Here is a 115,343-nt window from a genome sequence, read left to right on the forward strand (position 1 = left end):
CTGGCTTTTAACACACTGTTGAGTTCTCAAGAAACGGACGCGTACACCGTCGTCCCGATCAGTACTTGACCGGAGCGCCCGGGGCGTTCCATTCCGTGTTACGATCTTACCGTTTTTGCTTGATTCGTGTCAAACCGCCGGTTTTCCGACTCTCGACTCGAATCCCGCAAACCCGCTAGTATTTCGATCACCCTGTTTCCAGGGCAACCCCTCTAACTTACTCCAACATCCGGTTGTTGTCCAGTCGTGCGGACACACCCGATTCGTCGGGATGGAGAGAGGGTTTTGCCGGGCACTCCGCCCACCCGGGAGATTCTGGATCCGGGGGCTCGTTGCCCTGCGAGAAGAACACTACCAGGACTCTCACGTCACAGAGACAACTTGCCAACCATCCCCGGGGCTCGCGCGTCCCAAACAGTCATAGAAAGTCGAAGTGCGCAACCAGACGTCAAGCCATTCGCAATCGACTCTGGATACGAAGTAGGCGCGAGGGTCAGGATCCTGACTCCGCCGTGGAGGTGAGCACCATGACCCGCTCGGAGTTCGACGACATCCGCGCGCACATCGACGCGGAGGCCAACCACCCAGGTGACTTGTTGAGGGTTGCCAGGTCTCTGCTGAACGACCTTGAAGACGCACGCATGCGAGAGGCGACCCTCCGCGCCTACTACCTGCGTCTCCTTACCGCGGCTCGGGCAACGGTCGCCGCCGAGGCGGCCGGCTACCCGGAACCGCTGACCTTCCTCACCGACGAGCTCGCCAAGCGCGGCCAGCTCCCGACATCCGAGGACGAGGTGAACCGGATCCTGGCAGACGCCCACACAGCGGCCATGCTGCTGGCCTACCTTGAAGAGAATCCTCTCGGAACCACCCCGATGAACACCGGAGGGGCTCGCGTGCGCAGGTGTGCCGGCACAAGCCGTAGCATCCCCCGATGAGGCGTTCCACGTCATTGACCTGGTCTTGAACCAAGATCTGTAAGACTCCAGGCATGTTGCAGCGAGGGCTGAATTGGGCTGCGGCGACCCTCGTGGGCGCCTTCGGCTTCGTCTGGACCGGTGTGGTGATGTTCGCGGCCGTCGAAACCTCAGCGTGGACGTGGATCGGGCAGGCCTCCTTCGGGGCCTTCCTCACCTGCTGGGCTCTTTACAAGGCGAGCCTGCTGGTGCGGCGCGCCAAGCCCGGTTTCGTTCCGCGGCATCGCCGGGTGCGGGCCGGACGGGCTACGGCTCCGTGATGGCACCTCAGGTCGTCCCCGGCCTCCCTCTTCAGCGAACCGGGAGGCAACGGGCAGATCAGTCGCGGAAACGCAAAAGGCCCTGATCTCCAGGAGATCAGGGCCTTTCTTGGTAGCGGGGACAGGATTTGAACCTGCGACCTCTGGGTTATGAGCCCAGCGAGCTACCGAACTGCTCCACCCCGCGTCGGTGTGTGTTTGAACATTAGCCGGAATTCCCCTCCGGGTGCAAATCGGCGCGGGGACGCGGGTTGACATGTCCCGCGCCACCCGCTCGCGGATGACTCGGCCACGGTGTGATCACGCAGCTCAGGAGGGTCATGGCCGGAGGCATCGCCCCTCATGCCACCTCGTGCACGGACGGGGCCTCAGAGGTCACCTCGTGCGCGGAGAGGGGCCTCAGAGCTTGAGCGGTGAACGCCTTACCCCGGCTGTGGATCCCGCGCGCGGGTTGCGTGGCCGGCCTTCCCGCCCCGATTCGGGAGACGCGGGGAAACACAGAAGGTCCCGGTCGCCGTTTCCGGCGACCGGGACCTTCGTTGGTAGCGGGGACAGGATTTGAACCTGCGACCTCTGGGTTATGAGCCCAGCGAGCTACCGAACTGCTCCACCCCGCGTCGGTGTATGTAAGAACCATACCCCGCTTTGGAGATGGACGCGAATCGAATAGCGCCGGGCCCCTGTATCGCCCCTAGGAACTCGACGGGGGCGACGGCGTCGCCGATGGAGCCGGTGTGCCGGACGGTGTCGCCGAGGGTGACGGGCTGGGGGTGACGCCCGTTGTCGCGGCGGTGTCCTTCAGCTTGCCCAGCGCCTTCTCAAGCTCCTGCTGGGCGGCACCGTACTCGGGCCAGTTCGGTGGGTCCGCCCGAAGCGCCGCCTGCGCCTTGTCGTACGCCTTCTGCACCTCGTCGATCGACTTGGCCAGCTCGGTGACGGGTTTGGCCTCCTCCGGCTTCGCCTCACCGGACGTGTTCTCGCCCTGTGGCGCACTCTGGGTGCCGTCGCCGAAGACCTGCTCCAACGCGCCCTTGAGCGTGTCGGCCGAACCGACCTTGCTGCCGTAGGCCACCAGGACCCGGCGGAGGATCGGGTACGGCTCCTGGCCGGAGGCGGCCGCGATCTCCACGTAGACCGGCTCGACGTAGACCAGGCCGTCGGCGAACGGCAGAGTCAGCAGGTTGCCGTAGCGGACCTTCGCCTGGCCGAGCCCGAGCAGGTTGAGCTCGCCGGAGAACTTGTTCTGGAAGTTGTTCTGCACCTGGCCGGGTCCGGGAATCGTGGTGTTGGACGGCATGCGCAGGATGCGCAGCTTCCCGTAGTCCGGTCCGGGGTTGGCGTCCACGGCCATGAACGCCGCCAGGTTGGGCCCCTGGCGCGGCACGAACGTGGTCGTCAGCGAGAACGAGGGCGCCGAGGTCTTCGGCATCTTGACCGACAGGTAGTACGGCGGCTGCTTGGTGTCGCGGTCGCCGGACGGGTCGTTCGGGACGTTCCAGAAGTCCTGGCCACTGTAGAAGGCGTTCGGGTCGGAGATGTGGTACTGGGAGAGCACGTCACGCTGGACCTTGAACAGCGCCTCCGGGTAGCGCAGGTGCTGCTTGAGGTCGGGCGACATCTCCGTCTGCGGCTTGATGATGCCGGGGAAGGCCTTGCGCCAGGTCTGCAGGATGGGGTCCTTCTCGTCCCACGCGTACAGGCTGACGGTGCCGTCGTAGGCGTCGACCACGGCCTTCACCGAGTTGCGCATGTAGTTGATCTGGTCACGCGGCTGCGGCACCACCAGGCGCGGGTCGGTGATGGTGTCCCGCGTCATCGCCTCCAGGCTCTTGCTCTGGGAGTACGGGTAGGCGTTGGAAGTGGTGTAGGCGTCGGAGATCCAGACCACCCTGCCGTTGACGATGGCGGGGTAGGGGTTGTCGTCCAGGCTCAGGAACGGCGCCACCTTGGCGATGCGCTCCTGCGGGTTGCGCGCGTAGAGGATCTTGGAGTTCGCGTTGATGTCTCCGGAGAGCAGCAGGTTGATCTCGCCGTACTTGGCGGCGTAGAGCATCCTGTTGATGAACGAACCGACCGGGACCCCGCCCTTGCCGTCATAGGTGGTGTTCTTCTGGCCGGTGCCGCCGCTCTCGGGGTAGTCGAGCTCCTGCTGCTTCTCCCCGCCACCGCCGACCACGACGTACTGGGTCGAAGCGGGCGCCTCACCGAAGTAGATCCGCGATTCCTTGAGCTTCGTCCGCTCCGCCAGGGAGCCGGTGACCGGCATGTCCTTGGCGTCGAAGTTGGGCAGCCCCTCGGAGTCGACCTCGTTGCCGGGCGCGGCCACGAAACCGTTGCCGTGGGTGTAGACGAGGTGCCGGTTGATCCAGTTGTTCTGCTCCGCCGGTGGCCCGGTGAGCTCTCGCACGGCGACGACGGTGTCACGGACCGTGCCGTCCGCGTCGGGGTAGCGGTCGACGTCGAGCGGCTCGTGGAAGTCGTAGTAACCGCGGATCCGCTGCTTCTGCTGGTAGGTCTTGGCGACCAGGCTCGGGTCGAGCAGACGCACACCGGAGATGGAACTGTCCGCGGTGACGCTGACCTTGCTCGGGTCACCCTGAGCCGTGTAGTCGATCACCTCGGCGTTGTCTACGCCGTAGGCTTTTCGTGTCGCGTCGATGTTGCGCTTGATGTACTCCTGCTCCTTGCCCTGCTGGTTCGGCTTGACCTGGAACTGCTCGACCAGGGCCGGGTAGACCCCGCCGATCAGGATGGCCGAGAGCACCAGCAGGCCGAAGCCGACGCCGGGCAGCATGCCGCCGGATCGCACGACCCCGGCGAAGAACAGGACGGCGCAGATCAGCGCGATGATCGCCAGGATGTTCTTGGCGGGAAGCACCGCGTTGACGTCGGTGTACGAGGCACCGTGTCTGAAGCCCCGGTCGGAGAACACCAGCCCGTACCGGTCGTACCAGTAGGCGACCGCCTTCAGCAGCACGAAGACCCCGAGCAGCACCGACAGGTGCGCCCGGGCGCCACGCGAGGCGTGCACGCCGGGTGACTGGAGCCGGAACCCGCCGTACAGGTAGTGCACGATCGCCGACAGCAGGGCGGACAGCACCACCGCGACGAACAGGAAGTTCAGCACCATCCGGATGAAGGGATAGGTGAACATGAAGAAGGAGATGTCGTAGCCGAACTGCGGGTCGGTCTCACCGAACGGCGTCGCGTTGATGAACTCCAGCCAGGTTTTCCACTGGCCGGAGAAGGATGATCCCGCGAACAGGCCGAGCACCGCCACACCGATCAGGAAGATCAGCTTGCGGTGCGGGTCGAGGGCCATCCGATACCGGTCGGCACCGCTGGCGCCGCCGAACATCCCGGGGCCGAACATCGGCCGCATGCGGTACGCCATCAGCATGTTGCCGCCGACGATGCCGACCATCAGCAGCGCACCGACGACGAACAGGAGGATCTGTGTAATGATCACGCCGGAAAAGACGGCCGTGTAGTCGACCGCTTCGTACCAGAGGTAGTCGGTAAAAATACCGGCAAAGAGGAAGAATAACGCGACTATCACGACCAGAGTGATCGCGACGGGAAGTAGCAGTCGTGGCCGGCGGGGCAAGCGCATTGCCCTACCGGCTCCGGGGGTCCGGAAGCTCAAGGCCAACCCCTTGTCGTAAGAGCACGGTCCGTGTCTGGAAACCTACACCGGCGAGAGTTGGGGCGCGCTTAGCCTTTCGGGCACGGTCCGGCCACAACGTCCGCTGGTATCGGGTCCACCGGTAGCAACGCACAGGGGTCCTGATGAGTGCCCCATGACGAACTCCAGGCCCGAAAATTCAACTTTCTTTGCAAATCGGGCATCACGCTCACCTCGCCATCGAACCCACGGGCCACTTATCCAGCGGGGATCGCGTGCACCGTGGCGTCCTGGCGCACGACCGGTCTCCGGCCCGGTTCCGGCGTCAGCCGGTCGGGCAGCTCTGCACGGACCCCGAGCCGGTGCGGATCGAGTCGATCGCCTGAACGGCCTCGCGCAGCGTCTCGACCTTGACCAGCCTGAGCCCGTCCGGGATCGCCCTGACCGCCTCGGCGCAGTTGTCGGCCGGGGTCAGGAAGACCGTCGCACCGGCCCTCCTGGCACCGACCATCTTCTGCTGGATGCCGCCGATCGGGCCCACCTCACCCTCTGCGGTGATCGTCCCGGTTCCCGCGATGGACTTGCCGCCGGTCAACGCCCCCGGGGTGAGCTTGTCGACGATGCCCAGGGAGAACATCATCCCCGCGCTCGGCCCGCCGACGTCGCCGACATTGATCTTGACCTCGAAGGGGAACTTGTAGCCGACCCGCATGGTGATGCCCACGATGGGTGCTCCGTCCTTACCGGCGACGGTAGGGACGGCGATGGTCAGGCTCTGGGTGCCACGGTTGACGACGAAACTGACCTCTTCGCCCGGCTTGTGCTTGCGAACGGAGGAGGAGACGGTCTCCCGATCGGCCACGGGCGTGCCGTCCACCGAGACGATCTCGTCACCGGCCTTGAACTTCCCGTCGGCCGGCAGGCCCTTCTCCGTGGAACCCACGGTCACGATCGAGTTGTAGGGAATCCTCAGCTCGGTCAGCGCCGCCGCGGTCGCGTCGTCCTGGGAGTTCGTCATCTCCTGGGTGTTCTGCTCCTCGACCTCCTTGGCGGTGGTCGCCGGAGGGAAGATCGTCTCCTCGGGCACGACCGCGATGGTGGGATCGATCCATCCCCTGAGCGCGCTGAACAGATCGATCCTGGTGCCGGGACCGCCCTGGTAGGCGACGGTGACGAGGCTGAGCTTGCCGTCGGTCGGATACGTCTGGTGTCCCTCGATGCTGATCACCGGTTTGCCGTCGACGTCGCCGATGGTGTTCTCGGTCGGCCCGGGGCTCAGCACGACGTACGGTACCGGCAGCACGGCGCCGACCAGCGCGAGCATGAGCGTGAGAAAGCCCGCCACCATCAAAGTCAGGGCTCGTCGGGACATGGACAAAGCCTATGCCGTACGACAGGTCATGAAACCGCACCCGGACGCCGCCGCGCCGAGGGGCACATAACCGTCAGTCGAGATCAATCGCAGGCTCCCACCCACTCGGAGGAACCGTCGGTGAAAAACTGGTTCTTCCAGATGGGTACCTGGCTCTTGAGATCGTCGATCAGCCTTCTGGACGCCTCGAACGCCTCACCACGGTGCGGTGCGGCGACCGCCACGACGACCGCGATATCGCCGAGCCTCAGGTCGCCGACCCGGTGGACGGCTGCCAGGGCGGTCACCGGGAAGTCCGCGGCGACCTTCTCGGCCACCCGGCGCAACTCGCTCGTGGCACTCGGGTGTGCCGAGTAGGACAGGCCCGTGACCGGCCGGCCGTGATCCTCTTCTCGTACCGTGCCGACGAAGACCGTCGTACCGCCCGCGGCGTGATTGCCGACGGCGGCGAGCACCTCGTCGACGGAGAGCGTGCTGTCGCGAATACCGAGCAACCGGATGACATCCACGCACAGAGTCTATGGCGACGCCGCGCGTCGCGGTGAGGCCGCTCTTACCCGGCTCCTTCCCTCGTCGACCGAGGCCGCTCGTTCCTCACGAGCTGCCGGCGACGCTGACGCGTCGCGGTTCGGCCGCTCTTACCCGGCTCCTTCCCTCGTCGACCGGGGCCGCTCGTTCCTCGCGTGCCTGCCGCCACGCAGCTCCAGGAGCTGCTCGAACGCGGCCTCGTTGGTCCACATCGGTTTCCAGCCGATCTCGCGCAGCGTCGCGCAGTCGACCACCCAGGGGTAGACGACGTAGTGCAGGTCGGTGGCCGGGGCCGGGGTGACACCGAGGCGGTGCAGGCGCTGGGCGGTTCCGAAGGTCAGCCCAGCGGGCAGTTCCAGCCGGCGCAGCCCGGAGATCTCCTCCACCTGCTCCTGCTCCAGCCAGCCCTCGCCTCCGACGGCCACCACCCCGGAGACCGTGCCGAGCGCCGCCATCTCCAGGACCGAGACCAGGTCGTCCACGTGGCAGAACTGCCAGCGAGGGTTGCATCCCTTGACGGTCAGCAGCCGGGGCGCCTCGAAGTGCCGGGTCACCACGCTGTCGATACCGGGGCCGACCACGGCCGCGGGTCTGACCACGGTCACATCGAGACCGGGGTGGCTGCGCAGAGAGCGCCGGGCCAGTGCCTCGATCTCCAGATGGTCGCCGACCATGCCCGTATCCGGCTCGGCGGCGACCTCGGAGCCCTCAGGCAGCGGGACGGGGTTGTCGGGTACGGCTCCGTACACCATGGCGCTGGTGACCAGCACGACCCGCCGCACCCTCGCCGCGGCACTGGCGGTGAGCACCGTCTGGGCCGCGCGCAGGTTGTAGGCGCGTCGCTCCGCGGGGTCGGCGTCGAGCGCGTAGTCACCGGCCAGGTGCACGAGCACGTCAATATCGGATATGCGGTTCGCCAAGAGCGGATCTCGAACATCGATCACCCGCCATGTGACATCGGGCACATCGCCGCGCTGCTCGTCGATGGCCACGACCCTGCGGAAATCCGCAGACGAGGCGACCTTCGCGAGGAAAGCACGGCCTAGGCCCGAGGCGGCGCCGGTGACGGCGACGACAGGGGGCCGGGAGCGTTTCGAGGTAGGCACCAGGTCCTCACTTTGCACTGACCCGCCATGCGACGGATAACGTGGCGGATGTGGACTCCTCCATCCTGCACGAGGTAGAGCGGTGACTGACTTGCCAGGTCGGGAAAACGACCCCAACGACAATCCGTTCGCCATGTTCGGCGACCCGGAGCAGATCGCAGCGGCAATGCGCCAGTTCGCCGACATGCTCTCTGCTCCGCCGACCTCAGGTCCCGTCAACTGGGACATGGCGAAGAACATCGCACGGCACGTTGTGGTCGCCGAGGGCGATCCCAGTGTCATGGAGGGTGAGCGACGCCAGGTCGTCGACGCCCTGAATCTGGCCGACCTTTGGCTCAACGAGGCCACCTCCCTACCGAGCGGGGTGAGCAACCCTCAGGCGTGGAGCCGTTCGGAGTGGATCGAGAAGACCGTCCCCGTCTGGCAGAAGCTCTGTGACCCGATCGCCGCCCGCATGGTCGAGACCATGAGCGGCACGCTCGGCGCCTCCGGTCTGCCCCCGGAGGCTCAGGCCATGGCCGGGCCGCTGATGGGGATGATGAAGCAGATGGGCGGCATGATGGTCGGCCAGCAGATAGGCCAGGCCATCGGCTCGCTCGCCCTGGAGGTGATCGGCGCCACCGACATCGGCCTGCCGCTGTCGGACAACGCCGCCCTGCTGCCCGGCGGCATCTCGGCGTTCAGCCAGGGGCTGGAGACTCCCGCCGAGGAGATCCGCCTCTATCTCGCCCTGCGCGAGGCGGCCCACCACCGGCTGTTCCAGCACGTGCCGTGGCTGCGCACGCACCTGCTCGGGGCCGTGGAGGAGTACGCCAGGGGCATCACGGTGGACGCCTCCGCCCTGGAGGAGCAGCTCCGCGGGCTTGATCTCAACAATCCCGAGCAGCTCCAGCAGGCGCTGAGCGGCGGGAACCTGCTCAAGCCCGAGGAGACCGAGCGGCAGAAGGCCGCCCTGTCCCGGCTGGAGACCATGCTCGCTCTCGTCGAGGGCTGGGTCGGCACCGTCGTGGACGGCGCCGCGGACGGCAAGCTCCCCTCGGCGACGGCACTGGCGGAGACCGTACGGCGCCGCAGGGCGACCGGCGGTCCCGCGGAGCAGACCTTCGCCACGCTCGTCGGCCTCGAACTCCGGCCCCGCCGCCTGCGCGAGGCCGCCGCCCTGTGGCAGTCGCTGGAATCCGACCGGGGCGTCGACGGCCGCGACGCGGTCTGGAACCACCCCGACCTCATGCCCACCGCCGACGACCTGGACAACCCCGAGGGGTTCGTACGGGGCGAGCCCGAGCTCGACCTGTCGTCCCTGGAGGGATCTCTGAGCGAGCCTCCCGCCACTCCCGGCGAGGACGATGACAAGGGCGACGGCAAGGGCGACGCCGGTGGGAGCGGCGCGTGAGCCTGCGCGCCGACGCGCGGGACGTGCTCACGGGATGGACCGCGCCCACGACGGAGGAGGAGATCCTCCGCAAGGAGTTCCTGGATCACGTACACGCCCATGACGACGCGATGTGGCGCGAGTGCGTCATCGGTCATCTGACGGCCACGACCGCGGTGCTCTCCCACGACGGCGAGCGGGTTCTGCTGACGCTGCACCCCAAGGCCGGGATGTGGCTGCCCATGGGGGGCCACTGCGAGCGGGGCGACGTCTCCCTTGAGGCGGTCGCGATGCGTGAGGCCACCGAGGAGTCCGGTATCCCGGGCCTGCGGCTGCTGCCCGGCCCGCTGGCACTCGACCGGCACCGGGTCTGGTGTCATCCGCCGCACAGCAGCCATCTGGACGTGGAGTACGGCGCGGTCGCTCCCGCGGACGTCGAGGCCGTGATCAGCGCCGAGTCGCTCGATCTGCGCTGGTTCCCCGTGGACGAGATCCCCGAACTCTCCGACGAGGCGACCCGCCGCCTGGCCCGCCGCGCCCGCGAGGCCCTGCGCTCGGGTTGACCGGGAGCCCGGGCCGGTACCGGCTCGGGCTGTTACGGGCCCGCTGCCACCGCGACTCCGGATGGCTGGACGTTCGCCCTGGGCGGCACGGCGGCCACCGGGGGGTTCCCGGTCTCGGCGGCTTCCCGGAACACCTGGTTTTCGATGAATCAGTTGATTTCCGGCCGTCTTCCACAGGCATTGGACCGTTTTATGCTTGGCTCACCTCTGCCTGGATATCTTCGTTCCCAATCAGGCTGTACAGAGCGGATCGGGGCACTGTGAGCGTAGACATCGTGGCTGACCGGAGCGCCAGAGGCGCGGTCGTGACGCCGCCGCGGCGCTGGAGGATCCCCAAATCCCTCGCCTGGGCCGCGGTGACGCCGTTCGCCGCCTGGGCGGTGGCCCGGGTGGCCGGACTCGAACGCGACTCACTGACCACCCAGCTCATGACCGGTACCCCGTACGTGGCGGCCGCCTCGCTCGTACCGGTGCTGCTGTCCGCGCTGACCCGCAACCGGGCCGCGACGGCCGTCGCGCTGGTCACCACCGCGGCGCTCGGCCTCAGCGTGCTCCCCAGGGCCTTTCGCTCCGGGGATGTGGTGACGGGAACGCCCCTGCGGGTGCTGACGCTCAACACGCTGTTCGGGCACGCCGAGCCCGACGCCGTGATGGACCTGGTCCGGCGGCTGGACCCGGACGTGCTGAGCACCCAGGAGCTGACCCCGGGAATGGTCGAGAAGCTGGAGGCGGCCGGTCTTGGCGGGATCATGCCGTACCAGGTGCTGGAGCCGGAGTGGAGCGCCGGCGGCAGCGGCCTGTACTCCCGGTATCCGCTCACCCCCAGGGAGAACCTGTTCGAGGCGATCGGGCACAACATGCCCGCCGCGCTGATGACCGTCCCCGGCGCCAAGCCCGTCGAGATCATCGACGTGCACCCCTTCCCGCCGCTGGGCAGGCAGGTGTACGACTGGACGGCGGCGCTGGATGCCCTGCCCTCCGCCGCGCCCGACACGATCCGCATCCTCGCGGGCGATTTCAACGCCAGCCTCGACCACTCGGCCATGCGTCGTTTTCTCGGCCGCGGCTATCAGGACGCGGCCGACAGCGCCGGAGAGGGGCTGACCCCCACCTGGCCGGTCAACAAACGCGTCCCGCCGCTGATCACGATCGACCATGTCGTGGTGGACCGGCGGGTGGGCGTGAACACGGTCAGCGTGCACAGCGTTCCCGGCACCGATCACCGGGCCGTCTTCGCCGACCTGCGCCTGCCCGCGCCCTGACGGCTCGGGCACCCGGGCAGCTCAGGCCGAGAGCAGCGCCCGGGTGTTGTCCCAGCCTTCGAGGCCCGGGTCGAGGAGGTGGAGGTCTCCGGGAGCGCGCAGGCGATGCCAACCGGGCCCTCTGGCGACCATACGGCTGCCGGGCGCCGAGGCGCGGAGCGCCTTGACCGGGTCAAGGTCGTCGAAGCCCACCGAGGCCCAGCCAGGGTAGGGCAGGTGGGCGGCCAGCGCCACCGTGCCACCGCCCGCGGCAGGGCAGACGGCGATCCGTGCCCGGCCGAGTTCGCGGAAGAGTTTGCCGATGAGCAGCGGAGGCAGGTCAGGGGCGTCGGCACTCAGCAGGACCGCCTGCTCGCCGTGGGGCAGCGCGGCGAAGGCCGCCTCGACCAGGGCGCTCCCCGAGAGGTCAGGGATCTCAACGACAGGGGTGCCCGGCCAGACGATCTCCTCCATGCCCGGGACGCTCGTCACCACGACCGGTGAGACGAAGTCGAGCCCGGCGACGAGTTCGTAGGTGTCCTCGGCGACGGCGGTCAGGAAGTCGGCGGGGTCGATTCCCGGCGGGGCCGCGTCCGCCGCGGAGGGCGTGACGAGAACGGCCACCACTCGATCCTCTGTCAACATTCCTCCGCGGAGCCGTGGGCCGCGGTGGAGAATCCCTCCAGGAAGCCCCGTGCCCGCTCGGCCTTGGGATATCGTTCCACGAGCGCCCAGAAGCGCGACCCGTGACTCGGCACCAGCAGGTGGACGAGCTCGTGCATGATCACATAATCCACCACCCACGAGGGCATTCCCCTCAGGCGCGTGGAGATCCTGATGGTTCCGTGATCCGGTGTGCACGAGCCCCAACGGTGCTTCTGGTTCTCCACCCAGCGCACGCTCGACGGTTTCGCCTCCCCGCCCAGGTAGCGGGCCGACAGTTCGACGGCTCGATCGAGGAGGTCGTCGTCCGAGGGACGTCTGCGCTGCTCCTTGGCCGCGAGTCGATCGAGCATACGGCGCACCCACTGTTCCTCGTCGGTGCTACTCAGACCGGCGGGGAGGAGCACGATCGTTTTCTCGCCGTCGCGGTACGCAGAAACCGTCCGCCGGCGGCGAGAACTTCGGCGGACCTCGACTGTCTCGGGGGGCACATATGAACGGTAGCCGAGAATGGCGAATTCACACCAGGGGGTAGAACACGTTCCCGCTGGTCAATCCCCGTTCACCGATTGTTCGGTGGGAGCGATCAAGTGCGATCACAACTTATCTAATTAACCTGGATATCAACCGTCTCACGTGTTGCCGAATCGCGGGACCCGCCGTTCTCGCTGAGCCGCCAACCCTTCGAGCATGTCGTCGGAGGCCATGGTGACCGGCTGGGCAAGGGACTCCCAACGCAGCGCGGCGGCGAGATCGGCGTGCCCGCCGCCCGCGAGGGCGACCTTGGTGAGCCGGGTGGCGATCGGCGCGTTGGCGGCGATCCGCGATGCGATGCCCAGCACCTCGGCCATCAGCGACTCACCGGGAAACGCCCTGTTCACCAGCCCTGCGGAGGCCGCCTCCAGCCCCGTCATCGTCCGCCCTGTGAGCAACATCTCCCTGGCCACCCCCACCCCGGCGACCCTGGGCAGCAAATAGGTGGCCGCCATTCCGGGGTGCAGGCCGAGCGAGGTGAAGGGGGCGAGCAGCTTGGCCTCCTCGGCGGCGTAGACCAGGTCACAGGCGAGGGCGAGGCACAACCCCGCCCCGACGGCGGCGCCGTTGACCGCCGCGATGGTCGGCACCTCCAGATCCGCGATCGTCAACCAGGTCCGGTAGAAGCCGAGCATCCGGTCGCGTAGCGCGGGGATGTCCTCGGTACTCCGCTCCGCGAGCCAGGACAGGTCCCCCCCGGCGCAGAACGCCTTCCCCTCTCCGGTGACGACCACGCACCGCAGGTCGCGGTCCGCCGCGAGGCCGGCGATGGCCTGCCGCCACCGGGCGGTCATCGCGTCGGTCATCGCATTGCGCAGGTCAGGGAGGTTCAGGGTGAGCACCGCGACGCCGTTCTCACGCCGATCGATCAAGATCTCGTTCATGTCGGGGAGCGTAGCCCACGACATCTTCCGCCCGACCGCCGAGGGCGGACTGCCGGGAGACCTCGCCCTCCGAAAGTTGTCCACAGGGCAGGAGTTATCCACAGGCGGCGGGAAAGGCGTCCGGGAGTCCGCGGGGGCGTGGCACGCTGCATGCCCGGCCAGCCTGCTCACCGGCTTTCCCGCAGGCTGCCCCCCTTCGAGGAAAGGCCTCCCGATGCGACCACGACTGAAGCCCGCGCTGCGCCGCGTCGCCCGTGACCGACGCACCCTGCAGTTCGGCCTGCATCCCCGGCACGCGGTGGTGCTGAGTGATCTGGAGCCGGAGGTCCGCCGCTGGGTGGAGAGTCTCGACGGCGTAAGGGATCTCGCGGGCGTGCTGGCCGGCGCCACCGAGGCGGGTCTCGGCGAGGAGCGCGGCCGGACCCTGCTCGATCTACTGGTCAGCCGTGGTGTGGTGGACGACGCGGCGGCGGGTCCCGGCCCGCTGCGCGCGCTCGTGCTGGCCGAGCGCGACCGGCTCCAGCCCGATCTGGACGCGCTCTCCCTTTCCCCCGGCACGGTCGACGGAGGGCTCGCCGTGCTGGAACGCAGGCAGCGGGCCCGGGTGCGGGTCTACGGCGCGGGCCGGGTGGGTGCGCAGGTCGTCGCCCTGCTCGCCGCCTCAGGGATCGGCCACATCTGCGTCGTCGATCCCGGTACCACCCGGCGGCGAGATGTCGTCCCCGGTGGGCTCGGTTGGACGGAGGTCGGGATGAGCAGGCAGGACGGTGCGGTCGCGGTGGCCAGGAGACTGGCGCCCGGCCTCACGGCGTCGACCGGCGACGGCGCCGCCCGACCGGCCGACGGGGCCAGGCCGCCCGACCTGGCGGTGCTCGCTCCGGTGGTGCCCCTGGACGGCCTCCTGGTCAGGGAACTCGTCGAGTGGGGAATCCCACATTTGCTGGCAACCGCCTTCGAGGCCTTCGGTTCGGTCGGTCCGCTGGTGCTACCTGGACGGAGCACGTGTCTGCACTGCCTAGATTTGACGCGACGCGATCGCGACCCTGGCTGGCCCATTGTCAGTGCGCGTCTGGGCGGCTTCCCCGCAGGGGAGATCGCGTGCGGGACGGCACTGTCCGCGCTGGTGGCGGCATCGACTGCCGGTCATGCGCTTGCTTGGATAGACGGCCGTGAACCCGTTGTGACAAACAGCACAATGGAAGTATTGCCAGATTGGACGTGGAAAAGGCGATCCTGGAGTGTTCATCCTCAATGTCGTTGCTTCCGAAACGAGTTGGGTTCGCTAACAATGGTCGCGTCGGCTACCTGCCGCTGACGGACAAGCACAGCGAAGGGAGGGAGCGGCGTCTCGCTGTAACGGGGGACACGCCGCTAACCGAGGTGAGTGACCTTCCGCGTCGCGCCGTTGCGCGCTCTGCAAAGCTGGCGGCCCTTCCCATCGGGTTCGCCGGTCGTACCGCTCTCGGTCTCGGGAAACGGATCGGTGGCAAGTCGGCCGAGATCGTCGCCCAGGAAATCCAGGAACGCACCGCCGAGCAGATCTTCAAGGTCCTCGGAGAGCTCAAGGGCGGGGCGATGAAGCTCGGCCAGGCGCTGTCCATCTTCGAGGCGGCACTGCCCACCGAGATCGCCGGCCCCTACCGCGCGACCCTGACCAAGCTCCAGGACGCGGCTCCGCCGCTTCCCACCGCGACCGTGCACAAGGTTCTCATCGAGCAGTTGGGGGACGACTGGCGGGAGAACTTCCAGTCATTCGACGACAAGCCCACCGCGGCCGCTTCGATCGGACAGGTGCACAAAGCGGTCTGGCACGACGGCCGAACGGTCGCGGTCAAGATCCAGTATCCGGGAGCGGGAAAGGCCCTGCTCTCCGACTTCACCCAGCTGGCCAGGCTCGGCAAGCTCTTCGGGGTGCTGCTGCCCGGTCTCGACATCAAGGCGGTCCTGAACGAGCTGCGCGAGCGGGTGATCGAGGAGCTCGACTACCTGCGCGAGGCCGAGGCGCAGCACGCCTTCGCCCAGGAGTTCAAGGACGACCCCGACTTCCTGATCCCGGATGTCATCGCCGCCAACGAGCAGGTGCTCGTCTCCGAATGGGTCGACGGCACCCCGCTGTCACGGGTCATCACCGGCGGCACCCAGGAGGAGCGCGATCGGGCCGGGCTCCAGCTCGTCCGGTTCCTGTTCTCCTCACCGGCCCGGCTGGGCATGCTCCACGCCGACCCCCATCCGGGCAACTTCCGGATCCTCGACGACGGCAGGATGTGCGTGCTCGACTTCGGCGCGGTCAACCGGCTGCCCGACGGATACCCGCCGCTCTTCGGGAAGCTGACCCGCATCTTCAACAACGGTGACATGGAGACCGTGGTCCAGGGCCTGCGTGACGAGGGGTTCATCCGCCCGCACATCGAGATCGACACCGAAGCCCTGCGGGCGTTCCTCTCCCCCTACGTCGAGCCGACCTCCGTGGAGGAGTTCTCCTTCAGCAGGGAGTGGCTCCAGCAGCAGGCCGCCATGGCCACCGACCTGCGACCGGGCAACGTGGTACGCCAGCTCAACCTGCCCGTGTCGTACGTCCTCATCCATCGGGTGCACACGGCGGGAATCGGCGTGCTCTGCCAACTCGGCGCCACCGCCCGTTTCCGCCAGGAGGTCATCCGCTGGGTCCCCGGATTCGCCGACGAGGACACCGGAGAGCCCACCCTCGCCAGCGCCTGACCGGAGACGGCCCGGCGAGACGCCCGGGGGGCGGTTCGGCGGAGCCCATGAGAGGCGACCCGCCGAACCGCATGGGTAACGACCTTGCGAGACCCGTGAAGGGCGACCTCGGTGAAACGCATAAGTGCGACCCGCCGAGACACGTGAGGGGTGGCCCGCCGAAGCGGGTCACCCCTCATTCATCCGCTATGCGTCGCCGTCGATCCGCACGGATCAGACGAGGCGCAGGAGCGCGGTGCGCAGACGCGCCGAAGCGCGTTCCGCCCCACGCCGGGCTCGTTGGAGACGTTGAAGTCCAGCGGCCCTGCGATGCTCCTCCGCCTCACGGTGGAGGGTCCGTATTCGGTCACGGACCAATTCTTCTTGCATAGACGGCAGGTCGAGCCCCGTGGTGTTGAAGTAGCTCATCGAAGTGGTCCTTTCGGGAACGTGTGATTCCTGGTTGATCGAGTTCTCGGTGGTCTGGGCGATGACCGGATTGTTCAGGCAGCGACCGGGTTCTTGCGCGGACGTCCGCGCGGGCGCTTCCGGGGAACAATCGCCCCCCGCAAAACGAGCTCGCCGCCCCAGACTCCCCATGGCTCCTCGCGCTCCAGCGCGCGGGCCAGGCATGCCTGGCGGATCGGACAGCCTCCGCAGAGCGCCTTGGCGAACTCCACGTCCTCCGGAGACTCGGCGAACCACAGGTCGGGGTCGGTACGACAGGGGATTGTGGCTTCGTCGATCAGGTCCATGACCGTCTGGGCCCCCATCTGTTTCACCTCTCAGCTAGGTGTTGATCTTCGGCTACCTCTTGGGTGGGGGTCAGGAATGACGCGGACAAACAAGAAGGCCGCGGATCCTGGTGCGGATCCGCGGCCTGAAGGCTCTTTCCTCGGTCAGATTATGACCGGAGGATGCCTCCAGGGTTGCGGACCGCGCAGTCCACCGTTTCCGATGTGCTTGGTCGTTGCTGCGTGGCTGCCGCCCACGAAGGTCGGGACAGCCGGGGCCTCTGTCATCGCGAAGGCGATCGACGCGGACCGGCGGTTGGCCTCGACCCAGAAGCGGGCAGGGTCGTCCTGCAGAACCGGGACTGCCGCGCCACAGGCGAGGAAGACCTGGCTGTCATAGGACAGTTGAGTGTTACGGCGCACGGAAGCGAACCCCATCCGGGACGACATCAGAATGTTCTTCACAGCGGGCTCACCTCCATTAGTGGATCGTCGGACAGGAACGTCCGACTTGCTTGACCATGACCCTAAACCCGGGCCACCGGAGCGGGCAACATATTTTCTACCTGCGGCTTTGCGACTATCTCACGCGGATCATCGCTTCCTGCACTACCGACACGGCCAGTTCCCCGGACCGGGTGAACATCTCGCCCTTGGCGAGCCCGCGAGCCGCCCCCGACCACGGCGACTCCTGAGCATAGAGCACCCACTCGTCCACCCGGATGGGGCGGTGGAACCACATCGCGTGGTCCAGCGAGGCACCGGAGACATTGGAGGCGCCCCAGGCCAGGCCATGGGCCAACAGCACGGTGTCGACCAGGGTGAAGTCGGAGGCGTAGGCGGCGAGTACCACGTGCAGCAGCGGGTCGTCGGGCAGCTCCGCCTCGTAACGGAACCACACGTTGGTGTTCGAACCTCGAAGCTCCGGGTCGCGATGGGCCTCCCAGGTGAGCGGAGTCACATAGCGGGCGTCCACCGGGCGGGGCCTGGACGCCCACTCACGCATCAGTGAGTTCGTCCCCACGATCTGGAGCATCCGGTCCCGGTAGGACGGCAGTTCCTCAGGGCCGACCACCTGGGGCATCGTGGCCGCCTGGTGCTCGACGCCGGTCTCCTGCACGTGAAAGGAGGCCGACATGGTGAATATCGCCTTGCCGTGCTGGATGGCCACCACCCGCCGGGTGGTGAAGGAGCGGCCGTCACGAACCCGCTCCACGTTGTAGACGATCGGGATGGCCGGGTCTCCCGGGCGGATGAAATAGGCGTGCAACGAGTGGACATCGCGGCCGTCGGGCACCGTTCGCCCCGCGGCGACCAGGGCCTGCGCGGCCACCTGACCGCCGAAGACACGCTGGATACGCTCCTCGGGACTGCGTCCCCTGAAGATGTCGAGCTCGATCTGCTCCAGGTCAAGCAGGTCCAGGAGCTCCTTTAACGCCTCGTTCACGCGCCCTCCGTATGGTTCGCGGCGGCACGGCACAGTTCAAGCACCGCTTCACCGTAACGCTCCAGTTTGACGCGTCCGATTCCCGTGATCGCCAACAGGTCCTGTTCTGAGACCGGCGCCCGCTCGGCGATGGCCTGGAGGGTGACGTCGGTGAAGACCGCCCACTGCGGGAGCTTCTCCTTCTTCGCGACTCCCGTACGCCATGCCTTCAGCGCTTCGAGCAGTGCCTCGTCGTAGTCCGCGGGACAGGCGGCACACCTACCGAGCTTCTGCTCGGCGGCGGCCATCAGGGTCTTCCCACAGATCCGGCAGCTGATCGGCGCGGCGACCGGGCGGCGATCAGCCGCCGCGGGGGTGCGGCTCCGCTGCGTGGCGCGACCAGCCAGCCCGTCCAGGAATCGGGAGGGTTTGCGGGAGCGCCGGCCTCCCGGCGAGCGCGCCAGCGCCCATGACACTCCCAGGTGGGCGCGGGCGCGGGTGACGCCGACATACAGGAGGCGACGTTCCTCCTCGATCTGCTCGGATGTCTCCGCGTAGATGATCGGCAGCATGCCCTCGGTGACGCCGACGAGGAAGACCGCGTCCCACTCCAGGCCCTTGGCCGCGTGCAGCGAGGCGAGGGTGACCCCCTCGACCGGCGGCGCGTGCTGCTCACTGGCCCGGCGCTCCAACTCCGCGACGAAGGCCGGCAGGTCCGCGCCGGCGGCGGCGAGGTCCTCGGCGAGGTCGGCCAGGGCTTTCAGCGACTCCCACTTCTCGCGGGCCTTGCCTCCGCCGGGTGGCTCGGGGGTGAGCCCGATGCCGGACAGGATGTGGTGCACGGTCAAGGTGAGCGTGTCGCCGGGTTCGGCGGAGCGTGCGGCGCCGCGCAGCAGCACGACCGCATGGCGGACCTCGGGACGCTCGAAGAACCGGTCGGCGCCGCGCAGCACGTACGGCAGGCCGGCCTTGCTGAACGCCTGCTCGTACGTCTCGGACTGGGCGTTGACCCGGAACAGCACGGCGATCTCACGGGTCGGCACACCGCCGGTGACGAGTTTCCGTACCGCCCGCGCCACTCCCTCCGCCTCGGCGGTCTCATCGTCGTACTCGGCGAAAACCGGTTCGGGACCGTCCGGACGCTGGGCGATCAGGGCGAGCTTGTGCGGGGTCCTCGCCCTGTCGAGCACCCGGTTGGCCAGGGAGACGACCTGGGGGGTGGAGCGGTAGTCACGGACCAGCTTGATCACGGTGGCGTTGGGGTACTCGACCGAGAAACCCGTCAGGTAGCGGGGCGTGGCCCCGGTGAAGGAGTAGATCGTCTGGTTGGGGTCGCCGACCACGCACAGGTCGTCGCGTCCGCCGAGCCAGGTGTCGAGCAGCAGCTTCTGCAGCGGGTTGACGTCCTGGTACTCGTCGACCACGAAGTAGCGGTACTGCTTGCGGATCTCGCCTGCCACCTCGCGGTGCTCGGTCATCACGGCCGCGGTGAGCTCCAGGATGGTCTCGAAGTCGACCAGGTGCCGGTCGCGGCGGAGAGTCTCATACGTCTCGTAGAGCCGGGAGACCTCCTCGGCCGGTACGGGCGAGGTCCGGCCGGCCTTCTTCGCGGCCTCCGCGTAGTCTTCTGGGCCGATCTGGGTGACCTTGGCCCACTCGATCTCGGAGGCGATGTCGCGCAGCTCCGAACGGTCCTGGTTCCTACGCAGGGAGCGGCAGGCGTCGATCAGCAGCGGCAGCTTCGACTCGATCACCTTGGGCGGGTCGCCGCCGATGACCCGCGGCCAGAAGTAGGTGAGCTGGCGCAGCGCGGCGGCGTGGAAGGTGCGCGCCTGCACGCCCGGCGCGCCGAGCTGGCGCAGCCGCTGCCTGAGCTCGCCGGCCGCGCGTGTGGTGAACGTCACCGCCAGCACCCCCTGGGCGTCGACCACCCCGTTGCGGACGGCGTGCGCGATGCGATGGGTGATGGCACGGGTCTTGCCCGTCCCCGCGCCGGCCAGGACGCAGACCGGTCCCCGGACGGCTTCGGCCACCTCACGCTGCTCTGGGTCCAGTGCCGCCAGAATGTCGTCGGGCCTCACAGAGCCTCCTTACAAGCAGTCGAACGGACCGGGCCGCAACATCCTCCCAGGCTCTGGCCAAACCTCGCTCATTCTGGCAACATGCCGCCCTCGACCTGTATCGATCACCGAGATGCATAAAGTAGGTCTTTTGCCCCACAATGAGGTGCGACTGGTTCCGGGGAAGGAAGAGGCCCGTGCGAAGTTGGGTAACCGTGGGTGCGCTCGCTCTGGCGGCGGCGATGGTCGGACCCGCGGTGGTGGACACGACCGCGGCTGCATACGCGATCTCAGCGCCGACCCAGGTCGGTGGTGGGAAGGCGGGCAAGGCCACCCCGACGCCGGCTCCGTCCCCGTCTCCGAGCACGGAGGCCGCCCCGCTGGCCCAGGGCACCCTTGTCGAAACCGTGGCCTACGGCCAGCACGTGCGCCAGCGCATGGACGTCTGGTACCAGCCCGACGAGCTGAAGCGACCGGGCGTCTTCCTGGTCCACGGCGGCTGGTGGTCCTCGGGTGACAAGAAGTACATGGCCGAGGTGAGCCGTAGCTACGCCGAGCAGGGCTACGTGGTCTTCAACATCAACTACCGTCTCTCCGGCGACGCCTCCTGGCCGGCCCAGCGCACCGACACCTTCGGTGCCATCACCACCGCACGACGGCACGCGGCGCGCTGGTCCTTCGACCCGAACAACTACGTGGTCGTCGGCTTCTCCGCCGGAGGCCATCTGGCCACCGCCGTCGGCACCTACAAGAGCCGACTGCCCGGCCTGCGCGGCGTGGTCGGCATCTCTCCGGTGATCTCCCCGCTCACCGCGTACACCGAGGGCATCGACAGCCTCGACCCGAACAAACGCAAACTGCGTGATTCAGCCATCAAGCTCGCCGGGGGCTGCGAGCCCACCGGTAAGTGCGCCAGGGTGTGGGCCAGCATGGAGGTGCCGTGGCACGCGAGCCGAGGCGACGCGCCCATGCTGATCGTGCACTCGTCGGACGAGTTCGTGTCGTCGGAGCACAGCAAGCAGCTCAAGGAGCACCTGCAGCAGGTCGGCGTGCCGGTGACGGTGCTGACCGAGCAGGGCATCGAGCACAGCGCACCTCTTTACCGGCTGCCCGGCGTGGCGGAGCGGGTCCAGCAGTGGGTCGCGGAGAAGCTTCTCTCATTGGGAAGATGAAGGGCTCTCGCTTTGTTGCCAATGGCGCCGGACATCTCATGAGGGGATTTTTCACGACATGGCGCTGACTGTGTACACCACCACCTGGTGCGGACCCTGCAAGCGGTTGAAGAGCCAGCTCAGCCGCGAGGGCATCTCCTACAACGAGGTCGACATCGAGAGCAATCCAGACGCCGCCACGTTCGTCATGAGCGTCAACAACGGCAACCAGGTCGTGCCCACCGTCGTGCTCGACTCCCCCACCGGCCAGATCGTCAGGACCAACCCCTCGGTGATCGAGGTCAAGCGCATCCTGGCGGGCGCGGTCGTGTAACCGTCCCCCCGCACCACTCGGGCCCCGGTTCCACCGAAAACCGGGGCTCCCGCATGCCTGGGCCCTGCGTAACGGGCACGTTCACCAGTCGCCGGTCAGCGGCGCGCCGTACCAGGTCTCGATGAGCCTGCGGGCGATCGACACCTCCGACGGCAGGCGCACCTCTCCGCTCTCCATCGCCGCCAGCAGTTCGGCGCGGCTGAACCAGTGGGCCTCGGCGATCTCCTCGGAGTCGAGGACGAACTCCGTCGACGTGGCCCGCGCGAAGAAGCCGAGCATCAGGCTGCGCGGGAACGGCCAGGGCTGGCTGCCCATGTAGCGCGCGTCGGTGATCCGCACGCCGACCTCCTCGGACACCTCGCGCGCCACGGCCTGCTCCAGTGACTCGCCCGGCTCGACGAAACCGGCCAGCACCGACAGCCGCCCTTCGGGCCACTGCGGTCCTCTGGCCAGCAGACACCTGTCGTCGTCATCGTGGATCAGCATGATCACCGCGGGGTCGACCCGGGGGAAGTGCTGGCTGTCGTCCTTGGGACAGACGCGCACATGCCCGCCGGCCCGGACCTCGGTGCGGCTCCCGCATCGGGGACAGTACTCGTGGGTGGAGTGCCATGCCTCCAGGGCGACCGCGTACACCAGCAGGCCGGCGTCCAGATCCCCCAGCAACGATCCCACCTGGCGCAACCCGGCGGTGACGGTCTGCCCCTCGCCCGGTTCCGATGGGTCGAGCGGGGAGACGATCCGGTTGAAGGCGCCGGTATCGGTGGCCGCCGCCGCCACGGCGAAGTAGGCGATGCCCTCCGCGTCGAGGCCGAGCAGGTAACGCTCCCCCTCGGGAGCGTCGGCGGTGGACAGCAGGACCAGCTCCGCCTCTCCACCGTTGCGCCGGATCAGCGTCTGCCCGTCGTCGACGACCACGACCCTGGTCGCGGCGTCCGCCCAGGCCCGCTCCAGCCACTCGGTGTCACCGCGGAGCACCGCCGACCTGTCGATGGCGCTGCGCGCAAGCAGCAGCGGCCCCAGAAGTCCTTCTTGTGCAGCGATCTCCACGCCGTTCCGCCTCCCCAAACGAGGCACATATTACGCCGCCGGAACGCGGAACCGCACAGAGCCGACGGCGTCACCCCTGGCCGGAGGCTATCCAGAAAAGATCCCGTCTTTTGACGACACGGACATATACGGTCAATAGACCGATCATCCCGGCGCGATGATCTCCATCCCGCTAGGATGCACCGAGTTAGGTTAGCCTTACCTGATATCGGGGGTCCCTGCATTGCGGCTGTACCTCACCGCGCTGAAACCGACAGACTCGGTCACCGACGGCTTCCTCCCGGCGGCACGCGTACTCGGGTGCGAGGTCACGATCCTCACCGACCGGCCGGAACAGTACCGCGACCATGGAGCGGAGGTGCTCCGTTGCGACGTGCGCGACGCGCGGGCGGTGATCGACACCGTCGCGCACCACCGCGCCCCGGACGCGATCTTCTCGAACTCCGACCACATCCAGGCGGAGACCGCACTCGCCGCCGCGTACTTCGGACTCCCCGGCAAGGACTGGCGGGCCTGCGTCGACACCAAGAACAAGGCGCTCACCCGGCGGCGGCTGGCCGCGGCCGGGGTCGAGACCGTCCGTACCGCGCGGCTGGCACCGGCCGACCCGCCGGTCGCGGACGTGCCCTTCCCCGCGGTCGTGAAACCGCGCGAGGGCGTGGCCAGCGAGGACGTCGTGCTGGTCCACGACGCGGGCGAGCTCGCGGCGGCCGTCCTGTCCATCAGGGGCAGGCGGCCGGCGGAGACGCTGGTCGTGGAGGAGTATCTCGACGGCCCCCTGCACACGATGGAGACGCTCGGCGACGGCGAGCGGATCAGGGTGCTCGGCGGTTTCCGCACCACTCTCGGACCGCTGCCGCACTTCGTGGAGGAACGGCTCGACTGGGAGCCGCCTCCCGGCCGCGACCACGTGCTGCGGGCGTTGGAGGCACTCCGGGTGGGGTTCGGGGCCTGCCACACCGAGTACGTGATGACCCCGGCCGGACCACGGATCGTCGAGGTCAACTACCGGGCGATCGGCGACCACTGCGACTTCCTGCTGGCGAGCCTGCTCCAGGTGCCCCTGTTCGAGCTCGTCCTCGGGACGCATCTCGGGATGGCGGCGGCGGACCTCGCTCCGGTGCGGGGGCACGGGACCGCGCTGAGCCTGGTCGCCGATCGCTCGGGGACCGTGGTGGAGGCTCCCGGGACCGTCGTCCCCGCCTCCGGCGACCCGGTCCGGATCTGGCACCGGCCACTGCGCGCCGTGGGCGACCGGATCGACCGGAGCAACACCAACCGCGACTACCTGGGCATCGTCCGCGCGACCGGGCCCGACCGGGCGGGCGTGGACGCCGCCGTCGCGGCCTTCAGGGCGGAGAACCCGTGGGTGATCGCGTGAGCCGGGGGCCCGCGAACCGACGCGTGGCCGGCCAGAGAGCCGTGGATGACTCCGGGACCGGCGGAGGTTCGGTGCGCGGGCGGGAGTCGTACCTCGCCGTCCGGGTGCTGAACGCGCTGCTGCGCGAGGACTACGGCGGCCTGGCCCGGCGGGTGACCCACGGCAAGGACGGCGTCGCGCTGGTCCTGCCGGGGGGCAGGCGGGTACGGCTGGTCCCCGGCTCGCTGTTCCAGGACTTCGTCGCGGCCCCGCGGGAGGCGCTCCGGCTGCGAGAGGTCCTGCACACACTGCGGGAGGTCGCCGGCCCCGCCGACGCGGCCGGGGTCGAGTCGTTCACCAGGGAGTGCCACGAGGCGTTGCGCGCCCTCGACCTGCACGACCTGCACCGCGAAGAGGTGCTCACCAGACTGGCCACCGCGCATCCCGGCACCACGGGCACGACGGGAACCGACGGCGGACGCGACAGCATGTGGTACGAGACGCTGGCCGCGTTCGTCGATCACCCCGTCTACCCGACGGCCCGGTGCCGGATCGGCCTGTCCGACGAGGAGCTGACCGGGTACGCGCCGGAGTTCGCGCCCGCCTTTGAGCTGCGCTGGGCCGCGGTTCCCCGGGAGCGGCTCACCGGGGCCGAACCGCCGGGGGCCCCCGGGTTCCAAGCCGTCGGGCTGGCGGGGAGTCTCGCCGAGACGCACGCGCTGTTCCCCGTGCACCCGCTGACGGTCCCCCGCGTCGAGGAGATCCCCTGGGCGACCGTGGCCCCTCGGCCGTATCTGCAGGTCAGGCCCACGCTGTCGATGCGCACCGTCGAGATCGCCCCGGGCACGCACCTGAAGCTACCGCTGACCACCAGCACCCTCGGGCTGCGCAACCGAAGGTCGATCAAGCCCGACACACTGGCCGACGGGGCACGGGCCGAACTGCTGCTGCGGGCCATGCCCGATCCCGAGGTGCTGCTGGCCGACGAGCAGACGTACGGGCACGCCGGGCACGAGTATCTGGGCTGGCTGCTGCGCCGCCAGCCCGCCGGGGAGGTCGTCCCCGTCGCGGCGCTGGCGGCGCCGCTGCCCGGAGGCGGTCTGGTCGTGGAGGGTCTCGCCGGACGGTGGTTCGGCGGGGATGTCGCCGCTCTGCTCGCCCGGTACCTGCGGGTGCTGTTCCGCTTCCACGTTCGGCTCTTCGTCAGGTACGGCACCGCGCTAGAGGCCCACCAGCAGAACCTCTCACTGATCTTCGGCACCGACACCACGGGCGAAGGTGTCGTGCGGCTGCTCGTCAAGGACAACGACGGGTTGCTGACCTCACCCGGCCTGCTGGGAGGCGCCGGCCTCCCGGTCCCGGACTTCACGGACGCGCGGATGCTGACCGACGACCCGCACGCGCTCGCCGACATGTTCGTGACCATCACCCTGCACCTGTCGGCCGCCGCCGTGGCGTTCGGCGCGCTGTCGTCGCCGCGGGCCTTCGAGCTGGTCCGCGACGCGCTCGCCGGAGCACTCGACGAGTACGGGGAGCACCCGATGGCCCGGCTGCTGCGGGCCAGGACCCTGGACGCCGCCAGACTCGTCGGCAAGTCGATGGTCACCGCCGGGACCCTGGTGGACAAGGCACGCACCGGTGCGCGGGATGTGAACAAGTTCTACGGCACGAGCGGGCCGAACTACCTCCGCCAGCAGCCCCAGGCCACACCGGCCGCGACCACCAGAAGGACACCATGACCAGCCTCGCCCTCGACTCCCCCGCAGCCGTCGCCGAGGAGGCTTCACTGGCGGCGCTGCTGCGCTGCTGCGTGCGGGAGATCTCGGGACCTCGCGGGCAGGTCAGGCACGACGAACCGTACGTGCTGCTGCGGGTCGCGGACACCCTGCTGCGGGCCCGAGCGCACGGCGGGCTCGCGCTGCGCTTCGAGGGACGGGCCGAGTGGCTGGAGAACGACTCCTGGCAGCCGCTCTCGGCCAATCGGCTCGTCCGGCTGGTGGAGACCGAGCTCGGTGAGGGCAACGACGAGTTCGCCGCCCAGGTGGCCGCGAGCAGGGACGCCATGGCGGCGCTGCTCGCGGCCCGGCGGGACGTACCTCCCCCCGCCGACCCGTGGCTGGCCTCGGAGCAGGCACTGGTCTTCGGGCACCCGTTCCACCCCAGCCCGAAGGCGCGCGGCGGCACGGACTGGCTGCGCTACGCGCCCGAGGCGCACGTGAGCTTCCCGCTGCGACTGCTCGGGGTCAGGGACGACGTGCTGGCGGAGGCGGGCGAGGTCGGCTCGCTCGACGCGCTCGGGACGGCGCCGCCCGGTTACTCGCTGCTGCCCGCGCACCCGTGGCAGCTGGAGCTGCTCTCGGCCGAACTGGCCGCGCCACTGGCCGACGGCCGACTGCTCGATCTGGGGAACGGCGCCCGGCTGGCGGTGCCCACCTCGTCGGTCCGTACCGTCTACGAGCCGCTGATCGACCGATGCCTGAAGTTCAGCCTGGACGTGCGGATCACCAACTGTCTGCGAAAGAACTCCTGGTACGAGCTGGCGGGCGCGGTCGAGCTGAGCCGCCGCCTGGGACCGGTGTTCGGTGAGCTGTCCGCGGCCTTCCCCGGCACCCGCTGGCTGCCCGAACCCGGCTACCGCTCCGCCGGGCTGGGCACCCGGCTGCTTGAGGGGCTCGGCGTCATCGTCCGGATCAGCCCGTGGTCGGTCTGCAGACCCGGGGTGACCCCCCTGCTGAGCGGCACGCTGGCCGCCGGGCGGCAGGTGCCGGCCACCGATCCGGTGCGCTGGTGGCGGGCGTACGTGGAGCGGGTGGCGCTGCCGGTGCTCGACGCCTATCTCGGCCACGGTGTGGTGCTCGAACCTCACCTGCAGAACGTGCTGATCGGGGTGGACGCGGAGGGAATGCCGGTGGAGGCGGTCTTCCGCGACATGGAGGGCACGAAGCTCGTCGCCGGACGACACGACCTGTCCGGCCTGCCGGTCCGGGTCGCCGAGGCCCTCAGCTACGACGCGGAGGCCGGCTGGAGTCGGGTGGTCTACTGCCTGATGGTCAACCATCTCCCCGAGATCGCCGCCGCCCTTTCCGGGACCGGGCCCGCACGGGAGCTGTGGGCGGTGGCCGCTCAGGTCCTTGCGGGGTACGCGGAGTCGCGGGGGTGGCCCCGGCCGCTGTCGGACCTGCTGGCGGGGGCGCCGCTGCCGGCCAAGGCCAACCTGTCGGTCAGGTGGGCGCGGTCGGCGGACCGCGCCGCGGGGTACGTGCCGGTCGCCAACCCGCTGGCCGTGGTCTGAACGAGTGCCACCCCGGAGGGCCTGTTTCGGCTCCCGGCGTGACAGCGGGGACGGCGGTGCCGGTGCACCGCCGTCCCCGTCCGCCACCTCAGGGCGTGCCTATCGGGGATAGACCTCCAGCTCGTAGAGGGAGTAGCCGTACGTCGTCCCGCGCGTGACGCCCTGCATGCGGACATAGCGGGCGGTGGTCGGGGTGAACGTCACGTTGTCCACACCGCCGTTTCCGACGGTGGTGGAGTAGACGGTGGTCCAGGCGGAGCCGTCGGTCGAGGTCTGGATCGAGTACGCGGACCCGTAGGCCGCCTCCCAGCGCAGGATGGCCCTGCCCACGGTCGTCGCGGAACCGAGGTCGACCTGGAGGTACTGGTTGTCGCTGGACGAGCTCGACCAGCGGGTCGCCGGGTTGCCGTCGACGGCCCTGCTCGCCGGGTAGAGGAGCTGGTTGCTCGACGACTTGGCCGTCCTCCCCTCCGCCAGATTGGTGATCGCGTCGCCCCGATGTGCGGGGAAGGACAGGACCTGCTGGTAGGTCGGCCGGTTCTGCCAGGAGATCAGCGAGTGCGTGATCCCGCCGAGCGGCGACTGCTCGACGGCGTCGGCGCACCACTGGTCGCCCGCCGCGCACACGTCGTCTCCCGGGTAGGTCGTCGCCGCGGGTTCGGCGAGCGCCTCCGACAGGCTGTTCAGCAGGACGGTGCGGCAGCCCGCCACCGTGCCGTTGCCGCAGTACTTGGCGGGCAGCGGCCCGGAGACCTGGTCACCGAGCACGTTCCTGACGTCCTTGCTCACATATCCCCACCAGCCGTACTGGAACGCCGAGCCCTTGTGCGCCTGGGCCTCGTTCGCGGAGGTGGGCAGGCTGGACTGGTCGCCCTGCTGGTGGCCGGAGGGCGACTCGTTGATCTGGATGGCGTTGACCACCGACTGGTACAGGCCGTCTCCCAGCCCGGGCTTGAACTGCGCGCGGACCAGCTTGGGCCACCACGAGTCGAACGCGCGGATCGCGTCGGCGTGGGCGTAGGCCTTGCTGCCCTGCGAGGTCTCCAGGCGCTTGGAACCCGACGACGTCCAGGCCGAGAGCTTGGAGACCGCGGCGGCGAGGGCCGGGTCGGTCACCGCCGCACTGTTGATCACCCGGAGCAGGTCGGGCAGTACCCGCTTGCCGCGCAGGTCGGTCACCGCGGCCTCAGCCATGATCTTCGTGGTGCCGGCCTGGTCGAGCTTGCCGCTTCCCGCCAGGGCCGCCTTGACCGGGGCGTCCAGCAGGTCGGCCCGGTGAATCGGCCCGAAGCTGAAGTTGCCGTCCGCGGCGCCGTAGTCCTTGGCCTGCTTGTTGTTCCAGCTGACGAAGTAGTCCTGGTTGACCGCCTGCGGGTGGGTGGCGGGAGCGGTGTAGGTCGCGCTGTTGGTGGCCGGATCGTAGCCCGCCCACTCGTGGGCCGCGTCGGCGGTCATCGGCAGGTTCGGGTCGGAGACCGCGGACCTGACCGGGGTGTTGCCCGACATGAAGTACGCCGAGTCGGTGGAGTTGACGTAGAACCAGTTGAACGCGAAGCCGATGGTGGCGGCCGAGTTCTTGAAAGCCGTCGCGTCACCCATCGCGGCCGGGTCGTTGAACATCTGGAAGCCGACCGCCGAGTCGACCTCGTGCTGGTACGTCGACCGCAGCGCGGTGAAGGCGGTGGGCTGCCCGCCGACCGTGCCGCGCCAGCTCACCAGCCCGTACTTGGTGCGCTGGATCACCAGGTCGTACGAGCCGGCGGGGGTGGAGTCGGCGACCGTGGGCTTCCAGGAGTTGGTCTTGCGCAGCGTCTCCATCGCGGTGCAGACGCCCCGGTAGAGGTAGTGGTTCGACGCGACGGTGGCCGCGCCGCCGCCGGGCTCGCAGAGCTGCAGGGCGTAGGTGTCGGTGATGTCCTGGCCGCTGGAGGTCGCGCTCCAGGCGTAGTCGGTGCCCCGGCCGAGCAGCACGTAGAGGTTGAGCCCGGCGAAGGCCGCGCCGCGTGCCCGGATGCCGGGTCCGGAGAGCTCCTGGAGCATGAGCAGCTGGGGGGCGAAGTAGCCGGTCTGCGGGCCGAACACCGCGACCGGGTGCCCGGTCTTCGACTTGGCCGCCGAGACCACCACGGCGTTGGACATGCCGGGCTTGGAGTTGTCGACGAGCAGCCCGTCCAGCATGCCCTTGGCGGTCAGGGCCGAGGCCGGGGTGGTGGCCGAGCCGCTCCTGTTCTCGACGATGTTCACCGGCGCCGTCGACGGGTCGGGGAGGACGACCCCGGTGGCTCCGGCGGGCGCGGCCCCGGACGGGAAGCTCTGGCCGTTGTGCAGGGTGAGCGTCGTCTCCGGGTCGTTCTGCGCGCGGAACGCCGCCCAGACCTGGTCGCCGACCGCCGTGCCGTACTTGGCGCGGGAGGCGACCCGGACCAGCGCGGACTGCATCTCCGCGCCGCCGCCACCGCCGAACAGGCCGCCGATGACACCGGAGATCGCCACCAGGTCGGTCATGGTGAACTTCACCGGGCCGCCCGCGTTGGTGACCGCGTCCATGTGCCCGGTCAGCACGTACTCACCGGGGCAGTCCCGGTTGGCCATACAGGTGTCGATGTAGGCGTTGATGCCGGCTATGTAATGCTCGACGTCGGTGTAGAGCTGCGCGCCCCGGGGGCTCGCGTTCCGCAGCCTGGTGATCTGCGCCTGCAGGTCCGCCTCGGTGTACGGGGCGTTGCGCCAGGCGCTCTGCTCCAGTTCCCGGTTGCCCGGCGCGCCTCCGGCGAACGAGGTCAGCTCGCCCCGGCCGACGTGCCGCATCAGGTCCATCACCCAGAGGCGGTTCTGCGCGCCCGCGTACCCGGCGCCGAACATGGTGCCCTCGCGGGTGGTCCCGGTGATGTGCGGGGTGCCGGTCGTCTTGTCCCGGACGATCGTCACGTCCGAGCGGGGGCTGATGGTGCTCTCCGCCTGTCCCTCGGGGACGCCGAACGAGGCGTCGTTGAAGAAATCGGCGATCTGGTCGTTGGTCAGGCCGGTGTAGCTGGACAGCAGGTTGGCGTACTTGCCGAGTTGGTCGTCGCTGTGCTTGGGCTTCGTGCCCAGCGACTGGTGGGCCAGGATCCCGGCCAGGGTCGCGTTGCCGTTCTGGCCCGGGGGCAGGATGTCCGCGCACTCACCAAGGCAGTAGTCGTCGGGAGGGTAGGCCGCCGCAGCCGTGACCGCGGCCGTCGGTACGGATGCGGATGCGGATGCGAGGGGGGATGTCAGCGCGAGGGCCATCAGCAGCGCGGAGGCCGCCGTGATCGTCCGCCTGAGACGTGCATGCATAGGAGAATCCCTAAAACATGAGGCATACTCGGATGTTGAGAGGAACATACGTTCCCGACCAACACCGAATCAATGGCCGCTGTGATAATCGTCCGTCTCGATCCGTGACTTGGGGTCAGTGCGGCGGGTCGACTCAGAAACCTCGTCCCGCGGGGAGAGCCGATCCGCACAACAGGCCCGTCTCCGCGTTTCCACACCTCACGTGTGTTCTTCCGGACACCACCGGCCACCGCGCTCGCCGGACCGAAAGGCGCCCACCGGGCGACCAGGAGCGCCGTACGTGACGAGCCCGTCACGAGGCTGGCGGCTGGTCCAACGGCACCACCGCCTACGGGTCGCGCGTGGGGGACTGCGGGCCGGGCGAGGTGTTCAGCGCGGCCGACCACTACAACGAGGCGCTCGGCGTGTCGGTCCTGCTGTTCTCGGATCTGTAGGGAGTTGAGATCAGAGGGATTCACATGCGCGGTGGTCTGCCCGTCCTGGTAGGCCATCGCCATGGCGCGTGGAGACCTCACCGACGAGGAATGGTCCTTGGGGGCTCGATCCCGGACCTGCGGCAGCGGTTCAACGCCGTGAGGTAGCGGGATCCACCCACGGAGTACGGGCCGTGGTCCACCGTCTACGACAGATTCCGGTCATGGGCCACGACGGGCGTCTTCGAACAAGCGCAACACGGCCGAACGCAGCCCGGCGGGAGCGCGCCGACGATCGGCACATGTCCGAGCGGAGTCACAAGGCGTGGTTCATCTGTCGACATCCCTCGTCATCCCGCCGCCACGTTAACCTACATGTGCAAGAAAACTTACAAGTGTTGTTTATCGGATAGGCTGGCGGGCGTGGTCACCGCCAGAGAGAACAACACCCCGTCGGGTGACCGGCGCGTGCGCCGGACTCGATCAGCCTTGGCACGTGCGCTGATGGAGCTGGTCGAGGAGCGCGACCTGTCCCGGATCAGCGTCTCGGACGTCGCCGAGGGCGCCGAAGTGAGCCGCTCCGCCTTCTATGACCATTACCGGGACGTTCACGAACTGGCCGAGGACGCCTGCACCGCGATGATCGACGACCTGGTCGAGTCCCTGCCCGGCCCCGCTCTGGACTCGCCGGACCTGGCCCAGGAGGCGACCGAGTCGCTGGCGGCGTTCTTCGGCAGTCTGTCCGAGCACACGGGGCTGTATCGCGCACTGCTGGGGCCGGAGGGCAGCGCACGCGTCGCCGGCCACATCCGCCGCCGCATCGCCGCGATCATCCATGATCGCCTGGTGCACGCCGACGCCGGCAGGTGGCCGGAGCGCGTCCCACACGACGTGACGGCCACGTTCACCGCGGGCGCGCTCATCGGAGTAGCCGTGGACTGGCTCGAAGGCGGGTGTTCCCGTACCCCGGCCGAGATGGCCGAGGTGACCTGGCCGCTGCTGAACGCGCACTACCGCATCAACGAGAGCGGCAACAGATGAGGACTCAGGCCGTCGGCCCAGGCCGCTTCACCCGGTTCCGCCCCATTCGATGAAGAAACAGAGGAGACCATTCATGTCCACTGCCGATGTGTCGAGCAAGTCCCTGGCCGAGCTCGTTTCCCTGCAAGGGCGACGTGCGGTCGTGACCGGTGGCGGTCGCGGTCTGGGCAAGGCGATCGCGCTCCGCCTGGCCGAGGCGGGAGCCGATCTGCTGATCGGCGACATCGACGAAGATCTCGCAGTAACCGCTGCCAAGCAGCTCGCGGAGAGCCACGGGGTGCGCGCGATCGGCGCCGCCATGGATGTCACGGACGCGGCGACCGTGGCCGCGGCGGCCGACCGCGCGGTCGCCGAACTCGGCGGCTTGGACATCTGGGTGAACAATGCCGGGATCTTCCCGAGCGTCCCCCTGCTGGAGATGAGCGAGGAAACGTGGGACAAGGTGTTCAACGTGAACGCGCGCGGCGTCTTCGTCGGCGCGCGTGAGGCGGCACGGCGGATGTCGGCGGCGGGCACGGGCGGCGTCATTGTGAACATCGTCTCGACCGCCGGCTTCCGCGGGAGCGCGCCGGGTCTGGCCGCCTACGTCGGCTCGAAGCACGCGGCCCGCGGTCTCACCCGCGAACTGGCCCTCGAACTCGCTCCGTTGGGCGTCCGCGTGCTCGGAGTGGCACCGAGCTTCGTCCCCACGGAGGGCAACATGATGATGGCCGCGGCCATGATGGGCGACGACGTCCCGCCGACCGACCTCATGTTGAACAGCCCGATCGGCCGGATCGGTGTTCCTGACGACATCGCGCGCGTCGTCCTGTTCTGTGCGTCGGACCTGTCCACCTTCATGACGGGCAGCACCTTGCTCGCCGACGGTGGCGACACCGCCTGAGTAGACGTCGGCCGGCCGTGGCCGAGCACGAGACGAAGGAACATGCAATGGAATCGATCTACGATGTCCTCATCATCGGATACGGCGCGGCCGGAGCCTGCGCCGCCATCGAGGCGGCCGACGCCGGCGCGAGGGTCCTCGCGCTCGACCGCGGGTACGGTGGCGGCGCGAGCGCGCTGTCCGGCGGTGTCGTCTACGCCGGCGGGGGCACCCCCCACCAGAAGGCGGTCGGCCTGGTCGACACCCCGGACAACATGTTCGAGTATCTGCGCCAGGAACTGGACGACGTCGTCTCGGAGAAAACCCTGCGCCGGTTCTGCGAGACCAGCCCCGCGATGATCGAGTGGCTGGAGAAGCAGGGGGCCGAGTTCAGGGGAACGCTCTGCCCGTACAAGACCTCATACCCGTCCGATCCGTACTACCTCTACTACTCGGGCAATGAGAAGGCCTGGCCCTACGCGCTCCACGCCACGCCCGCTGCGCGGGGACATCGCCAGGTCGCCAAGGGATTGGGCTCCGGCGCCGTGCTCTTCGACAGACTCCGCCGCGCGGCGATGGCCAAAGGGGTGGAGTTCCGGCCGCTGAGCCGGGTCCACGAACTGATCGTCGAGAACGGCGTGGTCGCCGGAGTGCGCTACCGGACGATGGATCCCGCCACGGAGGCGGGCCACCGGCACCTCAAGCTGTCCAAGGCCGGCGGAAAACTCGGCAATTGGCTGCCCCCCATCGGTACCCGGCTCAACGCCAGGGCCGAAGCGCTGTGGCAGCAGAACAGCGACCACGTGGAGGTGCGTGCGAAGACCGTCATCCTCGCCGCCGGTGGATTCATCTACAACCCGGCGATGCACGCCGAGCATGCGGTGGGCACGTACGCCGACCTCTTGCCGCTGGGCACCGTCGGTGACGACGGCTCCGGCATCAAGCTGGGCCTCTCCGCCGGAGGCGCGACGGCCAATCTCGACCGGATGAGCGCGTGGCGGTTCATAGCGCCGCCGAGTGCCGCCGTCGAAGGTGTCTCGATCGGTCCCAGCGGCCGTCGCATCGTCAACGAGGACCTGTACGGCGCGACCTTCGGCGACCACATGATCCGCGAGCACAGCGGGCGCGGTTTCCTGGTGCTCGACTCGCGGCAGTGGAAGAAGGCCCGCGGCCAGATCAAGTCGCAGACCCAGACGTTCCAGCGTCTCCAGGCCGCCTATCTGTTCTCCGTGGGGCATAAGAAGGCCGCGACGCTCCAGGAACTGGCGAAGAAGATCGGCGTACCCGCGGCCACGATGGCCGAGACCGTCCGTGCCTACAACACGGGAATCCGCACCGACAGTGGCGACCCTGGCCACAAGGCCGCCGACATGTGCTCCCCGGTCGAAGCCGGACCGTTCTACGCCATCGATATTTCGATCAAGAACGTGCCGGCGTACCCTACCCCCGGACTCACCCTCGGCGGGCTGCGGGTGGACGAGGAGACCGGTCAGGTCCTGAAGGCAGATGCCGTGCCCGTTCCCGGTCTCTACGCCGCCGGCCGTAGCGCCGTGGGGCTCTGTTCGAACAACTACCTCAGCGGGCTGTCACTCGCGGACTGCGTTTTCTCCGGGCGCCGGGCCGGCCTGCATGCGGCCCGTTTTCTGCCAGTGTGACGTCCCTTCACGCGCTCTCGATGACCGGACGAACGACTCAGCCAACCCAAGCCAGACTGGGGCAGGAACGACCTGATCAAAAGCCTCGGCAAGGTGGTCAGATGCGTCGCTGCGTCGAGGTGGCCGACCTGCCCAGCGGCGGCCAGGCCGTACGAGACAGCAAGGCCCCCAACGGGCCGATGCTGAACTTCACCCGCACCGAGTGGCAGGCGTTCATCGACAGCGTGAAGGATCACAGGTTCGGGCGATAGAGACAGCCTTTCCGGTCAGGGCAGACCCGCGCCGTCTTGGCCGAGCGCGTCGATCGCTGCCGTGATCAAGCTTCGAGCCTGCCCGCCGTACACGGCCAGTTCAGCGAGTTCGGCGAACACCCGCGCGTACATCTCGATCTCCCTTGGCTGGGTAACGGTCAGCCACACCGAGACGAGTTCCACGTTCACCTTTGACTGGTCGCATGGCGCTGCGGTCGGTGGACGCCGGAGTGATATCGGCGTCGGACAGCGCGGTACGCCCGTTATCGATGCGATGCTGCCCCGTGAGGTTGTTCCTCACGGGGCAGCGGTGCTGGACTGGCGTAGCGAGCGTGTCACCGGTCTTGCCGTCCCACTGACAGTGACCTACACCTTTTGCAATCACTCTGCCGAGGTGAGGGCGGTATTCCCGGCGCGCGGCGGACGCTCAAGAACCGGAACACATGCCAAGCCCTCGCGCGTTTGGCAGCTACTCTTCAAAGCCGTTCCTTGGCGCTCTGTTCTTCTCAGGAACAGATTGACGGATCAGCTGCCCGGAGGCGGGAACGCCTCGGGGGTCTTCTCGGGGTCACCGATGTCGTTCCACCCGGAGTGGTCGGTGAGCACGCGCTCGCCAACCGGTCCGTTCGCCAACTGGAAGGAGAACGACCAGAGCGTCCGTGGCTTTTCCGGGCCCGATGTCTGATCGGAGTTCTCCGTGAATTCCATGACCGCCGTCTGCCCTCGCTCGATGTGATTGGGGAAGATACGGATGACTCCTCCCTGCTCGAGGTCGAACGCCTGCGCCGAGGGAGAGTTGTCCTTCTTCCGCTGTACCGCGGCCTTCACCTTCGGGTCCGTGCTTATGAGCTCCTCCCAGGGAATCTTTGGATCCGCGCTGGTGAAGTCTCTCGAGCACATCTTGCCGGGAGGGGTGTAACGGACCTTGGCCTCCACCCCAAGGACGGCCAGATCTCGCTCCAACAGTTCAGGATCACGAAACTCGTTGATCTTGACCGTGGCTGGCTGGGCACGGCCTTATCCCGGTAAAGGTGCCCGTAGACCGTACTGCGCGAAACACCGAAGAGATCGGCTATCTGCTGGACGGTTTTCTCTCGGGCGTCGTACAACTACTGGGCGAGTACGGCCTGGTCGACGGTGATCCCGCCACGGAGCTTGCCGCGACCGGGGCGCTCACTCACCCCGATGGCCCGAGGCCGCCGAAGCCATACCGCGCGAACCGTTTCTCGGTGACGCGGTCTATCGTCCGGTCGACGGAAAGCGGGAAACGGTGTGGCAACCTGTTCACCGTACGGACTCCGGCAAGGACGAATGGTCGCGCCTGGCATACGCCAACGAGACATGGGCCACCCAGGTGGACGAAGTCCTGGCGGAGAACGCGTCCGGCCCGATGATCCCACCTTATCCGCCACGCTCCCGAGCCTGGTGGTGCGCATGCTGGAGGCGGCGCAGATCACCGAGGGGGACACCGTGCTGGAGATCGGCACCGGAACCGGTTACCCCATCACCCTGCTCTCGTTGTGCGGGATCGCCGTCACAAGATCGCATCGATCAGCGGCGCATCATCCCAGCCCAAATAGCCAATGGCGGCTGTCGTACCAGAAGATCAGGGCTCACAAGATGGGACAGGCATATCTACTCTCTTCGTAAGTCAAGGCTTGTTATCAAAAAATCCATTTGGCACGATCAGCTTCGGTGGCGCAAAAACAACTGCTACCGCCCATGTCATCGAAAGGATTCGTAAATGCGCGTAGGGCTCAAGGCTGCCTTAACGGCAGCCCTCGCCGGCCTCACCACCATCATGACTACCACTCCCGCAGCTGCGGACATATGGCCCTTCGACGGCATTCCGCCGGACAAGAGCACGCACAGCTACTGTTACACCACGTCTGTAACCGCAGAAGTCAAATCTTACATTCCCGGTGCAATGAGCTACCTCGATACCGCCACAAACATTCCGGGAGTACCTTTTCACTCACCCTGCGAGACCACCAACTCCTCATCGGATGGAACGCCCGCCACCGATGTCGCATGGTTCGCGGTCTGGGTCGAAAATGCCTATGGTGAGGCGGAGTGCAAGGTCCGAACGGCTTCAAATCCGAATGTCTGTGACCAGCGTCACACTCGAATCAACTCCAGCATGATCAAAACCAGTAGCAACGCCCATCAGCAGTTCATCAAAACTGTCTGCCATGAACTGGGACACACAGCGGGCGTCGACCACTACTCGCCGCTGGCTAGCCCTTCCGAGCCGCCGGGCGCCTTCGGCCAGCCGCAGGACTGTATGGCGAGTGGAGATGTCACGAGAATCGGCAACCCGACAGGGTCATGGATCCACACCTACAACGCTCATCACATCGCCGACCTGAACCCCCACTGGGCCTGACCGTTCGAAGGAAGGAGGACATCATGAGAAAGCCCCTGATCTTCACTCTTGCTCTCGCTACGGTCGCGGCCATGTCGGCATGCAGCGCCACCAACAGCACGGAGGTCAGATCCCCCCAGGCGCTTTCCTACGCGGAAGGCAAGGGAGTACTCGACATCTCTGTACTCCGGACCGCGGAACGCGACTTCCCCCCATACGAGACGCCAGAGCAGCTCGCCTCGGATCGGCCCATTGTCGCAGCCGGCGTAATTGACGGCTGGCAGCAAGGCCCCATTCTTGACAGTGGTACAGGCACGCTCGACTATCGCATCGTCTTGCGGATGCGAGTGACGGAACCACTCAAGGGCGTCAAGGGGCGGGCATCGATCCCCGGCGGAATCATCTTCATCGAGCTCTCCCAGGGCGCGGTTCTCAGCGATCCCACGGCTCCCGCCGATCAGTGGAAACCCTACAAGTCCGTCGCGGACTTCGAGAAAGCGCTACCCGCCGGCACCAAAATACTCGCCTTCCCGCGCGAACGACCGAGACAAGAACTATCTGGCGTCAACCCGGGCACACCGCTGCCGGCGGACGCGAAGCTGATGCTTGTGCCCCCGCAGGGACTGATATTGGAGGACCCAGGGCTTGCCCAACAGCGCTCGGACGACTCCACGGCACTTGTCGGTGGCCTCGAAAAACTTAATGTTGGTGGCGCCGCCTGGCTCAAATACAAGGATATCGATAGCTTGGTCTCTCATCTGAGAGCGCAAGGGTTCAACGAATAACAGCAAAGGGGATGTGGCCGGACTGCTCCACCAGCCCACTTCCCATCCGGCCACACTCCCTGACAATAATTGCTCGCACCCATCTAAGGCACCGGCGACGGCCGGCTGGAACGAGTCAAGCTGAGAAGATGCGGTTATCTGTTCTCGGTGAACGCCTGGGAGAACGTGTCCGGCGTCGAGAAGACGGTCGCCCGGGAGAAGGGCCAGAAGATCGCCATGGCGCGGCCGATCACGTCGGCCTCCGCGATCGTCCCCTCGCCTTCCTGCTCCTCGTGGCTGCGGGAGTCCTGAGAGGCCGAGCGGTGGTCGCCCATGACCCACAGGCGGCCCTCGGGAACGACCTTCTCGAACTCCTCCCCCGAGGGGAAGTCGTCGGGGTGGAGGTAGTCCTTCTCGTCGAGCGGGGCCCCGTTCACGGTGATCCTCTTCTTGGCGTCGCAGCACTTGACGGTGTCGCGGCCGATCGCGATGACCCGCTTGATGGTGTCCTCACCGTTCCAGCCCTTGAAGACCACCAGGTCACCACGTTCGCTCGCACCGTGCAACTTGTTGACGACCACGCCGTCGCCCTCACGCAGGGTGTTCTCCATGGACTCCGACGGGATCCAGAACAGCCGGAAGACGAAAACCTGCAGCAGCACCGCCACCACGACGCCGCAGACCAGTAGGAACAGGCTCTCGCGCACGCCCCCCTTGCGGGAGGACTTGTTCTGCTTGTTCTCGGACCCGGCGGTCATGGGATGCCTCCATCAGCTTCCGGGCCGGCGGCATCCGCCGCCAAAGCCCACATCAGTGATCCCATCCTGCTGCTAACGTGCGGCAGACTCTCTAAGATCAAATCCAGGTGAATACCGAAGAGTCGGGAGAAAGTGTGGAAGATCAGGCTACGCCGGTCGGGATTGACCCGAACGTGCCCAACGTCGCCCGGATGTACGACTACTACCTGGACGGCAAGGACAATTACGCCGCCGACCGGGCCGCAGCCGAGCAGATTCTGAAGCTCTTCCCCGAGACCCGCGACTCCGCGAAGGAGAACCGGGCGTTCCTCTCACGTGCCGTACGCCACCTGGTCGAGTCGGGCATCCGGCAGATCGTGGACCTGGGCTCCGGACTGCCCACCCGGGGCAACACACACGAGATCGCGCACGCGGTCGCGCCCGACACCCACGTGGTCTATGTGGACTACGACCCCGTCGTGTGCGTGCACAGCCGGGCACTCCTGGCGAACGGCGACAACGTCACCATCGTGCAGGCCGACGCGCGTGCCCCGGAGACGCTGCTGGCCGAACTGCGCGAGCACATCGACTTCAGCCGGCCCGTGGCGTTCCTGCTGCTGGCCCTTCTGCACTTCATCCCGGACGAGAACCCCGACGGCGCGGGTGCCTACCAGATCATCCAGCGGCTGTCCGAGGCGAGCGCACCGGGCAGCCACCTCGTTCTCAGTCACGCGATCGACGCCAAGCCCGACACCACGCCGGAGGCCCTGGAGATCTACAACCGGTCCACCGAGGCACTGAGCCTGCGCACGCACGCGGAGATCTCCCGCTTCTTCGACGGCTACGAGTTGCTCGAACCCGGCCTGGTGTTCCCCAAGGACTGGCGCCCTGTCGACCCGCCCCTGTTCGGCGAGCGGAACACCTCGATCGGCTACGTCGGAGTGGGCCGCAAACTCTCCTGACCCGTGTGACGTGCCGAGCGAGAGCAAGAGCCTCCCGTCCGGCTGCCTCGCCGGTCGCGAAAGATCATTCCTGCGTTCGGACGGCATGGTCGCGGATTCGTCTGTGCGCCTCGGCGTCCTCGGGAGAGGTGGCGAGGGCGGCGATGTCCTCGTCCGTCTGCAGCACGGGCGGGATGAGTCTCGCCAGTTCCCGGCGGTCGCCTTCGGCGACCTTCACGGCGTTCTCCAGCATCTCGGCCTCCGCCCGCACGATCGGCAGGTTCTCGCTCATCGGCGACGACGCCTCGGGGTCCAAGGTCTCCTCGACGAAGGCGATGTAGGAACGGTAGCCCTCGGCCGCACGGCGCAGGTCCGCGACGATCCTGGCGCGCTCGTCGGCACGGGCCTCTGCCGGGTTCTCCATGGGTTTCTCCTGTTCCAGTGGCCAACCGTTCAGGAACGGCGGCGGAACCGAGAGTAGAGTGGCCGCCCTCTCCGCGCATCCCTATTCTCATCACATAAAGGATCTTGGCCGCCGGAGCGCCCTCACGCCGAGGGGAGCAGCGGGTTGCCTCGTCGCTCCCCTTGAACCGTGCGTGCCACTCGTCGCGCGGGGCCCGAAAGGCTCACGCGCTCCCGGGAGCTCATCCGTTCAACAATGAATCCCAGATCTCTGCCGAATAATTCTTTTACGACAATTATGGGTTTGAAATAACGAGTCCGTTTTGTGTGCTTTTGTCAGCGAATGTCGGGTATCACTCTCCCGCTGAGAATGTCGCGGTTCCGTGGTCCGGCCTCGGCCGGCATGACGGAACCGCTTGATCGGCAAAGGAGATGAGCACCATGTCCAACCGAATCCTTCAGACGATCGCGATCGGCGCGACAAGTGTCGCGCTGATCGGCGGCCTGGCGGGCATGGCGGGTGCGACCCCGACCGCCCCGGAGGCGGTGGCAGCCGCCCCCTCGCACAACGCTACGGCGACCCCATCCCCAACCAGGCCATGCCAGAAAGACAAGGACTGCAAGAGTGGGTACAAGGCCGGGCACAAAGCCGGCAAGAACTCCTGCAAGAGCAGCACGAGCGGCACTCAAACCCCCAGCGGTTCCGCGGAGTACAGGCGCGGATTCGAGTTGGGGTACCAGCACGCCCGCGCTCGATACTGCTAGGGGCAACAAACACCAAGAAAAGGGGCGTGGAGGCGTTTGCTTCCGCGCCCCTTTTCTCCTGGCGGAGCGGCCCGCTCAGCCGGCGGAGGTGAGCAGCGGCAGTTTCCGTACGCCGGTCATGTTGGGGCTGGGGATGAACTGCGGTGGCTCGTCCGGGTCGGTGCGCAGGTGGGGGAAGCGGTCGAGCAGGATGTCGAGCGCGACCCTGCCCTCCAGGCGGGCCAGCGGCGCGCCGAGGCAGAAGTGGATGCCCCGGCCGAGGCCGAGGTGGGGGTTGGGGTCACGGGTCGCGTCGAAGACGTCGGGGTCGGCGAACTGCCGTGGATCGCGGTTGGCCGCCGCGATCCACACCATGAGCAACTGGTCGGCGGGCACGTGCTGTCCGCCGAACTCGACGTCGACGTTGGTGACCCGGCCGACGGCCGCGAACGGGCTGAAGAAACGCAGGGACTCCTCGATCACGGCGGGAACCGTCGACCGGTCCGCGCGGGCGCGGGCGAACTGCTCGGGCTGGGCGTCCAGACAGAGCACGGTGTTGCCGAGCAGCATGGTGGTGGTGATGTGCCCGGCTATCAGCAGGACGTTGGCGAAGTTCACCACCTCGGCCTGGCTGAGGCGCTCGCCATCGATCTCGGCCTCGACGAGTTTGGTGAGCAGGTCCGCGCGTGGCCTGCGGCGGCGTTCCGCTGCGTGCTCGCCGAGGTAGTCGGTCAGGTGCTTGACCTGTTCCAAGGCGGCGGCGAGGTTGCGCGCCTGCTCCTCACCTCGGTCGACGAGTGAGAACTGCTGGGAGTTCTCCAGCATCCGGTCGACCCACTGCTTGAACAGATGACGGTCAGAGCTGGGCACCCCGAGCAGTTCCGCGATGACGACGATCGGCAGCGGATAGGCGAGGTCGGCCACCAGCTCCATCCGGCCCGTGTCGGCCACCGCGTCGAGCAGTTCACCGGTCAGCTCGGCGATGCGCGGTTCGAGGTCGGCGACGACCTTCGGGGTGAAGGCGTGGCTGACGAGCCTGCGAAGCTTGCCGTGCATGGGCGGGTCCAGCTGCGTCAGGCTGCGCTCGGAGGGCCTGGCGACCTCGGGCACCACCCGGCCGGTATCGGAGGAGAACGTCTTCGGATCGCCGAGAATCCGCAGTGCCTCGGGGTAGCCGTAGACGTTCCACATCCCGGTGCCGGCGTCGAAGCTCACCGGCTGGTCCGGCCGCCTTCCGCGTAGCCAGAAGTGCCCCTCGTGCAGGCCCCATGTGTCGGCGATGGTGGTCATGGCGTGCCTTTCTGATCGGGACGGGTCCGGGATCAGCCGGGCTCGTGCGTTCTCTCGTACGCGTAGATCCAGGTGCGGTAGGGCGAAATCAGGTCCTCGAAGACGGCGATGATCTCCGAGACCGCCTTGGCCAGTTCCCCGGAGGTCGGCGGCTCGGCCGATTCGAAGGCGTACCTGACCACATGGGCGAGCGAGTCGACCTTGGCCCGCATGTCCGGCACGGTGGCCATCGGATCCAGGTTCTCGTAGGCGTGGAACCCGGTCATCGTCGCGCTCAGCGTGTACGCCAGGTTCGGCACGTCGTCGCGGAACAGGCCGTGCCGGGTCATCAGGTCGTAGAACCGTTCGGAGGCGAGCAGTTCCTGGCTGTGCAGGAAGGCGTCGGCCGGTCTGCTCTGCGTATGCCGCAGGTATCCCTCGGACAGCGCCCGCAGCACCGGCCGGCGATCGACGATGAGGAACGACGCGGGGATGAAGCGGTGCGGCAGCAGCATCGCCGGATCCCGGCGCAGCTCGTCGAGGAGCTCCTCGACATAAGAGATGGCCTCACGCAGCAGCACGGCCTCGAAAAGCTGCTGCTTGGTGCGCCAGTGCAGGTAGACGGTGCCCTTGCCGATGCCGGCCTGCCGGGCGATGTCGTCGATCGTCACCTTGCGGTAGCCGAGACGCACGAGCAGCTCGGCCGCCGCGTCGAGGATCCGGTCGGCGCGACCGGCGGTCTGCCCTGCTCGTTCCGTCATCCTGGAACCCTTCACTCTGACTTCGTGACCAATTATTAAAACCGGTCAATAAGTCAAAGGGTAGGTCTCCCCTCCGGCGCGGACAACCCCTTCTTGGATCCGGGTCGCCCACATCTTCGGGCCGTTCAGGGGAGTTTGGGGACCGACTCGACGAGGGTGACGAGGCCGGCCTCGTCGAGGAGGTCGACCGGGCGGACCGTCTCGCCCCGCAGGACGTAGTGAAAGGCCGCGCCCACCTTCTCCAGGGGGACGGCGGCCAGGTGGGACCAGGCCAGCCGGTAGGCGGCGAGCTGGACGGAGGCGGCGGCCTCGGCCTTCTCGCCCCTGGGACGCCGGCCGGTCTTCCAGTCGACGACCTCGTAGCGCCCTTCGGAGATCTGGAAGACGGCGTCCATCCGGCCGCGGACCACCCGGTCGGCGATCACCGTTTCGAAGGGGACCTCGACATCCAGCGGTTCCCTGTCCGCCCACTCGCTCTCCTCGAAGCGGTCGCGCAGCTCGTCGAGGTGGGCGTCGGTCTCCTCGAAGTCGTCGGACGCGCCGGGCAGCTCGAACTCGTCCATCAACCGCTGCTGGCCCCAGCGCCCCTCCAGCCAGCGGTGGAAGGAGGTGCCCCGGCGGGCCAGCGGCGCGGGCTTCTTGGGCACCGGGCGGCGGATCTGCCTGGCCAGCGCCTCGGGATCGGAGGCCAGCGTGACGAGGGAGGAAACGGTCAGGTGGGTGGGCAGCTCCACCCTGCCGCCACCGCGCCGCCGGTTCATCTCCCGCTCCCTGAGCAGGAGCTCGATGTCACGCTCCCAGGCCTTCGCCCGTTCCCTGTCCCACCCCCGCAGCTCGGCCGCCGGCATCGGCCGCCGTTCCCCTGGCTCGCCCCCGGCTCCGGCCTCGACCTCGGAATCGGCCCGGTCGCCCTGCCAGGTGTCCGCCGCTCCGGGAAAAACCCCGGGAGACTCCTGTGGATCGCCTGGGAAGGGCGCATCGCCGTTCTCCGCCCCCTCGGGAACGGGCCCGCGGTCGTCCGGACCGGGAGCCTCCCCGTCCGACAGGTCATCGGGGAAGAACGCGTCCTCGTCCCACGGATCTTCAGGGAAGGGCACCTCCTCGTCCTGAGGAGCCTCGGGGAGGGGAATGTCCTGGTAGTCCCGGGGAGCGTCAAGGGAGGAGCCGGGAGCGGGACCCTCGGCGAGGGCCGCGAGGGCGGCCTCCACCATGGTGGCGCCGTCGAGAACGGCGGCGTAGCGGACATCGTCCGGCTCGATCGGCCACCGGGCCTCGGCCGGCTCGGCGAGGAGCGGGTTGGTGGCGCCCTCCTCCATCTCCGGGGCCCACAAGGCCACCCTGCCGCAGGTCTCACGGATCTCCAGCAGGAAGTCCGACGGCTCCAGCGGCCTGGACGCGGTGCCCCAGCGGTAGCCGGAGGCGATCAGCAGGTAGTGGGCGCGGGTGACGGCGACGTACGCCAGGCGGCGCTCCTCAAGCAGGTCGCGGTCGCGGCAGCGCTCGTCGAAGTCGGCCAGCTCCTCCTTGGCCAGCCCGGCCAGTCCGGGCAGGTCGGAGGCGTCCCCGCGGAGCTGGTAGGGCAGCTTGCGGGGATTCTCCGTCCACCTCGGGCTGGTCGTGGAGCGGGCCGGGAACACGGTGCCGACGGTGAGCGTCCCGGCCTTCGACAGTGCCTGGGAGAGGCCGGGCACCACCACGACCGGCCATTCCAGCCCCTTGGAGGCATGGACCGTCATCAGCTTCACACTGTTGCTCTCGCCCACCCGCCCGGCGTCCAGGCCGTTCTCCTCCTCGTCCGCCGCCTTCAGGAACGCCAGGAACGCGCCCAGCGTGGGATCCTCGGAGTCTCCGGCGAACCGGGCGGCGGCGTCCAGGAAGGCGTCGAGGTCGGCGCGGGCGGCGAACGGGCCGACGGCCGTCCCCCTGGCCGCCACCTCGATGTCCAGGCCGAGCCTGCGCTCGATCTCCAGGATCAGGTCGGGCAGCGGCTGGCCGGTGTGGGCGCGCAGCAGACGCAGCTCCTGGGCCATGGCCACCAGCCGTACCCTCGCCAGCGGGGAGAACAGGTCCTGCCAGGCGGGACGGTCGGGCAGCTCGTCGAGGGCGTCGACCAGACTGCCGCGCTCCTCGGCCATGTCGGCCACGACCTGGTCCAGCGGGTCGGCCACCGGCGACGCGCCCTCGCGGGTCTCCCGGTTCAGCTCGCGGGCCCGCTCGCCCAGTTCCTTGAGGTCGGCGGGGCCGATCCGCCAGCGGGGGCCGGAGAGCAGCCGCACCAGGGCGTCCCCCGCGCTCGGGTCGTAGATCACGCGCAGGGTGGAGACGATGTCGGCGATCTCCGGCACGAGGAGCAGGCCGCCCAGGCCGACGACCTCGACCGGGATGCCACGCTCCTCCAGGGCCTTGCGGAGCGCGGGGAACTGCGAGCGTTTGCGCGCCAGGATCGCCACGTCGTGCGGCTGGAGCGACTGCGGCCCGCCCCACATGCTCTGCTTGGCCTTCTTCCGCTCGCCGTCGCCCCACGGCATGCCGTCGGGCGCGCTCTCGACGCCCAGCACCCTGGCGATCTCCAGGGCGGCCCAGCGCGCCTCGTCGTCCGCGGTCTGGTGGAAGGCGCACATCACCCGGCCGCGCTCGACCCGGTTCTTACCGGGCACCAGGACCGGCACCTCCCTGGCCTCCATCCGGAGCGGCAGCTGGAGCCGGGCGGCGACGTCCAGCACGGCGTCGCCGTTGCGGAAGCTGACCGACAGGCGGTTGACGGGCGCGAGCTCCCCCGAGGCGGTCCTGAAGTCACGGGGGAATCGCGTGAGGTTGCCCGCCGAGGCGCCCCGCCAGCCGTAGATGGACTGGCAGGGGTCGCCCACCGCCGTCACCGGGTGGCCGCCGCCGAACAGGGCGCGGAGCAGGACGAGCTGGGCGTGGCTGGTGTCCTGGTACTCGTCCAGCAGGACCACGGCGAACCGCCCGCGCTCGATCTCGCCGACGTCGGCGTGCCGGTCGGCGATCCTGGCGGCCAGCGCCATCTGGTCGCCGTGGTCGACCACCTCCCGGCTGCGCTTGAGGCGGTTGTACGCCTCGATCAGCGGCAGCAGTTGCTCCCTGGCCCGCTGGGTGAGAAGCGGTCTGCGCTGGTCCTTGGTCGGGGTGCCGGGCAACTCGGCGAACCGCCGGGCGAGCCCGGCGCCGACGTCGCGCACGTCCTGCGGGGTGCGCAGGTGCTCGGCCAGCTCACCGGCCAGTTCGAGCACCGCCCGGGTGACGGTCGCCGGGCTCCACTCGACCTGCTCCATCGGTCCGTCGTAGGCGCTGACCACCCGGCTGGCGAGCTGCCAGGAGACGGCGGGGGAGACCAGGCGCATGGTCGGCTCCAGCGCCTCGCGCAGGGCGTGCTCGGTGACCAGGCGGGCCGCGTAGGCGTGGTACGTCGAGATGGTCGGCTCGCCCTCCATCAGCTCCGCCGGCACCTGCCCGACCTCGACGAGCCCGTTGAGCCGCTCGCGCACCCGCGCGGCCAGCTCCGCGGCGGCCTTCCTGGTGAAGGTCAGGCCGAGCACCTGCTCGGGGCGGAGCAGCCCGTTGGCGACCAGCCAGACGACGCGCCCGGCCATGGTCTCGCTCTTGCCCGACCCTGCCCCGGCCATCACGACCATCGGTTCGAGCCCGGCCTCGATCACGGCCGCCTGTTCCGGGGTCGGCGGCAGGATGCCCAGCTTGGCGGCAAGCTGAACCGGGCTCAGCACGCGGCGCCCCCGGCACGCGCGACACGGCCCGGTACGGGGCACGGGACGTGGCTCAGCACACCTGGTCCCCGTTCTTGCTGACCGGGCAGCTCGACCGTACGGCGCAGGTGCGGCAGCCGTCGTTGACCTTGGCCTGGAAGAACGGCCCCGACATGCCGACGGCGACGGTGTCCACCATGTCCTTGGCCCAGCCGGGCTCGGGGTCCTCCGACAGCGGCGGTTGCGTCTGCTCCTTGGCCGCCTTCTTGCCCGCCGCGTCGCCCACCTGGACCAGGGCCGCACCGCCCGGCTCGGTCAGGCCGTGCCGTTGGAAGGCGCCCAGCAGCGCGGCGAGCTGGTAGACGCCGAGCTGGGGGTGGCGTTCGAGCTCGGTGTCCTTGGCACCGGTCTTGCCGGTCTTGATGTCGATGATCACGGCTCGGCCCTCACCGTCGCGCTCGACCCGGTCGACCCGGCCCTTGATCTGCACCCCCTCGGAGACCATCGCGGTGAACGCCTCCTCCAGGCCGACCAGCGTCCGGGGGTTGTTCTCGTGCCAGGCGACGAATTTGGAGATCATCTCCTCGGCGACCGCGCGCTGCTTGCGGTTGTACCAGACACCGCCGAAGTCGAGCTCGTTCCAGACCTCGTCCAGGCGCTTGCCGAGGGTCTCCTCGGTGGGCATGCCGGTCGCGGCGAGGACCGCCAGCGCGTGCACGACGGTGCCCAGACCTCGGGCCGCGTCGGTACCGCCCGCGCCCACCGAGGTCTCCAGCAGCCAGCGCAGGCCGCACTTGCTGAAGCTCTCCACCGCCGAGGGCGAGACCCGTACGACGTCGTCGGGCCAGCTCAGCGGGCGGTCGTCGGAGATGGGGGTGAGGGCGTACCAGTCGTTGGGGTGGGCTCCGGGCACTCCCGCGGCGGCGAGCCTGGCCAGGTGCTCGGCCGCCGCCCTGCGCAGCGGTTCCGGTCTGGTCGAGTCGGTGACCGCCGACCGCAGGTCGGCCACCAGCGCGGACATGCTCAGCCAGCGGGACCGCTCGTCGACGCCCGCCTCCTCGGTCGAGCCGGGCACCAGCTCGGTGAGGAAGCGGGAAGGCCGCTCCTCGGTGTCGTCGCCGCCCACGGCGGTGACGATGAGCCTGCTTCTGGCCCTGGTGGCGGCCACGTAGAACAGGCGACGCTCCTCGGCCAGCAGCTGGGAGGCGAGTGCGGCGGAGACGGCCGTCGGGTTCTCGTGCTCGGAGCCCTCGGCCCTGGCGACCATGTCGTCGGTGCGGAGGATGGACCCGCGCAGCCGCAGATCCGGCCAGGCGCCCTCCTGGACCCCGGCGACGACCACCACGTCCCACTCCAGGCCCTTGGAACGGTGCGCGGTGAGGATGCGGACCTTGTCGCCGTCGGGAGCCCGATCGGCGAGGGAGTCCCCGGGGATCTCCTGGGCGACCAGGTCCTCGACGAACACGTCCACCCCGGCGTGCGGGAGCCGGTCGACGAACCTGGCCGTGTGGTCGAAGAGCGCCACGACGGCGTCGAGGTCACGGTCGGCCATGGTGCCCCTGACACCGCCCCTGAGGCTGACGTCGGTCCATTTCCTGGCCAGCCCGGTGGCCTGCCAGACGGCCCACAGCACGTCCTCCGCGGTGCCGCCCTGCCGTACGGCCTCGGTGGCGGCGGAGATGAGACCGGCGACCCGTTCGGCGGGCAGCGCGACGTGCTCATCCACCCGCACCAGTTCCCGCGCGTCCTTCAACGCGGCGACCAGCAGTTCTCCCGAGGAGCGGGGGCCGGGGGCCTCGCGCTCCAGGTCGAGGTCCATATCGAGGTCCACATCGAGAGCCGCGTCGCGCTCCGCCTGCTCGGCCGCCTCGTGCTCGGTGGGGTGGGCCAGCGCCTCGTGCTCGGCGATCCGCAGGGCGCGACGGAGGCGGCGTACACCGATCATGTCGGTGCCGCCGAGCGCGCCGGTCAGCAGTTCCTCCGCCACCCCCTCGTCGAGGGTCTCCGGGTGCAGCGCCACCTGGATGAGCCTGATCAGCGGCCGCACACCCGGCTCCTGGAAGAGCGGCACCTCGCCGCCACCGACCACGACCGGTACCCCGGCGGTGACCAGGGCTCGGCGCAGCAGCGGCACCTGGCGGGTCGCGGAGCGGACCAGCACCGCCATCCGCGACCAGGGGACCCCGTCGAGCAGGTGCGCCCTGCGGAGCGTGTCGGCCACGATCGCCGCCTCCTGAGGTGCCCCGTCGGCCACCAGCACCCGTACGTCACCGGGGTCGGCGTCCGGCAGGGCGCGCAGGTCGCGGTGGGCGGCCCCGCCGGGGGTGGCGGGCAGCCGGGTGGTGACGCGGCGGGTGGCCCGCAGCAGGTTCCGGCCGCTGCGACGGCAGACACGAAGCGCCACGACGGGGGCCTTCGCGCCGTCGGCGTCGCGGAACCGGTCGGTGAAGTTCATGATCCCTCGGACGTCGGCACCGCGGAAACCGTAGATCGACTGGTCGGGGTCACCGACCGCGACCAGGTCACGCCCCTCCCCCGCCAGCTGCTGGAGCAGGAACTCCTGGGCGGGGTCGGTGTCCTGGTACTCGTCGACGAAGACGGCGTCGTACGCCGATCGCTCGCGGTCGCGCACCTCGGGGTCGGAGAGCAGCGCCCCCGCCGCCCGGATCAGCTCCGCGTAGTCGAGAACCGGTTCGAGGTCGAGGTCGAACCTGGCCTGGTAGCGGTCCGCGAACCGGCCGGCGGCCACCCAGTCGGGGCGGCCGTGGCGGCGGCCCAGCTCGACCAGCTCCGGCCCGTCGAGGCCGCGTTCGGCGGCGCGGGCCAGGAAGTCACGGAGCTCGGAGGCGAAGCCGCGCGTCTTGAGCGCCTCGTGCATGTCATGCGGCCAGTGCGCGGCGCCGTCCTCCAACTCACCGTGGAGCAGGCGGCGGATCTCCAGGAGCTGCTCGGGGCCGGTCAGCAGGCGCGGCGGCACCCCTCCGGCGATCACCGCCTCGCGGCGGAGCAGCGCGTAGGCGTAGCTGTGGAAGGTGAGGGAGAGCGGGGTGCGGGTGGTACGGCGCATCCGGGCCGTGATGCGCTCGCGCAACTCCTCGGCGGCCTTGCGGCTGAAGGTGAGGACGAGCACCCGCTCGGGGTCGACGCCCCGGCGCTCGATCCGGTCCACGACGGTCTCCACGATCGTGGTGGTCTTGCCGGTGCCCGGTCCGGCGAGCACGAGCAGCGGGCCGCTCTGGTGGGCCACCACCGCCCGCTGGTGCTCGTCCAGCACAGGGGCAACAGCTCTCCCCGCACCCTCACGACGTACCAGCCGCCAGTCCTGACCACTCACAACTCGCCATTCCACCAGATCCCGGACGATGATCGTGCCGAGTCGGCGGGTACGGCATGGCGGATTGTCGGCCCCGCCGGGTGGGCCAGGGACGGCCGATGACCGGGGCCGAGGCGCTGACCTGCGCCGGAACGTCCCGGGGCGGGTTCAGGGGCCGGGCGGCCGATCCCGGGGGCCGCCCGGAAGCCGCCCCCGGGAACCGCTCAGGAGGAGAAGACGTGGTCGACGAGCCTGGCCGTCGCCTTGCCGTCGTCGCGAGGCGCGTAGGTGCGCTGGAAGAGGTCGTACCGCTCGGCGTGGGCGGCGGTCACCTCGTCGATCGACCGCAGTGCCTTGATGACCTCGGCCCCGGTGGAGAGCAGCGGGCCGGGTGCCTCCGCGGCCAGGTCGAGGTACATGCCCCGCTTGGACGAGTAGCGCTGCAGGTCGTGCGTGAAGAAGAGCATCGGCCTGCCGGTCGCCGCGAAGTCGAACATGACCGACGAGTAGTCCGTGATCAGCACGTCGGCGATCAGCAGTAGATCCGTAATATCGGGATATGTCGTAACGTCGCGTCCGAGGCCGACGGGCACGTTGGGCGCCGCCTGCATCGAGTGCGCCCTGATCAGGAACTCGTGGCCGGGGCCGAGCACCCGGTGCGCCTCGGCCAGGTCCAGGCGGATCGAGGCGTTCTTGCGATCGTAGTCACGGTAGGTCGGCGCGTAGAGCACCACCTTCGCCCCCTCGGCGATGCCGAGCCTGGCGCGCATCCGCGCCGCCATCTCGTCGCGGTGGGGGGCCACCAGCACGTCGTTGCGCGGGTAGCCGCTCTCCAGGACCTCGCCCTGGTAGCCGAACGCCTTGCGCAGCACCCGGGTCGCCCAGGGGCTCTGGGAGACCAGCAGGTCCCAGCCGCGCACCTCGACCGCCTGTCGGTGCCAGGCCGGCGGCCTGGGGTCACGGGACATGTGCGGCAGGTCGTTGCCCAGGCGCTTGACCGGGGTGCCGTGCCAGGTCTGCACGACCGTCTGGTCCTCTCGCGCCCGGAACCAGGGCGGCAGGAAGCCGTTGGTCACCACGTACCGCGAGCGGGCCAGCACCGCGTAGTGCTCGCGGCTGCCCGCGCGCACCACGGTCGGCCCCTCGCCCTCTCCGAAGCCGAGCTCCGCGGGGCCCGGAGGCGTGAACGCGCCGTCCTTGACCACCCAGATCTGCTCTCCGGCGTCGCCGCGCCGCACGCGCTCCTCGTAGATCGCGCGGACGTTGCCCTCGTACTGCCGCCCGTCGTAGGCGACGTAGACGATCGCGTCGTTCAGCTCTCGGGTCCGCTCCGCGGGGTAGAAGCCGCGGCGCAGCGCGTACAGGCCGCCGGCGCCCTTCTCGTCGTCGGGACGGTGCTCGGCGACGGAGAGCACCGGAATGTCGAAGCGGGTGGAGATCAGGCGGTACTCACGGCCGTCACGGATCTTCGTGCCCTCGTCCAGATCGTCGAGGATGGCGTGGTCGACGCGGAACGGGACGATCTGGCCGGCCGGGTTGCGGACCGCCATGCTCCAGGTGCCGCTGCCCAGCGGCACCGTGTCCCCGAAACGGGGCATCGCGGCGGCCGCGATCCGCACCGTGAAACGGGGGCCCTCCCGCTCCAGGGGGATGGCGTGGATCAGCCCGCTGCGGTGCTTGAGGGTCAGCTCGGCCACACCGGAGCCCGGGTAGGAGCCCTCCAGGGCGAGCGCGCCCTGCTCGTCCCAGGTCGCGGCGGTGATGACCGGGCGGATCCGGTGCGCGGAGACGCTCACCCGGTCACGCCGGTCACGCAGCACGGTGATCTCACGATCCCCGACGACCGTACGGCTCTCCTCCGCCTTGCCGATCATGACGGAGGCCGCGGGATCGCCCTTGGGCTCGATCCAGAGACGGCCGCCGTCACGTTCCTGCAGCAGGGAGGCCACGGCGAGCGGTACGACGACCGCGGTGCCGCCGTCGACCGGGGTGAAGTCCGCGGCGATCCGGTGGCCGTCCAGCCGGGCGTGCCCCCTGCTCGCCTCCTTGCCCGGCAGGAAGACCTGGACCTCCAGCCGCTCGCCGTCCAGCTTCACGCCGGTCAGTTCGGCCCTGGTCGGCTGTAGCACCACCTGGAGTGCCCGGTCGGAGGTCCAGACGGGGCGGATCCACCAACCTCCGCCGAGGTCAAGCCCCGAAGGACGCTCGGTACGGCCGGTGGAGGGGCCGCGCAGCAGGCCGACGGCGCGGGCGCCCCGGCTCCAGATCACGATCTCGGCGCGCCAGGTGGTGGTGTCCTGCACGGTGGTGCGGCGGCGCAGCAGCCGCTTGCCACCGCGCACGACGGCCCGCACCGCGGAACGCCAGCGCAGCGGCCACGGGCTCAGCTCGGCGGTGAACCCGGACCAGTCGTAGTTGCAGCCTGCCTCTTCCGCGCCGTAGGTCGCCTCGGGGTGGAAGATCCTCCGGGTGCGCAGCCGCACCGGCGGCAGCCAGCGCGGGCCGCGCAGCACCACCGTGGCCCTGTTGAAGCGGCGGCTGCGCACCGACAGCCCGGCCAGATAGGCATGGCCGCTGACGTGCAGCCGCCCGCCGGACCAGGAGACGTCCTCGATCTGGGTCATCGGGATGAGATCCGCGGCCCGCAGCCGGAACAGCGACTCGGGCAACTCGTCCTGGAGCGGCAGATCCGCGTACCAGCGGAGTTTCTTGCGGACGCGCCTGGACGGTTCCGCGGCGGCGGTCACGAGCTTCTGCAACGCGTCGCCGTCGGCGAGGTCGTCGATCTCACGGTGCTCGATCAGGTGAAAGGCGATCCTGCGGGCGACCGGCAGGTCCCGCTTGGCCCTCGCGTCCACACCGGTCACGTACGGCTTCAGGACCGTGACGAACTCGCGGCGCCGCGCGGCGCCGCGCTTGGCGGCGATGTCCAGCCGGGAACCCAGCGGCCCGGCCAGCGCGTCGGCGTCGAAACGACGGCGCTCATCCGGTTTCAGCCCGTCGGCCAGCACCGCTGCCATGATCGAGTCGAGTGGTTCTCCCCGGTCACAGAGGTCCTGGACAACCCGAAGACGGTCAACGACGGGGTCGCCGCTGGCTCGTGCGGGGGTGGCACCGATGGCCATGGGGAAAGCACCGCCTTTCGGACAGAGCGCTGTCCTAGGCCATGTTAGTGCGCCACGGCAGGGCCGGTTACGCGGTGAATTAAGGGTTCCCGGGATTTACAGGCTTTTGTGATCTAAGGCTTTCCGCCCCATCTGGCCTCCCGCATATCGGCTCGGGCGCCCCGCAGCGGGGTCCGCTCCTCGCGCCAGTTCACCAGGCATCGCTGCTCGTGGCCGGGTGGCGGGGTGCCGTCGGCGTGCACGACGCGCCACCATGGCACGCCCCCGCCCCAGGTGGACATCACCCTGCCGACCTGGCGCGGGCCGCCCTCGCCGAGATACTCGGCGATGTCGCCGTAGGACATCACCATGCCGGGCGGAATGCGCTCGACCAGATCCAGCACCCGCTCGGCGTACGGAGTGGGATGGCCTACTGGCTCCATACCGTCGGCCCGGCCGTGAGGATCTCGTCGAGCTTGCCGAACTCGTAGGCCACCGAGCCGTTCAACTGCTCGACCAGACCGCCACGGATCGCGTAGGACTCGCCGTCCTCGCCGACCAGCCGTGCTCCCAGCAGGGCGGACACGCGTGCCAGCTGGGCCACCTGCCAGTCCGATCCGGGGGCGCCGGACAGGCGGCCGTTCCATATCGCTATGGCATGAACCGCACCATTGTGGCGGGCCAGGACCTCCCCCGACTCCTGCGACCCTCTGAACTCGAACCCCGCCTGCCCCAGCACAGTCGCGAGTTCCGCGAAGGCGAGAGGCGCAGGGCGCTCCACGCGCAACTCGTACCCCATAACGCGGGAGAATAGCGAACCTTCCGGGTTTCCCGGAGTGTAAATCCCGACATTCGGGCTATCGCATCCGAACAGTGTCCTAAACGCGTTCTAATTGACTTCAAACTGCGCTTATCCCCGCGGTCTCCCACGCTTGGCCGTTTCCGCGTCCACCACTACCGGTCCATTCCTGTCCGACTGCCGGCCGAGCATCACCACGGCCGCCGCGAACGCCACCAGGCCGCCGACAAGGCTCGTTCCGTAAAGCCAGAGCCTCAGCGGATCGGGGCCCGGTCTGCTGTACTCCTCGTGCGGGACCCCGGCGCCGAAGTACTTGTCATCCGGGACCGAGATCTCCTTCGCACCCGTCACGAGCCGATCCGCCCTGGCGAGCGCCGCGGCGGCGTCGACGACGCCGAACCCGATGTGGTCGTCGTAACCGGCGGCCGGACTCTCCGAAGCCGTGGAGACCAGGGCCTGCGCCACCATCTGCGGCGCGATATTCGGGTATTTCGCTTTTATTAGTGCGGCGACCCCTGCCACCAGCGCGGTCGCCGAACTGGTCCCCTCGGAGGATCCGTAGTTTCCACCGGGGACGACCACCGGCACCCCGACACCGGGCGCCGAAACCAGGACCGACAGATTGTCGCTGCTGAACCTCGCCGGCTTGCCCAGCCTGTCCACCGCCCCCACACCGATGACCCCGGAATATCCGGCGGGGAAGTTCCAGAAGGAGGTGGAGTTGTCCTTGGTGTACTGGGAGTCTCCGTCGTTGCCCACCGCGGCGACGAGCACCACACCCCTGGACAGCGCGTAGGAGACCGCCTCCCGCTCGCTCCGGTGCGGCCCGTAGGCGCCCAGCGACATGCTGATGACCTGGGCCCCGTTGTCCGCGGCGTAACGGATCGCCCGGGCCAGCGGACTGTCGCTGCGCGAGCGCAGATCCTCCTCCGGCAGCGCGGAACCGTCCTTGGGACGCTCCTCGACGATCAGCGGCAGCGAGAGGATCCTGGCCTCGGGGGCGATCCCGAGAAGACCTCCCTCGCCGTTGCCCGCCCCCGCGATGAGCGAGGCCATGGCCGTACCGTGCCGTCCGGCGTCCGGGGAGTTCCTGTCGAACTTGACAGATCCCATGTCGGGTCCGGAGGTCACCCGCCCGCGCAACTCGGCCACCTGGTCGTCCACCCCGCTGTCGACCAGGGCCACGGTGACGCCCGAGCCCCTGGTGACCTTCCACGCCTCCTGCGCACGCAGCATCTCCAGCACCCAGCGCTGGTCCTCGCGCACGTCGGCGCCCTCCGGCGGCGCGGCCAGCACCGGAGCGGCGGGCATCTCGGCGGGCACGGTCGCGAAGGCCGGCACCGCCGGGACCGCCACCGAGATCGCGACCAGCACTCCTGTCGCCCACAGCCGCCGCCTCAGCACACGTTCCCCTGGGTGCACTGGGGCACGGCGCTCGGCTCGTCGCCGAGGGCCCTGGCGATGCGCCCCGCGACCGCCTGGGCCGCGGGCCACAGCTCGCTGTGCAGGATCTCCTCGGGGGCGATCGCCTGGCGGGTGCGGCCGTCGGTGTAACCGGCGGCGGAGAAGACGATGTAGGGGCCGACACCGACCCAGGCGTTGCGCTGGCGCTGGGCCGCCCCGAACAGCTCGGTCGCCGTGCCGGGGAAGGCCACCGGCCGCACCCCCACCCTGTCGTCCACGGCCAGCTGCGCGGAGGCGGCGAGCCGCCGCTCCTCGTCGGCGAGCACGGCGATGCCCACGGTGAAGACGAACGTGGACGTCTGGTCGACGTAGGTGGCCCGCAGCAGCGTGCGGCAGCCGTGCCGGGTGAGCACCGACCCCACCTGCGCGTCGGTGCCGGCCGCGCAGGCCACCTCGGGCGCGAGGCCGACCCTGCGGGCGTACTGCTGGACCCTGCCGAGGCCGATGTACTGCAGCTCGACGGGGAAGACCAGGTCCGCGGTCCAGGTGTACCAGCGCCTGGCGATGTCGTCGGAGATGTAGCGGGCCTGCTCGGCGGCGGTCAGCGGGCGCGAGCTCGTCTCGCGCAGCAACCCGACCGCGCCGGTCAGCACGTTGGTGGCGGCGATGGCGAGGATCGTGCCCACCAGGATCAGGAAGATCGTGCGGAACCGGACGCCCTGTTCCAGGGCCGCCAGTTCGGCACGCTGAATCGCCGCGCGGTCACGGCCCGCCGCGGGCCAGGAGCGCACGCGGTGCCGCCTGACCGTGGCGCCCTGCGCGGGCGCCCGCCTGGTCGGGCCACCCCCGGCGGCACTCACCCGGGAGCCGGACGGTGGCCAGCCGCCACGGGCGCGGGGTGCCGGGGCTCCCAGACGCCGCTCCGGCTCCTGGGACCGCCCTGGCTGCGACATACTCCGATGCTACGTCGCCTGCCCTCTCCGCCCCATCAGCGGCGTACATTTTCGCGGCGGCGACCTTGGCCCGGCTCCGGCCGCGATCCGGGGCCGGGCCCGGTGCTCACGGCCAGGGCGCGGCGACCCCGTCGGGCGTGGGTTCCTGGTAGGTCGTCGACGAGCGCGCACGGCCGACGAACACGGCGATCGTGACCAGGCAGGCGATCGCGCCGAGCCCGGCGGCCACGGCCACCCCGCCGTACAGGTTGATCCTGTCCCGGTCACGATGGACGACCCGCACCGGCTCGACCGCCAGACCCAGCGGGCGGGCGGGGTCATGCCCGCCGGCCCCCTCCGCGGTGAGGGTGTGCCGGGAGATCCGGGCGGCCGCGGCGAGTGCCCGGGTGGCGTTGACGACGCCGAAGCCCATGCCGGTGTCGTAGCCGCCGGTGGGCCGCCGGGTGGCTCCCGCGGTGATCGCCTGAACAACCAGCACGGGCGACATTTCCGGATATTTCGCCTTAATGAGGGCGGCGACGCCCGATACCAGAGCGGTCGCCTGCGAGGTGCCGCGGCCGACCCAGTACTCGTCGCCGGGACCCGCCCCGAGGATGTCCACCCCCGGCGCGGCCACCAGGACCGAGGGGTTCCGGTTGGAGAACGAGGCGCGGCGCAACCTCTGGTCCGTCGCGGCGACCGAGACCACTCCCGGGAAGGCCGCCGGATAGGAGTAGGGGGCGTTGCCGCCGGCATCGGGCTCCTCGGCACCGTCGTTGCCCGCCGCCGCGACGAGCACGACCCCCTTGGAGATCGCATAGCGGATCGCCGCCCGCTCCTCCCTGGTCGCCAACTCCTTGGAGATCGACATGTTGATCACGTCGGCGCCGTGGTCCACCGCGTACCGGATGCCCCTGGCCACCACGTTCTCGTAACGCTCGGCGGTGTTGAACTCCCGGAAGCCGGGCTCCTCGTCCTCCAGGATGACCCGCACCGACAGCACCTTCGCGCGGGGCGCGACACCGATCACCCCGTCTGCCCCACCTGGCCCGTGACCGTGCCCGGCGATCAGCGACGCCATGTACGTGCCGTGCAGCCGGAGGGGCCGCACACCCCGCGGGTTGGCCCCGGCGGTGAAGTCACTACCCTCGATCACCGACCCGGCCAGGTCACGGTGGTCGCTGTCCACCCCCGAGTCGAGCACGGCCACGACCACGTCCTCCCCCTCGGACACCCGCCACGCGGCGGGCAGGTCGAGGGTCCGCAGCACCTCCCGCTGGCTGTCCCTGACGTCGTCGGCCCGCGCGGCCGGGGCCGGTCCCACCGCCCCCGTCAACACCGTCAACACCGTCAGTGTCAGCAGCGTCGTCGCCACGAGCGCCCCGCGGGCGGCGGAAGGACGCCTCGGCACGGTCAGCATCGCCACTCCGCCGAGGCGCAGTCGGGGCGGGCGGGCCTGGTCAGGTCGGCGAGGATCCGGTCGGCGATGTCGCCGGTGAACGCGAACAGGGTGGGCCGCTGCTCGCCGACCGCGCTGGCGGGCCGGCCGTCGGTCTGGCCGACCGTGGCCATCACCATGTAGGGACCCGCCTGCCGGACGAGACCGGCCTGGCGCCCCGCGGAGACGAACCGGTCGGTGACGGTGCCGGGGAAGGCCAGCGCCCTCAGGCCCGGCGAGGGCCGGTCGCCCCTGGGCAGCGCCGCCTTGGCCCTGGTGGCGCCGATCTCGTCGGCGAAGGCCGCGACCCCGATGGTGACGACGACCCCCTGTAGCGCGTCGATGTAGGTGGCGCGCAGGATGCCCAGGCAGCCGGCCTCCCGGAGCGCCTTGCGCAGCTTGGCGTCGACCGCGTCGTCACAGCGGGTCTCCGGCGAGATGCCCACCCTGCGGGCCTTCTCCTCGCCCCCCTGCTCCGCGGCGTAACGGACCGTCTTGGGGAAGACCCGCCCGGCGGGCCACGCCTGCCAGCGCCGTGCCACCTCGTCGAGTGCCGCCCGATCGAGTTCCGCCTGGGTCGGCCCCCGGGTGAGTTCCGCTCCGGCGGCGCTGGTCGCCACCCCGGCCACGATCGCGCAGAACAGCGTCAGCGCCGATGCCACGACCAGCGTCGGCCATGAATGCCGTCGCTGACGTGGGACTTCGTTCACGCTCTCGACCTTAATGCGGCGAGGCGGGTGTCATCCGCCGTTCCGTCCATATCCGTCGGAGCGGAAAGCACATGTGGCGGCGGGGCGAGGGCCTCCCGAACGGCGAGGGAACGGCGAGCGCCCCGTGGAGCGCGTGCTCCACGGGGCGCGGGCGGTAAGAGCCCCACCGGGCCGGTCAGTAGGTCGGCAGGCTCGGGTCGACGGTCTTGATCCAGCTGAGCACGCCGCCGCCCACGTGGACGGCGTCGGAGAAGCCGGCGCTCTTGATGACCGCCAGGACCTCGGCGGAGCGGGCACCGGACTTGCAGTGCAGGATGATCCTCTTGTCCTGCGGAAGCCCCTCCAGCGCGGATCCGTTGAGGAACTCGCCCTTGGGGATGAGCACCGCGCCGGGGATGGACACGATCTCGTACTCGTTCGGCTCGCGGACGTCGATCAGGTAGATGTTCTCGTCCGCGTCCTGCATGGACTTGAGATCGGCCGCGGTGATCGTGGAGCCGGAGGCGGCCTCCTGGGCCTCCTCCGAGACCGCGCCACAGAACGCCTCGTAGTCCTCCAGGAGCTGGGTGACCGTCGGGTTCTTGCCGCAGAGCACGCACTCGGGGTCCTTACGGACCTTGACCGAGCGGTAGTTCATCTCCAGGGCGTCGTAGATCATCAGGCGGCCGACCAGCGGCTCGCCGATGCCCGTGAGGAGCTTGATGGCCTCGTTGACCTGGATCGAGCCGATCGACGCGCACAGCACGCCGAGCACGCCGCCCTCGGCGCACGAGGGGACCATTCCGGGCGGCGGCGGCTCGGGGTAGAGGCAGCGATAGCAGGGGCCGTGCTCGGCCCAGAAGACGCTGGCCTGACCGTCGAAGCGGTAGATGGAGCCCCAGACATACGGCTTGCCGAGGAGAACCGCCGCGTCGTTGACCATGTAACGGGTGGCGAAGTTGTCCGTGCCGTCCACGATCAGGTCGTAGCCGGCGAAGATCTCCATCACGTTGTCCGTGGTGAGCACCTCGTTGTGGACGATCACGTTGACCAGGGAGTTGATCTCCCTGACGCTGTCCGCGGCACTCTCGGCCTTGGGGCGGCCCACGTCGGACTGGCCGTGGATGACCTGCCGCTGCAGGTTGGACTCGTCGACCACGTCGAAGTCGATGACGCCGAGCGTGCCCACTCCGGCGGCGGCGAGGTAGAGCAGCCCCGGGGAACCCAGGCCACCCGCGCCCACACAGAGCACCTTCGCGTTCTTCAGGCGCTTCTGCCCGGCCATGCCCACGTCCGGAATGATCAGGTGGCGCGAGTAGCGGCGCACCTCATCGACGGTCAACTCGGCTGCCGGCTCTACCAGTGGTGGCAACGACACAGTTCTGCTCCCGTTTCAGGGGGTCTTGACGATACGGCTAGCACAGCACGCTCCACTCACAACCTAACCTGGTGCCCTGGTCATTCCCCAACCGGAGTGAGGACCGTCTCACCTATCAGGATCCTGGCCTCGCGGGCCACCCGGTCGGGGAACTCCATCTGGGCCACGTGCCCGGCGTCGGGCAGCAGCACCAGCTTCACCTGCGGGAACGTCCGGCCCGCGCGGGCCGCCATCCGGGGGTTGACGAGCCGGTCGTGGCGACCGTGCACGACCAGCGTGGGCGCGGTCACCTGAGCCGCCTGCCGCCACAGGTTCGTCTCCCCGCGCCGGAAGTACTCGGCGACGATGCCGCGCGCCGAGTTGATCAGTGCCGCCCCCGCGTACGGGAGACCGTCCCGGCGGCGCACCTCCTCGATCGCCTCCTTGAGCCGCTCCGGGTGAATCCTCCCCACGTCGGCGTAGCACATGGCGAGCGTGGCACCGAGCCTGCGCTCGGCGGGCAGCAGGCTCAGCCGGCTCGCCGCCCACTCGCCGAGCCTGGGCACGGCGGACAGCGCCACCCGCGCGGGACCGTACCTGGGCAGCAGGTCGGGCAGGGCCGGTGAGATCAGGGTGAGCGAGCGGACCAGGTCGGGACGGGTGGCGGCGAGCCGCACGGAGACGGCCCCGCCCAGGGAGTTGCCGAACAGGTGGACGGGGGTCCGCGAGACCCGCTCTATCAGGGCGGTGACGGTCCGTACGTGGGCGTCGACGGAGTAGTCGCCACCGGACGGCTCGGGCGAGTATCCGGCGCCCGGCAGGTCGACGGCGTGACCGGTCACCACGTCGAAGAGCTCGCCCATCAGGTCTGTCCAGTTGGTCGCGGAGCCCGCGAGGCCGTGTACGTAGACGGCGGTCTCCGCGGGGCCTGGCGGGGTCGACCGCACGTGGATCCGCTGGTCGCCGAGGTCGATCATCTCGCCCTGCCAGTTGGGGATCGGTTTGTGCACCACGCGTCTCCTCCTGTCGTCCGGCCGCTCTTCCACGATAGTTCGCCTCTCGACGCGCCAGACGACAGCCCCCCGGTACCACAAAAGGCACATAAGCCTATTTTATCCAGATGTCTTTTTATTACATGCTTTATCACCATTAGTTAGACATCTCTTCCACCCCTTCCCCCCTCGAAGAACAAATGCGACATTAAAGACATTTAACCTGAAAGCGGCTAGTAACTATCCAAGATCGACCACAAATAGATAAGGAGAGAGCAAAAGGATTTGATCTCCGTTTATCAGCAGACATGCGAGGAAATCATGACAACCAGAGATGGCTCATCACTGGCTATCTCCGGTAATTCCCGGCCAATTCGGTAAGTGCCGAAAATCGGGGCAACCGATCCTTTCAAGGGGGAAACGCAATGCCCAAGTTCAAGGGTGTCCCAACGACCGCCTCGTGCCCGTTCTCGCCCAGCGCGACGAAAGGGAGTAGCAGGCCTCCCGATCACCGGACCCGAGTCGCACACCCCGATCGGGGCGCGGCACAGCCGGAACATGAGGCCCCTCACGGTCGAATCCGTGATTTCGAGCGGCTTCGAAACCGTAGCGGAGCGACAGGATCCCGGTATTCGCCATGATCATCTCCTCTCACCGAGAAACCATGATCAGAAAGCGAAAACGGGAACTTGAGGAGAAATCCTCAAGATCCTGACTCCAACGCAGTGCGAGTTCTCATTTCTCAGGAATCACAGCGGGGCCCCGCGGTTTTCGAACCGCGGGGCCCTCGCCCATGCGCCCGGCCTCCGGCTCGCCACCTTCCCCGCCCCCACCCCCCTTTCACCGTCACCCCTCCCCGCCTCGGCCCACCTCGACGCCGGCGTACGAGAGCGGCCCCGCGGTGCCCGCCCACGTGACAGCGAGACGCCCCGGAGACAACCTCGGGACCGTCCAGGAAGCAGGCAGGGGCTCCCTACGGCGCACTCCCTCCCGCTCCTCGACGGCACCCTTCCCACGCCAAAGCACAAATGCGACATTAAGTGCATATCCTTTCAAGGGGGAAACGCAATGCCCAAGTTCAAGGGTGTCCTCGCAGGGCTCGCGATCAGCACAGCACTGGCCGGCGGAATCGTCGGCATGGGCGCGGCGACCACCGTCACCAGCGCCAGCGCGATGACCACCACGGTCACCGCTGCCGCCTACCCGACCTGTGGCGGCGGCTGGGGCCGCGGCTGCGGCTGCTGCGGCGGCTGCCGCTCGAGCTTCCGTCACACCCGCCACCGCTTCAGGCTGATCATCAACAACCACAACAACAACGACAACCACCTGGACAACGACAACCACAACGACCGCCTCGTGCCCGTTCTCGCCGAGGAGCGCCGGAGGGACTAGCGGACCTCCCGGTCACCGGACCCGAGTCGCACGCCCCGATCGGGGCGCGGCACGGCCAGAGGCCGAGACCACACGGTCGGATCCGCTATTTCGAGCGGCTTCGGAACCGTAACGGAGCGCCAGAGGTCCCGCGTTCGCCACGATCACCGCTTCCCACCGGGAAACAGTGGCCGAACAGCGAAACGGGAGCTTGACGAGAAATCCTCAAGCCTCTGACTCCAACACAGTGCGAGTTCTCATTACTCAGGAATCACAGCGGGGCCCCGCGGTTTTCGAACCGCGGGGCCCTCGCCCATGCGCCCGGTCTCCGGCATATCACCTCGCCCGTCGTTCTCACCGCCCGCTTTCCACGCCTCGACGCCCGCACGCCAGAGCGGCTCCCGCGGCGTCCGTCAACGCCCACCGGATCCGGGCGCGGCGGGACACCCCGGAAACGACCTCGGACCGGACCACCCAGGAGGCCGCCGATGCCCCTGCCGCACCCCGTCCCCCACCACACCCGGCACCCTTCCATCGTCAAAGCACAAATACGACATTAAGTGCATTTCACTTTAAATCAATCAATAAGAGTTCAACATCGACGATAAATATCTAAGGAGATAGCAAAAGCCTTCGATCTCCGTTTATCAGCAGACATGCAAGGAAACTATGACAACCAGGGATGGCTCATCACTTGCTATCTCCGGTAATTCCCGGCCAATTCGGTAAGTGCCGAAAATCGGGGCAACCGATCCTTTCAAGGGGGAAACGCAATGCCCAAGTTCAAGGGTGTCCACAACAACCGTAACCACCTGGACAACGACAACCGCAACGAGCGCTTCGAGCCCCTTCGCGTCGAAGAGCGCCGCCGTGAGCGCGACGACAACAACGGCGGCAACAACGGCGGTAACAACGGCGGTAACAACGGCCTTGGCACCCCCCCGGTCTCCTAGTCAGCTGACCAGGGACACGCACCTCGATTGGGGTGCGGAACGGCCGGAGGCCGAAACCACGCGGCCGGATCCGCGGTTTCGAGCGGCTTCGGAATCGTGACCGAGAGACAGGACCCCGTATTCGCCATGATCACGGCTTCTCACCGAGAAGCAGCGACCGGGCCTCGAATACTGGAACTTGAGGAGAAATCCCCGAGCCTCTGACTCTCGACGACAGTGCGAGTTCTCATTTCTCACGAATTGCAGGCGGGGCCCGCGGTTTTCGAACCGCGAGCCCCGCTGTGATGTTCGGCCCCACCGCCCTCCCCTCTCCCTCGGACATCAGCCGAGCGGCCCCCAGCCCGCCCCGGCCACCTGGCACCAATGTGACCGCATCCAGCCATATATCGAACACATGTTCCAAAATATCGCTGGAAAATGTAAAGCGCCGCCAATGCCGCAGGCACCGCCATGGGCAATCCGATGCCGCGTCTTTCTCGGCGCGCGGCATCCGAGGTCGTACGCTGGGCGTTGTCCGACGTTTGCAGGAGCCGGGTCAGGACAGGAAACGTGCCGAAGCCCGGATGACGACAGGGGATGTCAGACATGAACCCGCACGGCGACAGAGAGCACGGGAGAACGGTCGACGATCCGTCCGAGGAGATCTCGATCGAGACACCCGAGGCCGACGCCGCCGAGCAGCGCCGGTCGGCACGTGAGGGCGGCTCCGACTCGTCTCCCGACCTCTCCGCGGAGGCGGAGGTCGACCCCGCGGACGCCGCCGAGCAGAATCGGACCGCGCGTGAGGAAGACGAGGAGTGGCCGGATACGGTTCCCATGGAAGCCGATCCCGCCGACACCTTCGAACAGCGCCGCACGGTCGAGCTCGATGAGGACGATTATCGCTGACCCGTGTTACCCGCGCGTAGGATGGCCCCAGACGCCAGGAGTTTCACCGGAGGAGACCACGTGACCGCTACCCCGGACGCCAAGCCCCGGGGCACCCGGCTGCCCCGGACAGCCCGCCGCCGCCAGCTGCTCAGTGCGGCGCAGGAGGTCTTCGTGGAGAACGGCTACCACGCGGCCGCGATGGATGAGATCGCCGAGCGGGCCGGGGTCAGCAAGCCCGTCCTCTACCAGCACTTCCCCGGCAAGCAGGATCTCTATCTGGCCCTGCTCGACCTGCATGTGGACGACCTGATCACCCGCTGCCGCGACGCCCTCGCCTCCACCACGGACAACAAGCAGCGTGTCCAGGCCGCGATCGGCGCGTTCTTCGACTTCGTCTCCAGCCAGGGTGAGGCCTTCCGGCTGGTGTTCGAGTCGGACCTGCGCAACGCCGCCCCGGTCCGCCAGCGCATGGAGCGCAACCTCCGGGAGAGCGCCGAGATGATCAGCCAGGTCATCCAGGAGGACACCGGCTGCTCCAGCGACGAGGCGCGCCTGCTGGGCGTCGGGCTGGTCGGGATGGCCGAGGTCAGCGCGCGTTACTGGATCAGCAGCAACGGCTCCATCCCCAAGGACGCGGCCACCCAGCTCATCGCGCGTCTGTCGTGGCGCGGCATCTCCGGTTTCCCCCGCACCGTCGCCGACCACTGAGAACGCCCCGTGGCCACGGGACCTCTGTTCGCTTGGCGCGATCAACCGGCGCGTCGGACCTTCGATGGGGTGACCATGGGACGAGCAACCCTCATCGAAAGGGAGCAGGATGGAAATCAAGATCGGCGTACGTTCCGTGCACCGTGAACTCGTAGTGGAGACCGACCTCACGGCCGACCAGGTCGAGAGCGAGATCAGCGCCGCCCTCGCGTCCAGCGCCGGTGTCTTCACCATTACCGACGTCGGTGGCCGGAAGGTCATCGTCCCGATCGCGTCACTCGGCTTCATCGAGATCGGTGGGGAGGCGATGCGTCCCGTCGGCTTCGGCGGCACGCTCTGACGGACCCCGAGGCTCGCGCCAGATCGTCGTCCCCCGCCGACACGGCGCGGTCCGCGGATCTGGCGTGAGCACCGGCGCCGGGTGACCCACCCCCTACCGAGGGCGCCAGACGGCCCGGCACCCGTCCCTTCGGGCTCAGAAACGCCCGTCCCCCCATGTGCCCGAGCACTCGTCCCGCTCGCCGAACCCGCAGCAGCGCGGACGTCTGACCCGGCGGAGATGCTCCTGGCCCCGGCCGACGGCCGGACACCCCGCGCCTCCTCTGCGTAACACGGGACGCGAGGTCCAGCGGTTCGGCCCACATCTCGTCAAGGAACTGCCATAGCGGCGCGAGGCCCTCATGTCTCGCACGCTACCGCTGTTCGGCGCCCCACGCGTCTTGATCCGCGGGACCGGTTTCCCTGCTCCGCCTCCGCGAACAGGTCCAGGACCGGCCCAGCAGCCGCTCCAGCGGCCGGTCCGGAGGTGGAGGACACGCCCCGAACGGCCGTCCGGCCCCCGTACCGGGAGCCTGGAGCCGGAAGACCGGCCGCGCAGCCGGTGACACGCCCCGGGCGGGGCGGCCCCGCTCCCCGCGCCGGAGAGCCGGAGCCTGCGGCTCACAGCCCCAGAGCGGCCATCCGGTCGCCGTGCTTCTCGGTCAGCCGGGCGAACATCCGGCCGATGTCCTCCCCCGCCGCCTCCACCAGCAGTGCCGCGAGCTCCGGTCTGGCCGCGGCCACGTGCTGTCCCTGGCTCAGCGCCTCCCCGACCAGCCGCCTGGCCCACAGCGCCAGCCGCCCCGCCTGCCTGGGGTCCTCCTGAAGCGCCGCGCCCACCCTCTCGACGGCGAACTGCGACCGCCCCTCGTCGGCGAGAACCTCCTCGACGAGGTTCCGCGTCCGGTCGTCCACGCCGATGGCCGCCTCACGGTAGAAGTCGAGCGCGATCCCGGTGCCCACATACGCCTTCACCAGAGCCTCCAGCCAGTCTCCGGGGGCGGTCTGGGCATGCCAGTCGTCCAGTGGCCCCACGAAGGGCGCCATCGCCTCCTCGGGATCCACCCCGAGGTCGGCCAGCCGGTCGCGGAGCAGCTCGAAGTGCGCGTACTCAGCCGCCGCGAGGCCTCCGAGGGCCGCCCGATCGGTCAGTGAGGGGGCATACCGCGTGGCGTCCTCGGCGAGTCTGAGGAACGCCGTCAGCTCGGCGTAGGCCAGAACACCGAGCAGGTCGGGGACACCGGGAGGGGAATCACTCATGGAGGCAGCCTACGATCTGATCGACCTCGCGATTCACCGGGAATACGAAGAAATCGGTTCTCCGTTGTGGTATCGAGTACACTGCTCTGTGAAAGTGCGACCGCACCGTGTTAATCCGGGATATCCACTCCCGGACGCCCCCAAAAGTCGGCGTGACGCCGCAGCGGTCGCTGATGACATGAGAAGGCTGGACCTTCCGCGAGGACCCGGCACGGGGAACACGTTTTCTGCCCGTGGTCCCGGCAGTCCTGCCTTCAACGGAGATTTAGGCAGGCCAAGCTGACGACGTTCCGAGACCTCGGAGTCACCCCAGAGATCGCCGATGCCCTTGAGACCGAGGGCATCATCGCGCCGTTCCCGATCCAGGAAATGGCACTCCCCCTGGCCCTCAACGGCCAGGACATCATCGGCCAGGCGCGTACCGGCACCGGCAAGACCTACGCCTTCGGCGTGGCGATGCTGCAGCGTGTCGGCAAGCCGAGGAAGAACCGCAAGAAGCCCCGCGGGCTGGTCGTGGTACCGACCCGTGAGCTCGCCGTCCAGGTCACCGAGGACCTCGTGACGGCGGCCGGCAAGCTCGGCTCGCGGATCCTCACCGTGTACGGCGGGCGCGCCTACGAACCCCAGATCGAGGCGCTCAAGCAGGGGGTCGACGTCATCGTCGGCACCCCGGGCCGCCTGCTCGACCTGGTCAAGCAGAAACACCTCGACCTCAGCCAGATCGGGACTCTCGTCCTCGACGAGGCCGACCGGATGCTCGACCTGGGCTTCCTGCCCGACATCGAGCGCATCATCAAGCTCATCCCGGCGGAGCGGCAGACGATGCTGTTCTCCGCGACCCTGCCGGGCGAGATCGTCGCCCTGTCCAGGCGTTACCTCACCCGCCCCACCCATGTGCGGGCCGAGAACAACGACGCCGAGGCCGAGGCGACCCCGCAGACGACCCAGTTCGTCTGGCGCACGCACCGGATGGACAAGATCGAGATCGTCGGCCGCCTGCTGCAGTGCGATGGCCGCGGGCTCACAATGATCTTCTGTGAGACCAAGCGCGCCTGCGACATGGTCGTCGAGCAGCTCAAGGAGCGCGGCTTCGCCGCCGCGGCCGTCCACGGCGACCTCGGTCAGGGCCAGCGCGAGCAGGCCCTGCGGGCCTTCCGCAACGGCAAGATCGACGTACTGGTCGCGACGGACGTCGCGGCACGCGGCATCGATGTCGACGACGTCACCCACGTCGTCAACTACGACTGCCCGCAGGACGAGAAGGCGTACGTACACCGGATCGGCCGTACCGGCCGGGCCGGCAAGACGGGTGTCGCGGTGACCTTCGTCGAGTGGGAGGACCTCACTCGCTGGAAGGTCATCAACAACGCGCTCTCGCTCTCCTTCCCCGAGCCGGTCGAGACCTACTCGACCTCCCCGCACGTCTTCAGCGATCTGGGCATTCCCGAGGGCACCAAGGGCGTGCTGCCGCGCGCCAACCGCTCCCGGGCGGGCCTGGCCGCAGAGGAGGTCGAGGATCTCGGCGAGACCGGGCGAATCCGCTCCCGCTCTCCCCGCAAGGGGCGTGAGGACGATCGTGAGGAGCGTCGTGAGCGTCCGGCACGCACGTCCCGCGAGCGCCGTCGCACTCGCGGCGGCCGTACCGGCGAGGAGATCTCCACGCCGGTCACGGCCGAGGAGGTCCAGCCCGCTGAGTCCCCTGTCGTCGAGATCGCTGAGGTGGAGACGGACGTGGCACCCCGCAAGGACAGCCGTGACGACCAGTACGCCGCCGAGGCCGCGCCCCGCCGGGGCCGTGCCCGCAGGGCCGGGCTGAACCCCGAGGTGAGCCTCGTCGGGAAGTCCGAGGCTCCGGCTCACCCCGATTCCACGACGGACGAGCCGGTCCGCAGGCAGCGCCGTGCCAGGCGCGAGCAAGTGGCCGAGCTCCCCTCGTGGAGCGAGGAGCCGGTGGCGGAGTTCACGACGGACGTGGAGGACGACATGGCCGAACACTGGGACGACGAACCCGCGGCGGAGGTCTCCGGGCCCCGGCCGCAGCCCGAGAAGATCATTCCGCCGAGCCCGTTCGCGGTGATCTTCAAGTCTCCGGACCTGGCGTCGGACGACGACGAGATCGCCCCCTCGGCGGCCTCCGAGCGCGTGCAGAGCCGCCGCCGTCCGCAGATACGCGGACAGCAACGAGGGCCTCGTCGCCCGAACCAGTAGTAACAACACCAAAAGGGGCGCGACCGTACCGGGTGGCGCCCCTTTTCGCGCTCCCGGACGCACGGAGCGATGTCATCAAGAGAGGTATCGTGGGGCCACGTGAGTACGCCGCGTTTTCTGACCATGCCTCCTGGCGTCCGCTCTCGCCAGATCGAGACGACGGTGGGCGCCTTCGCCGCCCTGGAGGCCCTGCCCGTCAGCGGCATTCCCGAGCGCTGGCCGGCCCTGCTGGTCCCCGGCCTGACGGGGAGCAAGGAAGACTTCATCGCGGTGCTGCAGACGCTCGCCCAGTCCGGCCGCCAGGTCATCGCGATCGACATGCGAGGCCAGTTCGAGTCGAACGGCCCTGACGACAGGAGCGCCTACAGTTGCGCCGCGCTCGGCAACGACATCGACGTCCTGGCCCAGGTGATCGGCCACGGAGGCCCGATCCACCTGGTCGGCCACTCCTTCGGCGGCCTGGTCACCCGGGAGGCGGTCATCGACGGCCGTACCCGGTTCGGGTCCTACACGCTCATGAGCTCCGGACCCGCCGCGATCGTCGGGCCCCGCGAGCGCGCGGGCCGCATCATGATCTCGGAACTGCCCGACCTCGGTCTGGAGCACCTGTGGCACAACCGGATGGAGCCCGAGGCCCTGTCCGCCGGGGTCTCCGACGAGATCATCGCCTTCCTGCGCAAGCGACTGTTCGCCAACTCGCCCACCGGCATGTACACGATGACCGAGGAGGTGCTCTCCGCGCCTGACCGGTGCGACGAGCTCACCCAGGTCGATGTCGCCACCCTGGTCCTGTACGGCGAGCACGACGACGGCTGGCCGCCGCATATGCAGTCCGAGATGGCCCGCCGGCTGGACGCCGACTGCGTGGTGGTCCCTGGCGCGGCCCACTCCCCCGCGGTGGAGGCCCCGGAGACCACGGCCGCCGCGCTCATCCGTTTCTGGAACGCCGCGGAGAGGCGGCCGAGAAGCTGACCTGGGATTTCCCGCTGACGGGGCCCTGTTGGACGGGCCGTCGAATGTCATGTAATGATTTACTTACTATGGCGAGCATCGAAGACATCGTCGTCCAGCCTCCGCACACCGCGACCTGGCTGGTGCACATCGACCGCTCCATGTGGGTCGGCGGGGTCCGCGGCCTCATGCTCCAGGCCCTGCATCCCCTCGCGATGCGTGGCGTCTGGCAGAACTCCAACTTCCAGCAGGATCCGTTCGGGAGGCTCCGCCGCACGGCGGACTTCGTGGGCAGGGTCACCTTCGGCAGCCCCGCGGAGGCCGACGAGATCGGCCGCCATGTCCGGGGAATCCACCGGCGGCTCCGCATCAACGACCCCGACACCGGCCGTACCCACCGGGTGGACGACCCGGAGCTGCTGCTCTGGGTGCACTGCGCGGAGGTCTCCTCCTACCTGGCCGTGGCACGCCGGGCGGGCCTGGGGCTCAGCGACCGCCAGGCCGACCGCTACCTGGCCGAACAGCGCCGCAGCGCCACCTACGTCGGCCTGCACGCCGAGGACGTGCCCGGCTCCCTGGCGGAGCTGGACGACTACCTCGCCTCGGTCCGCCCGGCGCTGAGGGTCACCCCCGAGGCCGCCTCCACCGTGCGCTTCCTGCTCTGGCCGCGACTGCCCGCCGAGCTGCGTGCCCTCACCCCCGGCAAACCCGCCTACTTCCCCTTCGGCGCGCTCTGCCACTACTCGCTGCCCGACTGGGCCAGACGGATGTACGGCGTGCTGCCCGAGGTGCCGCCCAGCACGGTGGCCGCGGCGCTGAGGGCGTTCCGGCTGACCATGAACTCGCTTCCCGAAAACGTCCACGACCGGGCGTTCACCCCCGGCACCCGCGAGATGCTCAGGGCCTCCCGCGAGCGGCTCGGGGCCGCGGGTTACGACCTGAGCAAGGGGCTCAAGGGGCTGACCGACCCGCGTCGCTGGCCGGACCGGCTGCCCCGCACCGCCTGACGCGACGTCTGACACGACGCGCCGAACGGTCAGTCCGCGAGGGCGTCCCACGGTTCGCGGTCGCCGCCCGCGGCCTGGCCCTCGGGGCAGTGGCGGCGAAAGTCGCACCACGAGCACAGCGGGCCCGTACGGGGCGGGAAGGAGGCGTCGACCTCGGGCGGCACCGGGGGCGGGGTCCGGCCGATGCCCCTGGTCCGTGACGCGGCCGAGCCGGTTTTGCCGGGGCGGGCGGCCGACCATGCCCGGTAACGCTCGTCGGCCTCGGAGGCCTCGACGGCGATCTCCTCGGCTCGGCCGAGGTGCCGGGCCAGCGACTCGTCGGTGTGCTCCCACTCCACGACGGAGGCGGTCGGCAGATGATGGAGCTCGACCCGGTGGCATGGGCGGTGCATCATCGCCGAGGAGGCGATGGCGTAGACCGCCAGCGCGAGTGAGGAACGGGCGTCGTCGGTGGTCAGCGGGCGCCGGCCGGTCTTGTAGTCGACCACGACCAGTTCCTCACCGCGCCGGTCGAGCCGGTCCACCCGGCCGGAGAGGGCGACGACGGAGGTGCGCGTGGCGACGGTGCGCTCGACGCCGACCGGCTCCGCGGCGGGGTCGAGACCCGCCACGTATTCCCGGACCATCTCCCTGGCCCGGTCACGCCAGGCGGCCGACTGCTCCGCGTCGCGGAACCCCTCGCCGATCCATCCCCTGGTGAGCAGGGCGGCGGCGACCTCGGGCGTACGCCGTTCGTACGGCTCGCGCCACCAGGCGGCCAGGGCGTTGTGCACGCTGACGCCCACGCTGTTGTGCGCCCACGGCGGCCCCTTCTGCGGCGCGGGCCGATCCAGGTAGGTGAACCGGTAGCGCCGGGGGCAGTCCAGCCAGCTGTTCAGCCGCGACGGCGTGCAGGCGTACAGCCGCCGCGGCATGCCATCCAGGGGAAGCTGGTCCATGGAGGGCTATTCGTCCCGGAGGTTCAGCCGGATCCCCGCCGCGCGCGTGCCGTCGGTCAGCGGCCCTTCCTCCTGCTCCTGCGCCCCTCGGGTCAGCGAGCCGGAGAGCCAGGCGTCGAACTGAGGCTCCAGGTCACCGATCGTGGTCTCCTCGCCGTGCGCGGGCAGCACCCGGGTGGCGTGGGGCAGGGTGAACAGCCGTCCTCCGATGGCGGTCAGCTGGTCGGCCAGAGCGGGATACTCACCGCCGACCCTGCCGGGGCCGTCGGCCTGGAGGGTCTTGCCGGTGAAGACCGCCTCCAGGGCCTCGCAGTAAAGCGAGACGCCACCGTGGGAGACGCCCGGGGTGGACATGACCTCCAACTGGACACCGCCGACCTCGAACAGGCCCTCGTCCTCCATGTCGATGTCCGGCCAGGTGTCCGGCCAGGTCAGTCGCCACAGCGGCCTGTCCTTGGGGTGGAGGGCGATCACCGCCTCGTCTCTGGCCGCGACCTCGATGGCCGCGCCCACGTGGTCGGGCAGGCCGTGGGTGCAGATGATCGCCAGCACCTCTCGCTTGCCGACCTTCTCCAGGATCGCCTCCGCGTCACGCGCGGGGTCGATGACGATGACATCCTCGTCGTCACCCAGGATCCACGTGTTGTTCTCGACCTTGTGCTCGACGCCGTCGACATCGACGACGCCCTCGGTCACCACTCGCTCGATACGCGCTGTCACGCTTCCGAACTTTACTGCCTTCGTCCACCCTCCGGTCCGGACGGAACGGTCAAGGGTTCGAATACCGAGCGGGCGGTCAGGGGGCCGGGGCCTCCAGTCGCGGGGAGAACGCCCCGAAGGGCAGGTCGAGGGTCTGGTCGTGGTCGCGCAGATCGCGCAGGGACAACTCGGCCAGGGTCATCAGGTAACCGGCCTCGGCGGGCCACACGACCGCCCAGAGCCAGTTCCCCAGCGCCTCACCCACGTAGACCGCCCGGTCACAGGCGGCGGTGACGCACCACAGGGCGGCCGGATGGCCCTTGACATCGATCTTGGCGTGCGGCGGACCCTGGTCGAAGCCGGTGCCCGGATCGGTGCTCTCCAGCCCGGCGAACGCCGCGCCGAGCCCGACCCCGGGCTCCTCGGCGATGAGCAGCAGATCGGCGGGCCCATAGGTCAGCGAAGGTCCTGAGACCGCGACCACCGTGGCCCGTACGCCGCTGCGCTCGTCGCCCACGTAGGCGAACCCGGTGACCAGCCATCCCGTGGGCAGCGGCCACGGGACCCAGACCGGGACGCGGGAGATGCGGGTGACGGCCTCCACCGCGGCGGTGGAGGGAGGTATGGGTGGCTGGAACGGCAGCACATCACCGTGGGGACCGCATCTCCAGGAGCTTGACCAAGCACTCGGCGGACGTAGCGGGCCGAAACAGCGTGGGCATGTAGGGGCGGCTTTCACGCCTACCCACGCTGCTTCTTCGACGGCCCATCCGTCAAGAGGCCCGGTCGTTATCACACCGTAATATTGTTCACGTGCGTGTAAATTGTGTGGGGGCGATCATCCACGACGGCTCGGGGCGGATGCTTCTGGTCCGCCGCGGCCGGCCACCCGGGATGGGGCTGTGGTCCGTCCCCGGCGGCCGGGTCGAGCCGGGCGAGTCCGACCCGGAGGCGGTCATCAGAGAGGTTCTGGAGGAGACCGGCCTGACCGTCGTCCCCGGGCGCCTGGCGGGAACCGTCGACCGCCCCGGCCCCGGCGGTGCCGTCTACGAGATCCGCGACTACCTGGCCGAGGTCTCCGGCGGCACGCTCTCCGCCGGGGACGACGCCGCGGACGTCCGCTGGGTCACCCACGCGGAGCTACAGCGGCTCCCGCTCACCCCCGGCCTGCTGGACGCGCTGGCCGAGTGGTCGGTCATCGCGCGGCAGTGAGCGGCGCGAGGTCCACCTCACCGTGTCGAGGTGAGCGTGGAGCGCCACAGGGTGAGGTGGTCAGCGCTGTAGGTGGTGGAGCGGCCCAGAGCCACGACCTGGCCGCCCAGGACCGCCACCGCGCCGAGCCACTGGGCTCCGTCGCCGTCCAGCCTGCCCTGGCTGGGGGTGTGGAGCTGCCAGTTCAGCCCGTTCTCCGAGGTCCAGGCCGCACTGTCGCCCTCGCCTGGGACCCCGTGCCAGCCCACGGCCACCACGCCCTCCGGCGTCGCGGCGAGATCCTGCACGGCGGACGCGGTGTCCCCGGGGAGCCAGGAGAACTCCCAGGTCGTCCCGTTGTCCGCGGAAACCGCGCCGAAGGCCCGTCGGCCGTCCTCCGTCCTGGCCGTGCCGGCCGCGACGATGTCCCCGCCGTACAGCACCACGTGCCGCAGCCCCGCCGACGTCGCCCCCGGAGGCAGGACCGGCTTGCGCGCGCTCCAGTTGACCCCGTCGGCCGAAACCCAGACCACGCCGGTCTCGCGCTCGGCCGTACCGGCGCCGCCGACCGCCACGTATCCGGACGAGGTCGTCGAGACGTCGTACAGCCGCACGCCCGTACCGCCCGCGGGAAGCTTGGCCGCCCTGGAGTAGCGCTTGAGGTCGGCGGAGAACCACAGGACGGGCACGGTGGCGGCGGGGCCGCGGTCCTCACCCGCCATGACGTAACCGGAAGGGCCCGCCGCCACCGCGTGCGGGGCGAGGAAGTCGTGGTCGCCCGCCGGGGCGAGGGGACCCAGCACCGCGACCCTGCGCCAGTTCTCGCCGTCGGAGGAGGTGAGCAGCAGCGGTTCGGTGGAGGAGGCGTCGGTCATCGTGCTGCCCGCGGCCAGCCAGCCCCGTCTGCCGTGCGCGACGTCGGCGAGCGCCTGCCGCCTCGGGCCGCCGAGGAGCTGCGCCGGGCCGCCCGCCTTCCAGCTCTGGCCGCCGGGGCTGCTCCAGATCCCGGCGTCGCCTGAGACGGCACCCACCGCGACGAATCTGCCGTCGCCCGCGGCCACCCTGGCCGTCTCACGGGCGGCTCGGGCCAGGCCCTCGATCCCGCCCAGGGAGACCGGCCTCGGTTCTCCGCCCTTGGGCGCGGTGATGAGAACCACCCTGTTGTCCACATCGGCGGCGCGCTCGTCGCCGCCGACGACGAGCGCGCCGGTGTCGGACAGGGCGAGCGCCCGCAGCGAGCCCGGTACCTCGCCGAGGTCCGTGGTCTTGCTCCAGTCCCGGCCGTCGGAGCTGGTGTGGACCGTGTAGCGCTCGAAGCCGGACTCGACGACCGCGGCCACCCCCGCCGAGGAGGAGGCCAGCCGCCTGACGCCGGAACCGTCGGGCCCCAGGCCGGTGATGGCCCCGCAGGCCTTCCAGTCGGCGCCCTCGGGCGAGCAGTAGACGCGGACCTCGCCCTTGTCGCTGCGCTGCTGGGTGGGTACGAGGACGAACCCCCCGCCTGCCACGGCCAGCGCGCCCGGCTCGGGGATGACGTCGTTGAGCGCGGTGCCGGTCCGCTGCCAGCTCCCGCCTCCGTCGGCCGAGCGCAGGATGACCGAGGTGGACTGCCCCTGGGCCGGGTCCGCCAGCGCGACCACGGCGTTCCCCCTGGCGACGACCGCCTTGATGCCCCGCACCTTGTCCGGCATGCCGATCTCCCTGGTCGCCACCCGTTTCCAGGCGCGCCCGTCGGGAGAGACCCAGGCGACGGCCCCGGTGGTGCCGTCGTCCAGCACGGCCGCGCCGACCGCGACGAAGCCCGAGTCGGTCCTGGCCAGATCCATGATCTTGTCTCCGCGCACGAAGGCGTCCAGCTCGGCGGGGTCGACGGCGGTCCAGCTGTAGCCGTCGGAGCTGGTCCACAGGCCGTGCCCCGAGCCGAGGGGGTCGTTGCCCGCCGCCAGCCAGCGGCCGGCACCGCCCGTCACCCGGCCCACCGTGGTCGGCCCCGTCTCGTACCCCACCGGGCCGACCATCCTGCCCAGCTGCCAGGTCGTGCCGTCGTCGGGAGAGACCAGGAACAGCGGCCTGGGTACCGGGCTGGTGGTGTCGCTGCCGACCGCGACCATGACGGAGCCCACCGAGGCCACCGCGTTGAGGACCTGGTTGGAGCCGTTGCCGCCGACACCGGCCCGCGGCACGAAGTTCTCGTCACCCGACCCCACCTCGTCGCCGACCAGCCGGAGACCGGTGGCGAACGGGCTGCTCACCCAGCCCCACAGGGCCAGGCCACCGCCGACCGCGACGGTGAGGACCATGACCATCAGGAACGGGATCACCAGGCCCCTGCCACGCCTGCGCCTGGTCGGGCTGGACCGGCGTACCGCGGAGGGCGCGGCGGCCGAGCGGTGATGCCGCCCGCCGTTGGGGCCCCGCCTGCCGGGCGGGCCCTCCGCGACGAGCAGGTCGGGCCTGGCGGGCCTGCCGCCGGGCGGGCGCCCCACCCGGCGTACGGGCTCGAAATCGTCCTCGACGGGCGTGCCGGGTCCCTCAGACTCGGGCCCCGGCTCCGGTTCGGAGGTCGGCCCGGGTTCCGGAGTGGGTGCCGGTTCCGGCGTCGCCGGAATGCTCGATCCCATCCTGATCCGGTCTTCGGGCGCGGACGGCGGGGGCTGCGGAGGCGCTGTCCGCCCATCCCTGCCCCGCTCGCGGGCCGGCCCCGAGGCGACCAGGAGATCGGGCCGGTCCGCCCTTCTTCTGCCCCTGCGCTCGGGCGTCGGCCCCGAGGCGACCAGGAGGTCGGGGCGGTCCACCAGGTGTGGGCGCCCTCGCTCCGGTGTGGCGTGGCGGCCCTGACCCGTACCCCGTTCCTCCATGGGCTCCTCGGCGAGGTGATCGGTGGCGGGCTGGTCGGTGGCAGGTTCCGGCGGGGACGACTGCCCGGCGGGCTGAGGGGTGGGGGCGTAGGGCTGGGCGTACGGACGGCGCCGCTCGCCGCCGAGTCCTTCCGGGCGGGCCCGGGGCGGCTCACCGTCGTCCGGGGTCGGCGCCGCGAACGGCGGGAGCATCCACGGTGAGGCCATGGAGAGCCCGCGCGCGTCGTCGCCGGGGGGGCCTGGCGGAGAGTGCTGGATCGTCGGTGGGGACGCGTGTGGCTCCTGGGGCCTGCCCGCACGCATGGCATCGTCGTGAACGCCGTCGTCATCCGCCGGCCACTCTTGCGAGCGCGGGTCGTGGGGGCCCGAGGCCACGCTCAGCACCTCCTCGCAGGAAGCCCGTTTCAGCCCGGAGTCACCGCCCCGGACCGTTCCAGTCGTCTCCGTAACGGTAGGCCGCAACCCCTATGGATGCGGCAAATCGCACGCGACCCTACTCCTACCCCGTTCTCCGGAAACGATCACCTCCCGCGGCCGACCGACCGGACCTCGGCCGTACACAGTCAAGAGCAACACGTCTCGGCCGCGATGACGAGACCTCTCTAGTCAGATTTATCGACCATGCGCCCGAATTATCATGATTTGTCCATAAAAATTCTGAAACACATCAGCCCGTTGAGACCCGTGGAACCCCCGGCTCACCCCCGTCCGCCACCGCGGCCCACCACATGTCACCGGCCACATGTCACATGTCGGCAGGTGACCTCCGATGTCAGGCCGTGGGCGGGGTGAAGGCCGTGGTTCGCGCGAGAGCGGCGGCCCTACCCTTCGCCACCACCACCAGCGCCATCTTTCTGGACGCCTCGTCGATCATCTCGTCGCCGAGCATGACCGCGCCGCGCCTCTCGACCGTCGTGTAGTACTCGTACGCGTCGAGGATCAACTCCGCGTGGTCGTAGTCCTCCTGCGACGGCGAGAACACCTCGTTCGCGGCCTCGATCTGGGTCGGGTGGAGCACCCACTTCCCGTCGAGCCCCAGCGCCGCGGCCCGGCCCGCCACCCGGCGGAAGCCGTCCAGATCCTTGATCGCCAGGTAGGGGCCGTCGATGGCCTGCAGGCCGTGCGTCCGGGCGGCCATCAGGATGCGCATCAGGATGTAGTGGTAGGCGTCGCCCTCGGTGTAGCCGGGCGGCTGCTCACCGACCACCAGGGTCCGCATGTTGATCGAGGCCATGAAGTCGGCCGGGCCGAAGACGAGCGTCTCCAGGCGCCGGGACGCACCGCCGATGGCGTCCACGTTCACCAGGCCCTTGGCGCTCTCGATCTGAGCCTCGATGCCGATCCTGCCGACGGTGAGGCCGTTCGCCTTCTCGATCTGGGTGAGCAGCGTGTCGAGCCACATCACCTGGGCCGCGTCCTCCACCTTGGGCAGCATCAGGCAGTCGACGAACTCCCCCGCGCCCTCCACGACCTCGATGACGTCGCGGTAGGTCCACTGGGTGCCGAGGTCGTTGACCCTGACGACTCTCGTCCTGCCCGACCAGTCGCCCTCGCGCAACGCCGCCACGATGTTCTTGCGCGCCCCCTCCTTGGCGAGGGGCGCGACGGAGTCCTCCAGATCGAGGAAGACCTCGTCGGCCGGTAGTCCCTGGGCCTTCTCCAGGAATCGGGGGTTGCTGCCGGGCACCGCGAGACATGAACGCCGAGAACGCATGGGCACACGCTAGCGCCCGCGGGAAAGCAGACCGGCGGCCGGGCGGCGCTATGGCATCCGCACAAAGACCTTCCACCGTTCTTGGCGGCGATCTCGTGGGGCTTTTGCCGGAGACCTCAGAAGAATGTGCGTCAAGAACCTGCAAAGGAGACACGCACCATGGCAAACGCCTCCGCTGTGACCAGGCCCGCCGTACTGTCCGACCTCATCCCGGGCTCCCGTACCCGCGACGTCGCGCTCGTGGTCGGCGGCGCCGCCCTGACGGGCCTGGCCGCGCAGCTCAGCTTCCCGCTGCCCGGCTCGCCCGTCCCGGTCACCGGCCAGACCTTCGCGGTCGTGCTGGTCGGCGCGGCCCTCGGCATGAACCGCGCGGCGCTGAGCATGGCGCTCTACATGCTGGCCGGTCTCGCGGGCATGCCGTGGTTCGCCGGCGGCACCTCCGGCTTCGGCGGCGCTTCCTTCGGGTACGTCGTCGGCTTCATCGCCGCCGCGGCCGTGGTCGGCAAGCTCGCCGAGCGCGGCGGCGACCGCACCGTCCCGCGCACCGTCGGCACGATGATCCTCGGCAACCTGGTCATCTACGCCTTCGGCCTGCCGGTCCTCATCGCCGTCGCCCGGCTGGACCTGGCCGCCGGCATCGCGGTGGGCGTGCTGCCCTTCCTGCTCGGCGACGCCCTCAAGATCGCCGTCGCGGCCGGGCTGCTCCCGGCCGCCTGGAAGCTCTCCCGGCGCTGACCGTACGGCGCGTACGGCCTATACCGCCCCATTGGGAGGAACAGGCCGTACATTCGTCTTATGGGTGTGATCGAGGAGGGCGCCAAGAAGTCGAGCGTCCTGTGGTTGTCGCTGGACCGGCCCCGGCTGGCCTGGCACACCTGGTACGACGGCGCGATCTACTTGGTCACCGGCGGGGGCGAGCAGCCGCTGCCGGGGCTGGCCGAGGCCGGTGAGGTCCGGGTGACGCTGCGCAGCAAGGACAACGGCGGGCGCCTGGTGGCCTTCGACGCCAACGTGGAGGTGATGGACCAGACGGAGGCCGCCGACGCGGTGGCCGCGCTCGCCAAGGAGCGGCTCAACGCCCCCGACGGCGCGGGGCTGGTGGCGCGCTGGGCCGCCGGTTCCCAGGTGATCCGGCTCATCCCACGGGAGCCGGCTTCCTGACCTCCGGCACCGGCACGGGCGGCACGACAGTGGCCCGCTGGGCCAGGTAGGCGCCGATCAGGACGATCACGCCACCCGCGATCTGGAAGGGTCCGAGCGCCTCGCCCAGCAGAATCCAGGCGACCACCGCCCCGGCGATGACCTCAAGCGAGGCGACGGTGGAGCCGATGGCGGCCGACAGGCGGCGTACCGCCAGCACGCCGAGGATGTAGGCGATGACCGTGGCGATCACGATCAGGCAGACCAGCGCCGCGGCCACCGGCAGCGAATAGCCGCCCACGGGTGTGGCCGTCCCGCCGAGCGCCTCCCAGGGGATGTTCCAGGGCTGGGAGATCGGGACGAGCGCCACCGCGGCGCCGAGCAGCCCCCAGGCGACCAGCCCGAGCGGATCGATCTCGTCGCCGAAGCTGTCGTTGAGCAGGAAGTATCCGGTGCAGCACGCCGCCGCGGCGAAGGCGAGGAGCAGTCCCACCGGGTCGAGGGCGAGACCCGACCAGACCTCCACCACGATGCCGAGGCCGAGCACGGCGACGGCGGCCCCGGCGAAGGCCGCCCGCGGCAGCCGTACCCGCCGGACGAACCGTACCCAGAGCACCACCAGCACCGGCGAGGTGTACTCGATCAGCAGGGTGACGCCGACCGGCAGCCGGGTGATCGCCGCGAAGAAGAGCGCCTGCACGCCGGCGACCGCGATCACCGCGTACACCGCGAAGAACGGCAGCCGCGAGCGCGGGATGCGCAGGGCCGAGGGCCGGGCCACCGCGAGGACGCCGACGAGCAGCAGCCCGGCGCCCGCCATGCGCACCCAGACCGCCTCCAGCGGGGCCAGCCCGGCCGCGCCCACGTATTTGGCCATGGGGCCCGAGAAGGCGAAACAGAGGGACGACGCGAGTGCGATCAGCAGTCCTGCACGTCTCATGAAACACCATTCCCGTAATTACCGTTATGCACGTTTGATGCTGTCATGTTGGGATACTGGCCAGCAAATCGAGTCCGGCATGTGAGCCGGGGAGCGTGGCAGCGGCCGGTAGGCCCGAGACGCGGCCTACGCTTCAAATGTGAGGATCTTCATCGCGCGTCTCGCCGGTACCCCGGTCTTCGACCCTGCCGGGGACCAGATCGGCCGGGTCCGTGATGTGGTGGTGGCCATCGCCGGCAGCACGCCGCCGCACGTGCACGGGCTGGTCGTCGAGGTGCAGCCCCGGCGCCGGGTCTTCCTGCCGATCACCCGGATCCGGTCCGCCCAGGCGGGTTCCGTGGTCTTCAGCGGCCGGCTCAACATGCGCAGGTTCGAGCAGCGGGCGACCGAGACCCTGGCCGTCGCCGAGCTGCTCGACCTCGGTGTGGAGGTCGACGGCGAGCGGATGACGGTCCTGGACCTGGCCATGGAGCAGACCAGGCGTGCCGAGTGGCTGGTCACCAAGGTGGCGGTGGTACCGAGCACATCCGGCATGGGACTGCGGCGGCGCGGCGCGACCAGAATCGTCGACTGGGCCGAGGTCCACGGCTTCGGCGCCGTCCAGAAGGACCAGGGCGCCGCCAACCTGCTGGTCGCCTTCGAGTCGATGCGCGCCGCCGACCTGGCGGGGGCACTGCACGAGTTGCCGGACAAGCGGCGGGTCGAGGTGGCGGCGGCCCTTGACGACGTACGGCTCGCCGACGTGCTGGAGGAGCTCCCCGAACGGGACCAGATCAGCATCATGAGCAGGCTCTCCCCCGAGCGGGCCGCGGACGTCCTGGAGGAGATGGATCCCGACGACGCGGCCGACCTGTTGCAGGACCTCCCCGCCGAGCAGGCCGAGGCGCTGATGGCGCTGATGGAGCCCGAGGAGGCCGCGCCGATCAGACGGTTGCTGATCTACCCGGAGAACACCGCGGGCGGGATGATGACGAGCGAGCCGGTGGTCCTGCCGCCGAACGCGACGGTCGCCGAGGCGCTGGCCAACATCCGCCAGCGTGAGCTCACTCCCGCGGTGGCCGCGCAGGTCTACGTGGCCAGGCCACCCATCGAGACGCCCACCGGCCGCTTCCTCGGCCTGGCCCACTTCCAGCGGCTGCTGCGCGAGCCGCCGTCGACACTGCTCGGCAGCATCCTGGACACCTCCCTCGACCCGATCAGGCCGGAGTTCACCCTGAACCAGGTGACCTTCTACCTGGCCAACTACAACCTGGTGGCGGTTCCCGTGGTGAACGAGGCCGGGCGCCTGGTCGGGGCCGTCACGGTGGACGACGTGCTCGACCACCTGCTGCCCGAGGACTGGCGCGAGCAGGAGGACCGGCATGGCTGACCGCCTCGACCAGCCAAGACAGCCCGGCCTGCGGCTCCGTCCGCACTACGACCCCGAGGCGTTCGGGCGGCTCTCCGAGCAGATCGCCCGCTTCCTCGGCACCGCGAGGTTCCTGGTCTACATGACGGTCTTCGTCACCGTCTGGGGCCTGTGGAACGCCTTCGGCCCCCCGTCCCTGCGGTTCGACCCCTACCCGTTCATCTTCCTGACACTGATCCTGTCCCTGCAGGCCTCGTACGCGGCGCCGCTGATCCTGCTCGCCCAGAACCGGCAGGCCGACCGTGACCGGGTCCAGAACGAGCACGACCGCAGGGCCGCGGAACGGAACCAGGCCGATCTGGAGTACCTCACCCGGGAGATCGCCGCCCTGCGCATGGCGGTCGGCGAGGTGGCCACCCGCGACTACATCCGCTCCGAACTGCAGCGCCTCCAGGAGGATCTCCAGGAGCCGCGAACGCCCACGGAGGCGTGAAAGGCGGGTCGCGCGCCGGGTGTCCCGGCGCGCGACCCGCGCGAACCTCCGCGGTCTAGAAGAACTGGTTCTCCGGCACCGGCAGGTCCAGTCGCGCCGGCCCCTGCCACCTGGACGTGTCCTTCGGCACGTCGGCGCCACCGAGGGTGCTGATCGCCAGCGGGATCACGACCTTGCTCCCCGCCAGGTCGACGGTGACGTTCGCGCCGGTGGCCCGCTCGGCGCTGTAGGTCGAGTCGGTGCCGGCGATCACGAGGGCCAGCCTGTGCCCCTTCTTGAAGACGTACTCCTGCGGCAGCGTCTCCCAGCTGACCTTGCCGTACGTGCCCGGGGGCAGTGGCGAGGGCTCGCTGAGCGAGTCGCGGTTCTGCACGTCGATCCAGCCACGGGCGACGATCTCCAGTGGCCGGGTGGCCCGGTTGGTGACGACCTGCCGGTAACAGGCGTCATCGGAGTCCGTACTCTCGCCGTGGCAACTCTCCTCGGCGACCGTGGTGATGCCCTGGCCCCGCCGCCAGTCGATCCGGGTGTCCTCACCGAAGTCGACGAGGAGCGCGGTCAGGTTCGAGGTGGGCCTGTCGAGCGCGACACGCAGGTCCACCACGGGCGTGCCGGACAGCCGCAGATCCAGCGGCAACTCGCCGGTGGTGAAGGCCACCCGCCCCGGCTTGACGGTGCCGACGTCGGCCACCATCGCGTCCTCGGACTGGCGGATGTCGGTGAACGTAGCGGTCTGCCCCTTCCTGGCCGGTGCCAGACCGAACGAACCGTCGGCCGCGGGGCGGAAGGGAACCTTCAGGGAGAGCGGAGCGGGCCAGTCACGCTGGGTGATCCAACGGTCGAGGCTGGTCTGCACGTCGGCGCGAGGCTCCCGCATGACGCCGTTCTGCACGCCGAGCAGCCAGTAGTCGAACCAGCGGTGCAGCGTGTCGACCCAGAGGTCACGACGGCCCTCGAAGTCGAAGGGGTCGACGTGCTGGTACTGCCCGACCCAGATCTTGCGCGGCACGTTCCGGCCGGCCAGCGCCTGCCACCACTTGGAGAAGTTGTCGGGCCTGACGTTGAGGTCGTTGACCGTGTGCACGGCGAAGACGCTGGCGTGCACCTTGGAGACGTCGGCCATCGAGCCCGCGATGTAGTCGCGCTCGGCCCAGAAGCCGTTGTAGTCGCCGGTGTCGTCGCCGTCCTCGGCGTCCAGCCGCGCCCACACCGCGGCGCACTTGGCCTCGGGGTCGGTGTCGACGTAGTTCCCCAGCCACGACATGTAGTCGTAGTTGTAGATCACCCCGTTGGAGCGCTGGTATTTGTACCAGGAGCTGATCGCCGAGATCGGCACGATGGTCTCCAGCCCCCGCACGCCGGTCGCCGCCACGGCGTTGGCCAGCGTGCCGTCGTACGACTTGCCGATCATCGCGGCCTTGCCGGTGGTCCAGTCCGCGACCGCGGGCGTGCCGTCGGGGTGGTAGGCGGTGGCGCGGCCGTTCAGCCAGTCGATCACGGCCTTGCCGCCCAGCACGTCGGCCTTCCCGCCGACGTCGGGACAGCCGTCGGACCTGGTGGTGCCGATCATGTCGACGTTGAGGACGGCGTAACCGCGCGGTACGAAGTAGTTGTCGTAGAAGAGCGGGAATCTCACTACGTTCCCGGCGGCGTCATAGACCTTTCGCTCGGCCTCGTTACCCCGGCCGGAGTTGTCGTAGTACGGACTCTCATCGATGATCACCGGCACCTTGAGCCCGGGGCCCGACTCCTTCGGCCTGATGATGTCGACACGGACCCGATCCGGCCTCCCGTCGGAGTCGCTGTCGACACTCGACTCGACGTAGACGTGCTCGCGGACGGCGTCGGCGTAGGAGAAGACCGGTTGGGTCCGTCCCTGCTCGACGGTGAGGGATGGCTGGGTGGCCGCGTGGGCTGGGGTGACGCCCGTCGCGAGAACCGCGAGGACGACAAGGGCTGCCCGTAACTTCGGCAAGCGGAGCCTCCAGAACAACTAGGGAAACATCCGCAATATGAATCTTTGTCCGTATAGTCCGCAAGATCCTTTATGTGTTCGACATCACCCTGGGGCTGGTATGTGACATAGCGCTCTCCAGCCCCGTCCGGCCACCGGTCAGGACGGCCCGGCGCAGGCGCGGGCAGGCGGGAGCAGGGGGTGCGGCCGGGTGCGACGGCTACCCGCCGCGGGGCCTCAGCAGGGTTCGGTGCCGGAGGCGGGCAGGAGCTTGTTCAGCATGACCGCGCACTGGCGCAGCTCGTCGGCGTCGAGCATGTCCAGGAACTGGGCGCGGACGCCGCGCAGATAGGTGGGGCCGGCCTCGGCCAGCCGCGCGGCGCCCGCGTCGGTGAGCACCGCGAACAGGCCGCGCGCGTCACTGGTGCACGCCTCGCGCTCGACCAGGCCGTCCCGCTGGAGGCGGTCGATGAGCCGGGTCAGGCCGCTGCGCGAGAGCAGCACCCGGTCTGCCAGGTCGTTCATCCTCAGCCGCCGCTCGGGCGCCTCGAAGAGCTGCAGGAGGACCTCGTAGGAGGCCAGGGGCAGATCGTGCTCGACCAGCAGGTCGGCTTCCAGCACTTGGGCGATGCGGACCTGTGCTCGCTGAAGCATGCGCCAGAGCGTCAGCTCCTCCGAGCTGAAGCTCTCCATGGACTCGCCCGCCGTGAGGGTCACCCAGTAACCTTAGAACGTTGCACGCGCATCTACACAGCGAATTGTCCGAATCCGGCGACCAGAGCCGGAGCCGGAATTCCTGTCGACGTCCCGGGGTTCATACCATTGGACTCACGACGCCGACCGTTCCCTGACGGGATCGGGCCTCTCGCCAAGCCATACGAGCGCCGCGACGGGCAACTCCTGCCCTTGAGACGCCTCATCGATAACAGACAAGGAGGGACGGCATCCTCCGTCGCCCCTGGGCGACGCCGCGCTGCCGACACTTCGATGGCACCTACCACGGAACTGGTGATGGCCGCTCTCGCGACCGTCAACGACCCTGAGATCCGTCGGCCGATCACCGAGCTGGAAATGGTCAAGAGCGTCGACATCTCCCCCGATGGGGCGGTACGTGTCGCGATCTTCCTCACGGTGTCCGGCTGTCCCATGAAGGACACCATCACCCGAGACGTCACCGCCGCGGTCTCCAAGGTCGACGGAGTCACCGGCGTCTCCGTCGAGATGGACGTCATGAGCCCCGAGCAGCGCAAGACGCTGCAGACCAAGCTGCGCGGCAACAGGGGCCCCGAGAAGGAGATCCCCTTCGCCCAGCCCGGCTCGCTGACCCGTGTCTTCGCCGTCGCCTCCGGCAAGGGCGGTGTCGGCAAGTCGTCGGTCACCGTCAACCTGGCCGCCGCGATGGCCGCGAGCGGTCTCAAGGTCGGCGTCGTCGACGCCGACATCTACGGCCACAGCATCCCTCGCATGCTGGGCACCTCCGAGCGCCCCACCAAGGTCGAGGACATGATCATGCCGCCGGTGGCGCATGACATCAAGGTCATCTCGGTCGGCATGTTCAAGCCTGAGGGCAACACCCCCGTCGTGTGGCGCGGTCCCATGCTCGACCGGGCCCTGCACCAGTTCCTCGCCGACGTCTACTGGGGCGACCTGGACGTGCTGCTGATGGACCTGCCCCCGGGCACCGGTGACATCGCGATCTCCGTGGCGCAGCGGATGCCCTCCGCGGAGCTCCTGGTGGTGACCACCCCGCAGCAGGCCGCCGCCGAGGTCGCCGAGCGGGCGGGATCGATCGCCGTCCAGACCCACCAGCAGATCGCCGGCGTCATCGAGAACATGTCCTGGCTGCCCTGCCCGCACTGCGACGAGCGGGTCTCGGTCTTCGGCGAGGGCGGTGGCCAGACCGTGGCCGACGCGCTCACCCGCACCCTCGGCGCCCGCGTGCCGCTCCTCGGCCAGGTGCCGATCGACATGCGCCTACGCGAGGGCAGCGACGAGGGCAAGCCGCTCGTGCTGACCGACCCGGACGCCCCGGCCGCGGCCGAGCTGATCCGCATCGCCGGTTCCCTCAGCAAGAAGTCGACCAGCCTCAAGGGTCTCCAGCTCGGCATCTCGCCCACCCGGCGCGGCTGACGGCACCCGCTCCGACACGACGACGGCGGCGCCCCCACCTGTGGGGGCGCCGCCGTCGGCCGTCCGGGAGGAACTCAGGTCGCCTCGGAGTCGTACGGAGGGATCTCGCCGTAGCCCAGCTCGCCGCCCGCCGGATAGGAGTGGGCGGGTTCGGCGGTGGCGGTGGCCGAGGTGGAGTTCCAGTCGTCCTCAAGATCGGCGGTGAGGTGCTTACGGACGAAGTTCTTCGGGTTCAGGTCGGACGGGTCGAAGTCGGCGAACTCCGGCCCCAGCCCGGTCCGCAGGTCGTCTCTCGCGTTGTTGGCCATCCTGCGCAGGTTGCGCAGCGTCTTGCCCGCCTGGGCAGCGGCCTGGGGCAGTTTCTCCGGGCCGAACACGAGGAGGGCGATGACCACCAGCGCCACGATCTCAGGCCAGCCGAGTCCGAACACGGTGATCTCCTACCGAGAGGATGCCATGGGCACCTCTCCGGCTACACACCGGAGAGGTTCCAGACTAATACCGCCGAGCCTGAGCATGCGCCCCTGCCAGGCGGCTCAGGACGGCTCGGGTGAGGGCTGGTCCGGCGCGGTGCCGACGGTCACGGTCGCGGTGTTCTCCTGACCGCCGCGCTGGTACTTGACCGAGAGTTTCTCACCGGGAGCCCTGTTGCGGACCAGCGCGATCAGCTCGTTGCCGTCCTGCAGCACGATGCCGTCGACCTCCAGGATGACGTCACCCGGCTTGAGGCCCGCCTGGGCGGCGGGGCCGTTCGGCTCGACCGGCTGGCTACCCTGCTTGGCCTCGGTCGCGATACGCACCCCGACGCCCTGGTAGGTCGGGTCGATGGCGACACCGATCCGCGACTTCTTGGCCTTGCCGGTGGTGATCAGCTCCTGGGCGACGCGGCGGGCGTGGTTCACCGGGATGGCGAAACCGAGGCCGATGCTGCCGCTCTGGCCGCCGACCGACCTGCCGAGAGTGGCGATCGCCGAGTTGACGCCGATCACCTCGCCGTTGCCGTTGACCAGCGGTCCCCCGGAGTTGCCCGGGTTGATGGCCGCGTCGGTCTGGACCGCGCTGAGCCAGGTGGTCTCGGAGGCGTTCTCCTCACCCGCCTGAACGGGACGGTTCAGCGAGCTGACGATGCCGGAGGTGACGGTGCCGGTCAGGCCCAGCGGGGAGCCGATGGCGATGACCGGGTCGCCCACGACCACGTTGTCGGAGTTGCCAAGGGTGATCTCCGGAGCGCCGAAGGTCTCCGCGGGCTTGACCACGGCCAGGTCGGACTCGGGGTCGCGGCCGACGACGACGGCGGAGGTGGACTTGCGGTTGTTGAACTGGATCTGGATCTGACCGCTCGGATCGGCGCTGGCGACCACGTGGTTGTTGGTCACCACGTAACCACCCTTGATCAGGAAGCCGGAACCGGTGTTGGAACTCGTCCCGCCCTCGACCGCCAGCGAGACCACGCTGGGCAGCACCTTCGAGGCCACGCCCGCCACCGAATCCGGGGGCCGGGCGTTGGAACCGGTCGGCGCGTTCCCCAGGCTGTAGGAGGGGTCACGTCCCGAGCCGGTCGGCTTGGTGAGGAGATAGGTGCCGACGCTGCCGAGCAGCGAGGCGAGCAACGCGATCACCACGGCGAGGACGACCAGCGTGGCCGTGCGCGGCCCGCGGACCGCCGCGGGCGCCGGGCCGCCGAAGCTCCGCGGCAGCCCGGGGCTGCCGGGAGGCGGCGCCCAGCCCGGACCCATGCCGAACGCCTGAGTGGGTGGCGGGGGCGGAGCCTGGTGGGCGGCGAAGACCGCCGTGTCGTACCTGGGCCGGCCGGAGGGGTCGCCCCAGCTCTCCGCGTAGCCCTGTCCCTGGGCGCCCTCGCCCGTCGGCGCCTCCCCGTCGTCGTGACGGAGCAGCTCGGGTTGCCCCCACCGGGCACGGCCTGGCGGGGCGCCCAACTGGCTCCAGCCGTCGTCGTTCCGCTGCTCGGCCTGGGGTGGCGCACCCTCTCCGGCGGGCAGGAACTCGGGACGCGAGAACTCGGGGCCGGAGGAGTCCGCCTGGCCGGACTCCGGAGCGCCGTGACCACCGTCGGTGAAGTCCGACGGCGTACGCCCCGCAGCATCGTGCGCCCCGTGGCCGGTACGGGCCTCGTCGGTCATCGAATACTCACTACTCCTTGCCTCGCAGATGCCCACTCACCGGGTCAACCCGGCCATCTTCCCCCGAACGGCATACGAGATGTGTAAAACACACGTCATCCGAAGGGATTGACCCACGAGAGCAGGCGACTCGCACCTCGGCCGAGCCTCGTCCAGAGATCCGGAACATGCTCGTGCGGTAGGGCCGCGACAGCCGTGTCGACCATGTCGGCCGGCGCGTCCGCGAAGACTGTATAGACATGCCCCCCACTCGCCCAGATCATCTCCTGCCCAACCGGGCCTCGAATCCAGATCGTATGCCCGCTGCGCCATTCCGCATGCCAACCCTGGAGATGATCCTCGTCAAGCACTCCGGGTTGCACAAAAACCGACACAACCGACAACCCATCTGAATACCCCAAATATAAGTATCCAGCGGGGGCGCTTCGCGCGGCGAACAACTCCAGGCGGCCCGGCAGGGCGCGGGGGATGCGCCAGCCCGCGGCCAGCAGGCGGGGCATCTCCACAAGGTCGAGGCCCCCGGTGGCCGACGGCGGCACCGTGGGCACCACCCCCTTGATCACCGGGTCGAGGGCCAGATCGACGAAGGCTCCGACGTTGACGACCCGACCCCTCGCGTCCATGAGTTCGCGGCGCAGCACCGGCCCGGCGGCCTTGTCGATCCAGTAGCGGGCGGCGACCGTGCCGTCCCCGCGCAGCACGTTCACGAGGCGGGCGGGGCGCCCGCAGGCGTGCCCCTCCCCAGCGGCCACGACCCGGTAGTTCCGGGCCAGCACCTCAAGCATCGTTTCCGACGGGCTGGACATGCCCCCGGCGGGGGTGCCTGGATCGGCGCTCTGTACGGAGCCCGAGGGCTCGGTACGCACCGTCATCCCCTTTCCGGGGACGTTGTGCACCTCCAGCACCGCGGAGGTGGAGCCGGAGGCACCCCAGACCATGACGTACTGGGTGCCTGAGTATTCACGGGCCCGGCCCGCGACCGCCGCCTCACGGAGCAGGTGCAGACCGGTGTCCTCGTTCTCCGCCTCGTCCGGCGGTATGGCGTGCGAGGTCCTGACCGCGTGTGCCGTACCGCCCGTCACCAGCCCCAGCAACATGACAGCCACCAGGATGATCGTGGCGGGCAGCCGGATCACGGAGTGGGTGAGAAGGTGGGCGTCGCCGATCCGCCGTAGGGTGCCGTGTTCCTGTGCTGGTTGGCGAACATGTCGACCGGCGGTACGACACGCGGGTTGGAGTCGGCCCCGCCTACCACGAACAGTGTGCCGATCGCCACGGCCGCCGAGGCGACACCCACCGCGACGTAACCCGCTCTCCGGGGGCGGCGCGGTCCTTGGACCCGGCTCCTGGGACGGTTGTCGGGGGGAGCGACGCTGTACATGCTCGGAATGGGTGCTCCGCCAAAGGTGCGCGAGGCCGGAAAGGGGCGCTCACGCGGGGGCAACGGGCCGCCGGGCTCCGCCATCCGCAGCAGGGACATCGTCAGGTCGGTCGGCATCGCGGGCCCGTCGAGGGACCGCAACCGGCTCTTCAGCGCTCGCACGGCGTCGACCTCGGCCCGGCAGTCGGCACAGAAGGCCAGATGCGACAGGGCCCGGTCGCGCTCGTGGTGGTTCAGTTCACCGTCTACCAGCGCGGAAACACGCTCTCCTAGATGACTCATGCGCACTCCTTGCCAAGTGGCTCGTCGTGACATTCGTCATGACTGTGATTTCTCATGCGAATTCCTCCCCGTGGGTAACGCTCGGGGGGAGTAGATCGTTCCTCGGCGCGCGATGCTCAAGCGCCTCGCGCAACTGCGCCCGCCCGCGGTGGATCCGGCTCCGAACCGTGCCGAGCTTCACACCCAGCGTCGCCGCGATCTCCTCGTAGGACAGCCCCTCGATGTCACACAGAACGACGGCCGCGCGGAACTCGGGCGCGAGCGCGTCGAGTGCCGCCTGGATGTCGGGCTCCAGATGGGTGTCGTCGTACACCTGTGCGGGAGAAGGCTCGCGCCCGCGCAGCCGCTCGGCGGCGTCGTCGGCGAGCCCCTCGAACCTGATGCGCTGCTTGCGCCGCGCCATGTCGAGAAACAGGTTGGTGGTGATGCGGTGGAGCCAGCCCTCGAAGGTGCCTGGCGTGTAGTTCGACAACGACCTGAAGACCCGGACGAAGACCTCCTGTGTGAGATCTTCCGCATCGTGCACGTTGCCGGTCAGCCGATAGGCCAGCCGGTACACTCGCGCCGAGTGCGCCCGGACCACCTCCTCCCAGGTAGGAGGCGTCCAATCAGACACTGGAGCTTCTGCCTGGTGGTCAGGCTCGTCCACCAGCACTCCTCTCTCCGGGACCACCGCTATCGCCATAGTGCCTGGTTTCGTCCCTTCGTGCGCACTGACTACCTTCAGGACCGGCAAAGGCCGCTTAAACCGTGCAACGCACCGGGGACGACATGAGTTCCCGATCGGGCCTGCCTCCCTTAGGCTGCGACCCAGCGCCTATATGACTGTGTACGGAGAAAGCGGGAGGAGAGGCCGATGGCAGAGACGCCGACAAGTCCGTTGGAGGCCACTCTGGCCTATGCCGATGAGTTCCACAGGGAGGACGACATCCTGCTGGCCGCGCGCATGCGCGGCACCGAGGTGGGAGCGCCCCCGATCCTGCCCGGCGGCGGCGCCGCTCTCTGCTTCCTCGCCACCGCCATCAACGCCCGTGCCGTCGTGGAGATCGGCACCGGCTGCGGGGTGTCAGGTCTGTGGCTGCTCCGCGGCATGCGCCAGGACGGCACGCTCACCAGCGTGGACGTGGAACCGGAGCACCAGCGACTGGCCAGGCAGAGCTTCGCCCAGGCCGGATTCTCCGGGGGGCGGACCCGCCTGATCACCGGCCGCGCCCTCGACGTGCTCCCCCGGCTGTCCGACGGCGGCTACGACCTGGTCTTCTGCGACGGCGCCATGCACGAGTACGCCGACTACCTGGCCGAGTCCGTCCGACTGCTCCGGGTCGGCGGCATCGTCGTCTTCGACAACGCCCTCTGGGGCAACCGGGTGGCCGACCCCGCGCAGCGGGACCCCGACACGGTCTCCATCAGGGAACTCGGCAAGCTCGTCCGCTCCGACGAACGGCTCCGCCCGCTGATGATGCCTCTCGGAGACGGCATCCTGGCGGCCGTCAAGCTCTCCGACTGACGGCGGCCACCCGACCGGGGGCGGGACGACGACACCGTCCCGCCCGCCGTGTGATCACCGCTCCTGGAGTCCCGCCAGCCATTCGAGCAGCAGGCGCACGCCGTATCCGGTGGCTCCCTTGCTGAAGAGCCCCTCGTCCGCGCCGCTACGGCCGACGCCGGCGATGTCCAGGTGTGCCCAGGGCCGCCCGCCGGTGAACTCGCGCAGGAACAGCGCCGCGGTGACGGAACCCGCGCCGTAGGTCGATCCGGCCTCGATGTTGGTCAGGTCGGCCACCGACGAGTCGAGCGCGGGAAGGTAGTCCTCGATCAGCGGCATCCGCCAGAGCCGCTCCCCACTGGCCTCCCCCGCCTCGACCAGCGCGCCGGCCAGCGCGTCCTCGGAGGCGAAGACCGCGCCGAGACTCTTGCTCAGGGCCACGCTGATCGCCCCGGTCAGCGTGGCGATGTCGACCATGACGTCCGGGTCGAGCTCCGCGTCGGCGTAGGCCAGCGCGTCGGCCAGCACCAGGCGGCCCTCGGCGTCGGTGTTGAGCACCTCCACGGTCCGGCCGCCGTACTGTGTGATCACGTCCGAGGGGCGCTGGGCCGAACCGGAGAAGGAGTTCTCGGCGGCCGCGATCAGGCCGGTGACCCGGATCGGCACGCCGAGCGAGGCCAGCGCGCCCAGGACTGCGATGACCACCGCTCCGCCGGCCATGTCGGTCTTCATGAACACCATGCCGGCGGTCGGCTTGAGCGACAGTCCGCCGGTGTCGTACGTGATGCCCTTGCCGACCAGGACCACGTGGCGCGTCGCACCCTCGGGCCGGTAGGAGAGCTGGATCAGCCGGGGCGGGTTCACCGACCCCTTCCCGACGGCGAGGAGGCCGCCGAACCCGCCGGAGCGCAGTTCCCGCTCGTCCCACACCCGCACGGCGACGCCCTGCTCGGCGGCGCGCTCGGCGAGCCAGGCCGGTGACTTCACCGAGGACGGGGTGTTGGCCAGGTCCCTGGCGAGCGCGACGGCCCCGGCGATCACCTCCGCGTCGGAGATCTCCGCCTCGACCCCGTCTCCGACGAATTCGAGCGTCGTCACCGGGGACTTCGCCTCGCCGACCCTGAAGGTGTACGTGGCCAGCAGCGCGCCCTCCACGAAGGCCGCCACCGGCCCGCCGGGCAGCACGATCCTGATGGCGTCCTTGCCCTTACCACGCCGCGCCACCGCCGCGCCGGCCTTGCGCAGGGCCGTCGCCGACCCGTCTCCGACTCCGTAGAGGAGCACCCGGCTCACGGCGTCGCCGTTCGCGACGGGAACCTCGACGATCTCACCCGCCTCGCCCTTGGCCTGGTAGTGGGCGAGCAACGCCGCCACGGGCACCGGCAGCTCGATCTCGGGTGCGAGATCCTCGGCGAAGGGAACGGCGAGCAACTCGGCGGCGCCGAAGGACTCGGCCTCGGCGTCCTCCCCGGCGAACGGCCCCTGGGCATAGGGCACGCGGGGCAGGAGCAGACAGGGGGAGATGGGCATGGATGACTCCAGTCGTCAGGCCCGGCAGGAGAGAGACGCCGGGGGAACACCGCGGCCCTGGCGCGAGCCGCCGCAAGGCGGTCCGACGGCCAGGGCCGTGTTCATCGTCGGTCGCGCGGGCCATCGCAGGTGTCATGCTCCCCGAGCAAGCTCAAATAGGGCCCGGCTCCGCCACTTTGTCTTAGATCGGTATCAACCGACGATTTTCTTGAGTTCCTCACCAAGAGCGCTTGCCTCGTCCGCGGAGAGCTCAACGACGAGACGGCCGCCACCCTCCAGAGGAACCCGCATGACGATCCCCCTGCCTTCCTTGACGACCTCCAGCGGACCATCACCGGTCCTCGGCTTCATAGCCGCCATGCGTGTATCCCTTCCTGCTTCGGGCTCCGGATCTCCGACTGACCCGAGGGTGGCCGACGCATTCACGTCTTCTGTGATGTCCTATTATCCCGCCTCCGCACGGAGAATGGGAACGATCAATCTCAGCGTCGGCTCATCCGGCGATCAAGACCGTTGTCCGAGACCCCCCGGACGGCCAAACTTGTCCTCGTGAACGCCCGCGCCGCGCTCTTCGATCTGTATGGGGACCACCTCAGATCCCGGGGCGGCCACGCGTCCGTGGCCGCCCTCGTCCGCCTGCTCGCCCCGCTGGACATCGCCGCTCCGGCCGTGCGCACCGCCATCTCGCGGATGGTACGGCAAGGCTGGCTGGCGCCCGCCCGGTTGCCCGGAGGCCCCGGCTACGAGGTCATCCCCAAGTGCGTGCGCCGCCTCGACGAGGCCGCGCTGAGAATTTACCGAGTTGGGACGATCACCTGGAACGGCCGATGGCACATCCTGGTGCTGGAGCCCGTGCGCGAGCGGTCCAGAAGGGAACGCCTCCGGGCCGAGCTCTCCTTCATCGGGTACGCGCCCCTGTCCGAGACCACCTGGCTCGGGCCCCGGCCCTCCCCCGAACTGGAGACGATCCTCAGCCGCGAGGGCGTGGGCGCCGAACGGTTCGACGCGGTGCTCGACGGCGATCCTGCGGCACTGGCCGCCAGGACATGGGACCTGGACCGCATCGGTGCCGCCTACCGGAGATGGCTGGCTCAGGCGATGGACCTGATCGGCGAGTTGCCCGGCAACGCGAGCGACGCCCGGGTGTTCGCCGTCCGCAGCAGGCTGCTGCACGGCTGGCGCAACTTCCTGTTCCACGACCCCGGGCTCCCAACCGAGCTCCTGCCGGGAGGCTGGCCGGGAGAGCAGGCCAGAATCTACTTCGAACACGAGGCCGGACGGTTGCTCCCAGCCGCCGCCGCCTTCGTCGACCGCCACCTCGGCGAGCCGTAACAGGCGGAGCCGAGAAGCCTGAAGGAGCCCTTGTTGAACGACGTTCTCTACTCCGTCGACGACGCCGTCGCCACCATCGTCATCAATCGGCCGGAGGCGATGAACTCGCTGACCTCCCGGGCGAAGACCGCCCTGCTTGAGGCGGTGACCGCGGCGTCGCAGGAGCGTGCCGTGCGGGCGGTGCTGCTGACCGGGACGGGGCGGGCGTTCTGTGCCGGCCAGGACCTGAGCGAGCACGCCGCGAACCTGGAGGCCGGCCGGGGCCTGGACGACACGGTACGTACGCGGTATAACCCGATCGTCCGCATGATCACCGAGATGGACAAGCCGGTCGTCGCGGCGGTGAACGGCGTCGCCGCAGGCGCGGGCGCCGCGCTGGCCTTCGCCTGCGACCTGCGAATCGCCTCGGAGAAGGCCAGGTTCGCGATGGCCTTCTCCGGCATCGCCCTGGCCCCGGACTCGGGCGCCTCCTGGACCCTGCAGCGCCTGGTCGGCGCGGGCCGCGCGGCGGAGCTGCTACTGCTCGGCGAGCCGATCGGCTCGGCCCGCGCGCTCGAACTCGGGATCGTCTCCCAGGTCATTCCCGCCGACGAGCTGGGCACCGCGGCCCGCGCGCTGGCCGTACGGCTGGCACAGGGGCCCACGAGCGCCTACACGGCCACCAAGCGCGCCCTGCGGTTCGCCTCGACCAGTTCGCTGGCCGAGGCCCTGGAGCTGGAAGCCGACCTCCAGGACGCCTGCGCCAGGACCGACGACCACCTGAACGCGACCCGTGCCTTCCTCGCCAAGGAGCGGCCGGTCTTCCAAGGCCGCTGACGGCCCGCCGGGAGGCCGGCTGACCGCCGCCCGCACGCCTCCCCCCTCGCGGGGCGAGAGGGGAGGCCGTCAGGCCCGGCGTGTCCAGCAGTCGGCCAGGTGGTCGTTGACGAGGCCGATGGCCTGCATCAGCGCGTAGGCGGTGGTCGGGCCGACGAAACGGAAGCCGTGTGACTTGAGCTCCTTGGCCAGCGCCTTGGAACCGGAGGTCTGGGCGGGCAGGTCCGCCGGGGTCTTCGGGATCGGCGAGCCGGGGTCCGCGTGACTCCAGACGAGGTCGGACAGGCCGATGCCGAGCGCGGCCCTCGCGTTGGCGATCGTCGCCTCGATCTTGGCCCGGTTCCTGACGATGCCCGCGTCGCCGAGCAGGCGTTCGACGTCCTGCTCGCCGAAGGCGGCCACGGCCGGAATGGAGAACCCCTCGAAGGCGGCACGGAAGTTCTCCCGCTTGCGCAGGATGGTGATCCAGGACAGGCCGGACTGGAACGCCTCCAGCGTGATCCGCTCGAACACCCGGTCGTCTCCGGTGACCGGGTGGCCCCACTCCTCGTCGTGGTAGGCGATGTAGTCGGGGGCCGCGCTCACCCACCCACAGCGCACGAGCTCCACGGGCACGACGGGTCGCGAGGTCTCGGTCAACGGGATTCCTCTTTCTTGTCCGTCCCCGGCAACTCACCGGGGTGAACGCCGACGGCATCGGAGGACGGCTCCGACGAGGCCCCAGAAGCGGTCGGGGAAGCGGGCGGGGAGTCCGGCACCCGGGACGGCTCGGGCGGCGAGGAGACCCGCTCCGCCACAGAACTCTCATCCGCCTCGGGAAGCCCATCGGCCCCTTCCGGCCCCTGCTCAGCCCGCGGAACGGCCGGTGACCCGCCGGAATCCCCCTCGTCCGGCACGGGGTCCGGCACGGGATCGGCCGCGTCGAAGAGCCGGTGCGGCGCCTCGCGCTCGGTGAGCGAAACGGCGGACGACCCGCCGGAACGCTCCTTGCCCGCCACGGGCCTGCCGTGGCCGGAGAGCTCGTACGGCGCCTCAAGTTCGCGCAGGGTGGCGGACAGGCCGCCTTTGAGCTCGTGGCGGGCCTGGAGCCTGCCGGCGAGCAGCTCGGCCACCCGCTGCTCCAGCACGGCGATCCTGGTGTCACGCTCGCTCAGGGCTCCGGCGACCCGGTTCAGCGCCTCGTCCACGCTCTGGGTGTGATAGCCGACGAGGCTCACCGGGAGCTGGAGCGCCATGAAGTCGACGGCACCGAGCTGGCCGCCCTTGGGCAGGTCCAGCGGAGGCACGTCGGGAGCGAACTCGCTCAGCTCACCCCCCCGCCCCATGGCGACCACCGTGACACTGGCGATGACGGCTACGGCAGCGAGGGCTAATACGACCAGCACATATGAATCGTGCCACAACTCCGCTGACCTAGGATCGGGTCGTGACTCCTCCGTTCCCTGAAGAGAGCAGCCTCCCGCCCGCCTCCGCCGAGGCGGGCGACGACCGGACCCCGGCCTCTCCGAGCGAGCGGACCGGAGCGGTCCCACCGGTCCCACCGGCGGCCCCTCTCGTGCTCGGACCCGGCGATCCGGGCGAACCCGGCTGGGTCGAGGCCCACTCGATCAGGGAGGTCGAGGAGCTCGTCCGCGCCGGGCACACCGTGGTCGTCACCCCCGCCAGGCTGGCCGCCGCCGGGAGGACCGGGGAGGTCGCCGTCACCGCCGAAGACGGGCGGGACGCCGAGGCCGCGGAGCTCACCGCGGCCTCGATCTGCGCCTGGGCGGGTGCCCGCGTGTTCCGTACGGATCGCCGGGAACAGGTGCGGCTCGCGGTCGAGATGACCGACTCGCTCGCCGGGCGGCGTCCACCCGCGCTAACCCGCCGTGGCCTCGCCTAGTTCCTCGGCACTCGGTTCCAGGTGCCTGGTCGACTTCTCCAGCAACCGGAACGCCTCGTCGACCGTGGCGGTCCAGGAGATGGCGTCGAAGACGTTCGGCCGGGTGAAGCCCGCCTCCTGCATGCCCTCGACCAGGTCCCGCAGCGGCCGGTAGATGCCCCACGGGTCGAGGACCACCAGGGGCTTGTCGTGCAGGCCCAGCGTGCGGGACGTCCAGATCTCGAACAGCTCCTCCAGCGTTCCGATGCCGCCCGGCAGCACCAGGAAGGCGTCGGAGCGGGCGTCCATGACCCCCTTGCGCTCGCGCATGTCGCCGGTGATCACCAGCTCGTCGGCGTGCTCGTCCGCGAGCTCGATGTCCACCAGTGACTGGGGGATCACGCCCACGGTGCGGGCGCCGCCCGCACGGGCCGCCCGGGCGATCGCGCCCATGCAGGAGACCCTGGCCCCTCCACTCACCAGGCCGTGCCCGCGCCTGGCGAGCTCCGCACCGACCTCCTCGGCCAGCTCCTGGTACTTCTTGTCGATTCTCTGACTAGACGCGAGGAATACGCATATGAACACGCCCCGACCCTATTCGAGGGTCACGGGCTTCTCCGCTCGTCCCTGACCCGCCCGCCCCTGGTGCGGTCGGCCTCCACGATGATCCGGACCGCCTCGTCCACATCGTCGGTGACGTGGATGAGATCCGCGTCCCGGGCGGAGATCTTGCCGGTCCGCACGAGGGTGTTCCTGATCCAGCCGATCAGGTCGCCCCAGAACTCGGTGCCCATCAGCACCACGGGGAAGGAGGTGACCTTCCCCGTCTGGACCAGGGTGAGTGCCTCGAACAGCTCGTCCAGGGTGCCGAACCCGCCGGGCAGCGTGATGAAGCCGCAGGAGTACTTCACGAACATGGTCTTGCGCACGAAGAAGTAGCGGAACTCGATGCCGAGGTCGACGTACTCGTTCATGCTCTGTTCGAAGGGCAGCTCGATGCCCAGGCCGACCGAGACGCCGCCGGACTCCGCCGCCCCCCTGTTGGCGGCCTCCATGCAGCCGGGCCCGCCGCCGGTGATCACGGCGTAGCCCGCCTCGGAGAGCCGCTTCCCCAGCTCGATCCCCATCTCGTACTCGGGGGTGCCCGCAGGGGTACGCGCGGATCCGAACACGGTCACCGCCTGGGGCAGCTCGGCGAGCTGGCCGAAGCCCTCCACGAACTCGGCCTGGATCCGCATCACCCGCCAGGGGTCCATGTGCAGCCAGTCGGCCGGCCCTCTCCTGTCAAGAAGCCGCTGGTCGTAGGTGGAGTCGGAGACGAGGTCACCGCGGACCACCGCGGCTCCCTGGCGGCGTTCAGGACGTGTTTTCTTCATGCGGGACACCGTAGTGCCGTCCCAGAAAAATCTTGAAAAATCTCCATGAAAACATGGAACCGAATTTTGACGAGGGCGCGTCTAACTGCACGAGGGTGCTGCTCGGGACTGAAAGTGGCTTTCCCCGCCAAATGGCCGGCGAGGAAAGCCACTTTCATTTGCGCCCCACCTCGCTCCGGCCCCTCGCGGGGTAACCGCCCACGTCAGAGCGGAACGGATCGCACCCGCCGGATGCCGTGCCCCGCCGTGAACGACACGTCCGGCCGGGTGAACCCGGCCTTTCACGACAGCCAGCCGAGCATTCCGCGCTCGCAGTCGGCGATCTTCTTCAGTGAGACGAACTCCCCCTGCTGGTGCGCCATATTCGGGTCTCCGGGGCCGTAGTTGACGGCGGGCACACCGAGATCGGCGAAGAGCGAGACGTCGGTCCAGCCGAGCTTGGCCCTCGGTGTTCCGCCCACGGCGTCGACGAAGGCCGCCGCCACCGGATGGGTCAGGCCGGGCCGTGCGGCGGCCGCGCCGTCGGTGAAGCGGACCTCGTACCCCTCGAACACCTCGCTCACATGGGCCCGCGCCTCCTCCAGCGACAGGTCGGGAGCGAAGCGGTAGTTCACCGTCACCACGCACTCGTCCGGGATCACGTTGCCCGCGACGCCACCGCCGATGCCCACCGCGTTCAGGCCCTCGTGGTACTCCAGCCCGTCGACGACGGGCAGCCTCGCCTCGTAGGCGTTCAGGATCGCGAGCACCGGCTGGGCGGCGTGGATCGCGTTGACCCCGAACCAGGATCTGGCACTGTGCGCCCGCTTGCCCCGGGTGACGATCTGGGCCCTGAGGGTGCCCTGGCAGCCGCCCTCGATCGTGCCGTCGGTGGGTTCCATGAGCACCGCGAAGTCCCCCGCGAGCCAGTCGGGGTGCCTGCGGCTGAGCCTGAGCAGGCCGTTGCGTTCGGCCTCGATCTCCTCGCAGTCGTAGAAGACGTAGGTCACGTCCCTGCTGGGTTCCGGGAGGGTCGCCGCCAGCTTCAGGGCGACCGCGACGCCGGACTTCATGTCCGAGGTGCCGCAGCCGTAGAGCAGGTCGCCCTCGACCCGGCTGGGCAGGTTGCCGGCGACGGGGACCGTGTCCAGGTGCCCGGCGATCACCACCCGCTCACCGAGGCCCAGCCGGGTACGGGCCACGATCGACTCGCCGTCGCGCTCGACCGTCAGGTGCGGGAGGAGCCGGAGGGCCTCCTCCACGGCGTCGGCCAGTGCCTTCTCATCGCCGCTGACCGACTCGACGTCCACGATCCGGGCGGTGAGCTCCCCGACATCCTGAGTGAGATCCAGACGCGTACTCATGCCCGCGACCCTAGTGCCCGTGCGGGATCCGGACGAGCCCACCCCCGCCGCCCCCATCCGTGTCCGTGCGGCATGCCGAGCAGGCCGCCTATCCGTGTCCGTGCAGCATCCGGTCGAGTTCGACCTCGCCGGGCCTGCGGCCCTCCTCCAGGCGCTCAAGCACCAGCACGCAGCGCAGGCCGAAGGTACCGCCGGGAAACTCGCGCCACCGGGTCCCCCCTGCCACCACACACCAGTCCGGAACGCGGCCGCGGCCGAGTTCCTCTCCCGTCCGCACGTCGACGACAGGGGTCGAGCCCGACAGGATCGTCCCGGCGCCGACCACGGCGCCCCGGCCCACCCGGGCCCCCTCGGCGATCACCGCACGGCGGCCGATCAGCGCGCCGTCCTCGACGACCGCGGGCGCGGCCCTCGACGGCTCCCCCGCGGCGCCGGAGCCCTCCTCGCCGTCCTGGCCACCCGCCGCTCCGACCCCGGCCCCGCCGGCCAGGTGGACGTTCTTGCCGATCTGGGCGCACGAACCGATCGAGACCCAGGTGTCCACGGTGCTGCCCTCGTCCAGGTGGGCGCCGATGTCGACGAACGAGGGCATCAGCACCACACCCCGCGCCAGGTAGGCGCCCCAACGGGCGATCGCCCCCGGCACGACGCGTACCCCGTCGACGGAGGTCTTCAGCGGAAGGCGATCATGGTGATGGAAGTCACCCACCTGGGACCTGGCCATGCCGAGCACCCGGAAGGCGAGCATGACGGCCCGCCGGGCGCGCTCGTCCACGACCACCTCGCCGGTGGGGGAGACCTCCGCCACCCGGGCCTTTCCACCGTCGAGCATGTCCACCGCGCTCACCACGACGGCGCGGGCCTCGGTGTCGGCGGGGCTCAGCTCGGCCCGGCGCCGCCACAGCTCGTCGACGGCCGCGGGCAGCGGGCTGGCATCGCTCTGGATCATGGCCCGGAGCCTAGTGTTCACAGCGTTATCACAGGCTGAGCAATCGCGGGGACCGGTAGGTTCTTGACCGTGCGAGGGCGCTTCTCAAAAGGGGTTATCGCGATCATCGCGATCGTGGCCGTACTCGTGGTGGCCATCACCGCGGGTCTGTTCGCCCTGCTCAAACGGGCGAAACCATTCGTCGACCTCGGCGAGGGGTGCAGGGTCACGACTCCGGAGGGCTCGCTGGACCTGGACATCGCGCAGGCCCAGGTGGCGGCGGCCATCGCGGCCGTTGCGGCCCGCAGGAAGCTGCCCGAGCGGGCCGCCGTGATCGCCTACGCCACCGCCATCCAGGAGTCGAAGCTGGAGAACCTGAGGGGCGGCGACCGCGACTCGGTCGGCGTGTTCCAGCAGCGGCCCTCCCAGGGCTGGGGAAAACCCGGCCAGCTCATCGATCCCGTCTACGCCTCGGAGAAGTTCTTCGCCGCACTGGTGAAGGTGAAGGGGTACCGGAAACTGCCGCTCCACGAGGCGGCCCAGGCGGTGCAGCGCTCGGCCGACGGGTCGGCGTACGCCCAGCACGAGGAGGACGGGAAGATCCTCGCCGCGGCGTTCACCGGACGCGTCCCCAGGGCCGTGCACTGCTGGTTCCCCGTTCCCTCTGGCAAGAGCCCGCGCCCCGACACGGGTGCGGCGAAGCGCGAGCTCACCAGGGCACTCGGGGCCGCGTTCGAGGCCCCGTCGCGCAGGCGCGGCTGGCTGGTGGCCGGCTGGTCGATCGCCCATGCCAAGGAGTTCGGGCTGACCAGGATCCGCTACGACGGCCAGTCCTGGGTCTCCGCGAACGGCCACGACGGCTGGCAGGCCGACCCCAAGGTGCCCGCGGGGAAGGTCGAGATATCCCAGTGATCCGGTGGCAGGTGGCCGGATCGACATCATGCCCAAAAGGCCCCGTCCCGGCCGCGGATCTCAGCCCTTCTTCTCGATCCTGATCGTGCCGGGAGCCAGGGGCTGGGCGTGCGAGGCTCTCCAGCGCCGGCCCTGCAGGCGTTCGAAGCTGAGCAGGCGGCCGTCGGCCGCCCGGTAGTCGGCGAAGTCGAGCAGGCCCCGCTCGGGCATCGAGGTGACGCCCTCGCCGCGGAAGGCCGCGGTGCCACGGTCGATGGGCAGGAAGTCGACCCCCTCAACGCTCAGGGTGGTCTTGGCGGGGATCATGCCCTCGGTGGGCACCTGCGTCCACAGCAGCACCTCCAGGTGCGGCGGTTCGCCGGTCGCCAGGCCGTCGTGCATCTGGATCGAGAGCCACTGGTAGCGGCGGGTGCCGTCGTCGAGGAGGTACTCGGTCCACTGGGTGCCCTGCCATGACAGGTACAGGGCGCCGAGAACGCGGCTGCGCGCCCCCTGGCATTCGATCGTGTCGCCGACCTTGATCGTACGGGGGTCGGGGTAGTCGATGCCGACATGGCCCATGGCCGGTTGGGGCGGCTGCGCGGCCCCAACCGAGGAGGAGGGGGGGCTCTCGCCGGGAGGCTCGGGATCGTCGGCCCCCCTGTCCTGACGCGTCGTCGCGAAGAACGCGCCGAGCAACAGAACAAGGGTGACCACACTCAGACCGAGTATCACGGCGACCTCGGGGGTCATGCCGCGCGATCCTACTGGAGGCGGCGCACAGCCGCACTGATGCGTTCGTCGACGGCCGTCACGGCGACCCTGATGTGTCCCTCGCCCGCGGTCCCGTAGAAGTCGCCGGGAGCGACCAGGATCCCCCTGTCGGCCAGTGCGCGAACCTGCTCCCAGCAGCCCGTCCCGTTGGACGCCCACAGGTACAGACCCGCCGTGGAGTGCTCGATCTTCCAACCGGCCGCCTCCAGGGCGGGGCGGAGCGCCGCGCGGCGGGCGGCGTAGCGGGCCCGCTGCTCCTCGGCGTGCTCGTCGTCGTCCAGGGCGACGGCCATCGCCGCCTGGACCGGCGCGGGCATCATCATGCCGGCGTGCTTGCGTATCTCCAGCAGCCGCTTGATCAGCGCGGGGTCCCCGGCGGCGAACCCGGCGCGGTAGCCGGCCAGGTTGGAGCGCTTGGACAGCGAGTGCACCGCCAGCAGGCCCTCGTGCGAGCCGCCACAGACGTCCGGGTGCAGGATCGAGACCGGCTGCTCCTCCCAGCCCAGCTCGATGTAGCACTCGTCGGAGGCCACGACCGCGCCGCGCTCACGCGCCCACGAGACGACCTTGCGCAGGTGCTCGGCGGGCAGGACCTTACCCGTCGGATTGGACGGGGAGTTGACCCAGACCAGCGGCACCCGCTCGGGCCCGAGCGCGAGCAGCCCGTCGGCGGCGTACGGCTCGGCGCCCGCGAGACGGGCTCCCACGTCGTAGGTGGGGTAGGCCAGCTCGGGGAAGATCACTCGTTGCCCCGGCCCGACACCGAGCAGTGTCGGCAGCCAGGCCACCAGTTCCTTGGAACCGATCAGCGGCAGCACGTTCGCCTGGTCGAGGATCACTCCGTGCCTGCGCCGCAGCCATCCGGCCGCGGCCGAGCGGAGGCGCTCGGAACCGTAGGTCTGCGGGTATCCGGGGCTGTCCGAGGCGTCCGCGAGCGCCTGGCGCACGATGGCGGGCACCGGATCGACGGGGGTGCCCACCGAAAGGTCGACGATCCCGTCGGGGTGCGACGCCGCCAGTTCCTTCAGCGGCGTGAGCCGGTCCCACGGAAAGTCCGGCAGGCCGATCATCGGAGCCTCGCGGACACGTTCGGGTTCTCTGACCGGTTGGAAGTGGCGCTCACTTGATTCAGCCGTCGTCTTTCGCTCTGTCGGATCTGCCGGCGGCACGCACCGGAGGAACGATCTCGCACCCCTCCGATGCCGGCCCCGTCCTTTGGATCTTTCACCCACCGCGGCCGGTCGGGCGGCACCTCGCCGCGTTGTCGCCGGTCGCCGCGGCACGCCGCGGCGACCTCCTTCGCTCAGCGAGGCGGCAGCCGACCGATCCTCGCCACGGCAAGATCCGCCGGACAGGACCTAGTGGCTCTCGGCCTGCGGGGGCAGAGCCTCGACGACCGGGTGGTCCTTCTCGATCTTGCCGACCTTGGAGGCGCCGCCGGGCGACCCCAGGTCCTCGAAGAAGTCCACGTTCGCCTTGTAGAATTCCTTCCACTGCTCGGGAAGGTCGTCCTCGTAGAAGATGGCCTCCACCGGACAGACGGGTTCGCACGCGCCGCAGTCGACGCATTCGTCGGGGTGGATGTAGAGCATCCGTCCCCCCTCGTAGATGCAATCGACAGGGCACTCCTCGATGCATGCCTTGTCCAGGACGTCCACGCAAGGCTGCGCGATGACGTAGGTCACCTCGGGCTCCTTCTTCTTTACGCACCTAGGCACGACTTCGACCGCGGGTTGCTTAGCCCTAGTATTGCCGGGCCCGCCACGTGTCTGAAACGGGAGGGGGCAAAAGTCGATGGCCCTTGGTTTCGGTGCTCGCCTGAATATCACCATAACCCCCTCTGACGTGGGCAAAAGAGTCACCACGCGGAGACGGGTTCCCGAGGGATTCCGGGACGCGGTGGGCGAGTTGGAGTTCTGGCGGGACGGCGTGCTCGGCGTGCGCAAACGGGACGGCACGCTGGTCGAGATCGGCGAGGAAACACTCGCCGCGGCGAAGGTGGTCCAGGAGCCGCGTCCCCCGCGCGCGTGAGGCGCCCGCCGGGGCGTTCGGGTAAGCCGCTCGCCAAGACACGTATAAGCCGTCCGGTAGGAAGGGCCGCGCCTGCTCGACCGGACGAATGACAACGGAGAGTATCTCCTCCGTGACCGTACGTACCAGCGCCGCAGCCGCCGTGATCCTCACGGCCACGATCGCCGGATGTGGCGCCCCGGCCCCTCAGAACATCCAACTTCCGCCGGTCAACACCCAGGCCGCCTCCATGAAGGAGGGCTTCTGCACGATGGAACGCCTCGTCGAGGCGGCCAAGAAGGAGGGGACCCTCACAGTGATCGCGCTACCGCGCGACTGGGTGAACTACGGCGAGATCATCGACACCTTCGCCGAGGAGTACGGGATCAAGGTCGACCAGCTGGAACCCGACGCGAACAGCGCCAGGGAGATCGCGGCCATCCCCGCACTCAAACCCGACGTGTTCGACCTGAGCGTGGACGTCGCCGTGTCCAAGTCCGACCTCTTCGCCCCGTACCGGGTCCAGGGCTGGCAGGACATCCCCGACCATCTCAAGGATCACCGGGGCACCTGGTACGCCGGGTACGGCGGCTACATGTCCATCGGCTACGACCCGAGGAAGGTCGCGGCCCCCGCCTCCTTCTCCGACCTGCTGAAGCCCGGTCACAGCGTCTCGCTGCCCGGCGACCCCCGGGAGGTCTCGGCGGCCTTCAACGGGGTGATGGCCGTCTCGCTCAGGGGCGGCGAGGCGAGGGCGGAGCGAGGCGTCGAGTTCTTCCACCGCCTCAAGGGCGCGGGCAACCTCGCGGCGAACCCCAAGACGGCCTCGGTCATCGTCGACTGGGACTACCACAACGCCGAGCGGGCGGCCGCCGGCAAGGACTGGAAGGTCGCGGTTCCCGGCGACGCCGTGCTCGGCTCGTACTACGTCCAGGCCATCAGCAAGCAGGCCCCACACCCTGCCGCCGCCCGGCTCTGGCAGGAGTTCCTGTTCTCCGACAGGGGCCAGAACCTCTTCCTGAAGGGCTATGCCCGCCCGGTCAGGATGGAGGCCCTCCAGATGCGCGGCACCCTGGACGACGAACTCGCGGCCAAGCTCCCCGCCACCAGCGGGAAGCCCGTGATCCTCACCGTCTCGGAGATCGACAGGGCCAGAGCCTACCTCCAGCGTGAGTGGGCCAGAAAGGTGAGATGAGGGTGGGGCTGATGGGACTGATATGTCGTGACTGCCCAGAGGCTCTAAAGTGTCTGGAGAGTACCGATAAGAGACCCTGGCGTCTCAGAATGTGAGCTGATCGTCTTGCGATACGACACGCCTAGCTTGACGAGGTGGAATGTTCGCGCCTATGACAACAGCTTCGGGTACGTTTCAGCACATGGCGCCCCCCTGGTCGAACTACTCGACCCGCAGCCGGGCGAGCGCATCGTGGATCTCGGCTGCGGCACGGGGACGCTGACCGCCGAGATCACCTCCCGGGGCGCGCACGTCCTGGGGATCGACGGATCGCAGGCGATGATCGAAAAAGCCCTGGCGCAGTACCCGGGGCTGGACTTCATAGTCGGCGACGGCCGCGACTTCACGGTGGCCCAGCCCTACGACGCGGTCTTCTCCAACGCGGCCCTGCACTGGATGGGCCAGGAGCCGGACGCGGTGATCACCAGTGTCCGCGAGGCCCTCGCACCCGGCGGACGGTTCGTGGCCGAGATGGGCGGCGCGGGCAACTGCTCCGCGCTGACGGCGGCGCTGTCCACCGCCTGGCGGGAGTACGGGCTCCGTGAGCCCGGCCTGCCGTGGTACTTCCCCACCCCCGCCGAATACGCCACGAGACTGGAGAAGGGCGGCTTCACCGTCCGCCTGCTGGAATACTTCGATCGGCCGACCCCGCTCGACGAGTGCCCCAACGGGGCGGCCGACTGGGTGCGGATGTTCGCCGGTTCACTGCTCCAGGAAGTGCCGGTGGAGATGGTCGACTCGCTGCTCCACCGGGTGAACGAGCTGGCCGCCCCCGCCCTGCGGCGGGAGACCGGCTGGATGGCCGACTACGTGCGACTGCGGTTTGCGGCTGTACGCCGTTGAACCGACCCAATGCGCCGTGGCGATTTGCCAGACTATGGTCTGTTCCATGAGTCTCGTTCCCCGGCCACATGGAGTGTCTCGGGCGGCTTAAGGGGCTGGTGAAGGGAACGGATGAACTTCTGTCTGAGTGACCTCGTGCCGCCGCTACGCTGGAGCGACGCGGCCACGATCCCACTTCTGCGCGACCAGCCCGACCTGCCGGACGCCTGGTGGCGGTGCCTGCCGATGGCCCGCGTGCTCGCCGTGCTGCCTCCTGAGCGGCTGGCGGAGATCCTCACCGTGCTCACCCTGGACCACTGGCCCGCCGCCACCGTGGGCGACGTGCTGCCCGCACTGCACGTCCTGGACCCGGACGAGGCCGACGAGCCCTGTACGGCCATAGCCCTCGACCGCGCGGGATCCTGGCCGGGTCTCCTCGCGCTGACCGGCCACGACCTGCGCGACCAGCCGTTCATCCAGCCGGTCCCGCTGCTGCACGCCCTCTTCACGGCGGTCTTCGCACGCCTGGCGACCCCGCTCCCGGCGACCCCGCTCCCGATGGCTTCGCTCCCGGCTGCTTCGGCCCCGGCTGCTTCGGTCCAGGCGGTTCCGGCGCCCGGCGCGCGGAGCGAGCCGGCTCCGGGCGAGTCCGATGCCATACCGAATGAGTCTGGAGCCGACCCCGCACCGGAGACCGAACCGGAGATCGGGCCGGGCGTCGTGGCGGATTCCCCCGCGGAACCCGCCGCCGAACCCGCTTCGGTGCCCACCTCGGGGCCCGCTTCGGGGCCCGCTGCCGAGAGCGCTGCCGAGAGCGTGGAGGGCGCCGGGGGCTCCGTACCGGAAGCCCTGCCGGTGCCCGAGGCACGTCGCGCGGCGGAGGCCGAGGCCGAGCCCGCCGCCGTCCCCGGATCGCTCTTCCAGCCGGCCCCGGCGAGGGACGATCCGCCCGTGACCGACGCGGAGGCTCAGGCCGCCGCACCCGACGCCGCGTTCGAAGAGGTCCGGGAGTCCCCCGCCGAGAGCGTGCCCGAGGCGGAGCCGGCCGCCGCTCCGGTTGGGGCGATCGCCGAAACCGGCGACGACGACTCCGTACCCGCCCCGGAGGCGGCGGGCGCTCCTGAGCCGGAGGAGGCCGTGCGGAGCCGGCGGGCCGAGCAGCCCGCGGAGAGCCTGCACGCGCTGGTGGACGGTGTCTTCGCCAACGCGGAGGACAAGCGCTGGGCGGTGGCGCAGAACAGGCTGTTCAGTGACACCCCGGCGAGCGCGGAGGCGCTGGCCAAGCTCTTCGCGGTGCGGCCGGAGGTCATCTTCGGCATCGAGGTCGACCTGCGCCGGGAGCTCGGGGACTGGATCGCCTCCGACGAGGCCGCCCCGTACCGGGAGCACCTGGAGGAGATGAGAAGGGTGCTCGGCAGGGCGGCGCCCAAGGAGCGGCTGATCAACGCCGCCGACTGGCACACCCTGGAGCTGCACTCTCTCGACATCCCGGCCTGGCAGTTCGTGCTGGCCACGCTCCCCGGTTACCACCTGGTCGACGAGTGGCTGGTGGAGGGCGACATCGCCGAGCTCCGCCATCGCACCCGCGACATGCTCAGTGACGCCCAGCCGCCGCTGACCATCAACAAGGCCCTCGACATGGTCTCCTCGCTGGGCATCCACCCCGAGGTGTCCAAGGAGTGGCTGGAGAACGTTCCGCAGCTCCGCATCCTCGGCGCGGGCGAACGGCCTCCCCAGCGCCCGAACGGCGCCCCGGCCCTGATCGCGGAGAAGCCACCCGGCGCGCCACGGGAGAACGGGGAACCGGCGAAGGCCCCCTTCCGCCCGCTGAAGGACGTCTCGCTGACCAGACGCTGCTTCCGCCAGCCCGACGGCCGCTGGTGGCTCCGGATCGACGTCACCTCCGACCACCTGCGGGGCGCCGAGTGCCCGTTGCCCAGCGGGTTCGCCGCCTATCTCGGGATGTCCCCCGGTGCGGGCCGCACGGTCAGCAGCGCGGTCGGCGATCTGGTTCTCAGCTGGCAGGACAGGCCCGTGCTCGAATCGCTCAGAACGCTCCTGGAGGACGTGGGGGCCAAGGAGGGCAGCCACCTGTTCCTCACCCTCTCCGACGAGGGGGTCCTGCGGGCCAGGCACCTGCCCTCCGCCGGGGGCGAGGGGGAGGCGACGGCCCAGGCGCTGAGACTCGTCGGCTACACCGCCTCGGGCGGTACTCCGGAACAGGCCGGGCGGGTCATCGCCACCCGGGTCGGCATGACGGGCCCCGTGGGCATACCCGACCTTCTCACCCGGCTACGAGAACGCGGGGACCGCGATCTCCTGGCACTGTTGGCCTAGCTCATGCCCCGCCTCGCCATCTCCCCGGACTTTCCCGTCGAACTCGGCGCCCTGGCCCAGCCGGTGCGCCGGGACGTCGTGGTCTCGGCGCGCAGGTTCCTGCAGAACGTGGCGGGTGCTCCGCACCCCGAGCGGGTCAGGGGGGCCAGGGACCCCCGGGTCGCCACCCTGAGGCTGGCCGACCGGTACCGGGGCGTCGTGGTCAAGCAGCGGGACGTCTACTGGCTGCTGACCGTGCTGCCGGACGCGGAGGCCTGGGCGTACGCCCAGCGCTACCGGTTCGGCGTCAACACCGCGCTGGGCGTGGTCGAGATGTGGGACGCCGAGGCGCTGGACCAGGTACGGCCCGCGGTGCGCAGGGCGGCCGAGGCGTCCGCCACGCGGCTGTTCTCCGAGATCTGCGACAGCGACCTGGCCGAGCTGGGAGTGGACGGCCGGTTCCTGCCGCTGGTCAGGCAGATCACCGACCAGCTCACCCTGGAGGCGCTCGAACCGCTGCTGCCCCCCACGCAGTACGAGCCGCTGGCGGCGCTCGCCAGGGGCGAGTCGATGGCCGGGGCCTGGCGGGAGCTGGAGAACTGCCGTGCCGTCGCCGCGGGACCCGAGCCGATCAACCCCGAGGACTTCGGCGCCGCGCTGCTGCGCAGCCCGGACCGGGCCGTCTTCACGGACCACCCGCGCGAGCTGAACCGCGTGCTCGACGCGCCCGGCTGGTGCGTGTTCCTGCGTCCGCCGCAGTACCGGCTGGCGTACTGGGAGTCCTACCAGCAGCCGACGCTGGTCACCGGGGGCGCGGGCACCGGCAAGACGCTCGTCGCCCTGCACAGGGCGGCCCACCTGGCCGGGCGTGCGAACGGCCAGGTCCTGCTCGTCACCTTCTCCCAGGGGCTGAGCGCCGAACTCGCGGCCAGGCTCGACCAGCTGGTCGAGGACGAGACGATCCGCAAGCGGATCGAGGTCGGCAACGTGGACCGGCTGGCCCACCGCATCGTCGCGGAGGCCGAGGGCCGTCCGCCCTCGCTGGTCGGCGCCGCCGAGCTGACGGCGCTCTGGGAGGAGACCGCGACCGGCCACAGCCCGGCGTTCCTGCTGCGCGAATGGGAGCAGGTGGTGCTGGCGCAGAACCTGCGGACCCTGGAGGAGTACCTGGCCACCTCCCGCTCGGGCCGCGGCGTCGAGTTGTCGGCCGGGGAGCGCGGCGCCGTCTGGGACGCGATCGGGCACGTCACCGGACGGCTGCGCGAGCGCGGCAAGCGGACCCTGCTGCAGCTGGCCTCCGAGGCGTCGGTGTTGCTCGGCCAGACCACGGGAGACCTGCTGGAGGAGACGGAGCCCATGCGGGAGCCGTACCGGCACATCGTGGTGGACGAGGCGCAGGACCTGCACCCCGCGCAGTGGCGGCTGCTGCGGGCGGCGGTGCCGCACGCCCGCGACGACCTGTTCATCGTGGGCGACCCGCACCAGCGCATCTTCGACACGAGGGTGACGCTCAGCGCGGTCGGGATCGACGCGATCCAGCAGCGTCTGCAGGTGTCGTACCGGCTCCCGCAGGAGATCCTGTCCTGGGGGGTCCGGTTACGCGGAGGCGGTCCCGCCGACGGGCTCGTCAACGGTGCGCAGGAGCTTTACGGCTTCCGGAGTACCCGGCACGGGGCCAGGCCGATGGTCCGAGCCTACGATTCACCGCAGGATGAGCTGACGGGGCTGGTGGCACAGGTGGGACAGTGGGTGGATGAGGGCGTGATGCCCGAGGAGATAGCGGTGGCCGCCAGGACCGCCGCCCTCGTGCGTGACGCGCGGACCGCTCTGCGCGAGCTGGGGGTGCGAGTGACGACGCTGCACGGCATGAAGGGACTCGAGTTCCGGCGGGTCGCGGTGATCGGCGTGGGCGAGGGAATCGTGCCCGACCCCGACTCGCTGACCCCCGTCGGCGAGGACCCGGCAGCCAGGGCTCACGATCTCCAGCGGGAGCGCGGCCTGCTCTATGTCGCCTGCACCCGGGCACGAGAACTCCTTTATGTATCCCATTCCGGACGGGCAAGTCCCTTCCTTCCCAACTGACCACATAGTCTGAATTGCGGATGTAATCCCCTTTGCCGGTTGGACCTCAATGAACCTCAGCCTGAGCGACATCGCGCCACCTTTGCGCTGGACCTCTCCCGGCCAGGTAGCGCCGATCGCAACCGATCCGCGCCTCCCAGAGGCGTGGTGGCAGGCGCTTCCGCTCGACAGGGCCTGCTCGACCATCGGGACGTCCGAGGTAGCCGGACGCCTGACCGACCTCGCCCTGGCGTGCTGGGGTCACCTGATGCTCGGCGACGTCCTCCCCCTGCTCAGATTCGCCGACCCCGCCTCAAGCGTGCGCACGCCCGAGGGGCTCGGCCGCGAGACGGTGCACAAGCTGTTCACCGGGGTGCTGGAGCGGCTGCTCGAACCGGTCACCGAGGAGAGCGTCGCCCAGCCCCGCCCCGCGAGGCCCGACCGGCCGCTGCCCGAGCTGATCGACGAGGTCTTCGCCACGCTGGACGAGCGGCAGCGGACCATCGCCAGGGACCGGCTCTACGCCTCCCAGCGGGCCACGCTCGACGACCTGGCCCAGCGCTTCTCCGTCACCAGGGAACGCATCCGGCAGATCGAGCGTGACCTGCGCGACCATGTCGAGACCTGGCTCGCCAAGGATGACGCGGCCCCGCTGATCGGCCACGTGTCCTGGCTGCGGGGCCGGCTGGGCTCCGCCGTGCCCGCCGACGACCTGGCCGCGGCGGTGCCCTGGCACCGCACCGACCTGGCCACGCTGGGCATCCCCTCCTGGCGGTTCCTGAGGACGCTGCTGAGCGGCTACGAGCAGGTGGACGGCTGGCTGGTCGCGGGCGGTGCGGACGAGCTCAGGGAGAAGACCAGGCAGCTGTTCACGGACGGGCCGCGCCCGCTGGACGAGGCCGTCACACTGGTCAGCCAGCTCGGCATCCGCGAGGACGTGGCCGAGCGCTGGCTCATCGCGGTGCCCCAGCTGCGGGTGCTGGAGAACCACGTGGTGCCCTGGCCGCGCAGCGTCAACGACAAGGCCGAGGCCGTGCTCGCGGTGGCGGGCAACCCGCTGACGCCCGAGGAGATCCAGGAACGCATCGGCGAGGACTACAGCCTCGTCGGCATCCGTAACCAGCTCACCGCCGACGACCGGTTCCTGCGGGTCGACCGGAACAAGTACGGGCTGTCGCGCTGGGGTGGCGAGCAGTATCTGGGCATCCGGGAAATGATCGTCAGGGAGATCGAACGCTCCAACGGCGAGGCGTCCGTCAACACGATCGTCACCAACCTCACCGGGCGCTACGACGTGAGCGAGAGTTCGGTACGCGCGTACGCCGGCGGTCCCGGCTTCGAGCGCACCCAGCGCGGGTGGATCCGGGTGGCCGGAGCCGAGCAGTCCGACTACCAGCCGCGCCGCGACGTCTCGGAGACCCGGCGCTGCTTCCGCAGCCGTGACGGGCGATGGTGGCACCGGGTGGACGTCAACGCCGAGCATCTGCGCGGCTCCGGCTCCCCGCTGCCGACCGGCTTCGCCGCGCACCTCGGCATGGCCCCCGGCGGCCAGCTGACCGCCTCCACCCCCTCGGGCGACGTGGTGATCAGCTGGCACAACCAGCCGACCATGGGCTCCATCCGCCCCGTCCTGATCGCCACCAACGCCTCCGAGGGTGACCACGTCTTCCTGACCGTCTCCGACGGCGGCGAGCTGCTGACCCGCTACCTGCCCGCCGCCTCACCGGCACTGCCCGCCCTGAACCGGGCACTGCACCTGATCGGCTACACGGCGCCGGTGGCCTCGGAGGCCGAGGGCATCCGCCTGATCGGCGCCCGCATCGGCCTCTCGGACGGCTGCACCCGCGAGGAGGTGATCGCCCGCCTGCGCGACCGGGGAGACCGCGAGATCCTCGCCTTCCTGGAAAATGGTGGGTGATTGCGTAGGCTCGGCGTATGTTGCGCCTGTATGACACGCGGAATCGGCAGGTCGAGCGGATCGTCCCCGAGGGGAGCCGCTCACTGCGGATGTACACCTGCGGACCGACCGTCTACCGGTCGGCCCACGTGGGCAACCTCCGGTCATACCTGCTGTCCGACCTGATCAGGCGGGTCAGCGAGCGGCAGCGGGTCCGGGTGGTGGTGTGCCGCAACATCACCGACGTCGGTCACCTGGTCGACGACGCCGAGATCGATCCCGTCGGCGAGGACAAGGTGCTCGCCCAGGCGAAGGCCGAGGGGCGCGGCGCCCTGGAGATCTCACGGTTCTACGAGGACGCCTTCCTCGCCGACACGGCCGCGCTGAACATCCGACCGCCCGAGCACTCGCCCCGGGCGAGCGAGACGATCGACCTGATGATCGAGATGATCGCCAAGCTGATCGAGAAGGGGCACGCGTACGCGGTGCCCGACGGGTCGGTCTTCTTCGACGCGGCCTCCTTCCCGACATACGGCGAGATCTCCGGCAACCGGCTCGACCAGCTGAGGCCGGGTCACCGGGTCGAGGGCGTCGATCCACGCAAGCGCTTCCACGCCGACTGGGCACTGTGGAAGCCCTCGGACCGGGAGCTGACCTGGGAGACACCGTGGGGCCGGGGCTTCCCCGGCTGGCACATCGAGTGCTCGGCCATGTCGCTGCGCTTCCTCGGCGAGCGCATCGACGTGCACACCGGCGGGATCGACCTGCGTTTCCCGCACCACGAGGACGAGCGCGCCCAGTCCGACGCCACCGCCGGACACGAGGTGGTGCGGCACTGGGTCCATGGCGAGCACCTGCTCTTCGACGGGCGCAAGATGTCGAAGTCCACCGGCAACGTGGTCCTGCTCAAGGACGTGGCGGACGCGGGCCTGGACCCGCTGGCCGTGCGGCTGGCGCTGCTCGAACACCGCCACCGCCAGCAGATGAACCTCACCTGGGACACCCTGCGAGCCGCCGACCGGACCCTGCGGCGCTGGCGGAGCCAGGTGGCCGCGTGGTCGGAGTCGCCGAGCGGCCCGATGCCCGCCGATCGGGTCTCCCGGATCGAGGCGGCCTTCGACGACGATCTCGACACCCCGCTGGCGCTCCGGCTGCTGCGCGAGCTGGAGCGCGACGGCTCACTCGCCCCCGGCTCCCGCTTCGAGGCGTTCCTGCACCTCGACCAGATCCTCGCGCTGGACCTCTCCCTCGACATCGGCAGGTCGAGGAGCCTGCCCGGGGGTGCCGCGGAGCTTCTTGAGCAACGCGCCCGAGCCCGCGACGCCCAGGACTGGGCCGTCTCCGACCGCCTCCGCGACGAACTGGCCGCCCTCGGCGTGAAGGTCGCCGACACCCCGGAGGGCCAGACCTGGTCCTGACATCCCCCTGACCGGCCCTTGGCGCGGTCCATGTCAGAAACCCGCTCCTCGACATGGCCATGGAGCGGTCCGCACCGGGAACGACCGCTGACACGACCCACCACAGAGCCGTCTCATGGGTGTTGAATTACCAGGTGACAAACATCGCGCCCACCGGGACTCAGTACACCATCGCGGCCGGCGGTTTCCAGGCGGTCATCACCGAGGTCGGGGCCGGCCTGCGGAGCCTCACCATGGACGGGCGGCCGCTCGTCGCCGACTTCCCCGAGGACCTGTCCCCGATCGGCGGCGCGGGGCTGCCGCTGCTCCCCTGGCCGAACAGGATCGAGGACGGCCGCTACACGTTCGACGGCGAGGAGCGGCAGCTCGCGGTGAGCGAGCCGCAGACCGGCAACGCGATCCACGGCTTCTCCCGGTCCTTCCCCTGGCGTGTCCTCTCCCACGACGACGCCTCGATCCTGCTGGGGCTGCGGCTCTTCCCCCAGCTCGGCTATCCGCACATCCTGGATCTCTCCCTCCGGTACACGCTGGGCGCATCCGGTCTGGAGGTCGAGGTGGCCGCGGAGAACGTCGGCACCACCGACGCGCCGTACGGCTTCGGGGCCCATCCCTACCTGACCCTGGGCACCCTCGACGACGCCGTCCTGGAGCTCCCCGCCGCCCAGTGGCTCGCGGTGGACGACCGGAAGATCCCCACCGACCGTCAGGACGTCAAGGAGACCGAGTACGACTTCAGGACCGCCCGCCCGATCGGCCGGACGGTGCTCGACACCGCGTTCACCGACCTGGAGCGCGGCGCCGACGGGCTGGTACGGGTGCGGCTGAGCGACGCGGACGGGAGCCGCGGGGTCCAGCTGTGGGCGGGTGAGGGGATCGAGTGGCTCCAGCTCTACACCGGTGACACCCTCCCCGAGGAGCACCGCCGCCGGGGACTGGCGGTGGAGCCGATGAGCTGCCCGCCGAACGCCTTCCGCAGCGGTGAGGACGTGATCCGGCTCGCTCCCGGAGAGCGCGCCGTCCACCACTGGGGCATCGGCCCGATCTGACCGGCGACCGGTCAGGAGAGCTCGACCGGGCTGACGAGGATGCCGTCCTCGTCGCTGTAGAGCCAGGCGCCGGGAGTGAAGACGACCTCGCCGAAGGTGACGGGGACGTCGAGCTCGCCGGTGCCCTCCTTGGCGCTCTTGGCCGGGTTCGATCCGAGGGCCTTGATGCCCAGGTCCAGCCCGGCGAGGGCGACGGTGTCGCGGACGGCGCCGTTGACGACCACACCTGACCAGCCGGAGGAGACGGCCGAGGCGGCGATGAGGTCGCCCATCAGCGCGGTGCGCAGCGAGCCCGCACCGTCCACCACCAGCACCCGGCCCGCACCGGGGGTGGCCAGGATCCGCTTGACGAGGGCGTTGTCCTCCAGGCAGCGGACCGTCGCGATCGGGCCCGCGAACCGGGTGCGCAGACCGTAGGAGCGGAACTGGGTCAGGCAGCTCGCGACCGCGGCGCCGTGGGCGTCGACCAGATCGGCCGTGGAAAGTGTCATACCCGCATCTTCGCTAATGATCACAACGCCGGGACCTCCGGGTGGTGCCACACTTGCTGGAGCATGTCGCCTAGGAGGTTTTTGTGAGGTTCCGCCCGTACGCCTGGATGCCCCGTCCGATCAAGTGGTTGGCACGCGTACTTTCCGTTCTCGTGGTGCTCGGTCTGCTGTTCGCCGGGGCCGGCGTGTGGAGCGTACGGGCGTCCTTCCCCCAGCTCGAAGGCGAACTCAAGGTGCGCGGCCTCACCGGGAAAGTCACTGTATATCGCGACAAAACGGGTATCCCGCATATCTACGCCGACTCACCAGACGACCTGTTCCTCGCCCAGGGCTACGTGCACGCGCAGGACCGCT

At 69.6% G+C, this 115,343-nt stretch carries 105 protein-coding genes and 2 tRNA genes (1 of these 107 running past the window's edge); 49 read left to right on the plus strand and 58 right to left on the minus strand.

Going from position 1 to position 115,343, the window contains the following annotated elements; translation table 11 throughout:
- Positions 1-527 precede the first annotated feature (527 nt).
- Together IG98_RS0112505 and IG98_RS0112510 are read left to right on the plus strand one after the other, a co-directional pair.
- Positions 528-938 carry a hypothetical protein gene (locus IG98_RS0112505; protein ID WP_030910407.1) on the plus strand — a complete coding sequence of 137 codons (411 nt, stop codon included), beginning with the start codon at positions 528-530 and terminating at the stop codon, positions 936-938.
- Between the two features lie 53 nt (positions 939-991).
- A complete protein-coding gene (locus tag IG98_RS0112510; RefSeq protein WP_211263961.1) occupies positions 992-1,237 on the plus strand; it encodes a hypothetical protein in 246 nt (81 codons plus the stop codon).
- 110 nt (positions 1,238-1,347) lie between these two features.
- Here IG98_RS0112510 and IG98_RS0112515 read toward each other — a convergent pair.
- The 6 genes from IG98_RS0112515 to IG98_RS0112540 form a co-directional block, all read right to left on the minus strand.
- A tRNA-Met gene (locus IG98_RS0112515) sits at positions 1,348-1,424 on the minus strand.
- A gap of 353 nt (positions 1,425-1,777) precedes the next feature.
- Positions 1,778-1,854, minus strand: a tRNA-Met gene (locus IG98_RS0112520).
- Between the two features lie 74 nt (positions 1,855-1,928).
- On the minus strand, positions 1,929-4,850 hold the full coding sequence (locus tag IG98_RS0112525; protein ID WP_169750109.1) for a UPF0182 family membrane protein: 2,922 nt from the start codon (positions 4,848-4,850) through the stop codon (positions 1,929-1,931).
- Between the two features lie 337 nt (positions 4,851-5,187).
- Positions 5,188-6,234 carry a YlbL family protein gene (locus IG98_RS0112530; protein WP_030910412.1) on the minus strand — a complete coding sequence of 349 codons (1,047 nt, stop codon included), beginning with the start codon at positions 6,232-6,234 and terminating at the stop codon, positions 5,188-5,190.
- Positions 6,235-6,317: 83 nt separating this feature from the next.
- Positions 6,318-6,743, minus strand: a complete 426-nt coding sequence (locus tag IG98_RS0112535; protein WP_030910415.1) for a molybdenum cofactor biosynthesis protein MoaE — start codon at positions 6,741-6,743, stop codon at positions 6,318-6,320.
- Positions 6,744-6,872: 129 nt separating this feature from the next.
- The gene (locus tag IG98_RS0112540) at positions 6,873-7,868 is read right to left on the minus strand and encodes an NAD-dependent epimerase/dehydratase family protein (RefSeq protein ID WP_425428011.1); all 996 of its coding nucleotides are present in this window, start codon (positions 7,866-7,868) and stop codon (positions 6,873-6,875) included.
- Positions 7,869-7,950: 82 nt separating this feature from the next.
- Between IG98_RS0112540 and IG98_RS0112545 the strand changes: the two genes are divergently transcribed.
- From IG98_RS0112545 to IG98_RS0112555, 3 genes are all read left to right on the plus strand, one after another.
- On the plus strand, positions 7,951-9,261 hold the full coding sequence (locus IG98_RS0112545; RefSeq protein ID WP_030910420.1) for a zinc-dependent metalloprotease: 1,311 nt from the start codon (positions 7,951-7,953) through the stop codon (positions 9,259-9,261).
- Positions 9,258-9,803 carry an NUDIX hydrolase gene (locus IG98_RS0112550; RefSeq protein ID WP_030910422.1) on the plus strand — a complete coding sequence of 182 codons (546 nt, stop codon included), beginning with the start codon at positions 9,258-9,260 and terminating at the stop codon, positions 9,801-9,803. Before IG98_RS0112545 ends, IG98_RS0112550 begins: the two co-directional genes overlap by 4 nt.
- A 275-nt stretch (positions 9,804-10,078) precedes the next feature.
- Positions 10,079-11,065 carry an endonuclease/exonuclease/phosphatase family protein gene (locus IG98_RS0112555; RefSeq protein WP_245651523.1) on the plus strand — a complete coding sequence of 329 codons (987 nt, stop codon included), beginning with the start codon at positions 10,079-10,081 and terminating at the stop codon, positions 11,063-11,065.
- 21 nt (positions 11,066-11,086) lie between these two features.
- Here IG98_RS0112555 and IG98_RS0112560 read toward each other — a convergent pair whose 3' ends face one another.
- From IG98_RS0112560 to IG98_RS0112570, 3 genes are all read right to left on the minus strand, one after another.
- Positions 11,087-11,668 (minus strand): glycosyltransferase family protein, encoded by a 582-nt coding sequence (locus IG98_RS0112560; protein WP_245651524.1) that lies wholly within the window; start codon positions 11,666-11,668, stop codon positions 11,087-11,089.
- 14 nt (positions 11,669-11,682) lie between these two features.
- A complete protein-coding gene (locus IG98_RS0112565; protein WP_030910429.1) occupies positions 11,683-12,198 on the minus strand; it encodes a M48 metallopeptidase family protein in 516 nt (171 codons plus the stop codon).
- A 141-nt stretch (positions 12,199-12,339) separates the two neighbouring features.
- Positions 12,340-13,125, minus strand: a complete 786-nt coding sequence (locus IG98_RS0112570) for an enoyl-CoA hydratase/isomerase family protein (RefSeq protein ID WP_030910433.1) — start codon at positions 13,123-13,125, stop codon at positions 12,340-12,342.
- 214 nt (positions 13,126-13,339) lie between these two features.
- Here IG98_RS0112570 and IG98_RS0112575 point away from each other — a divergent pair, with 214 nt between their 5' ends.
- Positions 13,340-14,440: a ThiF family adenylyltransferase gene (locus IG98_RS0112575; protein ID WP_030910436.1), complete on the plus strand. Its 1,101-nt coding sequence runs from the start codon at positions 13,340-13,342 to the stop codon at positions 14,438-14,440.
- A 65-nt stretch (positions 14,441-14,505) separates the two neighbouring features.
- Positions 14,506-15,843, plus strand: coding sequence for an ABC1 kinase family protein (locus IG98_RS0112580; protein WP_037970130.1), 1,338 nt, complete (start codon positions 14,506-14,508; stop codon positions 15,841-15,843).
- 482 nt (positions 15,844-16,325) lie between these two features.
- Here IG98_RS0112580 and IG98_RS0112585 read toward each other — a convergent pair whose 3' ends face one another.
- The 4 genes from IG98_RS0112585 to IG98_RS0112600 all read right to left on the minus strand — a co-directional run bounded on the left by IG98_RS0112585 (position 16,326) and on the right by IG98_RS0112600 (position 20,063).
- Positions 16,326-16,595 (minus strand): WhiB family transcriptional regulator, encoded by a 270-nt coding sequence (locus IG98_RS0112585; RefSeq protein ID WP_030910441.1) that lies wholly within the window; start codon positions 16,593-16,595, stop codon positions 16,326-16,328.
- A 126-nt stretch (positions 16,596-16,721) separates the two neighbouring features.
- Positions 16,722-17,021: a hypothetical protein gene (locus IG98_RS0112590; RefSeq protein ID WP_030910444.1), complete on the minus strand. Its 300-nt coding sequence runs from the start codon at positions 17,019-17,021 to the stop codon at positions 16,722-16,724.
- 115 nt (positions 17,022-17,136) lie between these two features.
- Positions 17,137-18,003 carry an acyl-CoA thioesterase II gene (tesB, locus tag IG98_RS0112595; RefSeq protein WP_030910447.1) on the minus strand — a complete coding sequence of 289 codons (867 nt, stop codon included), beginning with the start codon at positions 18,001-18,003 and terminating at the stop codon, positions 17,137-17,139.
- Complete coding sequence (locus IG98_RS0112600) at positions 18,000-20,063, minus strand: ATP-dependent DNA helicase UvrD2 (protein WP_030910450.1); 2,064 nt, start codon at positions 20,061-20,063, stop codon at positions 18,000-18,002. Before IG98_RS0112600 ends, tesB begins: the two co-directional genes overlap by 4 nt.
- A 176-nt stretch (positions 20,064-20,239) precedes the next feature.
- Between IG98_RS0112600 and IG98_RS0112605 the strand changes: the two genes are divergently transcribed.
- Both IG98_RS0112605 and IG98_RS0112610 read left to right on the plus strand, forming a co-directional pair.
- Positions 20,240-21,214 (plus strand): alpha/beta hydrolase, encoded by a 975-nt coding sequence (locus tag IG98_RS0112605; RefSeq protein WP_084195313.1) that lies wholly within the window; start codon positions 20,240-20,242, stop codon positions 21,212-21,214.
- Between the two features lie 58 nt (positions 21,215-21,272).
- Positions 21,273-21,527: a glutaredoxin domain-containing protein gene (locus IG98_RS0112610; protein WP_030910455.1), complete on the plus strand. Its 255-nt coding sequence runs from the start codon at positions 21,273-21,275 to the stop codon at positions 21,525-21,527.
- Between the two features lie 81 nt (positions 21,528-21,608).
- On the opposite strand, the gene nudC is transcribed toward IG98_RS0112610, so the two are convergent.
- Complete coding sequence (gene nudC / locus IG98_RS0112615; RefSeq protein ID WP_084195314.1) at positions 21,609-22,577, minus strand: NAD(+) diphosphatase; 969 nt, start codon at positions 22,575-22,577, stop codon at positions 21,609-21,611.
- 223 nt (positions 22,578-22,800) lie between these two features.
- Here nudC and IG98_RS0112620 point away from each other — a divergent pair, with 223 nt between their 5' ends.
- The 3 genes from IG98_RS0112620 to IG98_RS0112630 all read left to right on the plus strand — a co-directional run bounded on the left by IG98_RS0112620 (position 22,801) and on the right by IG98_RS0112630 (position 27,229).
- On the plus strand, positions 22,801-23,958 hold the full coding sequence (locus IG98_RS0112620; protein ID WP_030910461.1) for an ATP-grasp domain-containing protein: 1,158 nt from the start codon (positions 22,801-22,803) through the stop codon (positions 23,956-23,958).
- Between the two features lie 71 nt (positions 23,959-24,029).
- Positions 24,030-25,676 carry an IucA/IucC family protein gene (locus tag IG98_RS0112625; RefSeq protein ID WP_030910464.1) on the plus strand — a complete coding sequence of 549 codons (1,647 nt, stop codon included), beginning with the start codon at positions 24,030-24,032 and terminating at the stop codon, positions 25,674-25,676.
- Entirely contained in the window at positions 25,673-27,229 is a 1,557-nt protein-coding gene (locus IG98_RS0112630) for an IucA/IucC family protein (RefSeq protein ID WP_030910465.1), read from the plus strand. The genes IG98_RS0112625 and IG98_RS0112630 overlap by 4 nt, the downstream gene beginning before the upstream one ends.
- Positions 27,230-27,328: 99 nt before the next feature.
- On the opposite strand, the gene IG98_RS0112635 is transcribed toward IG98_RS0112630, so the two are convergent.
- Positions 27,329-30,547 (minus strand): penicillin acylase family protein, encoded by a 3,219-nt coding sequence (locus IG98_RS0112635; RefSeq protein WP_030910468.1) that lies wholly within the window; start codon positions 30,545-30,547, stop codon positions 27,329-27,331.
- 836 nt (positions 30,548-31,383) lie between these two features.
- On the opposite strand from IG98_RS0112635, the gene IG98_RS0112645 reads away from it, so the two are divergent.
- The 4 genes from IG98_RS0112645 to IG98_RS50405 all read left to right on the plus strand — a co-directional run bounded on the left by IG98_RS0112645 (position 31,384) and on the right by IG98_RS50405 (position 34,769).
- Positions 31,384-32,001: a TetR/AcrR family transcriptional regulator gene (locus tag IG98_RS0112645; protein ID WP_030910471.1), complete on the plus strand. Its 618-nt coding sequence runs from the start codon at positions 31,384-31,386 to the stop codon at positions 31,999-32,001.
- Positions 32,002-32,074: 73 nt separating this feature from the next.
- Positions 32,075-32,884: an SDR family NAD(P)-dependent oxidoreductase gene (locus IG98_RS0112650; protein ID WP_030910474.1), complete on the plus strand. Its 810-nt coding sequence runs from the start codon at positions 32,075-32,077 to the stop codon at positions 32,882-32,884.
- Positions 32,885-32,901: 17 nt separating this feature from the next.
- Positions 32,902-34,518 (plus strand): FAD-binding protein, encoded by a 1,617-nt coding sequence (locus tag IG98_RS0112655; protein WP_281178472.1) that lies wholly within the window; start codon positions 32,902-32,904, stop codon positions 34,516-34,518.
- Positions 34,519-34,619: 101 nt separating this feature from the next.
- Positions 34,620-34,769: a DUF397 domain-containing protein gene (locus IG98_RS50405; RefSeq protein WP_157594298.1), complete on the plus strand. Its 150-nt coding sequence runs from the start codon at positions 34,620-34,622 to the stop codon at positions 34,767-34,769.
- 15 nt (positions 34,770-34,784) lie between these two features.
- Here the strand turns inward: IG98_RS50405 and IG98_RS48600 are convergent, their stop codons facing one another.
- Both IG98_RS48600 and IG98_RS0112670 read right to left on the minus strand, forming a co-directional pair.
- Complete coding sequence (locus IG98_RS48600) at positions 34,785-34,952, minus strand: hypothetical protein (RefSeq protein ID WP_211263963.1); 168 nt, start codon at positions 34,950-34,952, stop codon at positions 34,785-34,787.
- 342 nt (positions 34,953-35,294) lie between these two features.
- Positions 35,295-35,732: a hypothetical protein gene (locus IG98_RS0112670; protein WP_169750108.1), complete on the minus strand. Its 438-nt coding sequence runs from the start codon at positions 35,730-35,732 to the stop codon at positions 35,295-35,297.
- A 462-nt stretch (positions 35,733-36,194) separates the two neighbouring features.
- On the opposite strand from IG98_RS0112670, the gene IG98_RS53275 reads away from it, so the two are divergent.
- The 3 genes from IG98_RS53275 to IG98_RS0112680 all read left to right on the plus strand — a co-directional run bounded on the left by IG98_RS53275 (position 36,195) and on the right by IG98_RS0112680 (position 37,919).
- Positions 36,195-36,419 (plus strand): hypothetical protein, encoded by a 225-nt coding sequence (locus tag IG98_RS53275; protein WP_030910485.1) that lies wholly within the window; start codon positions 36,195-36,197, stop codon positions 36,417-36,419.
- Positions 36,420-36,513: 94 nt separating this feature from the next.
- On the plus strand, positions 36,514-37,155 hold the full coding sequence (locus IG98_RS50420) for a hypothetical protein (protein ID WP_157594299.1): 642 nt from the start codon (positions 36,514-36,516) through the stop codon (positions 37,153-37,155).
- Positions 37,156-37,178: 23 nt separating this feature from the next.
- Entirely contained in the window at positions 37,179-37,919 is a 741-nt protein-coding gene (locus IG98_RS0112680; protein WP_030910488.1) for a hypothetical protein, read from the plus strand.
- 134 nt (positions 37,920-38,053) lie between these two features.
- On the opposite strand, the gene lepB is transcribed toward IG98_RS0112680, so the two are convergent.
- Complete coding sequence (lepB, locus tag IG98_RS0112685) at positions 38,054-38,656, minus strand: signal peptidase I (RefSeq protein WP_030910491.1); 603 nt, start codon at positions 38,654-38,656, stop codon at positions 38,054-38,056.
- A 134-nt stretch (positions 38,657-38,790) separates the two neighbouring features.
- Between lepB and IG98_RS0112690 the strand changes: the two genes are divergently transcribed.
- The gene (locus IG98_RS0112690) at positions 38,791-39,597 is read left to right on the plus strand and encodes an SAM-dependent methyltransferase (RefSeq protein WP_030910494.1); all 807 of its coding nucleotides are present in this window, start codon (positions 38,791-38,793) and stop codon (positions 39,595-39,597) included.
- Between the two features lie 64 nt (positions 39,598-39,661).
- Here the strand turns inward: IG98_RS0112690 and IG98_RS0112695 are convergent, their stop codons facing one another.
- Positions 39,662-40,000, minus strand: a complete 339-nt coding sequence (locus IG98_RS0112695; protein WP_030910497.1) for a hypothetical protein — start codon at positions 39,998-40,000, stop codon at positions 39,662-39,664.
- Positions 40,001-40,419: 419 nt separating this feature from the next.
- Here IG98_RS0112695 and IG98_RS50425 point away from each other — a divergent pair, with 419 nt between their 5' ends.
- Positions 40,420-40,743 (plus strand): hypothetical protein, encoded by a 324-nt coding sequence (locus tag IG98_RS50425; RefSeq protein WP_157594300.1) that lies wholly within the window; start codon positions 40,420-40,422, stop codon positions 40,741-40,743.
- Between the two features lie 75 nt (positions 40,744-40,818).
- Here IG98_RS50425 and IG98_RS0112705 read toward each other — a convergent pair whose 3' ends face one another.
- The 13 genes from IG98_RS0112705 to IG98_RS0112765 form a co-directional block, all read right to left on the minus strand.
- Positions 40,819-42,012: a cytochrome P450 gene (locus IG98_RS0112705; protein WP_030910503.1), complete on the minus strand. Its 1,194-nt coding sequence runs from the start codon at positions 42,010-42,012 to the stop codon at positions 40,819-40,821.
- Between the two features lie 32 nt (positions 42,013-42,044).
- Positions 42,045-42,752, minus strand: coding sequence for a TetR/AcrR family transcriptional regulator (locus IG98_RS0112710; protein ID WP_030910506.1), 708 nt, complete (start codon positions 42,750-42,752; stop codon positions 42,045-42,047).
- A gap of 125 nt (positions 42,753-42,877) precedes the next feature.
- A complete protein-coding gene (locus IG98_RS0112715) occupies positions 42,878-46,495 on the minus strand; it encodes an ATP-dependent DNA helicase (protein WP_030910509.1) in 3,618 nt (1,205 codons plus the stop codon).
- A gap of 52 nt (positions 46,496-46,547) precedes the next feature.
- Positions 46,548-49,748 (minus strand): ATP-dependent helicase, encoded by a 3,201-nt coding sequence (locus IG98_RS0112720; RefSeq protein WP_030910512.1) that lies wholly within the window; start codon positions 49,746-49,748, stop codon positions 46,548-46,550.
- 263 nt (positions 49,749-50,011) lie between these two features.
- A complete protein-coding gene (locus IG98_RS0112725; protein ID WP_245651525.1) occupies positions 50,012-52,912 on the minus strand; it encodes a CDP-glycerol glycerophosphotransferase family protein in 2,901 nt (966 codons plus the stop codon).
- Between the two features lie 113 nt (positions 52,913-53,025).
- Positions 53,026-53,334 carry an MGMT family protein gene (locus IG98_RS0112730; RefSeq protein ID WP_030910518.1) on the minus strand — a complete coding sequence of 103 codons (309 nt, stop codon included), beginning with the start codon at positions 53,332-53,334 and terminating at the stop codon, positions 53,026-53,028.
- Positions 53,322-53,690, minus strand: a complete 369-nt coding sequence (locus tag IG98_RS0112735) for a hypothetical protein (protein ID WP_030910521.1) — start codon at positions 53,688-53,690, stop codon at positions 53,322-53,324. Before IG98_RS0112735 ends, IG98_RS0112730 begins: the two co-directional genes overlap by 13 nt.
- A 111-nt stretch (positions 53,691-53,801) precedes the next feature.
- The gene (locus IG98_RS0112740; protein WP_084195316.1) at positions 53,802-55,094 is read right to left on the minus strand and encodes a S8 family peptidase; all 1,293 of its coding nucleotides are present in this window, start codon (positions 55,092-55,094) and stop codon (positions 53,802-53,804) included.
- Positions 55,088-56,047, minus strand: a complete 960-nt coding sequence (locus IG98_RS0112745; RefSeq protein WP_245651526.1) for a hypothetical protein — start codon at positions 56,045-56,047, stop codon at positions 55,088-55,090. Before IG98_RS0112745 ends, IG98_RS0112740 begins: the two co-directional genes overlap by 7 nt.
- A gap of 106 nt (positions 56,048-56,153) precedes the next feature.
- Positions 56,154-57,446, minus strand: coding sequence for a S8 family peptidase (locus IG98_RS0112750; protein ID WP_084195317.1), 1,293 nt, complete (start codon positions 57,444-57,446; stop codon positions 56,154-56,156).
- Complete coding sequence (locus tag IG98_RS0112755) at positions 57,440-58,174, minus strand: hypothetical protein (RefSeq protein WP_245651527.1); 735 nt, start codon at positions 58,172-58,174, stop codon at positions 57,440-57,442. The genes IG98_RS0112750 and IG98_RS0112755 overlap by 7 nt, the downstream gene beginning before the upstream one ends.
- A gap of 175 nt (positions 58,175-58,349) precedes the next feature.
- Positions 58,350-59,531: an adenylyltransferase/sulfurtransferase MoeZ gene (gene moeZ, locus IG98_RS0112760; RefSeq protein ID WP_030910537.1), complete on the minus strand. Its 1,182-nt coding sequence runs from the start codon at positions 59,529-59,531 to the stop codon at positions 58,350-58,352.
- Between the two features lie 80 nt (positions 59,532-59,611).
- Complete coding sequence (locus tag IG98_RS0112765) at positions 59,612-60,523, minus strand: alpha/beta fold hydrolase (RefSeq protein ID WP_157594301.1); 912 nt, start codon at positions 60,521-60,523, stop codon at positions 59,612-59,614.
- A 1,047-nt stretch (positions 60,524-61,570) separates the two neighbouring features.
- Here IG98_RS0112765 and IG98_RS0112770 point away from each other — a divergent pair.
- The 5 genes from IG98_RS0112770 to IG98_RS0112795 all read left to right on the plus strand — a co-directional run bounded on the left by IG98_RS0112770 (position 61,571) and on the right by IG98_RS0112795 (position 64,744).
- Positions 61,571-61,894: a hypothetical protein gene (locus IG98_RS0112770; protein WP_030910544.1), complete on the plus strand. Its 324-nt coding sequence runs from the start codon at positions 61,571-61,573 to the stop codon at positions 61,892-61,894.
- A 752-nt stretch (positions 61,895-62,646) separates the two neighbouring features.
- Positions 62,647-62,826: a hypothetical protein gene (locus tag IG98_RS0112775; protein WP_030910546.1), complete on the plus strand. Its 180-nt coding sequence runs from the start codon at positions 62,647-62,649 to the stop codon at positions 62,824-62,826.
- 585 nt (positions 62,827-63,411) lie between these two features.
- Positions 63,412-63,714, plus strand: a complete 303-nt coding sequence (locus IG98_RS0112780; protein WP_051752031.1) for a hypothetical protein — start codon at positions 63,412-63,414, stop codon at positions 63,712-63,714.
- A 60-nt stretch (positions 63,715-63,774) separates the two neighbouring features.
- Positions 63,775-64,404, plus strand: coding sequence for a TetR/AcrR family transcriptional regulator (locus IG98_RS0112790; protein WP_030910552.1), 630 nt, complete (start codon positions 63,775-63,777; stop codon positions 64,402-64,404).
- Positions 64,405-64,513: 109 nt separating this feature from the next.
- The gene (locus tag IG98_RS0112795) at positions 64,514-64,744 is read left to right on the plus strand and encodes a DUF3107 domain-containing protein (RefSeq protein WP_030910555.1); all 231 of its coding nucleotides are present in this window, start codon (positions 64,514-64,516) and stop codon (positions 64,742-64,744) included.
- 599 nt (positions 64,745-65,343) lie between these two features.
- On the opposite strand, the gene IG98_RS0112800 is transcribed toward IG98_RS0112795, so the two are convergent.
- The gene (locus IG98_RS0112800; RefSeq protein WP_030910559.1) at positions 65,344-65,982 is read right to left on the minus strand and encodes a ferritin-like fold-containing protein; all 639 of its coding nucleotides are present in this window, start codon (positions 65,980-65,982) and stop codon (positions 65,344-65,346) included.
- A gap of 369 nt (positions 65,983-66,351) precedes the next feature.
- On the opposite strand from IG98_RS0112800, the gene IG98_RS44775 reads away from it, so the two are divergent.
- From IG98_RS44775 to IG98_RS0112815, 3 genes are all read left to right on the plus strand, one after another.
- Complete coding sequence (locus IG98_RS44775; RefSeq protein WP_084195320.1) at positions 66,352-68,190, plus strand: DEAD/DEAH box helicase; 1,839 nt, start codon at positions 66,352-66,354, stop codon at positions 68,188-68,190.
- Between the two features lie 99 nt (positions 68,191-68,289).
- The gene (locus IG98_RS0112810) at positions 68,290-69,162 is read left to right on the plus strand and encodes an alpha/beta fold hydrolase (protein WP_030910565.1); all 873 of its coding nucleotides are present in this window, start codon (positions 68,290-68,292) and stop codon (positions 69,160-69,162) included.
- Between the two features lie 68 nt (positions 69,163-69,230).
- Positions 69,231-70,148, plus strand: coding sequence for an oxygenase MpaB family protein (locus IG98_RS0112815; RefSeq protein WP_030910568.1), 918 nt, complete (start codon positions 69,231-69,233; stop codon positions 70,146-70,148).
- Positions 70,149-70,177: 29 nt separating this feature from the next.
- Here IG98_RS0112815 and IG98_RS0112820 read toward each other — a convergent pair whose 3' ends face one another.
- The 3 genes from IG98_RS0112820 to IG98_RS0112830 form a co-directional block, all read right to left on the minus strand.
- On the minus strand, positions 70,178-71,062 hold the full coding sequence (locus tag IG98_RS0112820) for a RecB family exonuclease (protein WP_245651528.1): 885 nt from the start codon (positions 71,060-71,062) through the stop codon (positions 70,178-70,180).
- Between the two features lie 30 nt (positions 71,063-71,092).
- Positions 71,093-71,806 carry an MBL fold metallo-hydrolase gene (locus IG98_RS0112825; protein WP_030910575.1) on the minus strand — a complete coding sequence of 238 codons (714 nt, stop codon included), beginning with the start codon at positions 71,804-71,806 and terminating at the stop codon, positions 71,093-71,095.
- Between the two features lie 76 nt (positions 71,807-71,882).
- Positions 71,883-72,581, minus strand: a complete 699-nt coding sequence (locus IG98_RS0112830) for a DUF6758 family protein (protein WP_342666811.1) — start codon at positions 72,579-72,581, stop codon at positions 71,883-71,885.
- 17 nt (positions 72,582-72,598) lie between these two features.
- On the opposite strand from IG98_RS0112830, the gene IG98_RS0112835 reads away from it, so the two are divergent.
- Complete coding sequence (locus IG98_RS0112835; protein WP_030910581.1) at positions 72,599-72,997, plus strand: NUDIX hydrolase; 399 nt, start codon at positions 72,599-72,601, stop codon at positions 72,995-72,997.
- A gap of 17 nt (positions 72,998-73,014) precedes the next feature.
- On the opposite strand, the gene IG98_RS0112840 is transcribed toward IG98_RS0112835, so the two are convergent.
- Positions 73,015-76,209 (minus strand): beta propeller repeat protein, encoded by a 3,195-nt coding sequence (locus tag IG98_RS0112840; protein ID WP_157594303.1) that lies wholly within the window; start codon positions 76,207-76,209, stop codon positions 73,015-73,017.
- Between the two features lie 397 nt (positions 76,210-76,606).
- Positions 76,607-77,548, minus strand: a complete 942-nt coding sequence (locus IG98_RS0112845; RefSeq protein WP_030910588.1) for an HpcH/HpaI aldolase/citrate lyase family protein — start codon at positions 77,546-77,548, stop codon at positions 76,607-76,609.
- Between the two features lie 159 nt (positions 77,549-77,707).
- On the opposite strand from IG98_RS0112845, the gene IG98_RS0112850 reads away from it, so the two are divergent.
- A complete protein-coding gene (locus IG98_RS0112850) occupies positions 77,708-78,283 on the plus strand; it encodes a biotin transporter BioY (protein WP_030910590.1) in 576 nt (191 codons plus the stop codon).
- 60 nt (positions 78,284-78,343) lie between these two features.
- The gene (locus IG98_RS0112855) at positions 78,344-78,709 is read left to right on the plus strand and encodes a hypothetical protein (RefSeq protein ID WP_030910592.1); all 366 of its coding nucleotides are present in this window, start codon (positions 78,344-78,346) and stop codon (positions 78,707-78,709) included.
- Here the strand turns inward: IG98_RS0112855 and IG98_RS0112860 are convergent.
- A complete protein-coding gene (locus IG98_RS0112860) occupies positions 78,684-79,628 on the minus strand; it encodes an EamA family transporter (protein ID WP_030910593.1) in 945 nt (314 codons plus the stop codon). The two genes, IG98_RS0112855 and IG98_RS0112860, sit on opposite strands and share 26 nt — an antisense overlap.
- A 139-nt stretch (positions 79,629-79,767) precedes the next feature.
- Here IG98_RS0112860 and IG98_RS0112865 point away from each other — a divergent pair, with 139 nt between their 5' ends.
- The gene (locus IG98_RS0112865; protein WP_245651529.1) at positions 79,768-80,997 is read left to right on the plus strand and encodes a magnesium transporter MgtE N-terminal domain-containing protein; all 1,230 of its coding nucleotides are present in this window, start codon (positions 79,768-79,770) and stop codon (positions 80,995-80,997) included.
- On the plus strand, positions 80,990-81,469 hold the full coding sequence (locus IG98_RS0112870) for a DUF1003 domain-containing protein (protein WP_030910595.1): 480 nt from the start codon (positions 80,990-80,992) through the stop codon (positions 81,467-81,469). Before IG98_RS0112865 ends, IG98_RS0112870 begins: the two co-directional genes overlap by 8 nt.
- Positions 81,470-81,524: 55 nt before the next feature.
- Here the strand turns inward: IG98_RS0112870 and IG98_RS0112875 are convergent, their stop codons facing one another.
- Together IG98_RS0112875 and IG98_RS0112880 are read right to left on the minus strand one after the other, a co-directional pair.
- On the minus strand, positions 81,525-83,444 hold the full coding sequence (locus IG98_RS0112875) for a Xaa-Pro dipeptidyl-peptidase (RefSeq protein WP_030910596.1): 1,920 nt from the start codon (positions 83,442-83,444) through the stop codon (positions 81,525-81,527).
- Between the two features lie 216 nt (positions 83,445-83,660).
- Complete coding sequence (locus IG98_RS0112880) at positions 83,661-84,140, minus strand: MarR family winged helix-turn-helix transcriptional regulator (RefSeq protein WP_245651530.1); 480 nt, start codon at positions 84,138-84,140, stop codon at positions 83,661-83,663.
- Between the two features lie 270 nt (positions 84,141-84,410).
- Here IG98_RS0112880 and IG98_RS0112885 point away from each other — a divergent pair, with 270 nt between their 5' ends.
- A complete protein-coding gene (locus IG98_RS0112885; RefSeq protein WP_030910598.1) occupies positions 84,411-85,553 on the plus strand; it encodes an Mrp/NBP35 family ATP-binding protein in 1,143 nt (380 codons plus the stop codon).
- A 74-nt stretch (positions 85,554-85,627) separates the two neighbouring features.
- Here the strand turns inward: IG98_RS0112885 and IG98_RS0112890 are convergent, their stop codons facing one another.
- From IG98_RS0112890 to sigE, 5 genes are all read right to left on the minus strand, one after another.
- Positions 85,628-85,984, minus strand: a complete 357-nt coding sequence (locus tag IG98_RS0112890) for a sec-independent translocase (protein WP_030910600.1) — start codon at positions 85,982-85,984, stop codon at positions 85,628-85,630.
- A gap of 105 nt (positions 85,985-86,089) precedes the next feature.
- Entirely contained in the window at positions 86,090-87,694 is a 1,605-nt protein-coding gene (locus IG98_RS0112895) for a S1C family serine protease (protein WP_051752032.1), read from the minus strand.
- Positions 87,695-87,789: 95 nt separating this feature from the next.
- Positions 87,790-88,791, minus strand: a complete 1,002-nt coding sequence (locus tag IG98_RS0112900; RefSeq protein WP_245651548.1) for a sigma-E factor regulatory protein RseB domain-containing protein — start codon at positions 88,789-88,791, stop codon at positions 87,790-87,792.
- Positions 88,792-88,826: 35 nt separating this feature from the next.
- Positions 88,827-89,357, minus strand: coding sequence for an anti-sigma factor family protein (locus IG98_RS0112905; RefSeq protein ID WP_030910605.1), 531 nt, complete (start codon positions 89,355-89,357; stop codon positions 88,827-88,829).
- A 52-nt stretch (positions 89,358-89,409) separates the two neighbouring features.
- Positions 89,410-90,042 (minus strand): RNA polymerase sigma factor SigE, encoded by a 633-nt coding sequence (gene sigE / locus IG98_RS0112910; RefSeq protein ID WP_030910609.1) that lies wholly within the window; start codon positions 90,040-90,042, stop codon positions 89,410-89,412.
- A gap of 171 nt (positions 90,043-90,213) precedes the next feature.
- Between sigE and IG98_RS0112915 the strand changes: the two genes are divergently transcribed.
- The gene (locus tag IG98_RS0112915; RefSeq protein ID WP_030910614.1) at positions 90,214-90,864 is read left to right on the plus strand and encodes an O-methyltransferase; all 651 of its coding nucleotides are present in this window, start codon (positions 90,214-90,216) and stop codon (positions 90,862-90,864) included.
- A 54-nt stretch (positions 90,865-90,918) separates the two neighbouring features.
- Here IG98_RS0112915 and IG98_RS0112920 read toward each other — a convergent pair whose 3' ends face one another.
- Together IG98_RS0112920 and IG98_RS48605 are read right to left on the minus strand one after the other, a co-directional pair.
- Positions 90,919-92,373, minus strand: a complete 1,455-nt coding sequence (locus IG98_RS0112920) for a leucyl aminopeptidase family protein (protein WP_037970142.1) — start codon at positions 92,371-92,373, stop codon at positions 90,919-90,921.
- Between the two features lie 192 nt (positions 92,374-92,565).
- Complete coding sequence (locus IG98_RS48605; protein WP_084195322.1) at positions 92,566-92,733, minus strand: DUF3117 domain-containing protein; 168 nt, start codon at positions 92,731-92,733, stop codon at positions 92,566-92,568.
- A 189-nt stretch (positions 92,734-92,922) separates the two neighbouring features.
- On the opposite strand from IG98_RS48605, the gene IG98_RS0112930 reads away from it, so the two are divergent.
- On the plus strand, positions 92,923-93,705 hold the full coding sequence (locus IG98_RS0112930; RefSeq protein ID WP_030910620.1) for a PaaX family transcriptional regulator: 783 nt from the start codon (positions 92,923-92,925) through the stop codon (positions 93,703-93,705).
- Positions 93,706-93,738: 33 nt separating this feature from the next.
- Entirely contained in the window at positions 93,739-94,521 is a 783-nt protein-coding gene (locus IG98_RS0112935; RefSeq protein WP_030910624.1) for an enoyl-CoA hydratase-related protein, read from the plus strand.
- Positions 94,522-94,590: 69 nt separating this feature from the next.
- Here IG98_RS0112935 and IG98_RS0112940 read toward each other — a convergent pair whose 3' ends face one another.
- Both IG98_RS0112940 and IG98_RS46815 read right to left on the minus strand, forming a co-directional pair.
- Entirely contained in the window at positions 94,591-95,160 is a 570-nt protein-coding gene (locus tag IG98_RS0112940; protein ID WP_051752034.1) for a DNA-3-methyladenine glycosylase I, read from the minus strand.
- Positions 95,157-95,906, minus strand: a complete 750-nt coding sequence (locus IG98_RS46815; RefSeq protein WP_051752035.1) for a hypothetical protein — start codon at positions 95,904-95,906, stop codon at positions 95,157-95,159. The genes IG98_RS0112940 and IG98_RS46815 overlap by 4 nt, the downstream gene beginning before the upstream one ends.
- A 41-nt stretch (positions 95,907-95,947) precedes the next feature.
- Here IG98_RS46815 and IG98_RS44780 point away from each other — a divergent pair, with 41 nt between their 5' ends.
- The gene (locus tag IG98_RS44780; RefSeq protein WP_051752036.1) at positions 95,948-96,403 is read left to right on the plus strand and encodes a hypothetical protein; all 456 of its coding nucleotides are present in this window, start codon (positions 95,948-95,950) and stop codon (positions 96,401-96,403) included.
- Here IG98_RS44780 and IG98_RS0112955 read toward each other — a convergent pair.
- The 4 genes from IG98_RS0112955 to IG98_RS0112970 form a co-directional block, all read right to left on the minus strand.
- Entirely contained in the window at positions 96,380-96,967 is a 588-nt protein-coding gene (locus IG98_RS0112955) for an LOG family protein (protein ID WP_030910633.1), read from the minus strand. The genes IG98_RS44780 and IG98_RS0112955 overlap by 24 nt on opposite strands.
- 20 nt (positions 96,968-96,987) lie before the next feature.
- Positions 96,988-97,758 carry an LOG family protein gene (locus IG98_RS0112960; RefSeq protein ID WP_030910636.1) on the minus strand — a complete coding sequence of 257 codons (771 nt, stop codon included), beginning with the start codon at positions 97,756-97,758 and terminating at the stop codon, positions 96,988-96,990.
- A gap of 281 nt (positions 97,759-98,039) precedes the next feature.
- Entirely contained in the window at positions 98,040-99,101 is a 1,062-nt protein-coding gene (gene dapE / locus IG98_RS0112965) for a succinyl-diaminopimelate desuccinylase (RefSeq protein WP_030910638.1), read from the minus strand.
- Positions 99,102-99,189: 88 nt separating this feature from the next.
- The gene (locus IG98_RS0112970) at positions 99,190-100,050 is read right to left on the minus strand and encodes a 2,3,4,5-tetrahydropyridine-2,6-dicarboxylate N-succinyltransferase (protein WP_030910640.1); all 861 of its coding nucleotides are present in this window, start codon (positions 100,048-100,050) and stop codon (positions 99,190-99,192) included.
- 114 nt (positions 100,051-100,164) lie between these two features.
- Between IG98_RS0112970 and IG98_RS0112975 the strand changes: the two genes are divergently transcribed.
- The gene (locus tag IG98_RS0112975; protein ID WP_245651531.1) at positions 100,165-100,941 is read left to right on the plus strand and encodes a hypothetical protein; all 777 of its coding nucleotides are present in this window, start codon (positions 100,165-100,167) and stop codon (positions 100,939-100,941) included.
- Positions 100,942-101,001: 60 nt separating this feature from the next.
- Here the strand turns inward: IG98_RS0112975 and IG98_RS0112980 are convergent, their stop codons facing one another.
- From IG98_RS0112980 to fdxA, 3 genes are all read right to left on the minus strand, one after another.
- Positions 101,002-101,673: a DUF4178 domain-containing protein gene (locus IG98_RS0112980; protein WP_030910644.1), complete on the minus strand. Its 672-nt coding sequence runs from the start codon at positions 101,671-101,673 to the stop codon at positions 101,002-101,004.
- 11 nt (positions 101,674-101,684) lie between these two features.
- Positions 101,685-102,764 carry a succinyldiaminopimelate transaminase gene (gene dapC / locus IG98_RS0112985; RefSeq protein ID WP_030910645.1) on the minus strand — a complete coding sequence of 360 codons (1,080 nt, stop codon included), beginning with the start codon at positions 102,762-102,764 and terminating at the stop codon, positions 101,685-101,687.
- 288 nt (positions 102,765-103,052) lie between these two features.
- Positions 103,053-103,379 (minus strand): ferredoxin, encoded by a 327-nt coding sequence (gene fdxA, locus IG98_RS0112990; protein ID WP_030910647.1) that lies wholly within the window; start codon positions 103,377-103,379, stop codon positions 103,053-103,055.
- A 160-nt stretch (positions 103,380-103,539) separates the two neighbouring features.
- Here fdxA and IG98_RS0112995 point away from each other — a divergent pair, with 160 nt between their 5' ends.
- The 8 genes from IG98_RS0112995 (at position 103,540) to IG98_RS0113030 (ending at position 114,498) form a co-directional block, all read left to right on the plus strand.
- A complete protein-coding gene (locus IG98_RS0112995; RefSeq protein ID WP_342666812.1) occupies positions 103,540-103,725 on the plus strand; it encodes a putative acetyltransferase in 186 nt (61 codons plus the stop codon).
- A gap of 112 nt (positions 103,726-103,837) precedes the next feature.
- The gene (locus IG98_RS0113000; protein WP_037970200.1) at positions 103,838-104,899 is read left to right on the plus strand and encodes an ABC transporter substrate-binding protein; all 1,062 of its coding nucleotides are present in this window, start codon (positions 103,838-103,840) and stop codon (positions 104,897-104,899) included.
- A gap of 126 nt (positions 104,900-105,025) precedes the next feature.
- Positions 105,026-105,781, plus strand: coding sequence for a class I SAM-dependent methyltransferase (locus tag IG98_RS0113005; protein WP_245651532.1), 756 nt, complete (start codon positions 105,026-105,028; stop codon positions 105,779-105,781).
- A gap of 111 nt (positions 105,782-105,892) precedes the next feature.
- Positions 105,893-108,097 carry a hypothetical protein gene (locus tag IG98_RS0113010; RefSeq protein WP_030910655.1) on the plus strand — a complete coding sequence of 735 codons (2,205 nt, stop codon included), beginning with the start codon at positions 105,893-105,895 and terminating at the stop codon, positions 108,095-108,097.
- A gap of 3 nt (positions 108,098-108,100) precedes the next feature.
- Positions 108,101-110,158 carry a UvrD-helicase domain-containing protein gene (locus IG98_RS0113015; protein WP_030910657.1) on the plus strand — a complete coding sequence of 686 codons (2,058 nt, stop codon included), beginning with the start codon at positions 108,101-108,103 and terminating at the stop codon, positions 110,156-110,158.
- 49 nt (positions 110,159-110,207) lie between these two features.
- Positions 110,208-112,055, plus strand: a complete 1,848-nt coding sequence (locus IG98_RS0113020) for a sigma factor-like helix-turn-helix DNA-binding protein (protein WP_030910660.1) — start codon at positions 110,208-110,210, stop codon at positions 112,053-112,055.
- A 17-nt stretch (positions 112,056-112,072) separates the two neighbouring features.
- Complete coding sequence (cysS, locus tag IG98_RS0113025) at positions 112,073-113,452, plus strand: cysteine--tRNA ligase (protein ID WP_030910663.1); 1,380 nt, start codon at positions 112,073-112,075, stop codon at positions 113,450-113,452.
- Between the two features lie 134 nt (positions 113,453-113,586).
- Positions 113,587-114,498 carry an aldose 1-epimerase family protein gene (locus IG98_RS0113030; protein ID WP_030910666.1) on the plus strand — a complete coding sequence of 304 codons (912 nt, stop codon included), beginning with the start codon at positions 113,587-113,589 and terminating at the stop codon, positions 114,496-114,498.
- An 11-nt stretch (positions 114,499-114,509) separates the two neighbouring features.
- Here IG98_RS0113030 and rraA read toward each other — a convergent pair whose 3' ends face one another.
- The gene (gene rraA, locus IG98_RS0113035; protein ID WP_030910669.1) at positions 114,510-114,989 is read right to left on the minus strand and encodes a ribonuclease E activity regulator RraA; all 480 of its coding nucleotides are present in this window, start codon (positions 114,987-114,989) and stop codon (positions 114,510-114,512) included.
- 107 nt (positions 114,990-115,096) lie between these two features.
- Here rraA and IG98_RS0113040 point away from each other — a divergent pair, with 107 nt between their 5' ends.
- On the plus strand, positions 115,097-115,343 hold the 5' end (the start) of the coding sequence (locus IG98_RS0113040; RefSeq protein ID WP_037970202.1) for a penicillin acylase family protein. The gene runs 2,288 nt beyond the window's last position; only the first 247 of its 2,535 coding nucleotides appear in the window; the start codon lies at positions 115,097-115,099; its stop codon lies beyond the right edge, outside the window.

The sequence above is a fragment of the Streptosporangium amethystogenes genome, assembly GCF_000721075.1.
GTDB classification, from domain to species: Bacteria; Actinomycetota; Actinomycetes; order Streptosporangiales; family Streptosporangiaceae; genus Streptosporangium; species Streptosporangium amethystogenes.

Coding starts and splice junctions, on each gene's coding strand:
- IG98_RS0112505 (WP_030910407.1), top strand. CDS start 528: ATGACCCGCTCGGAGTTCGACGACATCCGCGCGCACATCGACGCGGAG.
- IG98_RS0112510 (WP_211263961.1), top strand. CDS start 992: ATGTTGCAGCGAGGGCTGAATTGGGCTGCGGCGACCCTCGTGGGCGCC.
- IG98_RS0112525 (WP_169750109.1), bottom strand. CDS start 4,850: ATGCGCTTGCCCCGCCGGCCACGACTGCTACTTCCCGTCGCGATCACT.
- IG98_RS0112530 (WP_030910412.1), bottom strand. CDS start 6,234: ATGTCCCGACGAGCCCTGACTTTGATGGTGGCGGGCTTTCTCACGCTC.
- IG98_RS0112570 (WP_030910433.1), bottom strand. CDS start 13,125: ATGAACGAGATCTTGATCGATCGGCGTGAGAACGGCGTCGCGGTGCTC.
- IG98_RS0112575 (WP_030910436.1), top strand. CDS start 13,340: ATGCGACCACGACTGAAGCCCGCGCTGCGCCGCGTCGCCCGTGACCGA.
- IG98_RS0112585 (WP_030910441.1), bottom strand. CDS start 16,595: ATGGGGGCCCAGACGGTCATGGACCTGATCGACGAAGCCACAATCCCC.
- IG98_RS0112610 (WP_030910455.1), top strand. CDS start 21,273: ATGGCGCTGACTGTGTACACCACCACCTGGTGCGGACCCTGCAAGCGG.
- IG98_RS0112630 (WP_030910465.1), top strand. CDS start 25,673: ATGACCAGCCTCGCCCTCGACTCCCCCGCAGCCGTCGCCGAGGAGGCT.
- IG98_RS0112635 (WP_030910468.1), bottom strand. CDS start 30,547: ATGCATGCACGTCTCAGGCGGACGATCACGGCGGCCTCCGCGCTGCTG.
- IG98_RS0112650 (WP_030910474.1), top strand. CDS start 32,075: ATGTCCACTGCCGATGTGTCGAGCAAGTCCCTGGCCGAGCTCGTTTCC.
- IG98_RS50405 (WP_157594298.1), top strand. CDS start 34,620: ATGCGTCGCTGCGTCGAGGTGGCCGACCTGCCCAGCGGCGGCCAGGCC.
- IG98_RS50420 (WP_157594299.1), top strand. CDS start 36,514: ATGCGCGTAGGGCTCAAGGCTGCCTTAACGGCAGCCCTCGCCGGCCTC.
- IG98_RS0112680 (WP_030910488.1), top strand. CDS start 37,179: ATGAGAAAGCCCCTGATCTTCACTCTTGCTCTCGCTACGGTCGCGGCC.
- lepB (WP_030910491.1), bottom strand. CDS start 38,656: ATGACCGCCGGGTCCGAGAACAAGCAGAACAAGTCCTCCCGCAAGGGG.
- IG98_RS0112695 (WP_030910497.1), bottom strand. CDS start 40,000: ATGGAGAACCCGGCAGAGGCCCGTGCCGACGAGCGCGCCAGGATCGTC.
- IG98_RS50425 (WP_157594300.1), top strand. CDS start 40,420: ATGTCCAACCGAATCCTTCAGACGATCGCGATCGGCGCGACAAGTGTC.
- IG98_RS0112705 (WP_030910503.1), bottom strand. CDS start 42,012: ATGACCACCATCGCCGACACATGGGGCCTGCACGAGGGGCACTTCTGG.
- IG98_RS0112710 (WP_030910506.1), bottom strand. CDS start 42,752: ATGACGGAACGAGCAGGGCAGACCGCCGGTCGCGCCGACCGGATCCTC.
- IG98_RS0112725 (WP_245651525.1), bottom strand. CDS start 52,912: ATGGCCATCGGTGCCACCCCCGCACGAGCCAGCGGCGACCCCGTCGTT.
- IG98_RS0112730 (WP_030910518.1), bottom strand. CDS start 53,334: ATGGAGCCAGTAGGCCATCCCACTCCGTACGCCGAGCGGGTGCTGGAT.
- IG98_RS0112735 (WP_030910521.1), bottom strand. CDS start 53,690: ATGGGGTACGAGTTGCGCGTGGAGCGCCCTGCGCCTCTCGCCTTCGCG.
- IG98_RS0112745 (WP_245651526.1), bottom strand. CDS start 56,047: ATGTCGCAGCCAGGGCGGTCCCAGGAGCCGGAGCGGCGTCTGGGAGCC.
- IG98_RS0112750 (WP_084195317.1), bottom strand. CDS start 57,446: ATGCTGACCGTGCCGAGGCGTCCTTCCGCCGCCCGCGGGGCGCTCGTG.
- IG98_RS0112770 (WP_030910544.1), top strand. CDS start 61,571: ATGCCCAAGTTCAAGGGTGTCCTCGCAGGGCTCGCGATCAGCACAGCA.
- IG98_RS0112775 (WP_030910546.1), top strand. CDS start 62,647: ATGCCCAAGTTCAAGGGTGTCCACAACAACCGTAACCACCTGGACAAC.
- IG98_RS0112780 (WP_051752031.1), top strand. CDS start 63,412: ATGAACCCGCACGGCGACAGAGAGCACGGGAGAACGGTCGACGATCCG.
- IG98_RS0112795 (WP_030910555.1), top strand. CDS start 64,514: ATGGAAATCAAGATCGGCGTACGTTCCGTGCACCGTGAACTCGTAGTG.
- IG98_RS0112800 (WP_030910559.1), bottom strand. CDS start 65,982: ATGAGTGATTCCCCTCCCGGTGTCCCCGACCTGCTCGGTGTTCTGGCC.
- IG98_RS44775 (WP_084195320.1), top strand. CDS start 66,352: ATGGCACTCCCCCTGGCCCTCAACGGCCAGGACATCATCGGCCAGGCG.
- IG98_RS0112815 (WP_030910568.1), top strand. CDS start 69,231: ATGGCGAGCATCGAAGACATCGTCGTCCAGCCTCCGCACACCGCGACC.
- IG98_RS0112820 (WP_245651528.1), bottom strand. CDS start 71,062: ATGCCGCGGCGGCTGTACGCCTGCACGCCGTCGCGGCTGAACAGCTGG.
- IG98_RS0112845 (WP_030910588.1), bottom strand. CDS start 77,548: ATGCGTTCTCGGCGTTCATGTCTCGCGGTGCCCGGCAGCAACCCCCGA.
- IG98_RS0112850 (WP_030910590.1), top strand. CDS start 77,708: ATGGCAAACGCCTCCGCTGTGACCAGGCCCGCCGTACTGTCCGACCTC.
- IG98_RS0112855 (WP_030910592.1), top strand. CDS start 78,344: ATGGGTGTGATCGAGGAGGGCGCCAAGAAGTCGAGCGTCCTGTGGTTG.
- IG98_RS0112860 (WP_030910593.1), bottom strand. CDS start 79,628: ATGAGACGTGCAGGACTGCTGATCGCACTCGCGTCGTCCCTCTGTTTC.
- IG98_RS0112870 (WP_030910595.1), top strand. CDS start 80,990: ATGGCTGACCGCCTCGACCAGCCAAGACAGCCCGGCCTGCGGCTCCGT.
- IG98_RS0112885 (WP_030910598.1), top strand. CDS start 84,411: ATGGCACCTACCACGGAACTGGTGATGGCCGCTCTCGCGACCGTCAAC.
- IG98_RS0112895 (WP_051752032.1), bottom strand. CDS start 87,694: ATGACCGACGAGGCCCGTACCGGCCACGGGGCGCACGATGCTGCGGGG.
- IG98_RS0112900 (WP_245651548.1), bottom strand. CDS start 88,791: ATGTTGCTGGGGCTGGTGACGGGCGGTACGGCACACGCGGTCAGGACC.
- IG98_RS0112905 (WP_030910605.1), bottom strand. CDS start 89,357: ATGAGTCATCTAGGAGAGCGTGTTTCCGCGCTGGTAGACGGTGAACTG.
- sigE (WP_030910609.1), bottom strand. CDS start 90,042: ATGGCGATAGCGGTGGTCCCGGAGAGAGGAGTGCTGGTGGACGAGCCT.
- IG98_RS0112915 (WP_030910614.1), top strand. CDS start 90,214: ATGGCAGAGACGCCGACAAGTCCGTTGGAGGCCACTCTGGCCTATGCC.
- IG98_RS0112920 (WP_037970142.1), bottom strand. CDS start 92,373: ATGCCCATCTCCCCCTGTCTGCTCCTGCCCCGCGTGCCCTATGCCCAG.
- IG98_RS48605 (WP_084195322.1), bottom strand. CDS start 92,733: ATGGCGGCTATGAAGCCGAGGACCGGTGATGGTCCGCTGGAGGTCGTC.
- IG98_RS0112960 (WP_030910636.1), bottom strand. CDS start 97,758: ATGAAGAAAACACGTCCTGAACGCCGCCAGGGAGCCGCGGTGGTCCGC.
- dapE (WP_030910638.1), bottom strand. CDS start 99,101: ATGAGTACGCGTCTGGATCTCACTCAGGATGTCGGGGAGCTCACCGCC.
- IG98_RS0112970 (WP_030910640.1), bottom strand. CDS start 100,050: ATGATCCAGAGCGATGCCAGCCCGCTGCCCGCGGCCGTCGACGAGCTG.
- IG98_RS0112980 (WP_030910644.1), bottom strand. CDS start 101,673: ATGACCCCCGAGGTCGCCGTGATACTCGGTCTGAGTGTGGTCACCCTT.
- dapC (WP_030910645.1), bottom strand. CDS start 102,764: ATGATCGGCCTGCCGGACTTTCCGTGGGACCGGCTCACGCCGCTGAAG.
- IG98_RS0113010 (WP_030910655.1), top strand. CDS start 105,893: ATGAACTTCTGTCTGAGTGACCTCGTGCCGCCGCTACGCTGGAGCGAC.
- IG98_RS0113015 (WP_030910657.1), top strand. CDS start 108,101: ATGCCCCGCCTCGCCATCTCCCCGGACTTTCCCGTCGAACTCGGCGCC.
- IG98_RS0113020 (WP_030910660.1), top strand. CDS start 110,208: ATGAACCTCAGCCTGAGCGACATCGCGCCACCTTTGCGCTGGACCTCT.
- cysS (WP_030910663.1), top strand. CDS start 112,073: ATGTTGCGCCTGTATGACACGCGGAATCGGCAGGTCGAGCGGATCGTC.
- rraA (WP_030910669.1), bottom strand. CDS start 114,989: ATGACACTTTCCACGGCCGATCTGGTCGACGCCCACGGCGCCGCGGTC.